This is a genomic window from Pseudomonas sp. NFX224 (assembly GCF_048565165.1).
Taxonomy (GTDB): domain Bacteria; phylum Pseudomonadota; class Gammaproteobacteria; order Pseudomonadales; family Pseudomonadaceae; genus Aquipseudomonas.
Genome location: NZ_CP183416.1, coordinates 3,490,237 through 3,605,579 on the forward strand (window position 1 = coordinate 3,490,237; position 115,343 = coordinate 3,605,579).

General features: G+C 59.7%; 96 protein-coding genes and 1 tRNA gene (2 of these 97 only partly in view). 42 read left to right on the top strand and 55 right to left on the bottom strand.

The genetic code is table 11. From position 1 onward, the window contains the following. The 4 genes from ACNYC6_RS15770 to betI all read right to left on the bottom strand — a co-directional run. Positions 1–877, bottom strand: the 5' portion of a protein-coding gene (locus tag ACNYC6_RS15770; protein ID WP_419708212.1) for a TldD/PmbA family protein. The gene continues 566 nt to the left of window position 1, outside the view; 877 of the gene's 1,443 nt are visible here — the first part of the coding sequence; its start codon is at positions 875–877; its stop codon lies beyond the left edge, outside the window. A gap of 285 nt (positions 878–1,162) precedes the next feature. After that, the gene (gene betA, locus ACNYC6_RS15775; RefSeq protein WP_419708213.1) at positions 1,163–2,863 is read right to left on the bottom strand and encodes a choline dehydrogenase; all 1,701 of its coding nucleotides are present in this window, start codon (positions 2,861–2,863) and stop codon (positions 1,163–1,165) included. A 152-nt stretch (positions 2,864–3,015) separates the two neighbouring features. Beyond that, a complete protein-coding gene (betB, locus tag ACNYC6_RS15780) occupies positions 3,016–4,488 on the bottom strand; it encodes a betaine-aldehyde dehydrogenase (RefSeq protein ID WP_419708214.1) in 1,473 nt (490 codons plus the stop codon). Between the two features lie 62 nt (positions 4,489–4,550). Continuing rightward, positions 4,551–5,144: a transcriptional regulator BetI gene (betI, locus tag ACNYC6_RS15785; protein ID WP_419708215.1), complete on the bottom strand. Its 594-nt coding sequence runs from the start codon at positions 5,142–5,144 to the stop codon at positions 4,551–4,553. Between the two features lie 380 nt (positions 5,145–5,524). On the opposite strand from betI, the gene ACNYC6_RS15790 reads away from it, so the two are divergent. Continuing rightward, the gene (locus ACNYC6_RS15790; protein WP_224791561.1) at positions 5,525–7,465 is read left to right on the top strand and encodes a BCCT family transporter; all 1,941 of its coding nucleotides are present in this window, start codon (positions 5,525–5,527) and stop codon (positions 7,463–7,465) included. 188 nt (positions 7,466–7,653) lie between these two features. Here the strand turns inward: ACNYC6_RS15790 and choV are convergent, their stop codons facing one another. The 3 genes from choV to ACNYC6_RS15805 form a co-directional block, all read right to left on the bottom strand. Continuing rightward, positions 7,654–8,832 (bottom strand): choline ABC transporter ATP-binding protein, encoded by a 1,179-nt coding sequence (gene choV / locus ACNYC6_RS15795; protein WP_419708216.1) that lies wholly within the window; start codon positions 8,830–8,832, stop codon positions 7,654–7,656. Continuing rightward, positions 8,829–9,674, bottom strand: coding sequence for a choline ABC transporter permease subunit (gene choW, locus ACNYC6_RS15800; protein ID WP_150701681.1), 846 nt, complete (start codon positions 9,672–9,674; stop codon positions 8,829–8,831). Before choW ends, choV begins: the two co-directional genes overlap by 4 nt. Before the next feature lie 66 nt (positions 9,675–9,740). After that, positions 9,741–10,688 (bottom strand): choline ABC transporter substrate-binding protein, encoded by a 948-nt coding sequence (locus ACNYC6_RS15805; RefSeq protein WP_419708217.1) that lies wholly within the window; start codon positions 10,686–10,688, stop codon positions 9,741–9,743. Positions 10,689–11,123: 435 nt separating this feature from the next. On the opposite strand from ACNYC6_RS15805, the gene ACNYC6_RS15810 reads away from it, so the two are divergent. Both ACNYC6_RS15810 and ACNYC6_RS15815 read left to right on the top strand, forming a co-directional pair. After that, on the top strand, positions 11,124–12,500 hold the full coding sequence (locus ACNYC6_RS15810; protein WP_419708218.1) for an L-serine ammonia-lyase: 1,377 nt from the start codon (positions 11,124–11,126) through the stop codon (positions 12,498–12,500). A gap of 523 nt (positions 12,501–13,023) precedes the next feature. Continuing rightward, positions 13,024–14,127 (top strand): GlxA family transcriptional regulator, encoded by a 1,104-nt coding sequence (locus ACNYC6_RS15815; protein ID WP_047534337.1) that lies wholly within the window; start codon positions 13,024–13,026, stop codon positions 14,125–14,127. Between the two features lie 51 nt (positions 14,128–14,178). On the opposite strand, the gene ACNYC6_RS15820 is transcribed toward ACNYC6_RS15815, so the two are convergent. From ACNYC6_RS15820 to ACNYC6_RS15845, 6 genes are all read right to left on the bottom strand, one after another. Beyond that, positions 14,179–14,445, bottom strand: a complete 267-nt coding sequence (locus ACNYC6_RS15820) for a hypothetical protein (RefSeq protein WP_419708219.1) — start codon at positions 14,443–14,445, stop codon at positions 14,179–14,181. A 379-nt stretch (positions 14,446–14,824) separates the two neighbouring features. After that, positions 14,825–15,988 carry a gamma-butyrobetaine dioxygenase gene (locus tag ACNYC6_RS15825; protein WP_419708220.1) on the bottom strand — a complete coding sequence of 388 codons (1,164 nt, stop codon included), beginning with the start codon at positions 15,986–15,988 and terminating at the stop codon, positions 14,825–14,827. Positions 15,989–16,001: 13 nt separating this feature from the next. Further along, positions 16,002–16,478: a thioesterase family protein gene (locus ACNYC6_RS15830; protein ID WP_419708221.1), complete on the bottom strand. Its 477-nt coding sequence runs from the start codon at positions 16,476–16,478 to the stop codon at positions 16,002–16,004. Positions 16,479–16,655: 177 nt separating this feature from the next. Then, complete coding sequence (locus ACNYC6_RS15835) at positions 16,656–17,621, bottom strand: L-carnitine dehydrogenase (RefSeq protein WP_419708222.1); 966 nt, start codon at positions 17,619–17,621, stop codon at positions 16,656–16,658. Between the two features lie 142 nt (positions 17,622–17,763). Continuing rightward, entirely contained in the window at positions 17,764–18,651 is an 888-nt protein-coding gene (locus tag ACNYC6_RS15840; protein WP_057712986.1) for a 3-keto-5-aminohexanoate cleavage protein, read from the bottom strand. Between the two features lie 85 nt (positions 18,652–18,736). Beyond that, positions 18,737–19,681 (bottom strand): choline ABC transporter substrate-binding protein, encoded by a 945-nt coding sequence (locus ACNYC6_RS15845; protein WP_419708223.1) that lies wholly within the window; start codon positions 19,679–19,681, stop codon positions 18,737–18,739. 211 nt (positions 19,682–19,892) lie between these two features. On the opposite strand from ACNYC6_RS15845, the gene ACNYC6_RS15850 reads away from it, so the two are divergent. Beyond that, positions 19,893–20,837: a GlxA family transcriptional regulator gene (locus ACNYC6_RS15850; RefSeq protein WP_419708224.1), complete on the top strand. Its 945-nt coding sequence runs from the start codon at positions 19,893–19,895 to the stop codon at positions 20,835–20,837. Between the two features lie 146 nt (positions 20,838–20,983). Here ACNYC6_RS15850 and ACNYC6_RS15855 read toward each other — a convergent pair whose 3' ends face one another. Together ACNYC6_RS15855 and ACNYC6_RS15860 are read right to left on the bottom strand one after the other, a co-directional pair. After that, the gene (locus tag ACNYC6_RS15855; protein WP_419708225.1) at positions 20,984–21,400 is read right to left on the bottom strand and encodes a DUF3010 family protein; all 417 of its coding nucleotides are present in this window, start codon (positions 21,398–21,400) and stop codon (positions 20,984–20,986) included. 61 nt (positions 21,401–21,461) lie between these two features. Further along, a complete protein-coding gene (locus tag ACNYC6_RS15860) occupies positions 21,462–21,863 on the bottom strand; it encodes a lysozyme inhibitor LprI family protein (protein ID WP_419708226.1) in 402 nt (133 codons plus the stop codon). Positions 21,864–22,086: 223 nt separating this feature from the next. On the opposite strand from ACNYC6_RS15860, the gene ACNYC6_RS15865 reads away from it, so the two are divergent. The 9 genes from ACNYC6_RS15865 to ACNYC6_RS15905 all read left to right on the top strand — a co-directional run bounded on the left by ACNYC6_RS15865 (position 22,087) and on the right by ACNYC6_RS15905 (position 34,181). Next, entirely contained in the window at positions 22,087–23,064 is a 978-nt protein-coding gene (locus tag ACNYC6_RS15865; protein WP_128874053.1) for a dipeptidase, read from the top strand. 78 nt (positions 23,065–23,142) lie between these two features. Then, positions 23,143–23,673 (top strand): DUF5943 domain-containing protein, encoded by a 531-nt coding sequence (locus ACNYC6_RS15870; RefSeq protein WP_419708227.1) that lies wholly within the window; start codon positions 23,143–23,145, stop codon positions 23,671–23,673. Between the two features lie 15 nt (positions 23,674–23,688). After that, positions 23,689–25,749: a dimethylglycine demethylation protein DgcA gene (dgcA, locus tag ACNYC6_RS15875; RefSeq protein ID WP_419708228.1), complete on the top strand. Its 2,061-nt coding sequence runs from the start codon at positions 23,689–23,691 to the stop codon at positions 25,747–25,749. Between the two features lie 161 nt (positions 25,750–25,910). Continuing rightward, positions 25,911–27,857 carry a dimethylglycine demethylation protein DgcB gene (dgcB, locus tag ACNYC6_RS15880; protein WP_419708229.1) on the top strand — a complete coding sequence of 649 codons (1,947 nt, stop codon included), beginning with the start codon at positions 25,911–25,913 and terminating at the stop codon, positions 27,855–27,857. Then, a complete protein-coding gene (locus tag ACNYC6_RS15885) occupies positions 27,857–29,077 on the top strand; it encodes an electron transfer flavoprotein subunit alpha/FixB family protein (protein WP_419708230.1) in 1,221 nt (406 codons plus the stop codon). The genes dgcB and ACNYC6_RS15885 overlap by 1 nt, the downstream gene beginning before the upstream one ends. 15 nt (positions 29,078–29,092) lie before the next feature. Continuing rightward, positions 29,093–29,863 (top strand): electron transfer flavoprotein subunit beta, encoded by a 771-nt coding sequence (locus ACNYC6_RS15890; protein WP_419708231.1) that lies wholly within the window; start codon positions 29,093–29,095, stop codon positions 29,861–29,863. 111 nt (positions 29,864–29,974) lie between these two features. Beyond that, positions 29,975–30,541 (top strand): N-acetyltransferase family protein, encoded by a 567-nt coding sequence (locus ACNYC6_RS15895; protein ID WP_419708232.1) that lies wholly within the window; start codon positions 29,975–29,977, stop codon positions 30,539–30,541. A 146-nt stretch (positions 30,542–30,687) separates the two neighbouring features. Next, the gene (locus ACNYC6_RS15900) at positions 30,688–31,902 is read left to right on the top strand and encodes a retropepsin-like aspartic protease (protein ID WP_419708233.1); all 1,215 of its coding nucleotides are present in this window, start codon (positions 30,688–30,690) and stop codon (positions 31,900–31,902) included. Between the two features lie 797 nt (positions 31,903–32,699). Continuing rightward, a complete protein-coding gene (locus ACNYC6_RS15905) occupies positions 32,700–34,181 on the top strand; it encodes a hypothetical protein (protein WP_419708234.1) in 1,482 nt (493 codons plus the stop codon). Positions 34,182–34,409: 228 nt separating this feature from the next. On the opposite strand, the gene gbcA is transcribed toward ACNYC6_RS15905, so the two are convergent. Continuing rightward, a complete protein-coding gene (gbcA, locus tag ACNYC6_RS15910) occupies positions 34,410–35,705 on the bottom strand; it encodes a glycine-betaine demethylase subunit GbcA (RefSeq protein ID WP_419708235.1) in 1,296 nt (431 codons plus the stop codon). 283 nt (positions 35,706–35,988) lie between these two features. On the opposite strand from gbcA, the gene gbcB reads away from it, so the two are divergent. Beyond that, a complete protein-coding gene (gene gbcB, locus ACNYC6_RS15915; protein ID WP_419708236.1) occupies positions 35,989–37,089 on the top strand; it encodes a glycine-betaine demethylase subunit GbcB in 1,101 nt (366 codons plus the stop codon). Positions 37,090–37,210: 121 nt separating this feature from the next. On the opposite strand, the gene ACNYC6_RS15920 is transcribed toward gbcB, so the two are convergent. After that, the gene (locus ACNYC6_RS15920; RefSeq protein ID WP_419708237.1) at positions 37,211–38,035 is read right to left on the bottom strand and encodes an SDR family oxidoreductase; all 825 of its coding nucleotides are present in this window, start codon (positions 38,033–38,035) and stop codon (positions 37,211–37,213) included. 138 nt (positions 38,036–38,173) lie between these two features. Then, positions 38,174–39,214 (bottom strand): low specificity L-threonine aldolase, encoded by a 1,041-nt coding sequence (locus ACNYC6_RS15925; protein ID WP_419708238.1) that lies wholly within the window; start codon positions 39,212–39,214, stop codon positions 38,174–38,176. Between the two features lie 131 nt (positions 39,215–39,345). On the opposite strand from ACNYC6_RS15925, the gene ACNYC6_RS15930 reads away from it, so the two are divergent. From ACNYC6_RS15930 to fdhA, 8 genes are all read left to right on the top strand, one after another. Next, positions 39,346–40,062, top strand: a complete 717-nt coding sequence (locus ACNYC6_RS15930) for a TraX family protein (RefSeq protein ID WP_419708239.1) — start codon at positions 39,346–39,348, stop codon at positions 40,060–40,062. 282 nt (positions 40,063–40,344) lie between these two features. Beyond that, entirely contained in the window at positions 40,345–41,598 is a 1,254-nt protein-coding gene (gene glyA, locus ACNYC6_RS15935) for a serine hydroxymethyltransferase (protein WP_419708240.1), read from the top strand. Between the two features lie 23 nt (positions 41,599–41,621). Beyond that, entirely contained in the window at positions 41,622–42,872 is a 1,251-nt protein-coding gene (locus tag ACNYC6_RS15940; protein ID WP_007980419.1) for a sarcosine oxidase subunit beta, read from the top strand. A gap of 14 nt (positions 42,873–42,886) precedes the next feature. Further along, the gene (locus ACNYC6_RS15945) at positions 42,887–43,216 is read left to right on the top strand and encodes a sarcosine oxidase subunit delta (protein WP_047534309.1); all 330 of its coding nucleotides are present in this window, start codon (positions 42,887–42,889) and stop codon (positions 43,214–43,216) included. After that, the gene (locus ACNYC6_RS15950; RefSeq protein ID WP_419708241.1) at positions 43,213–46,230 is read left to right on the top strand and encodes a sarcosine oxidase subunit alpha; all 3,018 of its coding nucleotides are present in this window, start codon (positions 43,213–43,215) and stop codon (positions 46,228–46,230) included. The genes ACNYC6_RS15945 and ACNYC6_RS15950 overlap by 4 nt, the downstream gene beginning before the upstream one ends. 143 nt (positions 46,231–46,373) lie before the next feature. Next, the gene (locus ACNYC6_RS15955; protein ID WP_419708242.1) at positions 46,374–47,006 is read left to right on the top strand and encodes a sarcosine oxidase subunit gamma; all 633 of its coding nucleotides are present in this window, start codon (positions 46,374–46,376) and stop codon (positions 47,004–47,006) included. Positions 47,007–47,209: 203 nt separating this feature from the next. Then, positions 47,210–48,067: a formyltetrahydrofolate deformylase gene (purU, locus tag ACNYC6_RS15960; protein ID WP_419708243.1), complete on the top strand. Its 858-nt coding sequence runs from the start codon at positions 47,210–47,212 to the stop codon at positions 48,065–48,067. A 199-nt stretch (positions 48,068–48,266) separates the two neighbouring features. Continuing rightward, on the top strand, positions 48,267–49,466 hold the full coding sequence (gene fdhA / locus ACNYC6_RS15965; RefSeq protein WP_419708244.1) for a formaldehyde dehydrogenase, glutathione-independent: 1,200 nt from the start codon (positions 48,267–48,269) through the stop codon (positions 49,464–49,466). Positions 49,467–49,539: 73 nt separating this feature from the next. On the opposite strand, the gene ACNYC6_RS15970 is transcribed toward fdhA, so the two are convergent. The 3 genes from ACNYC6_RS15970 to ACNYC6_RS15980 are packed head-to-tail and all read right to left on the bottom strand — an operon-like array spanning position 49,540 to position 51,491. Further along, complete coding sequence (locus tag ACNYC6_RS15970) at positions 49,540–50,214, bottom strand: anti-sigma factor (protein WP_419708245.1); 675 nt, start codon at positions 50,212–50,214, stop codon at positions 49,540–49,542. Then, entirely contained in the window at positions 50,211–50,840 is a 630-nt protein-coding gene (locus ACNYC6_RS15975; protein WP_419708246.1) for a sigma-70 family RNA polymerase sigma factor, read from the bottom strand. Before ACNYC6_RS15975 ends, ACNYC6_RS15970 begins: the two co-directional genes overlap by 4 nt. 57 nt (positions 50,841–50,897) lie before the next feature. After that, entirely contained in the window at positions 50,898–51,491 is a 594-nt protein-coding gene (locus ACNYC6_RS15980) for a fasciclin domain-containing protein (protein WP_419708247.1), read from the bottom strand. Positions 51,492–51,782: 291 nt separating this feature from the next. Between ACNYC6_RS15980 and ACNYC6_RS15985 the strand changes: the two genes are divergently transcribed. Continuing rightward, a complete protein-coding gene (locus ACNYC6_RS15985) occupies positions 51,783–52,340 on the top strand; it encodes a DUF2780 domain-containing protein (protein ID WP_419708248.1) in 558 nt (185 codons plus the stop codon). Here the strand turns inward: ACNYC6_RS15985 and ACNYC6_RS15990 are convergent, their stop codons facing one another. Then, on the bottom strand, positions 52,341–53,228 hold the full coding sequence (locus tag ACNYC6_RS15990) for an acyltransferase (RefSeq protein WP_419708249.1): 888 nt from the start codon (positions 53,226–53,228) through the stop codon (positions 52,341–52,343). 165 nt (positions 53,229–53,393) lie between these two features. Here ACNYC6_RS15990 and ACNYC6_RS15995 point away from each other — a divergent pair, with 165 nt between their 5' ends. Then, positions 53,394–53,897: an ATP-dependent zinc protease gene (locus ACNYC6_RS15995; RefSeq protein ID WP_419708250.1), complete on the top strand. Its 504-nt coding sequence runs from the start codon at positions 53,394–53,396 to the stop codon at positions 53,895–53,897. Positions 53,898–54,069: 172 nt separating this feature from the next. On the opposite strand, the gene ACNYC6_RS16000 is transcribed toward ACNYC6_RS15995, so the two are convergent. From ACNYC6_RS16000 to ACNYC6_RS16040, 9 genes are all read right to left on the bottom strand, one after another. Further along, entirely contained in the window at positions 54,070–54,699 is a 630-nt protein-coding gene (locus ACNYC6_RS16000) for a glutathione S-transferase (RefSeq protein WP_419708251.1), read from the bottom strand. Positions 54,700–54,813: 114 nt separating this feature from the next. After that, on the bottom strand, positions 54,814–56,106 hold the full coding sequence (locus tag ACNYC6_RS16005; RefSeq protein WP_419708252.1) for an MFS transporter: 1,293 nt from the start codon (positions 56,104–56,106) through the stop codon (positions 54,814–54,816). A 237-nt stretch (positions 56,107–56,343) separates the two neighbouring features. Next, positions 56,344–56,523: a hypothetical protein gene (locus ACNYC6_RS16010; protein WP_419708253.1), complete on the bottom strand. Its 180-nt coding sequence runs from the start codon at positions 56,521–56,523 to the stop codon at positions 56,344–56,346. Further along, the gene (locus ACNYC6_RS16015) at positions 56,520–57,650 is read right to left on the bottom strand and encodes a PepSY-associated TM helix domain-containing protein (protein WP_419708254.1); all 1,131 of its coding nucleotides are present in this window, start codon (positions 57,648–57,650) and stop codon (positions 56,520–56,522) included. The genes ACNYC6_RS16010 and ACNYC6_RS16015 overlap by 4 nt, the downstream gene beginning before the upstream one ends. A gap of 72 nt (positions 57,651–57,722) precedes the next feature. After that, on the bottom strand, positions 57,723–60,155 hold the full coding sequence (locus tag ACNYC6_RS16020; RefSeq protein WP_419708255.1) for a TonB-dependent siderophore receptor: 2,433 nt from the start codon (positions 60,153–60,155) through the stop codon (positions 57,723–57,725). Positions 60,156–60,271: 116 nt separating this feature from the next. After that, positions 60,272–61,246, bottom strand: coding sequence for a FecR domain-containing protein (locus tag ACNYC6_RS16025; protein ID WP_419708256.1), 975 nt, complete (start codon positions 61,244–61,246; stop codon positions 60,272–60,274). Then, entirely contained in the window at positions 61,243–61,761 is a 519-nt protein-coding gene (locus ACNYC6_RS16030) for an RNA polymerase sigma factor (protein WP_338583564.1), read from the bottom strand. The genes ACNYC6_RS16025 and ACNYC6_RS16030 overlap by 4 nt, the downstream gene beginning before the upstream one ends. A gap of 156 nt (positions 61,762–61,917) precedes the next feature. After that, a complete protein-coding gene (locus ACNYC6_RS16035) occupies positions 61,918–62,625 on the bottom strand; it encodes a PolC-type DNA polymerase III (RefSeq protein ID WP_419708257.1) in 708 nt (235 codons plus the stop codon). After that, positions 62,622–64,562, bottom strand: coding sequence for a DUF294 nucleotidyltransferase-like domain-containing protein (locus tag ACNYC6_RS16040; protein ID WP_419708258.1), 1,941 nt, complete (start codon positions 64,560–64,562; stop codon positions 62,622–62,624). The genes ACNYC6_RS16035 and ACNYC6_RS16040 overlap by 4 nt, the downstream gene beginning before the upstream one ends. A 254-nt stretch (positions 64,563–64,816) precedes the next feature. On the opposite strand from ACNYC6_RS16040, the gene ACNYC6_RS16045 reads away from it, so the two are divergent. After that, positions 64,817–65,263 carry a response regulator gene (locus ACNYC6_RS16045; protein WP_419708259.1) on the top strand — a complete coding sequence of 149 codons (447 nt, stop codon included), beginning with the start codon at positions 64,817–64,819 and terminating at the stop codon, positions 65,261–65,263. Between the two features lie 76 nt (positions 65,264–65,339). Here the strand turns inward: ACNYC6_RS16045 and ACNYC6_RS16050 are convergent, their stop codons facing one another. Beyond that, positions 65,340–67,517: a malate synthase G gene (locus ACNYC6_RS16050; RefSeq protein ID WP_419708260.1), complete on the bottom strand. Its 2,178-nt coding sequence runs from the start codon at positions 67,515–67,517 to the stop codon at positions 65,340–65,342. Between the two features lie 456 nt (positions 67,518–67,973). Here ACNYC6_RS16050 and ACNYC6_RS16055 point away from each other — a divergent pair, with 456 nt between their 5' ends. Then, positions 67,974–68,492 (top strand): glycine cleavage system protein R, encoded by a 519-nt coding sequence (locus tag ACNYC6_RS16055; RefSeq protein ID WP_419708261.1) that lies wholly within the window; start codon positions 67,974–67,976, stop codon positions 68,490–68,492. A 216-nt stretch (positions 68,493–68,708) separates the two neighbouring features. On the opposite strand, the gene rarD is transcribed toward ACNYC6_RS16055, so the two are convergent. Further along, on the bottom strand, positions 68,709–69,596 hold the full coding sequence (gene rarD, locus ACNYC6_RS16060; RefSeq protein ID WP_419708262.1) for an EamA family transporter RarD: 888 nt from the start codon (positions 69,594–69,596) through the stop codon (positions 68,709–68,711). A 183-nt stretch (positions 69,597–69,779) separates the two neighbouring features. Beyond that, the gene (locus ACNYC6_RS16065) at positions 69,780–70,754 is read right to left on the bottom strand and encodes a serine/threonine protein kinase (RefSeq protein ID WP_419708263.1); all 975 of its coding nucleotides are present in this window, start codon (positions 70,752–70,754) and stop codon (positions 69,780–69,782) included. A gap of 328 nt (positions 70,755–71,082) precedes the next feature. Between ACNYC6_RS16065 and ACNYC6_RS16070 the strand changes: the two genes are divergently transcribed. Beyond that, entirely contained in the window at positions 71,083–72,030 is a 948-nt protein-coding gene (locus ACNYC6_RS16070) for an IS110 family transposase (protein ID WP_419708264.1), read from the top strand. Between the two features lie 110 nt (positions 72,031–72,140). Here ACNYC6_RS16070 and ACNYC6_RS16075 read toward each other — a convergent pair whose 3' ends face one another. From ACNYC6_RS16075 to ACNYC6_RS16085, 3 genes are all read right to left on the bottom strand, one after another. Beyond that, on the bottom strand, positions 72,141–74,042 hold the full coding sequence (locus ACNYC6_RS16075) for a PhoX family protein (protein ID WP_419708265.1): 1,902 nt from the start codon (positions 74,040–74,042) through the stop codon (positions 72,141–72,143). 66 nt (positions 74,043–74,108) lie between these two features. Further along, entirely contained in the window at positions 74,109–74,873 is a 765-nt protein-coding gene (locus tag ACNYC6_RS16080; protein WP_419708266.1) for a TOBE domain-containing protein, read from the bottom strand. A 63-nt stretch (positions 74,874–74,936) separates the two neighbouring features. After that, the gene (locus ACNYC6_RS16085; protein ID WP_419708267.1) at positions 74,937–75,677 is read right to left on the bottom strand and encodes a ComF family protein; all 741 of its coding nucleotides are present in this window, start codon (positions 75,675–75,677) and stop codon (positions 74,937–74,939) included. 91 nt (positions 75,678–75,768) lie between these two features. Here ACNYC6_RS16085 and bioB point away from each other — a divergent pair, with 91 nt between their 5' ends. The 11 genes from bioB to ACNYC6_RS16140 all read left to right on the top strand — a co-directional run bounded on the left by bioB (position 75,769) and on the right by ACNYC6_RS16140 (position 90,502). Further along, positions 75,769–76,824, top strand: a complete 1,056-nt coding sequence (bioB, locus tag ACNYC6_RS16090) for a biotin synthase BioB (RefSeq protein ID WP_419708268.1) — start codon at positions 75,769–75,771, stop codon at positions 76,822–76,824. Between the two features lie 143 nt (positions 76,825–76,967). Next, positions 76,968–78,146, top strand: a complete 1,179-nt coding sequence (gene bioF / locus ACNYC6_RS16095; RefSeq protein ID WP_419708269.1) for an 8-amino-7-oxononanoate synthase — start codon at positions 76,968–76,970, stop codon at positions 78,144–78,146. Continuing rightward, the gene (locus tag ACNYC6_RS16100; RefSeq protein ID WP_419708270.1) at positions 78,139–78,870 is read left to right on the top strand and encodes an alpha/beta fold hydrolase; all 732 of its coding nucleotides are present in this window, start codon (positions 78,139–78,141) and stop codon (positions 78,868–78,870) included. Before bioF ends, ACNYC6_RS16100 begins: the two co-directional genes overlap by 8 nt. After that, entirely contained in the window at positions 78,863–79,675 is an 813-nt protein-coding gene (gene bioC, locus ACNYC6_RS16105; protein ID WP_419708271.1) for a malonyl-ACP O-methyltransferase BioC, read from the top strand. The genes ACNYC6_RS16100 and bioC overlap by 8 nt, the downstream gene beginning before the upstream one ends. Continuing rightward, on the top strand, positions 79,672–80,352 hold the full coding sequence (bioD, locus tag ACNYC6_RS16110; protein WP_419708272.1) for a dethiobiotin synthase: 681 nt from the start codon (positions 79,672–79,674) through the stop codon (positions 80,350–80,352). The genes bioC and bioD overlap by 4 nt, the downstream gene beginning before the upstream one ends. A gap of 107 nt (positions 80,353–80,459) precedes the next feature. Further along, complete coding sequence (locus ACNYC6_RS16115) at positions 80,460–80,756, top strand: pyrroloquinoline quinone biosynthesis protein PqqE (protein WP_419708273.1); 297 nt, start codon at positions 80,460–80,462, stop codon at positions 80,754–80,756. A gap of 277 nt (positions 80,757–81,033) precedes the next feature. Continuing rightward, positions 81,034–82,839 (top strand): phenylacyl-CoA dehydrogenase, encoded by a 1,806-nt coding sequence (locus tag ACNYC6_RS16120; protein WP_419708274.1) that lies wholly within the window; start codon positions 81,034–81,036, stop codon positions 82,837–82,839. A 266-nt stretch (positions 82,840–83,105) separates the two neighbouring features. Next, the gene (locus ACNYC6_RS16125) at positions 83,106–85,220 is read left to right on the top strand and encodes a cytochrome-c peroxidase (protein ID WP_419708275.1); all 2,115 of its coding nucleotides are present in this window, start codon (positions 83,106–83,108) and stop codon (positions 85,218–85,220) included. A 152-nt stretch (positions 85,221–85,372) separates the two neighbouring features. Further along, entirely contained in the window at positions 85,373–86,665 is a 1,293-nt protein-coding gene (locus tag ACNYC6_RS16130) for a GGDEF domain-containing protein (protein ID WP_419708276.1), read from the top strand. Between the two features lie 86 nt (positions 86,666–86,751). After that, positions 86,752–88,548, top strand: coding sequence for an acyl-CoA dehydrogenase C-terminal domain-containing protein (locus ACNYC6_RS16135; protein WP_419708277.1), 1,797 nt, complete (start codon positions 86,752–86,754; stop codon positions 88,546–88,548). Between the two features lie 175 nt (positions 88,549–88,723). Then, a complete protein-coding gene (locus ACNYC6_RS16140; RefSeq protein ID WP_419708278.1) occupies positions 88,724–90,502 on the top strand; it encodes an acyl-CoA dehydrogenase C-terminal domain-containing protein in 1,779 nt (592 codons plus the stop codon). 227 nt (positions 90,503–90,729) lie between these two features. On the opposite strand, the gene ACNYC6_RS16145 is transcribed toward ACNYC6_RS16140, so the two are convergent. Beyond that, positions 90,730–91,659, bottom strand: coding sequence for a LysR substrate-binding domain-containing protein (locus ACNYC6_RS16145; protein WP_419708279.1), 930 nt, complete (start codon positions 91,657–91,659; stop codon positions 90,730–90,732). A gap of 169 nt (positions 91,660–91,828) precedes the next feature. Here ACNYC6_RS16145 and ACNYC6_RS16150 point away from each other — a divergent pair, with 169 nt between their 5' ends. Both ACNYC6_RS16150 and ACNYC6_RS16155 read left to right on the top strand, forming a co-directional pair. Then, positions 91,829–93,058 (top strand): aspartate aminotransferase family protein, encoded by a 1,230-nt coding sequence (locus tag ACNYC6_RS16150; RefSeq protein WP_419708280.1) that lies wholly within the window; start codon positions 91,829–91,831, stop codon positions 93,056–93,058. A gap of 174 nt (positions 93,059–93,232) precedes the next feature. Then, positions 93,233–93,391 carry a YqaE/Pmp3 family membrane protein gene (locus tag ACNYC6_RS16155; RefSeq protein WP_003228885.1) on the top strand — a complete coding sequence of 53 codons (159 nt, stop codon included), beginning with the start codon at positions 93,233–93,235 and terminating at the stop codon, positions 93,389–93,391. A 3-nt stretch (positions 93,392–93,394) separates the two neighbouring features. On the opposite strand, the gene ACNYC6_RS16160 is transcribed toward ACNYC6_RS16155, so the two are convergent. From ACNYC6_RS16160 to ACNYC6_RS16205, 10 genes are all read right to left on the bottom strand, one after another. Next, positions 93,395–95,221: a prolyl oligopeptidase family serine peptidase gene (locus tag ACNYC6_RS16160; protein ID WP_419708281.1), complete on the bottom strand. Its 1,827-nt coding sequence runs from the start codon at positions 95,219–95,221 to the stop codon at positions 93,395–93,397. Further along, entirely contained in the window at positions 95,187–96,323 is a 1,137-nt protein-coding gene (gene pqqE, locus ACNYC6_RS16165; RefSeq protein WP_419712974.1) for a pyrroloquinoline quinone biosynthesis protein PqqE, read from the bottom strand. Before pqqE ends, ACNYC6_RS16160 begins: the two co-directional genes overlap by 35 nt. 7 nt (positions 96,324–96,330) lie before the next feature. After that, positions 96,331–96,606 (bottom strand): pyrroloquinoline quinone biosynthesis peptide chaperone PqqD, encoded by a 276-nt coding sequence (pqqD, locus tag ACNYC6_RS16170; protein ID WP_419708282.1) that lies wholly within the window; start codon positions 96,604–96,606, stop codon positions 96,331–96,333. Continuing rightward, positions 96,603–97,355: a pyrroloquinoline-quinone synthase PqqC gene (gene pqqC, locus ACNYC6_RS16175; protein ID WP_419708283.1), complete on the bottom strand. Its 753-nt coding sequence runs from the start codon at positions 97,353–97,355 to the stop codon at positions 96,603–96,605. Before pqqC ends, pqqD begins: the two co-directional genes overlap by 4 nt. A gap of 140 nt (positions 97,356–97,495) precedes the next feature. Next, positions 97,496–98,407, bottom strand: a complete 912-nt coding sequence (gene pqqB / locus ACNYC6_RS16180) for a pyrroloquinoline quinone biosynthesis protein PqqB (RefSeq protein ID WP_419708284.1) — start codon at positions 98,405–98,407, stop codon at positions 97,496–97,498. 79 nt (positions 98,408–98,486) lie between these two features. Next, positions 98,487–98,561, bottom strand: a complete 75-nt coding sequence (gene pqqA, locus ACNYC6_RS16185) for a pyrroloquinoline quinone precursor peptide PqqA (protein ID WP_003444522.1) — start codon at positions 98,559–98,561, stop codon at positions 98,487–98,489. 158 nt (positions 98,562–98,719) lie between these two features. After that, entirely contained in the window at positions 98,720–101,149 is a 2,430-nt protein-coding gene (gene pqqF / locus ACNYC6_RS16190; protein WP_419708285.1) for a pyrroloquinoline quinone biosynthesis protein PqqF, read from the bottom strand. Between the two features lie 38 nt (positions 101,150–101,187). Further along, a complete protein-coding gene (locus tag ACNYC6_RS16195) occupies positions 101,188–101,982 on the bottom strand; it encodes a carbon-nitrogen hydrolase family protein (RefSeq protein ID WP_419708286.1) in 795 nt (264 codons plus the stop codon). Between the two features lie 12 nt (positions 101,983–101,994). Further along, on the bottom strand, positions 101,995–103,677 hold the full coding sequence (locus ACNYC6_RS16200; RefSeq protein ID WP_419708287.1) for a flavin monoamine oxidase family protein: 1,683 nt from the start codon (positions 103,675–103,677) through the stop codon (positions 101,995–101,997). A gap of 223 nt (positions 103,678–103,900) precedes the next feature. Continuing rightward, positions 103,901–104,362 (bottom strand): Lrp/AsnC family transcriptional regulator, encoded by a 462-nt coding sequence (locus ACNYC6_RS16205; RefSeq protein WP_007980298.1) that lies wholly within the window; start codon positions 104,360–104,362, stop codon positions 103,901–103,903. 241 nt (positions 104,363–104,603) lie between these two features. Here ACNYC6_RS16205 and ACNYC6_RS16210 point away from each other — a divergent pair, with 241 nt between their 5' ends. Beyond that, positions 104,604–105,281: a peptidase M41 gene (locus ACNYC6_RS16210; protein WP_419708288.1), complete on the top strand. Its 678-nt coding sequence runs from the start codon at positions 104,604–104,606 to the stop codon at positions 105,279–105,281. A 15-nt stretch (positions 105,282–105,296) separates the two neighbouring features. On the opposite strand, the gene ACNYC6_RS16215 is transcribed toward ACNYC6_RS16210, so the two are convergent. Next, the gene (locus tag ACNYC6_RS16215; RefSeq protein WP_419708289.1) at positions 105,297–105,428 is read right to left on the bottom strand and encodes a hypothetical protein; all 132 of its coding nucleotides are present in this window, start codon (positions 105,426–105,428) and stop codon (positions 105,297–105,299) included. Beyond that, positions 105,418–106,020: a nucleotidyltransferase domain-containing protein gene (locus ACNYC6_RS16220; protein WP_419708290.1), complete on the bottom strand. Its 603-nt coding sequence runs from the start codon at positions 106,018–106,020 to the stop codon at positions 105,418–105,420. The genes ACNYC6_RS16215 and ACNYC6_RS16220 overlap by 11 nt, the downstream gene beginning before the upstream one ends. Before the next feature lie 114 nt (positions 106,021–106,134). On the opposite strand from ACNYC6_RS16220, the gene ACNYC6_RS16225 reads away from it, so the two are divergent. Further along, positions 106,135–107,553 carry an IS1182 family transposase gene (locus tag ACNYC6_RS16225; RefSeq protein ID WP_419708291.1) on the top strand — a complete coding sequence of 473 codons (1,419 nt, stop codon included), beginning with the start codon at positions 106,135–106,137 and terminating at the stop codon, positions 107,551–107,553. Positions 107,554–107,688: 135 nt separating this feature from the next. Here ACNYC6_RS16225 and ACNYC6_RS16230 read toward each other — a convergent pair whose 3' ends face one another. The 5 genes from ACNYC6_RS16230 to dnaG form a co-directional block, all read right to left on the bottom strand. After that, the gene (locus tag ACNYC6_RS16230) at positions 107,689–108,009 is read right to left on the bottom strand and encodes a DUF3077 domain-containing protein (protein WP_419708292.1); all 321 of its coding nucleotides are present in this window, start codon (positions 108,007–108,009) and stop codon (positions 107,689–107,691) included. Between the two features lie 406 nt (positions 108,010–108,415). Then, positions 108,416–108,492: transfer RNA gene (locus ACNYC6_RS16235), tRNA-Ile, on the bottom strand. Positions 108,493–108,507: 15 nt separating this feature from the next. Beyond that, positions 108,508–112,254, bottom strand: coding sequence for a bifunctional diguanylate cyclase/phosphodiesterase (locus ACNYC6_RS16240; RefSeq protein WP_419708293.1), 3,747 nt, complete (start codon positions 112,252–112,254; stop codon positions 108,508–108,510). Positions 112,255–112,379: 125 nt separating this feature from the next. Further along, positions 112,380–114,227, bottom strand: a complete 1,848-nt coding sequence (rpoD, locus tag ACNYC6_RS16245) for an RNA polymerase sigma factor RpoD (RefSeq protein ID WP_419708294.1) — start codon at positions 114,225–114,227, stop codon at positions 112,380–112,382. A gap of 67 nt (positions 114,228–114,294) precedes the next feature. After that, on the bottom strand, positions 114,295–115,343 hold the 3' portion of the coding sequence (gene dnaG / locus ACNYC6_RS16250; RefSeq protein ID WP_419708295.1) for a DNA primase. It continues 922 nt past the right edge of the window; only the last 1,049 of its 1,971 coding nucleotides appear in the window; its start codon lies off the right edge, out of view; it ends in the stop codon at positions 114,295–114,297.

The window sequence follows — 115,343 nt, forward strand, 5'->3', positions numbered from 1 at the left end:
AGGTCACGTTGAGCAGTTTCGAACCGTATTGCAGGTGGCCGAAGTCTTCGGCTTTGACGAAACTGGTGCCGGCGTAATTGCGTTCGTCGCCGAGGATGCGGTCCAGTTCCAGGGGGTGGCCGATGGATTCGTGGATCTGCAGCATCATCTGGTCGGGCATCAACAGCAGGTCGCGCGGACCTTGCGGTGTATTCGGCGCAAGCAGCAATTGCAGCGCCTGATCGGCGATTATTACCCCGGCGCCGATCAGTCCACAGCGGCTGATGACATCAAAACCACCCTGTTGACCGAAGTTTTCCCGGCCGAGGGTGCGGGTCTGACTGTCGTTGCCGTCGTAGGCGGTGACATCGAGGCCGGGGTAGACGAAACGCTGGGCCTGGCGCAGCTCGGCGCCGGCGCTGTTGAGGTAGATCTGCTCGACGTGGGTAATGCCGATGCTCACCTGCCAGTTCACCAGTCGCTCGTCCTTTGGAACGGCGGCGGATTCGGCACTGAGCAAGGCGTAGCAATCGCTCAGGGACGGGAACGGCTGGTTGTGGTTCGGCGAGAAATAATCGGCGCGGTCACTGGAGACGGCTTGTTCGCGCAGGTCCAGCAGGGCGTGGGGCTTGAGTCGACGGGCTTGTTGCTCTGCTCGGTCCAGCGCCGCTTGCAGGCCTTGTTGCGACAGGTCGTTGGTCGCGGCATAGGCTTCGACGCCGTTGACCCGCACGGTCAGCATTGCCCCTTCGTCACGGCTCAGGCTCGGCGGTTCGGCGACGTTCTTGCGCACCGACAGGTACTGGCCGGATTCGCGCACATAACGCAGGGAAAAGAATTCAGCGCCCGTGCACAACGCAGCAAAGCGCTGCTTGAGCTGGGGGTGGAAATCGAACATTCGGGAACCTCCTTGGTATGGAGTGACGGCCAAGCGGTGTTGCGAGGGGGAGGGGTGAAACGATTGCGTGGCGCTAGAGTAGGCCTGTGCGGGGGGGCGGATCAAGTAAAGAGGGTTGCAGGAGGAATTACTGTGAATCAGGGAGAGGTGTGCTGATTTGTAGGGCTTCATCGCTGGCAGGCCAGCTCCCACATTTGATCTTCAGTGTTCACAAAAGATGTGTTCACTTCCGATCCCCTGTGGGAGCTGGCCTGCCAGCGATTGGCCGTGACGCGGTGTTAAGCTTTACGCCGTCTGGCTCACTTCCCGCATAGGCTTGCCCTTCACCGGCGCATCGCCCGCTACGTAATAGTTGGCCTTGCTGCGCGGCAACGGCTTGCGGCCACGGATCTTGTCGGCGATTTTCTCGGCCATCATGATCGTCGGTGCATTCAGGTTGCCGGTGGTGATGATCGGCATGATCGAGGCATCCACTACGCGCAGGCCTTGCATGCCATGCACGCGACCTTCGCCATCGACCACGGCCATCTCATCGGCGCCCATCTTGCACGAGCAGGACGGGTGGAACGCGGTTTCGGCGTGTTCGCGGATGAACGTGTCCAGTTGCTCATCGGTTTGCACGTCGATGCCCGGGCTGATTTCGCGACCACGGAAGGCGTCCAGTGCAGGTTGCTGCATGATTTCACGGGTCAGGCGGATGCCGTCGCGAAATTCCTGCCAGTCCTGCTCGGTGGCCATGTAGTTGAACAGGATGCTCGGGTGCTGGCGCGGGTCTTTCGACTTGGCCTGGATGCGCCCGCGGCTTGGCGAGCGCATGGAGCCCATGTGCGCCTGGAAGCCGTGCTCTTTTACACCGTTGCTGCCGTTGTAGTTAATCGCTACCGGCAGGAAATGGTACTGGATGTTCGGCCATTCGAATTCCGGACGGGTACGGATGAAACCGCCGGCTTCGAACTGGTTGCTGGCGCCGATGCCGGTGCCGTTGAACAGCCACTCGGCACCGATGGCCGGCTGGTTGTGCAGGAGCAGCGACGGGTACAGCGAGATCGGTTGGGTGCACGCGTATTGCAGGTACAGCTCAAGGTGATCCTGCAGGTTTTCACCAACACCCGGCAGGTCGTGGACCACCGGAATGTCGAGCGTGTTCAGCAGTTCGGCCGGGCCGACGCCGGAGCGTTGCAGGATCTGCGGCGAAGCAATGGCGCCGGAGCACAGCAGCACTTCCTTGCGGGCTTTGACTTCAACGCGCTCTTCAGCATCGCCCACCAGGTAACGCACGCCGACCGCACGCTTGCCGTCGAACAGGATCTTGTCGGTCAGGGCGTGGGTGACGATGGTCAGGGTCGAACGCTTCTTGGCGACGTCCAGGTAGCCACGGGCGGTGGAAGCACGACGGCCTTTCGGCGTCACGGTGCGGTCCATCGGGCCGAAGCCTTCCTGCTGGTAGCCGTTCAAGTCTTCGGTGCGCGGGTAACCGGCCTGTACACCGGCTTCAACCATGGCGTGGAACAGCGGGTTGTTGCCGGCTTTCGGCGTGGTCACGCTGACCGGGCCTTCGCCACCGTGGTAATCGTTCGGGCCGATGTCGCGGGTTTCCGCTTTGCGGAAGTACGGCAGGCAGTCGAGGTACGACCAGTCTTCCAGGCCTGGCAGTTTCGCCCAGCCGTCGTAGTCCATGGCGTTGCCGCGGATGTAGCACATGCCGTTGATCAGCGAGGAACCGCCCAAGCCCTTGCCGCGACCGCACTCCATGCGACGACCGTCCATGTGTGGCTCGGCATCGGTTTCGTACGCCCAGTTGTAGCGACGACCTTGCAGCGGGAACGCCAGCGCCGCAGGCATTTGCGTGCGGAAGTCGAAACGGTAGTCCGGGCCGCCCGCTTCGAGCAGCAGGACGGTGACGCCTTCGTCTTCAGTCAGACGGGTCGCCAGGGTGTTACCGGCGGAGCCGGCACCGATGATGATGTAATCGAATACTTGGGACATTGAATGCACCCTCTTTGAAGTTGGTTCAGGTCAGGCCATGGCGAGTGCTGCGCACTCGATCGCCAGCAGGCTGGCTCCCACATTGAAATGCGTACTCCTGTGGGAGCCAGCCTGCTGGCGATGACGGCCTCGCAGGCGAAGCAAATGCCGCCTTAGAACACCGAGACGTAATCGCCCAGTTCAACCTGTACCGATTTGATGCGGGTGAAGTTGTTCAGCGAGCTGATGCCGTTCTCACGGCCGACACCCGACTGCTTGTAGCCGCCGACCGGCATCTTGGCGTCGGATTCGCCCCAGGCGTTGATCCAGCAGATACCGGCTTCGAGCTGATGAATCACGCGGTGGGCGCGGTTCAGATCCTTGGTGACGATACCGGCGGCCAGGCCGAAGTCGGTGTTGTTGGCGCGGCGGATCACTTCTTCCTCGGTTTCGTACGACAGGATCGCCATCACCGGGCCAAAGATCTCTTCACGGACGATGGTCATGTCGTCGGTGCAATCGGTGAACACGGTCGGCGCGACGAAGGCGCCTTTGCCGAATTCGCCGTCGGTCAGACGCTCACCGCCGCACAGAACGCGTGCGCCTTCTTCCTTGCCCTTGGCGATGTAGCCCAGCACGCTTTCCATGTGCGCGAAGCTCACCAGCGGACCGAAATTGGTGTTTTCATCTTCCGGGTTGCCGATGCGGATGCGAGCAACGCGTTCAGCGATCTTGGCTTCGAAAGCGGCTTTCAGGTGAGCCGGTACGAACACGCGAGTGCCGTTGGTGCAGACCTGTCCGGAGCTGTAGAAGTTGGCCATCATCGCGGTGTCGGCAGCGCGATCGAGGTCGGCATCGTCGCAGATGATCAGCGGGGATTTGCCGCCCAGTTCCATGGTCACGTCTTTGAGCGACGAAGCCGAAGCGCTGGCCATGACTTTCTTGCCAGTGTCGGTGCCGCCGGTGAACGAGATCTTCTCGATGCGCGGGTGCTCGGTCAGCCAGGTGCCGACTTCACGGCCGCTGCCGGTCAGGACGTTGAACACGCCGTTTGGCAGGCCGGCTTCGGTGTAGATCTCGGCCAGTTTCAGGGTGGTCAGCGAGGTGACTTCGCTTGGCTTGAAGATCATCGCGTTACCGGCCGCCAGGGCCGGTGCGGATTTCCACAGGGCGATCTGGATCGGGTAGTTCCACGCGCCGATACCGGCCACGACGCCCAGCGGCTCGCGACGGGTGTAGACGAACGAGGTGGTGCGCAGCGGAATCTGCTCGCCTTCGATGGCCGGCACCAGGCCTGCGTAGTATTCCAGCACGTCAGCGCCGGTGACGATGTCGACGTACTTGGTTTCGGAGAATGCTTTACCGGTGTCCAGGGTTTCCAGGGCGGCCAGTTCGTCGTTGCGCTCACGCAGGATTTCCACGGCGCGACGCAGGATGCGCGAACGCTCCATGGCGGTCATGGCAGCCCAGATTTTCTGGCCCTTTTCGGCGCTGACGACGGCGCGCTCGACGTCGTCGAAGGTGGCGCGCTGTACTTTTGCGAGGACTTCACCGTTAGCCGGGTTGATGGCTTCGAAAGTAGCGTCGCTGCTGGCGTCGCTGTAAGCACCATCGATGTAGAGTTTTTGCAATTCGAAACGGGCCATAAAGTCCTCGCAAGAGCATAAGTGGTTGGCTCGGTCCGGTGGTTGAGCGTTCTGTGTGTGCTCTAACTCACCCGCTTGGCCAGTTGGATATCCATGTATTCGTAAGCGATCTGTTGCGCCTGCCCGGTGTCGAAAGCGTCTCCCGACAGCGCGCCGCGCAACCACAAACCGTCAATCAACGCTGCCAGGCCCCGGGCGGCGCTGCGCGCATCATCGAGCGGCAGCACACGGCGGAACTGGCAGCACAGGTTGGAATACAGGCGGTGATCGTTGATCCGCTGCAACCTGTGCAAAGACGGCTGGTGCATGCTGGTGGCCCAGAAGGCCAGCCAGGTTTTCATTGCCGGGCCGTTGACTTGGCTGGCGTCGAAGTTGCCTTCGATGATCACCTGCAGATGCGCCCGCGGGCTGTCATCTGTCAGCGCCAGTCGGCGCGCGGTGACGTTCTCGCTCAGCACCGTCATCAAGTACCCCATGGTGGCGGCGATCAGGCCATTCTTGTCCTGAAAGTAGTGACTGATGATGCCGTTCGAGACACCGGCCAAACGGGCGATCAGCGCAATGCTGGCGTCCCCCATTCCGACCTGATCGACGGCCTGCAAAGTGGCTTCGATCAATTGCTGGCGACGGATGGGTTGCATACCGACCTTGGGCATCTTGCACATCTCCTTAGGCCTTCCGGCAGACGTAGAACGTCTATCAGCTTGTGGGCCAGTCTATTTTGTTTTGATTGAACGTTCAATCAACAAAGAATAAGATCTGCGACAAATCGTCGCTATCTACAGATTTTTCCTACAGGTTGCGGCGAAAAAATCGACTTCCGAAATCGCTCGAAACCTATGCGCCACGGCGCTTCAGGCTTTCGGGCTTTTTTCGGGGTGTCTTTATATCACCCGTCGGTCGGCTGCCCACTAACCGATTAGTCGGGTAACTCGTTTGTCTTGCGTTCTTCTCTCGCACTGCCTGGAGCATCTGTGCCATGAGTTCTGCCTCGCTAATAAAGACCCCACCCGAGAAGGTGACGGTCAACGGTTGGGTGTTTTACACCTCTACCGCGTTGATTCTGTTGTTGACCGCCATTCTGATCATCGCCCCGCAAGAGGCCGGCAGACTGCTGGGTACGGCTCAGGCCTGGTTGTCCCGCAGCTTCGGCTGGTACTACATGGTGGTGATTGCCGCCTATCTGATTTTCGTGGTCGGGTTGGCGTTTTCGTCCTACGGCAAACTGAAACTGGGCAGCAAGGACGATACGCCGGACTTCAGCTACGGCGCCTGGGCGGGGATGCTGTTCTCGTCGGGCATCGGCATTTCGTTGCTGTACTTCGGTGCCTCCGAGCCGCTGGATCACTACTTCAATCCGCCGGAAGGCGTGGCTGGCAGCAATCTTGCCGCCCGTCAGGCGGTGCAGCTGACGTTCCTGCACTGGGGCCTGCACGGCTGGGCGATCTACGCATTGGTCGGTCTGGCCGTTGCCTACTTTGCCTACCGTCATAACCAGCCGCTGGCGTTGCGTTCGGCGCTGTATCCGCTGGTGGGCGAGCGCTGGGTCAAAGGCGCGGCCGGTCATGCGGTGGACGGCTTCGGCATGTTTGTGACCTTGCTGGGTCTGGTGACCAACCTGGGGATTGGTTCGCTGCAAGTGTCGTCGGGCCTGGAAAACCTGTTCGGCATGGAGCACAGCAACACCAACCTGCTGATCGTGATCATCGTGATGAGCACCGTGGCGACCATCGCTGCCGTGTCGGGCGTGGAAAACGGTATTCGTCGTCTGTCCAACCTGAACATCGTGCTGTTCAGCGGCCTGCTGATTTTCGTGCTGTTGTTCGGCCCGACCCTGCACCTGCTCAACGGCTTCGTGCAGAACGTCGGTGATTACCTGAACGGTGTGGTGCTGAAGACCTTCGATCTCTATGTGTACGAAGGCGACAGTGAGAAGTCCGACCGCTGGTTGGGCCTGTGGACCCTGTTCTACTGGGCTTGGTGGATTTCTTGGGCGCCATTCGTAGGCATGTTCATCGCGCGTATTTCCCGTGGCCGAACGGTGCGTGAACTGGTGGCCGGCGTGCTGCTGATTCCGCTGGGTTTCACGCTGGCGTGGCTGTCGATCTTCGGTAACTCGGCCCTGGACCTGGTGATGAACCACGGGGCGGTGGAGCTTGGGAAAACGGCGCTGGAACAGCCGTCCATGGCGATCTACCAGTTGCTTGAGCATTATCCGGCGTCGAAGGTTGTGATCGGCGTGTCGATTTTCGTGGGTTTCGTGTTGTTCCTGACTCCGGCGGATTCCGGCGCGGTGATGATGGCCAACCTTTCCTGCAAGGGCGGCAACGTCGACGAAGATGCCCCGCACTGGCTGCGCATTTTCTGGTCGGCGGTGATCACGCTGGTGACCATCGGCCTGCTGTTCGCCGGTAACTTTGAAGCCATGCAAACCATGGTGGTGCTGGCCGGCCTGCCGTTCTCGGTGGTGTTGGTGTTCTTCATGTTCGGCTTGCACAAGGCCATGCGCCAGGACGTGCAGATCGAACAGGAGCAAGCGGAGTTGGCGGCGCGCGGTCGCCGTGGTTTCAGCGAGCGCTTGACGCAACTGGACCTGCAACCGAGCCAGTCGGTCGTTCAGCGCTTCATGGACAAGCATGTGAGCCCGGCATTGCAGGATGCGACGACGCAAATGCGTGCCCAAGGCCTGGAAGTACAGACGCTGCTGGGCAAGTCCAAGCGTTGCATGGGCGTGCGGGTCGAGATGGAAGAGGGCAACCCGTTTGTCTACGAAGTCAGCCTGGACGGTTATCTGGCCACGCCAACCGAGTCGGCGCAGTCCGATGAGGCGCGTCAACGTTACTACCGTGCCGAGGTGTACCTGCACAACGGCAGCCAGGATTACGACCTGATGGGCTTCACTCAGGATCAGATCACGCGGGATGTGCTCGATCAGTTTGAAAGCCATCGGCAGCTCCTTGGCCGGGTGTATAGCTGAATCTGAGGAGATGCATTTCGCTGTTGTGGCGAGGGAGCTTGCTCCCGCTGGGTTGCGAAGCGACCCCTGGAATTTGTGAGTGCTGCGCACTCAAGCGGGAGCAAGCTCCCTCGCCACAATGGCCAGTCCCCAGTCTGCACTAACAAAAACGCCGCGATCCTCTCGCGGCGTTTTTGTCTCTGTTGCCTTTACCCCAGATTCTTGCCGAGCAGCGCGTGATACAGCTCGCTGTCGCCGAGAATCCCCACCACATGGTTGTTGTCGTGCAGCACCAGTTTGTTGCCGGTCTGATAACGAATCTGCAACGCGTCGCGCATGCCGATGTTCGAATCCACCAGTGTCGGTTTGCGGCCCAGGCCTTCAACAGCCTGACCCGGCACCCAGTTCTGCAAGTCCAGCGCAGAGCCGTTCTGACGAGCGCCCTTGATGGTGTTGCCTTCCGCGAGGTCCAGCCACGAATCACCACCCGGATCAAGGCACACCGAACCGTTGATACGCTTGCAGTTGTCCAGGGTGCGCATCAGGCTGCGACCGCACAGCACGTTCAGCGGGTTGGTGTGGGCGACGAAGGTCCGCACATAGTCGTCTGCCGGGTTCAGAACGATTTCTTCCGGTTTGCTGTACTGGATGATCCGGCCGTCTTTCATGATCGCAATGCGGCTGCCGAGTTTCAGGGCTTCATCGAGGTCGTGGCTCACGAACACGATGGTTTTGCTCAGCTTGCGTTGCAGCTCCAGCAGTTCGTCCTGCAAACCCTGGCGGATCAGCGGGTCGAGTGCCGAGAACGGTTCGTCCATCAGCAGAATGTCGGCGTCCATCGCCAGCGCACGGGCCAGGCCTACGCGCTGTTGCATACCACCGGACAGCTCATCGGGTTTCTTGTTGCGCCATTGGGTCAGGCCCACCAGTTCAAGTTTTTCATCGACCAGTTTCTTGCGTTCCTTCTCCGGACGACCCTGCATTTCCAGACCAAAACTGATGTTCTCGCGCACGGTCAGCCAAGGCATCAGGGCGAACTTCTGGAACACCATCGCGATGCGCTTGGTGCGCATCATTTTCAGTTCGGCCGGGGTACAGGAAGCAATGTTGATCTGCTTGCCTTCGTGCTCGACGAACAGCTTGCCGCGGCTGACGGTGTTGAGGCCGTTGATGCAGCGCAGCAGGCTGGATTTGCCCGAGCCGGACAGGCCCATCAGTACGCAGATTTCACCTTTTTCGATGTCCAGGCTGGCCTTTTCCACGCCAACGATCTGCCCGGTCTTTTTCAGGATCTCGCTGCGGGTCAAACCTTGATCGAGAAGCTTCAGGGCTTCGCGCGGATCTCTGGTGAAGATTACGTCGACGTCTTCAAAGCGAATTATGCTCATGCGTCACCCCCTACTTTGGCGTCGGGTTGTTTGCAGATACGGTCGAGCATGATCGCCAGCAGTACGATCGCCAGGCCCGCTTCGAAGCCCAGGGCGATATCAGCAGTGTTCAGTGCGTTGACCACCGGTTTGCCGAGTCCATCGGCGCCCACCAGTGCCGCGATCACCACCATCGACAACGACAGCATGATGCACTGGGTGATGCCCGCCGCGATGCTTGGCATGGCGTGGGGCAGTTCGATACGTGAGAGCAGCTGACGGCGCGAGCAGCCAAAGGCCTTGCCGGCGTCCATCAATTCTTGCGGGACATCGCGGATGCCCAGGTAGGTCAGGCGGATGGGCGCGGCAATCGCGAACACCACCGTCGAGATCAGGCCCGGGACCACACCCAGACCGAAGAGGGTCAGGGTAGGAATGAGGTACACGAAGGTCGGTACGGTCTGCATCAGATCGAGCACCGGACGCATCATGGTGTAGAACATCGGTTTGTGCGCGGCGACGATACCCAACGGTACGCCGATGACCACGCAGACCAGGGTGGCGAACAACACCTGGGCGAGGGTTTCCATGGTTTCCTGCCAGTACCCCAGGTTGAGGATCAGCAGAAAGGATGCAATGACGAAGGCGGTCAGGCCCCATTTGCGCTGGATGAAGTGTGCCAGTAGTGCGATCAGGCCGATCAAGACCAGCGGGTTGAACCAGGTCAGCGCAAACGTCACGCCGTGGATCATCGTTTCCAGTGACACGGCAATTGCGTCGAAGGTGTTGGCGCCGTGTTGCGTCAACCATTCAACGAAGCCTGCGATGTACTGGCCTAAAGGTATTTTCTGATCAATCAGCATGGTAGTGAACGTCCGCATGCAAGGAAATAAACAGCCCGGGCAGGCGAACCCGCCCGGCATAAGCGATTACTGCGCGAGCTTGGCTTTCACGGCCTCCAGGCCAGGTTTACCGTCAATGGTGGTCACGCCAGCGAGCCAGGTATCGAGCACCTGTGGGTTCTTTTTCAGCCAGGCCTTGGCGGCCGCGTCAGGCTTCATCTTGTCGTCCAGGACGTTGCCCATCAGCGTGCTTTCCATGTCGAGGGTGAACACCAGGTTTTTAAGCAGCTGACCCACGTTGCTGCATTCCTGGGCGTAACCCTTGCGGGTGTTGGTGAAGATGGTCGCCTGACCGAAGTTGGGGCCGAAGAACTCGTCGCCGCCAGTCAGGTACTTCATCTTGAAGCGTGTGTTCATCGGATGCGGTTCCCAGCCCAGGAACACCACGGCGGTGTTGCGGCGCTGGGCGCGATCGACTTGCGAGAGCATGCCTGCCTCGCTGGACTCGACCACCTTGAAGCCGGCGTCTTTCAAGCCGAAGGCGTTCTTGTCGATCATGCTCTGGATCAGACGGTTGCCGTCGTTACCCGGCTCGATGCCGTAGATTTTGCCGTCCAGTTCCTTTTTGAACTTGGCGATGTCGGCGAAATCCTTCAGACCTTTGTTATACAACTCTTCCGGTACGGCGAGTGTGTATTTTGCGTTTTCGAGGTTGGCGCGCAGGGTGTCCACGGTACCGGCATCGCGGTAAGGCTTGATGTCGTTTTCCATGGTCGGCATCCAGTTGCCGAGGAAAATGTCCATGTTCTTGCCGTCGGCCAGGGACTTGTAGGTCACTGGTACGGAAATCATGGTGGTTTTGGTTTTGTAGCCCAGTGCGTCAAGAACGACGCTGGTGGTGGCCGTGGTGACGGTAATGTCAGTCCAGCCGACATCGGAGAAGTTTACGGTGCTGCATTGGGCCGGTTCGGCGGCTTGCGCCAGAACCGGCAGACTAAGCATGGCGGCCAACAACAACGACGGGGAACCTTTCATGGATGGACTCCTTGGTGTTTTTTTTGGCAGTGTTCCGACTGGACCACCGCACTTATAGGTTGCGGTTGGATGGCGTTTTGGAGACAGCTCTACCACGGCGCCTTGCAATCGAGTCGATACGATCATGTACCAGTGAAAATCTGACGCCTACAGGGTGCGTCGTATCCAGTACAGGGATGGTCGCATCCAGTGTCAGTGACGTCGTTTACAGATTTTTTCAGTCCCTTTTCCCCCCTCTGCGCCGCAAAAAAACGGCGAAACATGGCGCAAAACGCACGCGGCGTTCATGGGCATGAGTGCGTCGGTGTGAGACGTCGAACGACATGACAAAAGACTGATGATGCGGCCATCTCGGCGGATTGCAGCTTGAGCGTAGCAGCTCCGCCACCGGGCGCTTTTGCGTCCGGAGTTGGCTCATCCAGGAGTTCGGCAGTAATGGCTATCAGTGTTTTCGACCTGTTCAAAATCGGCATCGGCCCTTCCAGTTCGCACACCGTGGGGCCTATGCGGGCGGCGGCGCTGTTCGTGCAAGGTTTGCGCGAGCGTGGTTTGTTGGAACAAGTGCGGCGCGTCGAAGTTCAGCTCTATGGTTCGTTGTCGGCCACCGGCATCGGTCACGGCAGCGACAACGCCGTGATCATGGGCCTGATGGGCGAGTGGCCGGATGCGATCGATCCGTCGCAAATCGGCATCCGCATCGCCACCCTGCGGGAAACCCATACGCTGCTGCTCGATGGTCGCTTGTCGGTGCCCTTCATCTGGAACAGGGACATGCGTCTGATCGACGAAAATCTGCCGTTCCATCCGAATGCCATGACCCTGATTGTTGAAGGCGATGACGGCGAACTGCACCGCGACACCTACTATTCCGTCGGTGGCGGTTTTGTTGTCGATGAGACGCAAGCCGCCAGTGGTGTGGTCGACCTGGATCGCACCGTGCTGCCGTACGATTTCTCCAGCGCGGCAGAGCTGCTGGCCCTGTGCAAAAAACATAACTTACGCGTTGCTGAATTGATGTTGGCCAACGAGAAGGTCTGGCGCAGCGAAGAAGAAATCCGCAGCGGCCTGATGACACTCTGGCGCGCCATGCAGGATTGCGTCGAGCACGGCCTCAAGCACGAAGGCATCCTGCCCGGTGGCCTGAACGTGCGCCGACGTGCAGCTAAACTGCATCGCAGTTTGCAGGAGCTGAACAAACCCAACGTGATCGGCTCGACACTGAGCGCCATGGAATGGGTCAACCTGTTTGCCCTGGCGGTCAACGAAGAAAACGCAGCGGGCGGGCGCATGGTCACGGCACCGACCAATGGTGCGGCGGGGATCATTCCGGCGGTGTTGCACTACTTTATGAAATTCAGCGAAGACGTAACCGACGTCAATGTCGTCGACTACTTCCTCGGTGCGGCTTCGGTCGGGATTCTGTGCAAGAAGAACGCTTCGATCTCCGGTGCCGAAGTCGGTTGCCAGGGCGAAGTCGGTTCGGCCTGTGCCATGGCGGCGGCGGGGCTGGCGGAAATCCTCGGCGCCTCGCCTGAGCAATTATGCAATGCGGCGGAAATCGGCCTGGAACACAACCTCGGCCTGACGTGCGACCCGGTGGGCGGTCTGGTGCAGGTGCCGTGCATCGAGCGCAACGCAATTGCGGCAGTAAAAGCGATCAACGCGGCGCAGATGGCTTTGCGTGGTGATGGGCAGCACTTCATTTCGCTGGATCGGGTGATTCGCACGATGCGCGATACCGGTGCCGATATGCATGACAAGTATAAGGAGACATCGCGGGGTGGCTTGGCGGTTAGCGCGGTTGAGTGTTGAGACCGAGGTGCCCTTATCGCCAGCAGGCTGGCTCCCACAGTAGATTTGTATCGACCACAAAATCTGTGGGAGCCAGCCTGCTGGCGATAAGGGCCAGAGCAGTCAAAACTGCGCGCTAAGTGAACATCCGATTTAAACCGCGCCACCTTTTGGCGCGTCGCTAACAGATAACTCGTCTCACCGGTGGTCGGCTCTCATCCAGGGGCCGACCGTCCGTCACCCGTGCCTGCGGTGACACTCTTCCCCGGCTGCTCGGAGCCCTGTTCCCACAAGTGCTACCGATTTGCTCACACCTGTTGGGGCAGGGCACTTGCCGCCGCTGATAGCACTTATAACCCCTACTCAGTGCGCGTCTTATATAGACACGCCGCGACGTCGTTTTCAGGAGTTATTGAATGCCCATTCAACTTTAGGCATGGCAATTGCTCTGTCATTACAAAGCCCGTCTCCCACGCGAGAACGATGGCAATAACAAGAGCCTCCGCCTGAGGCCATCACCCGCTTTGTGTGAGGAGATACCGCGATGACGTCGTTCAACTCCGGGGCCCAACCCCAGAACCGTGCGCCTCAATCCATCGGCTTTCTGCTGCTGGACAATTTCACGCTGATTTCCCTGGCTTCGGCAGTGGAACCGCTACGCATGGCTAACCAGTTGTCCGGCCGCGAGCTGTATCGCTGGACCACCCTCACCGTCGATGGCGGTCAAGTCTGGGCCAGTGACGGTCTGCAGATCACCCCTGACGCCTCCATGCACAAAGCACCACCCCTGGACACCGTGATCGTCTGCGGCGGCATCGGCATTCAACGCACGGTTACCCGAGAACACGTGTCATGGCTGCAAAGCCAGGCGCGTCAGTCCCGTCGCCTCGGCGCGGTCTGCACCGGCAGCTGGGCCCTGGCCTGTGCCGGCTTGCTGGACGGTTTCGATTGCAGCGTGCACTGGGAATGTCTGGCGGCGATGCAGGAAGCGTTTCCGCGGGTGGCCATGAGCACGCGCCTGTTCACCCTCGACCGTAACCGTTTCACCAGCTCCGGTGGCACCGCGCCGCTGGACATGATGCTGCACCTGATCAGCCGCGATCACGGCCGTGAACTGTCCGCCGCAATCTCGGAGATGTTCGTCTACGAGCGCATCCGCAACGAGCAGGATCACCAGCGCGTGCCGCTCAAGCACATGCTCGGCACCAACCAGCCGAAATTGCAGGAAATCGTTGCGCTGATGGAAGCCAACCTGGAAGAGCCGATCGACCTCGACGAACTGGCGGTGTATGTCGCCGTGTCCCGTCGTCAGCTGGAGCGGCTGTTCCAGAAATACCTGCACTGCTCGCCGTCGCGTTACTACCTGAAGCTGCGGCTGATCCGTGCGCGGCAGTTGCTCAAGCAAACGCCGATGTCGATCATCGAAGTGGCGTCGGTGTGTGGCTTCGTGTCCACGCCGCACTTCTCCAAGTGCTACCGCGAATACTTCGGCATCCCACCGCGTGACGAGCGTGTAGGGTCCAATACCACCCAGCAAGTGGCGATGATGCCGCTGCCGCAGGCCTTGGTGCTGTCGCCGTTGTCCGGGCCGTTGTCGGCGCTGAGTCAGGCGCGCAATGAGTCGACGTTCGCTAGCGTAAGGCTTTAAACCGAGGCGTCATTAAAAGATCGCTGCCGAAGGCGGCGATCTTTTGATTTTTTATCGGCCGGTATGGCTTTGCTGGTAGTCCGACAGCGCCGGCAGCAACTGCCTGTCGATGGCCTGGCGCACGGCCGGCAGGATCGTCGCGCTGCTGGTGTACATCTCCTTGACCATCTTGCGCAGTTCATACGCCCGGGTATCGTCCAGGCCCCTTACGGCGCACTCGCACGCCTGCTCGGCGGTCGCGCCACTGGGCACTTGAAACCCCAATGCCTTGAGCTGGCCCAACAGGTCTTCCTGGTCTATCAAATCGACGTGCATCATGACGCAATCCTTCTTCAGGGAACGGTGTCGTGGTTCGATTCTGGTGGGGGGGGCGGGTGTCGGCAAGGGCGATTTGTCGCAATGGCAGCATTGGCTATGAACAGGTCGTTTTCGGGCAACTTACCAGCCAAAGGAGGGGGCACACTGGACTCAGCTCGCTTCACGAAGGTTTGGTCACCCTCGCACGGCAGCTCCTCAACAGTACCCTCTGCCTCGATCCTGTCACGGCTTGATCGGGGCCTTTTTTTGGCTGGGAAACCAGGAAGTATGAGGTGTCTTGACTGACGCCATCGCGAGCAGGCTCGCTCCCACATTTGATCTGCGTCGTGCACAAATTCCCTGTGGGAGCTGGCTTGCCAGCGATGAACGATGACGCGGTCTAGCGTTGCAACACGAGAATCCGCGACAGCAACTCATCCCGGTCGACATAGCAACCCTGGAAATGCCGCGCCCCGGTGGCAGGGTCGAACGCATTGCGGGCGTGCAGGGTGCGGCGGTTGTCGAAGCACCACAGCTCACCCGGATTGAGCCGCTTCATCAACCTGAAGCGGGGTTCGCGAGTCATCGCAATGAAGCGACGGTAAGCGCGATAAAGCTTGGGCATCTGCTCCACCGACGCATCGAACGGACCGCGCAGAAAGTTCGCCATGCGGATTTCCGACACTTGCCCCAAGGCATTCAGAGCGATGATCGGCGCCAGGCACCGGTAGTCGCTGTGGCGGTCCTTGTTGCGAAACTCTACGGGGATCTCGCAGAGGCTTTTGAAGGACTCCGGATCTTCCCCACGCAACGCCTCGGCAATTGCGAAACCGTCGACAAAAATACTCTCGCCACCCTCGGCGTCGCTCACCAGGCAATGCAGGAATTGCAGCCCCGGTTGCAACTCCCGAGTCGGCAGGTCGCTGTGCAATGGCAGGTTGAAAGCGGTGTAGGCGTTGCTGTCGGCATCGGCCTTGGATTGCACGTTGAACAGCACGCCGAAATTGCTCTCGCGGATGAAGGAAATCCGCTGGGCGATCAGCTTCAACGAGCCGGGTTCGGTGGGCACGCCACGGACCTGGGTCAAACCGGTATCGCGCACGGCCAGCAGCCATTGCAGCAAGGCGTCGTTGTCGTTCATCAGTGCGTGATATTCGAATACCGGCAACTGCAAATCGCTGTGCCAAAGCCTGGCCTTGGGTTTGCCTGCCTGACGTTCGGCGCGGGATTCGTCGTCATAGGCGTGGGCGCGCAGCCAACCGGGATCGAAGCGGCTGGCGTGGCCATCCTGCCAATCCACTGACAGGCAGCCTTCAGTGTCGATGTGTACGGCGTGAGGTAGCAGATCCTGAGCCACATCGACGATTTCCAGCACTTGCTCACGGGTCACGGTGTAAACGCACTGCGGGCACGGGCAATTGTCCCGCAGCCATTGATGGTGGAAAGGGCTGACGCGGTTGTCGGCCCACTTCACCAGAACACGGTCCGCCAGCGTCTGCACGCCAGTCAGCGCGCTGATTAACGGATAGGTACGAAAGTCGGCAAAAGCAGCGGCGGTGTTCATGGCGATCTCCTTATTATTTTTTTGTCGGTAATGCGATCACTCGGCCAATGTACTCGGGGGTTGGCAGGTCCGCCTGTTCGGCGACGATGGCTTGCAGCCGGGTCAGGGACAGTTCGCTGAACGGCATCGAACGCGGCCCGGCGAGGTCCACGTGCAGCAGCATCTGCTCGTTGCCGGCGAGCGCCTTGTCGTCACCGACCAGATGCAGGCTGTGATAGAGGTGCAGGCGTTTGCTGTCGTGGGCGATGATTTGGGTGTGCACCTCGACGTCGGCGTCGAGTTTCACTTCGTGCAGGTAGTTCAGGTGCAGTTCGAGGGTGAACAGCGAGTTGCCGCTGGCTTCGCGACTGTTGCTGTCCAGGCCCAGGCGATCCATCAGGGCATCGGTGGCGTAGCTGAAAATCAGCAGGTAGAAGGCGTCGCGCAGGTGGCCGTTGTAGTCGACCCAGTCGGGGATGATTTTGGTTTGGTAAGTGGTGAGGGTGGGCATGATGAAGGTCCGCAAATAGTGACTGGAGTACTCATTTGTGGTGAGAGAGCTTGCTCCCGCTGGATTGCAAAGCAGTCCCAAAACCTCGATATGCGTCTATCAGGCTGATCGCATTCGCCGGTTCGCGACCGCTTCGCGGCCGAACGGGAGCAAGCTCCCTCGCCACAAGGGGGGCGATTACTCGCTGAACGCCATCCCGTGCTTCTCTTTGGTGGTCTTCACGGCCTCAAGCACCGCCAGCAGGCAGTCATCACGATAGCGCTCCAGCGCCGAAATGCTGTGTTTGCCCAGTTGATCGCTGGTGCCATCCACCACATCGTCGATCAGTTTGTCGGTCAATTCCGGCGCCGGGAGGTAAGTCCAGGGCAACTGCAAGGCCGGGCCAAACTGCGCCATGAAGTGGCGCATACCAGCATCACCGCCGGCCAGAGTGTAGGTCAGGAATGTGCCCATGAACGACCAGCGCAGACCGGCGCCAAAACGGATCGCATCGTCGATTTCGCCCGTGGTGGCCACGCCGTCGTTGACCAGGTGCAGCGCCTCGCGCCACAGCGCTTCGAGCAAGCGGTCGGCGATGAAACCAGGCACTTCCTTGCGCACATGCAGCGGGCGCATACCGAGGGATTCGTAGACTTTCATCGCCGCTTGCACGGCTTCGGGTGCAGTGTTTTTACCGCCGACCACTTCCACCAAGGGCAGCAGGTAAACCGGGTTGAACGGGTGTCCGACCACGCAGCGTTCCGGGTGGGTCGAGCTCTCGTAGAACTCACTCGGCAACAGGCCGGACGTGCTGGAGCCGATCAGTGCATTGGGCTTGGCCGCCGCGCTGATTTTGCTGTGCAGTTCGAGTTTCAGCTCAAGGCGTTCCGGAGCGCTTTCCTGGATAAAGTCTGCATCGCGAACGCATTCTTCGATGGTGGCGACGAAGCGCAAACGGTCCTGTGAGGCGCCGGGTGCCAGGCCTTGTTTTTCCAGCGCGTCCCAGGCGTTGGCGACACGTTTGCGCAGCGCGGCTTCGGCACCGGGCGCCGGGTCCCAGGCCACCACGTCGAGGCCGTGGGCGAGGGCGCGGGACACCCAACCGCTGCCGATGACACCGCTGCCCAGCGCGGCGAAGGTTTTGATTTCGGTGATAAAGCTCATGGCGACTTCCTGAATTTGGCTCGGAAAAAACTGTGGGAGCGAGCCTGCTCGCGATGATGTCGGTACATCCGATGCATCATTTGCGACAGATAAACCGCTATCGCGAGCAGGCTCGCTCCCACAGGGGGAAAAGGTGGTGGAATCAACCGCGCTTGGTCAGGCCCATTTTTGCCCGACCTTCAGCCGGGGTCAGGACACGGGCTCCGAGGCGACTGAGGATTTCGCTGGCGCGTTCGACCAATTGGCCGTTGGTCGCCAGAACGCCCTTGTCCAGCCACAGGTTGTCTTCCAGCCCGACCCGCACGTTGCCCCCCAGCAGCACCGCTTGCGCGGCCATCGGCATCTGCATGCGGCCGATACCAAAGCCAGCCCAGACCGCATCGGCCGGCAGGTTGTCGACCATGGCTTTCATGGTGGTGGTATCCGCCGGGGCGCCCCACGGGATGCCCAGGCACAGTTGGAACAGCGGGTTGTCGAGCAGGCCTTCCTTGATCATCTGCTTGGCAAACCACAGGTGACCGGTGTCGAAGATTTCCAGCTCGGCTTTCACGCCAAGCTCTTGGATGCGTTTGGCGCCAGCCCGCAGCTGTGCCGGAGTGGACACGTAAATGGTGTCGCCGTCGCCGAAGTTCAGGGTGCCGCAATCGAGGGTGCAGATTTCCGGCAGCAGCTCTTCGACGTGGGCCAGACGGGTCAGCGGACCGACCAGGTCGGTGTTCGGACCGAACTCCATCGGGTTCTCACCGGCGCCGATTTCCAGATCGCCGCCCATGCCGGCGGTGAGGTTGACGATGATGTCGACGTCGGCCTCGCGGATGCGTTCCATCACTTCGCGGTACAGCGCCACGTCGCGGCTGAACTTGCCGGTTTGCGGGTCGCGAACGTGGCAGTGAACCACGGTGGCACCGGCCTTGGCGGCTTCCACGGCGGCAGCGGCGATTTGTTTCGGGGTGACCGGCACATGTGGGCTCTTGGCGGTCGTGTCGCCAGCACCGGTGAGTGCGCAGGTGATGATGACGTCGTGGTTCATGAGGTGGTTTCCTTCAGGCGTGGTGGTCCCGTTCGCAGCCCTGTCGGGCTGCGAATCGGTGGTTCGGTTCAGAAAAAAGAGCGGGTTACTTACTGGTCAGTTTCAGGTTTTCAGCAGCCGGTTTGCCGTCGAAAGTGGTCACACCTTCAAGCCAGCGCTGCTTGTCTTGCGGGTGATCCTTGAGCCATTGCTTGGCCGATTCGAAAGCGTCCTTGTGATCCAGCAGCGGCTGCATCATCCGGCTCTCGTCTTCGGCGGTGAACGTCAGGTTGCTCAGCAGGCGACCGATGTTCGGGCATTGATCGGCGTACTTCGGCGCGGTGACGGTCCAGACAGTCGCCATGCCTTCGTTCGGGCCGAGGGCGTCGTCGCTGCCGGTGAGGTAAGTCATCTGCACGTTGACGTTCATCGGGTGCGGTGCCCAGCCGAAGAACACCACGGCTTCCTTGCGACGCACTGCGCGATCGACGGCGGCGAGCATGCCGGCCTCGCTGGATTCGACCAGCTGGAACTTGCCGAGGCCGAACTGGTTCTTGGTGATCATCGCCTTGATCTGGGTGTTGGCGCCCGAGCCAGGCTCGATGCCGTAGATCTTGCCGCCCAGCTCTTTTTCGAACTTGGCGATGTCGGCGAAAGTCTTCAGGCCTTTGTCGGCGAGGTAGGTCGGCACGGCCAGCGTGGCGCGGGCATCTTTTAGGCTTGGTGCTTCAAGCACCTTGACCTGGTTGGCGTCGACGAACGGGGTAATGGTCTGCGTCATCAGCGGGTTCCAGTAACCCAGGAACAGGTCCAGGCGCTGATCGCGGATCCCGGCGAAGATGATTTGCTGGGATGCGCTGGTTTGTTTGGTGCTATATCCGAGGCCGTCGAGCAATACCTGGGTCATCGCGCTGGTAGCGATAACGTCGGTCCAGTTCACCACGCCCATGCGCACATTCTGGCAAGAGGCGGGTTCGGCGGCCATGACGTTGGCGCTCAGCAAAGCGGTACCACTGAGTGCAAGAACACAGCTGCTGATCAGTCGTTTCATTCTCAGGTTCCTCGGCAGTTTCATTATTGTGGGTCCGGTCATCTTTGTGCGCCGGTGATGCCAAGTTACGCAGCTAAGCGGCCATGAAAGCGCACTGCGGCGACCAGCTCTTGCACTGCAGCGACCTGACCTCTTGAATGCCTGTTGCAACTGGCGTATCAACGTCTTCACGCTGCCCGCCCTCTTGTTACCTGCTAAGCGAGTGCGCTCCATGTCCCAGGATTTCTATTTCTTGTTGATGCCGGGTTTCTCGGCCATTGGATTTATCTCGGCCATCGAGCCACTGCGGGTCGCCAATCGTTTTCGTGGCGAGTTGTATCGCTGGCATGTGCTGAGCGCCGATGGTGGGGCGGTACTGGCCAGCAACGGCATGTCGGTCAACGCCGATGCGGCGCTTGAGCCGCTGAAAAAAGGCGCGACGTTGTTGGTGGTCGCCGGTTTCGAGCCACTGAAGTTCGCCACCCCTGCACTGGAACACTGGTTGCGCCGACTGGACAACGAAGGCGTGACCCTCGGCGCCATCGACACCGGCAGTTTCGTCCTCGCCGAAGCGGGCCTGCTCGACGGTCATCGCCTGACCCTGCATTGGGAGGCTATCGATGCCTTCAAGGAGTCCTATCCGCAGCTCAGCGTCACCCAGGAACTGTTCGAGATCGACCGTCGGCGCATCACCTCCGCCGGTGGCACCGCGTCCATCGATTTGATGCTGGATCTGATCGCCCAGGCCCACGGGCCGGAGCTGGCGATCCAGGTCAGCGAGCAATTCGTGCTTGGCCGCATCCGCCCGCGCAAAGACCACCAGCGCATGGAAGTCGCCACGCGCTACGGCATCAGCAACAAGAAGCTGGTGCATGTGATCGGGGAAATGGAGCAGCACAGCGAGCCGCCGCTGAGCACGCTGGAACTGGCGGAATCGATCAAGGTGACGCGTCGGCAACTGGAGCGCCTGTTCCGGTTGCACCTGAACGACACACCGAGCAATTTCTATTTGCGATTAAGGCTGGAAAAGGCCCGGCAATTGCTGCGGCAGACCGACATGAGCGTGCTGGAAGTGAGCATTGCCTGCGGGTTTGAATCGCCGTCGTATTTCACTCGTAGCTATCGGGCGAAGTATGAGCGTTGTCCGAGAGAAGACCGGCGTACCGCAAAAGCATGAACACCCGAACACCCTGTGGGAGCCAGCCAGCCAGCCAGCCAGCCTGCTGGCGATAGCGGTGTGTCAGACACATAAATGTCGATTGATACACGGCCATCGCCAGCAGGCTGGCTCCCACAGTTGATTTGCTCTGTCAGGACGATCGGTTACTTCTTCAAAAGTGCCGAGCACGCCGCCTTGTACGCCTCATGCTGATACTTGTTCAGCGTCCCCGGCAGTTCGAAATTGTGCTTTTTAGCCTGGGCATTGATGGTCTGTGGCGACAGCAGGGCTACCTCGCAATTTTCCAGCAACTGGAGAACCCCTTCGATCTTGAAGGTAGTCGGCCCACCGGCGAACTCACCTTTCTTGCTGCGCTTCTTGATCGCGATGCGGTCGATGGAGTTTTCGCGGACAAACGAAGCGACCTGAGCGGCGAACACTTTGACGTTGGCCGCTTCGTCGTCATCGTCGAGGGCGATTTTCTTGGTGGCCAGGGCGACGTGACTCAAATTCGTACCGTCGAGAGACGCCACGGCGATGATCGCTTCGCTGCCTTTGATTTCGATGCCGCAGACTTTCATGTTGGATCCCTTAGCTGGCTGATGGCGTGCAGCTTACAGCTCAAGTTGGCTGACGATGGCATCAGTCCTGCCCAATCGACTCCAAAAACTCCGACCGCTCATCACTCATCCGCGCCACGCAATCGTTCTGCGCCATGGTGAACGCCTTGCTGCCGGTTGTCGCCGGGAAGGCTTCCACGGCGCAGTCGGCGTCGCGGGTTTTCAGCCATTGGGCTTGGGCGGCTTTGATTTTGGCGCTGATGTCGGCCAATTGCGTCGGGTTCTTGCCGTAGAGCGACTGCATGCGCTCGTTCAGGCTTTTGAGGTTTTCGCTCAGCAGGTCTTCGGCGGTGGTTTTGCTGAAGGCCGAGCATTCCAGGGTCTGGACGTCGTTTTCGACTTTGTCGCAGGGGTTGTCGTCGGACTCCTCCGCTGCGTGTACGCCGGTCGCAATCAGTGCCAAAGCCAGAAGGATGGATTTCATTCAGGTCGCCGCTCTATTCCAGTGATGGGGCGAATTCTGGCCCAACCGGACGGCCTTGAACAGGTCGCCAATAGTGCCTGGCGACGACCCTTTGTCGCGGATTGACGCTTTCGGCAATTCCCCTGTCGTTTTTGCACCCGGCTGCCCCTGCACCGAGGCATATGCTGGCCCCAAAGCGCCGGCAGACGATTCGGCGCATGAATCGCCAATAAGGGGACGCCTGATGAGCCCAGCCGAATTACACGCCGACAGCATCGTTATCGACGGTCTGATCATTGCCAAATGGAACCGCGAGCTGTTCGAAGACATGCGCAAGGGCGGTTTGACTGCAGCCAACTGCACCGTGTCGGTGTGGGAGGGCTTTCAGGCCACCGTCAATAACATCGCCGCCAGCCAGAAGCTGATCCGCGAGAACAGCGACCTGGTGATTCCGGTACGCACCACCGCCGACATCCGTAAAGCCAAGGAACAGGGCAAGACCGGCATTCTCTTCGGCTTTCAGAATGCCCACGCCTTTGAAGACCAGATCGGCTATGTCGAAGTCTTCAAGCAGCTTGGCGTCGGTATCGTGCAGATGTGCTACAACACCCAGAACCTGGTCGGCACCGGGTGCTACGAGCGTGACGGCGGCCTGTCGGGCTTCGGTCGCGAAATCGTTGCCGAGATGAACCGCGTTGGCGTGATGTGCGACCTGTCTCACGTCGGCTCCAAGACTTCCGAAGAAGTCATCCTCGAATCGAAAAAACCGGTCTGCTACTCCCACTGCCTGCCATCGGGCCTGAAAATTCACCCGCGCAACAAATCCGATGAAGAACTGAAATTCATCGCCGACCACGGTGGTTTCGTCGGCGTGACCATGTTCGCGCCGTTCCTGGCCAAGGGCATCGATTCGACCATCGACGACTACGCCGAAGCCATCGAATACACCATGAACATCGTCGGCGAAGACGCCATCGGCATCGGCACCGACTTCACCCAGGGTCACGGTCAGGACTTCTTCGAATACCTGACCCACGACAAGGGCTACGCCCGCCGCCTGACCAGCTTCGGCAAGATCATCAACCCGCTGGGCATCCGCACCGTCGGCGAGTTCCCGAACCTGACCGAAACCTTGCTCAAGCGCGGCCATTCCGAACGCGTGGTGCGCAAGATCATGGGCGAGAACTGGGTAAGCGTCCTCAAAGACGTCTGGGGCGAATAAGCCGCCGCACTTCTGAATCCTTTCCTGCGGCCGTCCGCGCCGCAGGCAACACAACGAATTTTCTGGAGTTAAGTTTCCATGGCCAAGATCGCCCCGCAATTGCCTATCGAAGTCGACAGCGAAACCGGTGTCTGGACCTCCGACGCCCTGCCGATGCTGTACGTACCGCGCCATTTCTTCGTCAACAATCACATGGGCATCGAGGAAGTGCTGGGTGCCGACGCCTACGCCGAGATCCTCTACAAGGCCGGCTACAAGTCCGCCTGGCACTGGTGTGAAAAAGAAGCTGAATGCCACGGCCTGGAAGGCGTCGCGGTGTTCGAGCACTACATGAAGCGCCTGTCGCAGCGCGGCTGGGGCCTGTTCAATATCCAGGACATCGACCTCGACAAAGGCACCGCCAGCGTCAAGCTCGAACACTCGGCGTTCGTCTACGTGTACGGCAAGGTCGGGCGCAAGGTCGACTACATGTTCACCGGCTGGTTTGCCGGTGCGATGGATCAGATCCTCGCCGCTCGCGGCAGCCAGATCCGCACCGTGGCCGAGCAAGTCTACGGTGGCTCCGAAGAGGGCCACGAAGACGGCTTGTTCATCGTCAAGCCGTTGTAAGTCGAGGAACCCGCCATGGCTTTCGAAGCAATGTTCCAGCCGATCCAGATCGGCAAACTGACCATCCGCAACCGCGTGCTCAGCACCGCGCACGCCGAGGTCTATGCGACCGACGGCGGCATGACCACCGACCGGTACGTCAAGTATTACGAAGAGAAGGCCAAGGGCGGGATCGGCCTGGCGATCTGCGGCGGTTCGTCCGTCGTGGCGATCGACAGCCCGCAGGAGTGGTGGAGCTCGGTGAACTTGTCCACCGACCGCATCATCCCGCATTTCCAGAATCTGGCCGACGCCATGCACAAGCACGGCGCCAAGATCATGATCCAGATTACCCACATGGGCCGTCGCTCGCGTTGGGACGGTTTCAACTGGCCGACCCTGATGTCGCCATCAGGCGTTCGCGAGCCGGTGCACCGTGCGACCTGTAAAACCATCGAGCCGGAAGAAATCTGGCGGGTGATCGGCAACTACGCGCAAGCCGCGCGCCGTGCCAAGGCCGGTGGCCTGGATGGCGTGGAACTGTCGGCGGTGCACCAGCACATGATCGACCAGTTCTGGAGCCCGCGGGTCAACAAGCGTACCGACGAATGGGGCGGCAGCTTTGAGGGCCGCATGAAGTTCGGCCTGGAAGTCTTGAAGGCCGTGCGCGCCGAAGTCGGTGACGACTTCTGCGTGGGCATGCGTATCTGTGGTGACGAGTTCCACCCGGATGGTCTGTCCCACGAGGACATGAAGCAGATCGCCAAGTATTACGACGACACCGGCATGCTTGATTTCATTGGTGTCGTGGGCTCGGGTTGCGACACTCACAACACCCTGGCCAACGTGATCCCCAACATGAGTTACCCGCCGGAGCCGTTCCTGCACCTGGCCGCCGGTATCAAGGAAGTGGTCAAGGTTCCGGTGCTGCACGCACAGAACATCAAGGACCCGAACCAGGCCACCCGTATTCTGGAAGGCGGTTACGTCGACATGGTCGGCATGACCCGCGCGCACATTGCCGACCCGCACCTGATCGCCAAGATCAAGATGGGCCAGATCGACCAGATCAAGCAGTGCGTCGGCGCCAACTACTGCATCGACCGTCAGTATCAAGGCCTGGATGTGTTGTGCATCCAGAACGCGGCGACCTCCCGTGAATACATGGGCCTGCCGCACATCATCGAGAAAACCACTGGTGTGAAACGCAAAGTGGTGGTGGTCGGCGCCGGTCCTGCGGGGATGGAAGCCGCTCGCGTTGCCGCCGAACGTGGTCACGACGTAACGCTGTTCGAGAAGAAAGAATTCATCGGCGGGCAAATCACTACAGCGTCGAAAGCGCCGCAACGGGATCAGATCGCCGGTATCACCCGCTGGTATCAGCTGGAACTGGCGCGGCTGAAAGTCGACCTGCGCCTGGGCACCGCGGCGGATGCGCCGACCATCATGGACCTGCGTCCGGACGTGGTGGTGCTGGCCGTCGGCGGTCATCCGTTCATCGAACAGAACGAACACTGGGGCGCGGCTGAAGGCCTGGTGGTCAGCAGCTGGGACGTGCTCGACGGCAAGGTGGCGCCGGGCAAGAACGTGCTGGTGTACGACACCATCTGCGAATTCACCGGCATGTCGACCGCCGACTTCATTGCGGACAAGGGCAGCCAGGTCGAGATCGTCACCGACGACATCAAGCCGGGCGTCGCCATCGGTGGTACGTCGTTCCCGACTTACTACCGCAGCATGTACCCGAAAGAAGTGATCATGACCGGCGACATGATGCTGGAGAAGGTCTACCGCGAAGGCGACAAGCTGGTGGCGGTGCTGGAAAACGAATACACCGGCGCCAAAGAGGAGCGGGTGGTGGACCAGGTGGTGATCGAGAACGGCGTGCGTCCGGACGAGGAGATCTACTACGCGATGAAGGAAGGCTCGCGCAACAAGGGCCAGATCGACGTCGAAGCCTTGTTCGCGATCAAGCCGCAGCCTTGCCTGGAGCAGAGCGGCGACGGCTACTTGTTGTTCCGCATCGGCGACTGCGTGGCCCAGCGGAACGTGCATGCGGCGATCTATGACGCGCTGCGGTTGTGCAAAGACTTCTAAAGGCTTGCACATGACCCTGTGGGAGGGGGCTTGCTCGCGAATGCATTCTGTCAGTCACACATGAATTGACTGACCCATCGCTTTCGCGAGCAAGCCCGCTCCCACAGGAACCGAGTAAGGCATCTCGACCTGCAAGACCCGAGGTCTTGGGAGCAACACCTATGTTGAACACCCTTCTTCCAATCCTGTTGTTCGCAGCCCTGGGCCTTGGCGTCCTTGGCGCGTTGCGGCGGGTAGCCATGTGGCGCCGGGGCCGGGCCTCGAAGGTCGACCTGATCGGCGGCTTGTTCGCCATGCCCAAGCGTTACATGGTCGACCTGCACCACGTGGTGGCGCGGGACAAATACATCGCCAACACCCACGTTGCCACGGCTGGCGGCGCGGTGGCGTCCATCGTGCTGGCGATTCTGGTGCACGGTTTCGGTTTGCATAACCGCATCCTCGGTTATGCACTGTTGCTGATGTCGGCGGTGATGTTTGTCGGCGCGATCTTCGTTTACCTGCGCCGACGTAACCCGCCTTCACGGCTGTCGAAAGGCCCGTGGATGCGCCTGCCGAAAAGCCTGTTGGCGTTCTCGGCGTCGTTCTTCCTGTTGACCCTGCCGGTGGCCGGGATCCTCCCGGAAAACTTCGGCGGCTGGCTGTTGGCGGCGATTCTCGGGGTTGGCGTGTTGTGGGGCGTGTCGGAATTGTTCTTCGGCATGACCTGGGGCGGGCCGATGAAGCACGCCTTCGCCGGTGCGTTGCACCTGGCTTGGCACCGCCGCGCCGAACGCTTCGGTGGCGGTCGTTCCACGGGCCTCAAGCCTCTGGACTTGAACGACCCGACCGCGCCGCTGGGTGTGGAAAAACCCAAGGATTTCACCTGGAACCAGTTGCTCGGCTTCGACGCCTGCGTGCAGTGCGGTAAATGCGAAGCCGCGTGCCCGGCGTTCGCCGCCGGCCAGCCGCTGAACCCGAAAAAACTGATTCAGGACATGGTCGTCGGCCTGGCCGGTGGCACTGACGCCAAGTTCGCCGGCAGCCCGTATCCTGGCAAACCGATTGGCGAACACGCCGGCAATCCGCATCAACCGATCGTCAACGGTCTGGTCGACGCCGAAACCCTGTGGTCGTGCACCACTTGCCGCGCCTGTGTCGAGGAATGCCCGATGATGATCGAGCACGTCGATGCCATCGTCGACATGCGTCGCCACCTGACCCTGGAAAAAGGCGCAACCCCGAACAAGGGCGCGGAAGTCCTGGAAAACCTGATCGCCACTGACAACCCGGGCGGCTTTGCTCCAGGCGGACGGATGAACTGGGCGGCGGACTTGAACCTCAATCTGATGAGCGAGAAGAAAACCACTGACGTGCTGTTCTGGGTTGGCGACGGTGCCTTCGACATGCGCAACCAGCGCACCTTGCGCGCATTCGTCAAAGTGCTGAAAGCAGCGAAAATCGACTTCGCCGTGCTCGGCCTCGAAGAGCGTGACAGCGGTGACGTGGCCCGACGCCTGGGTGACGAAGCGACCTTCCAGTTGCTGGCCAAGCGCAACATCCAGACCCTGGCCAAATACAGCTTCAACCGCATCGTCACTTGCGATCCGCACAGCTTCCACGTGCTGAAAAACGAATATGGTGCCTTCGACGGCAACTACCTCGTGCAGCACCACAGCACCTACATGGCGGAAATCATCGATGCTGGCGCGCTGAACCTCGGTCAGCATAAAGGCGACAGCGTGACCTATCACGACCCGTGCTACCTCGGCCGCTACAACGGCGAATACGAGGCACCGCGTCAGGTCCTGCGTGCGCTGGGGATTGAAGTCAAAGAGATGCAACGTTCCGGTTTCCGCTCGCGCTGCTGCGGCGGTGGTGGCGGCGCACCGATCACCGACATACCGGGCAAGCAGCGGATTCCCGACATGCGCATGGAAGACATCCGCGAGACGGGCGCCGAGCTGGTGGCCGTGGGTTGCCCGCAGTGCACGGCGATGCTCGAAGGCGTGGTCGAACCGCGGCCGCTGATCAAGGACATCGCCGAACTGGTGGCCGACGCATTGCTTGAAGACGAAGCATCCAAGCCGTCGACACCGGCCAAACGTGAACCTGCGGAGGTGCATTGATGAGCGACATTATCCGCCGCGACCCCCGTGCCGAATGGATCGCCCGTAATCGTCTGCACCCGTTGCACGCGGCCATGCAACCGGCGCAGCACAGCTGGATGGGGCCAAACGGCGTCATCCGCAAGAACCTGCACGGCATCGGTTTTATCGGCCCCAACGGCATCAAGCGCATTGACCGCAGCGGCGCTCAGCAGGGCGGGACAGCCAAGCGTTCCGCCGCCGTTGAGGTGCAATTGCCGTTGCATCAAGTGCCAGCACCGGCGTTCTACATTTGCGTGGTGCCGGACATGGTCGGTGGCCGCTTGGGCAGCCACGATCGCGACCTGCTGGGCCTGGCTCATCAACTGGCCGGCAAGGACGGTGCGGTGCTGGCCGTGGTCTTCGGTGAACACAAGGAAAGTGCATTCGCCACCGCCGGCGTCGATCGCTTACTGGTGCTCGAAGGCGAAGAATTCAGCGGTTATGCACCCGAGCAACGTGTCCAGGGCCTTCGGGCTGTGGATAACCAGTTCAACCCGCGTCACTGGCTGTTGCCGGACAGCCGCAGCGGTGGCGGCGAATTGGGTCGGCGCTTCGCTGCGGCACTGGGCGAACGCCCGGCCACGCGGGTCTGGCAGGTCAAGGATCAGGAATGCATCGGTCGCGCTGGCGCCGGTCTGCAGGATTTGGCTCGCCCGGTGGCGCGCTTGATTCTGGCCGCCGTCGAATGTGCCGAACCGGTCAGCGAAACCCGTCACGAAGCGTTGCCGGTGGAGTTATCCACAACCGTCGCGCGCAGTCTCTCGCGCATCGAGGATCTGGGCGCGGTGGCGGTGGACCCGGCGGCGATTCCGATGGCCGAAGCCGAGTTCATCTTCTCCGGCGGCAACGGGGTCAAGGACTGGGATTTGTTCCACCAGACGGCTGCGGCCCTCGGCGCCACCGAAGGTGCGTCGCGGGTGGCGGTGGACGATGGTTTCATGGCTCGCGACCGTCAGGTCGGTGCATCGGGGACTTGGGTCACCGCACGGGTCTACGTGGCGGTGGGGATTTCCGGGGCGATCCAGCACCTGCAAGGCATCGGTGCCTGCGACAAGGTGCTGGCGATCAACCTCGATCCTGGCTGCGACATGATCAAACGTGCCGACCTGTCGGTGATCGGCGAGAGCGCTGAGATTCTTCGAGCCTTGATCGCGGCGGTAGAGGCTTACCGCAACGACGCCAAGCGCGATGCGGCTTAAGGGAAGGAAAGGGTTATGAGCACGAAAATCATCAGCCTGGTGTCCATCGGCGCCCACCCGACTTCCGGTCGGCCACGTCGCGCGGAGCAGGATGCGCGGGCGGTGGAACTGGGTCTGCAACTGGCTGGGGATCACTTGCAGGTGCTGCATGCTGGCGACGTCGCCGAGCCGGCACTGCGTGCCTATTTGGGCATGGGGCTTGAACAACTTCACGTGCTGGAGCAACCGCAAGGCGCCGACGCGCTGCCGGCGTTGACCGCGTATTTGCGAGATGCCGGAGCACAAGTGGTGCTGACCGGCAGTCAGGCGGAAACCGGTGAAGGCTCGGGCATGTTGCCGTTTCTGCTGGCGGAAAACCTCGGTTGGCCGCTGGTGGTGGGGCTGGCGCAGGTCGAATCCATCGACGGTGGTTCGGCGCTGGTGCTGCAAGCCTTGCCCCGTGGCCAGCGGCGTCGTTTGAAAGTGCGGCTGCCGTTTCTGGCGACTGTGGATAACGCCGCGCCGAAGCCTCGGCAGAGTGCCTACGGTCCGGCCCGACGCGGGGTGTTGCAGGCTGATGATGTGGAAGTCATCGACGATGAGCTGTTGGCGGTGGCGACCTTGCAACCCGCCAAGCCACGACCGAAACGTTTGAAGGTGATCAAGGCCAAGAGCGGCGCCGATCGCATGAAAGCCGCAACGGCGAAAGCCAGTGGCGGAGGCGGACAGGTGCTCAAGGGCGTCACGGCGCAAGCCGGGGCGGAGGCGATTCTCAAGTTGTTGATTGAAGAAGGCGTTGTCCGTTAGGTCGGCGCCGTAACCCGCAACAAGCGGACATATAACCGTGCCCACGGTGCGTTGTCCTGCCCCAGGCGCTCAGGTTAAAACGGCGCCTCATGCACCCAGGAGTTCAATTAAATGGACGTTGTGTTTCGTTCAGCTGTGCGCACCGATGCGCGTGAAATTGCCCGTTTGTTCCAGATCTCGTCAGAGGGCGCTTCGGATTACATCTGGAGCCAGTTGGCCGAACCCGGTCAGGACCTGCTGGAGGTCGGCGCGATTCGATACGCCCGTGACGACGTCGATTTCTCTTACCAGAATTGCCTGATCGCCGAGTCCGAAGGCGAGGTCATCGGCATGCTGCACAGCTACATGATGCGCCACGATCCTGAGGCCGTGCCAACCACCGACCCGGTGCTGGCGCCGTACGCCGACATGGAAGTCCCCGACACGCTCTACATTTCCAGCCTTGCCCTGCACGAGGGCTGGCGCAACCGCGGCCTTGGCGTGCAATTTCTCGCCCATGCCCAGGAACGCGCCAACCATCTGGGACTCAAGGGCTTGAGCCTGATCGACTATGCGGCCAACACCGGCGCCCGACGTTTTTATGAACGGCACGGCTTCGCAATCATCAAGACCTGCCAGGTCGCACCTCATCCAATGATCCGCGTCACCGGTGACGCCTATCTTATGCACAGGCCCTGATCCCGCTTCAGGAACTGCAAACACAACGTTATCCACAATCTCTCGGCTCGCCTGCCGGTGAGCTACAGTTTTCTGTGCGCTGTTTAAGGGTGCAGCACGGTTCCGGGATCTCAGACATTCAGCGCTTGATCATAAAACTCCGGTTTATGAATGGGTTGAATATGAAGGCTGTCTGTCGGTCTTTGATGCTCTTTGCAAGCGCCATGTGCGTGTCTTCGGGATTGATGTCAGCCTCCCGGACGGAAGCGCCTGAGCAGGATTTTGATCGGTGGCTGGTGTCAGAGGCAGGGCAGAAAGCCTCGTTGGCACAGATACGCCAACGCTGTGAGCAAGTACAGGACGCGGGCAACAACCTCAATTGCTCCGTGTCGGTTGTTACCCGGATGTTCGAACTCAAAGCGGCCAATCAGCTTCCGGACTACTTCGTGGCAACCCAGCGCAAACACGCTCGGGCAATCCAAGCCAATACCGAGTTGAAACTGCTGTTTTCCATGTTCGGCAGCGAATCGCTGTCGACGCTGAGAACGACCGGCGATTTCTCGGTGAAAAAAAACCGGCAGCGTGAAGTGCTGACGATTCATCCGTATTCCAGCGAACATTTCGTCTCCGACGAGGTGCTGCCGTTCATCGACGTTAAATCGGCAAACGGCCACTCGGTACGATTCATTGTCGATACCGGTGCCCCGCAAACCCGCATCAATTACGCCACTGCCAAGCTGTTGGGGATCAGGTTACTGACCGACTCCCACTACGCCTACAGCACGTTTTATGGCGAGCGCGACCTGTCCGCCAAACTTGGCGTCCTTGACTCCTTGAGCATCGGCGCAAGTGAGTTCAGGAACGTCCTGGTGTTTGTCAGTGATCGCGACAACTTGCTGGGGCTCGATCTGATCAGCAAGCTCGGGCCGCTGAAAATCACCCGCAAGACCCTGGAACTCAACCCCGCGCGTGCCGTGCGATGCGATTCGCCGATTACCTATACCCGCCTGGACATCAATCAACGGCTGACGATCCCCGCGAGGCTGGACAACCGGGCCACGTTCGCGATTGTCGATACCGGCAATGTCGATTACCTGACCTCGGCTGCGCCGGGTGCTCAGGTCAATGTCGTCACGTCGATGACCCCTGGCAACTCACCGGCCAACGCTGGCAATCAGCATTACCAGACCTTCAAAGGCGTGTTGAAGTTGCCGGGCAACACCTTGGCGCTTACCTACAAGTATTACCCGGGGTTCACCATTCCTCCGTCCATGTTGCTTGGGCAATACGTGCCATCGATCTTGCTGGGGTGGCGTGCGTTCGACGACTTCGAGTTGAATCTGGATATCGAGGCGGGGCGGTCGTGTTTTAACAAGGTTTGACCCGGTTTACCCACAATCCCTGTTGGCGCTTCTGTGGATAACATGTTTGCCCCTTGCTGCAGCCCATGTGAATCGGGGGGGGCAGCCGCTAGATCAAAAAATAATCAGCTTAACTTCCGGTTTTACAAAGCTTTTTCCAGAGAATTAGTCCACACAGGGATCAAGAGTTGCCCCCAATCTCTGTTGGTGCTTCTGTGGATAAGATGTTTGCTGTCGTCTACAGGCCAGAAAGGGCAAGGGTTACACGTGGTTGGTCAATAAATAACCAAACCATCACTTTTACCTGTCATTGATCGCTTGAAGCCTGGAAATAGGCACCTTTCCGGTGGTTTTCCACAGTCATCTCGGTTTGTGTGCAAGTTGCCCACAAAGTCTGTTGGTGCTTCTGTGGATAAGGTGTTCGCTATCCGCTGTAGGGCACGTAAATCCTGAGTTGTGAGTGCTAGATCAAAATATGACCAGCGGTTGGACACATACAATTTTTTGGATAAGCCATGGTTTTTATTCAGTTTCTGCGAAAAAACGCCCGCGCTTTGCCGCAGTTGTCCCCATTGACTGTGCATGGGCTGTGGACAACCTCTCAGAAAGACGGGGTGGTGTGTTTTGAAAGCTTGAAATTTCGTTGGGGTATGGAAGGTGTTAAGGCGCTTTAAGTTTTCGGTTGGGGCTGTTTGTAGTGCTCTAGTTAATGTAATTCCGTGCAATAAGCTCCTCTATGGATCTGTCATTTCTACTAGGTTTTCAATGTGTTTTTGTGCGTTATGTTAGCGGTTCATAAACGGAAAGGAAGTTTGATTGTGAATGGCGATATAGAGGCGGAAGTGGTCGAGCTCGGCGTAATGCCGACTTATAGTTTGAATAGCTGGATGAAAGACCTTCATCCTTTGATTAAGTCATTAAAGCTTGGGAAGCTGAGTTTGGCGGGAGCACACAATGCGGGAATGGATAAAAAAGCAAGTTACTCGAATTCTTATATTACATGTCAGGATGATAGTTTTCATTATCAATTGAATTCTGGCGTGAGGGCACTTGATATAAGGCTGCGGTGGTTTCATGGCTACGGCGCCGACAACGTCAACAGAGGTTTGATTTGTGATCATGACCTGACGTCAGGTAGGACATTCGCAAACCTGCTTAATGATGTAGACCGTTTCCATGAGGCCAATCCAGGCGAAATTATTATTCTCGCTTTTCATCAAATTGAGCCGAATTCAAGCAACAATCCAGTTCCTTATGCTGCCATTCATGCGCACTTTATGCGGCACTACACCGGTAAAATGTTGCCTCGTTCTGCAGTCGCACTTACGCTCGAACAAATTAAAGTCCAATACCCTGGTCCACGTTTTATTGTTGCGGTGCCCAGTGAAGTATGTGGAGACAGTCGTGACAATACCTATTTTTGGAATAAAATCCAGCACAAGTGGGCGGGAAGTGGGTTGGTAAGTTCTGAAAGGCTGTTCAGTTTCATTGGTGGTGTAATGATGGCTCCGCCTGTTTCAGATGTGCCTTGGTCACTATCTGCAACTACCTACGGCATCCTTGGTCCGGGTGATATTGTCGATCAATTACGCAATCGCTTTCCAGCGGGTGGTGACTGGCAGCGTAAAAGTAGCATCATCAATTTTGATTGGTGCGCACGTTCGGGTGCGGCGATGATTCGGCAATGTATTGAAAGTAATGTGTTTAAAACAAATTTGTTGGCGATTACAAGTCCTTTAGCGGGAGCGACCTATTTTAACGGAGCCTCTTCCGTGAAGGGGGCGGGGATGCCAGGGGCAACAATTACGCTGTACGACACGGGTGCAGGCTGGTATGACGCAGGGCGGGTGAGCGCTGAAGGCGTTTGGGAAGCAAGACTTGATTTGCATCCGGTAAGTAACCATCCCTTGAAGGCCAGGCAGAAGTTCAATGGTGTGGAATCTGACTGGTCAGAGGCCGTAATTTTTAATGTCGTGTCGCATATCCCGGTGCCTAAGGTCCTTATGCCAGTCCACGGATTAGAGGTGAGGGATGTCAGACCGTTGATCTTTGGGGATAATGGAGTGCCGGGAGCAACGGTTCGCTTTTATGAGGCAGGATCGGGTGTTGTTCTCTATGGCACTGCCGTCGTTGGACTGGATGGAAAATGGGGCAGTGAGACAACTGTAGCATTGCCGGCAGGACAGTTTTCGTTAACGTGTGATCAGTTTGGTAGTGGATGGCAGTCCGATTATTCGGTGGTAACTAAATTTACGGTTAATCCTCCACGCCCTCAAATTAACGTTGCTGTTGAGCTTTGACTCGATGGCGGTAAATTATAAGACTGACGTCAGTCGGGGGGCATCCAGTTGTTGTTAAGCATGTTATTCGAATGGCAAGCATGAAGGGAGCACTTCACTGCATGGCACTCGGTTCAAGTATTTTGTGAAGGTATATGTTCTATTGGATGAGGCGTGGTTGATAAGTTATCCACAGACGCGTCTGCATCACCGTCGCTGAGACCTGAGAAGGTCTCAGCGAACTTTGACTTAACCGCTAACCGGAACACCCTTGAGATACGGCGCAGGCTCGGCCCCCAGATTGCTCAGCAAACGCTCGCTGTACCAATCCACAAAATTCACCACACCGAACTCATAGGTCTTGGAGTAAGGCCCTGGTTGGTAGGCGGTGGAGTTGATCCCGCGCTGGTTCTCTTCGGCCAGGCGACGGTCCTGGTCGTTGGTGGCGTCCCACACCTGGCGCATGCGGTCGACGTCGTAGTCCACGCCTTCGACAGCGTCCTTGTGCACGATCCACTTGGTGGTGACCATGGTTTCCTGGGCGCTGATCGGCCACACGGTGAACACGATGATGTGGTCGCCCATGCAGTGGTTCCAGGAGTGCGGCAGGTGCAGGATGCGCATCGAGCCCAGGTCCGGGTTCTTGATGCGGCCCATGAGTTTCTGGCAGCCCTGTTTGCCGTCCAGGGTCATCGACACGGTGCCCTTGAGCAGCGGCATGCGCACGATGCGGTTACGCAGGCCAAAGCTGGCGTGGGCGTAAGGAATCTTCTCGGCTTCCCACGCAGCGGCGGAAGCGGCGACGTGGTCCTTGAACGCCTGGTCGGCGCGCGGGTCGGTGACGTCGTCCCACTCCAGCAGGGTTTTCAGCAGTTCCGGGTGCGACGCGTTGCAGTGGTAGCACTCGCGGTTGTTTTCCAGCACCAGTTTCCAGTTGGCCTTTTCCATCAAGGTGGTGGTGATCGCCACCTTGGTGTTTTCCATGTCGTACGGTTCCATGTAATGGCTGAGCGTCGACAGGAAGTCATCGATGGCCGGCGGATTCTCCGCCAGGCTGATGAAAATGTAGCCGCCGGCGGTCTTCACGTTTACCGGTTTGAGGCCGTACTGCTTCATGTCGAAGTCGGCGCCCATTTCAGTGCCGGCGAACAGCAGGCGACCGTCGAGCTCGTAAGTCCACTGGTGGTAATGGCAGACCAGTTTGGCAACCTTGCCTTTTTCACTGGTGCACAGGCGCGAGCCACGGTGGCGGCAGACGTTGTGGAACGCATGCACCACACCTTCGGCGCCGCGAATCACGATGATCGGGTTCTTGCCCACTTGCAGGGTCAGGTAGTTGCCCTTGGTTGGGATTTCGCAGGTCATGCCGGCGATCAACCACTCTTTCTGAAAGATTTCCTGCATGTCGATATCAAACAGGCGCTCGTCCGAGTAAAACGGCTGCGGCAGCGAGAACGTACGCTCGCGCTCTTGCAGCATTTGCGCGGTGGCCTTGCGTGCGGGTTCCAGCGGATCGCCCAGGCTCAGGGTAGTAGTGACGTCCATCGTTTAATCCTCAAGGCCATTCTGTGTGGCCGGCGAAAGTGGCTAATCAGGTTTGCTACGCAAGGTGTAAAAAAACTGTCGTTGTGTGGAGCGAGTGTGGGGCCGGCGCTGGCCAGAACCTTATCCATGGGCGACATGATGCAATCTGTTCCCGACGCGCAACCCCCGGTCGTTGCGGGCTGGTCGCGATAAGCATGTGAATGTCGCAGATAGGTAAATGGGCGGTTCGCGCTATACGCAGAATCGCCAACATGAAGGCCGACAGTCGGCCGTGGAGATCAGCATGTCCAACAGCTTCCTGAACCCGGTAACCACCCAGACCTGGGCCAATGGTCGACACATCGTCCGTTGCGTCAAAGTCATCCAGGAAACCTGGGATGTGCGCACCTTCTGTTTCATGGCCGACCAGCCGATCCTGTTCTTCTTCAAGCCTGGGCAATTCGTCACCCTGGAGCTGGAAATCGAAGGCCTGCCGATCATGCGCTCGTACACCATCTCCAGCTCGCCGTCGGTACCGTACAGCTTTTCGGTGACCATCAAGCGCGTGCCGGGCGGCAAGGTCTCCAACTGGTTGCACGACACCCTGCACGAAGGCCAGGAGCTGGCGGTACACGGCCCGGTCGGGCTGTTCAATGCCATGGACTTCACCGCGCCAAAGGTGCTTTACCTCAGCGGCGGTGTCGGTATCACACCGGTCATGTCCATGGCGCGCTGGTTCTACGACACCAACGCCAATGTCGACATGGTGTTTATCCACAGCGCCCGTTCGCCGAAGGACATCATTTATCATCGCGAACTGGAACACATGGCATCGCGGATCGAAAACTTCAGCCTGCACCTGATTTGCGAGAAGCATGGCATGGGTGAGCCCTGGGCCGGTTATCGCGGTTATCTCAACCAGCGAATGCTCGAATTGATGGCACCTGACTTTCTTGAGCGCGAAGTGTTCTGCTGCGGCCCGACGCCGTACATGAATGCGGTCAAGCGCTTGCTGGAAGCCGCGGGCTTCGACATGTCGCGTTATCACGAAGAATCCTTCGGCGCGACCCCGCCAGAAGCGCGCGCCGATGCAGTGGAACACGCCGAGCAGGCGGCCGACGCACCGGAACCCGACGTGGCGGATCTGCATCAGGTGGAATTCACCGCGTCAGGGAAAAGCATTCGCGTTGCGCCGGGCGAAACCGTTCACGCAGCAGCAGCGAAGGCTGGCTTGCTGATCCCGAAAGCCTGCGGCATGGGCATTTGCGGCACCTGCAAGGTATTGAAACTGGGCGGCGAAGTGGAGATGGAGCACAACGGCGGGATCACCGAAGAAGACGAAGCCGAAGGGTACATTCTGTCGTGCTGCAGTGTGCCGAAGGGGGATGTGCGGATCGAGTTTTGATGATTGCGCAATAATCCCTGTAGGCGCTCGCGATGGACGTCAACGATAACGCTGGCAACCTGACACTCCGTGGTGTTCTCAGGTTCATCGCGAGCAGGCTCGCTCCTACAGGGGAGGGTGTTTAGTCGATAAACAAGTCGGTCATCAACTTGTCGTTGCTGTCCGGCACGAACCGATAGTGCTCGAACTCCGTTACTCCGCTTTCTCGCAAAATCTCCTCATCAATCAACAAGCGCCCGGTCAGGCTGCGCCCGCTGCTGCTCAGGATGATATGTGCCGCATCCGCCATGATCGCTGGCGTACGCGCATGCTTGAACGACTCCCGCGACCCCAACTGAAACTCGATCGCTGCCGTGGCAATCATGGTCTGCGGCCACAGTGAATTGACGCTGATGCCGTAATTCCTGAATTCCTCGCTCATGCCCAGGGTCAGCATGCTCATGCCGTATTTGGTCACGGTGTACGGGCTGTATTGGGCGAACCATTGGGTGGCGAGGTTGAGGGGCGGGGACAGGTTGAGGATGTGTCCGCCGGATTTTTTCAGGTAGGGCAACGCGGCCTGACTGCACAGCAAAACGGCGCGGGTATTGATCTGGTGCATCAGGTCGAAACGCTTGAGTTCGATGTGCTGAACGCCGGTCAACTTGATCGCCCCGGCGTTGTTGACCAGCGCATCGATCGCGCCGAAATGTTCATTGGCCTGGGCCAGCGCTTCGCGCACGGCAACTTCATCGCGCACATCCACTTGCAAGGCCAGCGCCTTGCCGCCAGCGGCTTCCACTTCCTGCGCCACACTGAAAATCGTCCCCGGTAGCTTGGCGTGGGGGGCGGCGCTTTTGGCGGCGATCACAATGTTGGCGCCGTCACGCGCCGCGCGCAGCGCAATCTCGCGGCCTATGCCACGGCTGGCGCCGGTGATGAACAGGGTTTTGCCTTGCAAGGACATGCGCACGCTCCTGATTATTGTTATGTGAGCGGATCGGCTCGACAAACAATGTAGACGAAGTCTTCAGGTGCGGACGTTGAGAGGAGATTGGACGGGCTTGTAGCAGCTGGCGCAGGCTGCGCCAGCTGACAGGTTGAATCAGGCAGCCATCACTTCGCGGATGTCGCGGGCCAACTCACGCACGCGCTCTTCCTCGGTGTCCCACGAGCACATGAAGCGTGCGCCGCCGTTGCCGATGAAGGTGTAGAAGCGCCAGCCCCTGGCGGTCAGGGCGGCGATGGCCGGTTCCGAGAGTTGCAGGAACACGCCGTTGGCCTGCACCGGGAACATCAGTTCCACGCCTGGAATGTCGCTGACCAGTTCGGCGAGCAGTTGCGCGCAGTGGTTGGCGTGGCGGGCGTATTTGAGCCAGGCGTCGTTTTCCAGGATGCCGACCCACGGGGCCGACAGGAAGCGCATTTTCGACGCCAGTTGCCCGGCCTGTTTGCAGCGGTAGTCGAAGTCTTCAGCGAGTTTGTGGTTGAAGAACAGAATCGCCTCGCCCACCGCCATGCCGTTTTTAGTGCCGCCGAAGCACAGTACGTCGACGCCGGCTTTCCAGGTCAGGTCTGCCGGGGTGCAGCCGAGGAACGCGCAGGCGTTGGAGAAGCGCGCGCCGTCCATGTGCAGGTTCAGGCCCAGCTCTTTGCAGGTAGCGCTGATGGCGCGGATTTCGTCCGGGGTGTAGACGCTGCCGACTTCGGTGGCCTGGGTCAGGGTCACGACGCGCGGTTTCGGGTAGTGGATGTCCTGGCGCTTGAGCGCGACCTCGCGGATAGATTCCGGCGTCAGCTTGCCGTTTTCGGTACGGGCGATCAGCAACTTGGAACCGTTGGAGAAGAATTCCGGCGCGCCGCATTCGTCTGTTTCGACGTGGGCGGTTTCCGAGCAGATCACGCTGTGGTAACTCTGGCACAGCGACGACAGGGCCAGCGAGTTGGCGGCGGTGCCGTTGAAGGCGAAGAACACTTCGCAGTCGGTTTCGAACAGTTTGCGGAAATCGTCGGACGCGCGAGCGGTCCACTCATCGTCGCCGTAAGCGCGCTGGTGGCCATGGTTGGCCTGCTCCATGGCAGCCCAGGCTTCAGGGCAAATGCCGGAGTAGTTGTCGCTGGCGAATTGTTGGCTCTTGTCGGTCATGGCCTGCTTCCGTGGTCGGGACGCCTATGGTGAAGCGTTCCGTGGTCAATGAGGGTGCGCACTTTACCGAAGATCATTCGGGGGGCACACGGGATGTCGCTGTCAGAAAATTACAAGGATGCCGGCCAATTATGCACGTGAGACAGCGTGACGGTGCACTGGATCTGCTCAAGTGGCTGGCGCTGCTGAGCATGCTCCTCGATCACCTGCGATATGTCGGTTACTCCGCCGATTGGCTGTATGTGCCGGGACGGTTGGCGTTTCCGTGGTTTTGCCTGGCGATGGCGGCGAACCTGACACGGGCGTCGGCCGTCGCGACAAGCGGTCAGTGGCGTTATCTGGGCTGGATGTTGCTGTTTAGTGCGGCCAGCGAAATTCCCTACCGAATGTTCATTTCTCATCCCGACACGCTCAATGTGTTTCCAACACTGGCCCTTGGTCTGTTGGTGGCGCGGGGATGGCAGCAACCGGTGATGCAATCACGACTGCTGGCGGTCGGCGCTTTGGTGCTGGCGGCGTTTTTCTCCCAGCGATTGATGTTCGGTTTCTTTGGCGTGTTGTTGCCGTGGGTGATGCTGCTGGTGATCCGTCGCCCCTGGTACTTCGCGCTGCTGCCGGGAGTGATCTGTCTGGCCGCCAATCAATGGCAGGTGCTTTATTACTCCGTTCGGCTGGGCAATCACGTGGCCATGGCGGCGGTCGCCACTTGTCTGATTGCGCCATGGCTGGGGCTGTTCTTGTTGCGACACTTGCGTGACGTAAAACCACTGCCGATGCGGCGTTGGGCGTATGCGCTGTATCCCGTGCATTTCCTGCTGTTGCTCGCAGTGCGACAGGCCATCGCTTGACCCTGTGGGAGTGAGCCTGCTCGCGATGGCTGCGCCACAGTCATAATGATGTGGCTGACCCACCGCTATCGCGAGCAGGCTCGCTCCTACAGGGTATCTGCGCTGGATCAGGGGTTGTGTTCGGCAAGCCATTTTCCGCCATGTCGTAAACGCACCTTTGCGTGGCGCCCGTAGGCATTTGAACTCTCCAAGCCAGTCATACCATCGCTATCAAAGGGCACTGCCGAAACACCGGTGCCTTACCGAGACGAATGGCGCACAGATGCCGCTGGGAGAGACGCGATGTTCAGCAAGCAAGACCAGATCCAGGGTTACGACGATGCACTGTTGGCGGCGATGAATGCCGAGGAGCAACGTCAGGAAGATCACATCGAGCTGATCGCGTCGGAGAACTACACCAGCAAACGCGTGATGGAAGCGCAAGGCAGCGGCCTGACCAACAAGTACGCCGAAGGTTATCCGGGCAAGCGCTACTACGGTGGCTGTGAACACGTCGACAAGGTTGAAGCGCTGGCCATCGAACGCGCCAAACAACTGTTCGGCGCCGATTACGCCAACGTCCAGCCACACTCCGGCTCCTCGGCCAACAGCGCTGTTTACCTGGCCCTGCTGCAAGCCGGCGACACCATTCTGGGCATGAGCCTGGCCCACGGCGGTCACCTGACCCACGGCGCCAAAGTGTCGTCCTCGGGCAAGCTGTACAACGCCGTGCAGTACGGCATCGACACCAAGACCGGCCTGATCGATTACGACGAAGTCGAGCGCCTGGCCGTCGAGTGCAAGCCGAAGATGATCGTTGCCGGTTTCTCGGCTTACTCGAAGACGCTGGACTTCCCGCGTTTCCGTCAGATTGCCGACAAGGTCGGTGCGCTGCTGTTCGTCGACATGGCCCACGTGGCCGGTCTGGTCGCTGCCGGCCTGTACCCGAACCCGCTGCCTTACGCCGACGTGGTCACCACCACCACCCACAAGACCCTGCGCGGTCCACGTGGCGGCCTGATCCTGGCCAAGTCCAACGAAGAAATCGAGAAGAAGCTCAACGCTGCGGTGTTCCCCGGTGCCCAGGGCGGTCCGCTGATGCACGTCATCGCGGGTAAAGCCGTGTGCTTCAAAGAGGCGCTGGAGCCAGGCTTCAAGGCTTACCAGCAACAAGTGATCGACAACGCCCAGGCCATGGCCGGCGTGTTTATCAAACGCGGCTACGATGTAGTGTCCGGCGGCACCGATAACCACCTGTTCCTGGTCAGCCTGATCCGTCAGGGCCTCACCGGCAAAGAGGCGGACGCAGCACTCGGTCGCGCCCACATCACCGTTAACAAGAACGCTGTCCCGAACGATCCACAGTCGCCGTTCGTGACCTCCGGCCTGCGCATCGGCACCCCGGCGGTGACCACTCGCGGCTTCAAGGTTGCCCAGTGCGTGACGCTGGCCGGCTGGATCTGCGACATCCTCGACAACCTCGGCGACGCCGATGTCGAGGCCAATGTTGCCCAGCAAGTGTCGGCACTGTGCGCGGACTTCCCGGTTTATCGCTGAGCGCGGTTTTGGAGTAAATGACTATGCAACGCTATTCGGGCTTCGGCCTCTTCAAACACTCCCTCAGCCACCACGAAAACTGGCAGCGCATGTGGCGCACGCCGACCCCGAAAAAGGTCTACGACGTGGTCATCGTCGGCGGTGGCGGGCATGGTCTGGCGACCGCCTACTACCTGGCCAAGGAACACGGCATCACCAACGTGGCCGTGGTCGAGAAGGGCTGGCTGGGCGGCGGTAACACCGCGCGCAACACCACCATCGTTCGCTCCAACTACCTGTGGGACGAGTCGGCGCACCTGTACGAACACGCGATGAAACTGTGGGAAGGCCTGTCCCAGGATCTGAACTACAACGTGATGTTCTCCCAGCGCGGCGTCTACAACCTGTGCCACACCCTGCAGGACATCCGTGATTCCGAGCGTCGGGTCAGCGCCAACCGCCTCAACGGCGTCGACGGTGAACTGCTCGATGCCAAGCAAGTGGCCGACGAGATTCCGTACCTCGACTGCTCGAAGAACACTCGCTACCCGGTGATGGGCGCTACCGTCCAGCGTCGCGGCGGCGTGGCCCGTCACGATGCCGTGGCCTGGGGCTTTGCCCGTGCCGCCGACGCCTTGGGCGTGGACCTGATCCAGCAGACCGAAGTGATCGGTTTCCGCAAGGAAAACGGCGTGTGCATCGGCGTTGAAACCAACAAGGGCTTCATCGGCGCCAAGCGCGTTGGCGTAGTCACGGCCGGTAACTCCGGGCACATGGCCAAGCTCGCCGGTTTCCGCCTGCCGATCGAATCCCACCCGCTGCAAGCGCTGGTGTCCGAGCCGATCAAGCCCATTATCGACAGCGTGATCATGTCCAACGCCGTGCACGGTTACATCAGCCAGTCCGACAAGGGCGACCTGGTGATCGGCGCCGGTATCGACGGCTACAACGGCTACGGCCAGCGTGGTTCGTACCCGGTGATCGAGCACACCATCCAGGCCATCGTCGAGATGTTCCCGGTGTTGTCCCGCGTCCGCATGAACCGTCAGTGGGGCGGCATCGTCGACACCACGCCGGATGCTTGCCCGATCATTTCGAAAACCCCGGTGCCGAACATGTTCTTCAACTGCGGTTGGGGCACCGGCGGCTTCAAGGCGACACCTGGCTCGGGCAACGTGTTTGCCGCAAGCCTGGCCAAGGGTGAAATGCACCCACTGGCCGCACCTTTCTCCATCGACCGTTTTCACAACGGTGCGTTGATCGATGAACACGGCGCTGCTGCGGTTGCCCACTAACAGGAGAAATCCCCATGTTGCATATCTTCTGTCCTCACTGCGGCGAATTGCGCTCCGAAGAGGAATTCCACGCTTCCGGCCAGGCGCACATCCCGCGCCCACTGGATCCGAACAGCTGCACCGACGAGGAGTGGGGCGACTACATGTTCTTCCGCGACAACCCTCGCGGTCTGCACCATGAACTGTGGATTCACGCCGCCGGTTGCCGTCAGTACTTCAACGCCACCCGCGACACCGTGACCTACGAGATTCTCGAAACCTACAAGATCGGCACCAAGCCACAATTCACCGACAAGACCGATAGCCCGAAAGCGGCCAGCACGGCTCTGGGAGAGAAGGTATGAGCCAGATCAATCGCCTGTCCAACGGCGGACGGATCGACCGCAACAAAGTCTTGAGCTTCACCTTCAACGGCCAGAGCTACAAAGGCTTTGAAGGCGACTCGCTGGCCGCTGCACTGCTGGCCAATGGTGTCGACATCATCGGTCGCAGCTTCAAGTATTCCCGTCCGCGCGGCATCTTCGCTGCGGGCGCTGAAGAGCCGAACGCGGTGCTGCAGATCGGTGCCACCGAAGCCACGCAGATTCCGAACGTGCGTGCTACGCAACAAGCGTTGTACCAGGGTTTGGTCGCCACCAGCACCAACGGCTGGCCAAGCGTGAACAACGACATGATGGGGATTCTCGGCAAGGTCGGCGGTAAGCTGATGCCACCGGGTTTCTACTACAAAACCTTCATGTACCCGCAATCGTTCTGGATGACTTACGAGAAGTACATTCGTAAGGCTGCCGGTCTGGGCCGCTCGCCGACCGAGAACGATCCGGACACTTATGACTACATGAACCAGCACTGCGACGTGCTGATCGTCGGCGCCGGCCCTGCTGGCCTCGCCGCTGCATTGGCCGCTGCGCGCAGCGGTGCCCGTGTGATCCTCGCTGACGAGCAGGAAGAGTTCGGCGGCAGCCTGCTCGACTCCCGCGAAAGCCTCGACGGCAAGCCTGCAACCGAGTGGGTTGCCAGCGTCATCGCTGAACTGAAGAACACCCCGGACGTGCTGCTGTTGCCGCGCGCCACGGTCAACGGTTACCACGACCACAACTTCCTGACCATCCATGAGCGCCTCACCGATCACCTCGGCGACCGCGCACCGATTGGCCAGGTGCGTCAGCGTATTCACCGGGTTCGCGCCAAGCGCGTGGTACTGGCGACCGGCGCTCACGAGCGTCCGCTGGTCTACGGCAACAACGACGTGCCGGGCAACATGCTGGCCGGCGCTGTCTCGACTTACGTGCGCCGTTACGGCGTGGCTCCAGGCAAGAAACTGGTGCTGTCGACCAACAACGATCACGCCTACCGCGTTGCGCTGGATTGGCTCGACGCCAGCCTGCAAGTGGTGGCGATCGCTGACGCCCGCAGCAACCCGCGCGGTGCGCTGGTGGAAGAAGCACGCGCCAAAGGCATCCGCATCCTCACCGGGAGTGCCGTGATCGAGGCCCGTGGCAGCAAGCACGTGACGGCTGCTCGTGTCGCCGCCATCGATGTGAAGGGACACAAAGTCACCAGCCCGGGCGAATGGCTCGACTGCGACATCGTTGCCAGTTCCGGCGGCTACAGCCCGGTGGTTCACCTGGCATCGCACCTGGGTGGCAAGCCGACCTGGCGTGAAGACATCCTCGGTTTCGTACCGGGCGAAGCACCGCAGAAACGCGTGTGCGTCGGTGGCATCAATGGCGTCTATGGCCTCGGCGATTCGCTGGCCGACGGTTTTGAAGGCGGCGTGCGCGCAGCCAGTGAAGCCGGTTTTGGTCCGGTCGAAGCGACCTTGCCGAAAGCCTTGGCGCGTCAGGAAGAGCCGACTCTGGCGCTGTTCCAGGTGCCCCATGAAAAGAACACCGCACGGGCGCCGAAGCAATTCGTCGACCTGCAAAACGACGTCACCGCCGCCGCCATCGAACTGGCGACCCGCGAAGGCTTCGAGTCGGTCGAGCACGTAAAACGCTACACCGCGCTGGGCTTCGGCACCGATCAGGGTAAGCTCGGCAACGTCAACGGCCTGGCCATCGCCGCCCGTTCGCTGAACGTGACCATCCCGCAGATGGGCACCACCATGTTCCGCCCGAACTACACGCCGGTGACGTTCGGCGCCGTGGCCGGTCGTCACTGTGGGCACATCTTCGAACCTGTGCGTTTCACCGCACTGCATCACTGGCACCTGAAAAACGGGGCCGAGTTCGAAGACGTCGGTCAGTGGAAGCGTCCGTGGTACTTCCCGAAATCCGGCGAAGACATGCACGCCGCTGTGAAGCGCGAATGCAAAGCCGTGCGTGACAGCGTCGGCCTGCTGGACGCTTCGACCCTGGGCAAGATCGACATTCAAGGCCCGGATGCGCGTGAGTTCCTCAACCGCATCTACACCAACGCCTGGACCAAGCTCGATGTGGGCAAGGCGCGTTACGGCCTGATGTGCAAAGAAGACGGCATGGTGTTCGACGACGGCGTGACGGCTTGCCTGGCCGACAACCATTTCGTCATGACCACCACCACCGGCGGCGCTGCACGCGTGCTGCAATGGCTGGAAATCTACCAGCAGACCGAATGGCCAGACCTGAAGGTGTACTTCACTTCCGTGACGGATCACTGGGCGACCATGACCCTGTCCGGGCCGAACAGCCGCAAGCTGCTCAGCGAAGTCACCGACATCGACCTGAGCAACGAAGCGTTCCCGTTCATGACCTGGAAAGAAGGTCTGGTCGGTGGCGTGCCGGCGCGGGTGTTCCGGATTTCGTTTACCGGTGAGCTGTCGTACGAAGTCAACGTGCAAGCCGACTACGCCATGGGCGTGCTCGAGAAAATCGTCGACGCCGGCAAGAAATACAACCTGACCCCGTACGGCACCGAAACCATGCACGTCCTGCGGGCCGAGAAAGGCTTCATCATCGTCGGTCAGGACACTGACGGCTCGATGACCCCGGACGACCTGAACATGGGCTGGTGTGTTGGCCGCACCAAACCGTTCTCGTGGATCGGCCAGCGTGGCATGAACCGTGAGGACTGCGTGCGTGATCAGCGCAAGCAGTTGGTAGGCCTGAAGCCGATCGACCCGAACAAATGGCTGCCGGAAGGTGCGCAACTGGTGTTCAACACCAAGCAGGCGATCCCGATGACTATGGTCGGCCACGTGACCTCCAGCTACGCCCACAACTCCCTCGGCTATTCGTTTGCCATGGGCGTGGTCAAGGGCGGCCTGAACCGCATGGGTGAACGTGTGTTTGCACCACTGGCGGACGGCAGCGTGATCGAGGCGGAGATTGTTTCTTCGGTGTTCTTCGATCCGAAGGGTGATCGCCAGAATATTTGATGGCCTCGAGATCTGTGGGTGGGCTACCAATCGCCAGCAGGCTGGCTCCCACAGGGAAACGCGGTCGAATGTGGGAGCTAGCCTGCTGGCGATAGCGGCAGTGCAGCCCCACAGGAACCAACAGAATTCAGGAAAGGTGCTTTATGACCGCAGCCAATGTTTACCAACAACGCCCAACCACCGGGGCCAAGGCCGAGTCGTCGCTGCATCATGCCGACCTCGCCAGCCTGGTGGGCAAGGGTCGCAAGAGCGCCGGTGTAACCGTGCGTGAGAAAAAACTCCTCGGCCACTTGACCATCCGTGGTGATGGCCACGATGCAGCGTTTGCTGCTGGCGTGCACAAGGCTCTGGGCATCGAATTGCCCGGCGCACTGACCGTCATCGTCAAAGGCGAAACCAGCCTGCAATGGATGGGGCCGGATGAATGGCTGCTGATCGTGCCGACCGGCGAAGAATTCGCCGCCGAGCAAAAACTGCGTGAAGCGCTGGGCGACCTGCATATCCAGATCGTCAACGTCAGCGGTGGCCAGCAGATCCTCGAACTGAGCGGCCCGAACGTGCGCCAGGTGCTGATGAAATCCACCAGCTACGACGTGCACCCGAACAACTTTCCGGTGGGCAAAGCCGTCGGCACGGTGTTCGCCAAGTCGCAACTGGTGATCCGCCACACCGGTGAAGACACCTGGGAACTGCTGATCCGTCGCAGCTTCTCTGATTACTGGTGGTTGTGGTTGCAGGATGCTTCTGCCGAGTATGGGCTGAGCGTTCAGGCGTAACTCAGTGTCGTGTCATGACTGTTTTTGTGGCGAGGGAGCTTGCTCCCATTCGATTGCGAAGCAGTCGTAAACCTGAGTCCGCATTCTTCCTGAAAGAATGCGGTTGCTGGTTTTGGGGTCGCTTTGCAACCCAGCGGGAGCAAGCTCCCTCGCCACAGGTCTTCGCAGTCGCGTAGGTATTTTCGAACAGGAGTCACCGCACTATGAGCCGCGCCCCAGACACATGGATCTTGACCGCCGACTGCCCCAGCGTGCTCGGCACGGTGGACGCGGTGACCCGCTTTCTGTTCGAGCAGGGCTGCTACGTCACCGAACACCACTCGTTTGATGACCGGCTCTCGGGTCGTTTCTTCATTCGCGTGGAATTCCGCCAACCGGATGGCTTCGACGAGCAGTCGTTCCGCGCCGGTTTGCAGGAGCGCGGTGCAACGTTCGGCATGATCTTCGAACTGACCGCGCCGCACTATCGGCCGAAAGTGGTGATCATGGTTTCCAAGGCCGATCACTGCCTCAACGATTTGCTCTACCGCCAACGCATCGGCCAATTGTCGATGGACGTGGCCGCGGTGGTCTCCAACCACCCGGACCTCAAGCCATTGGCGGACTGGCACCAGATTCCGTACTACCACTTCCCGCTGGACCCCAACGACAAGCCGTCGCAGGAGCGTCAGGTGTTGCAGGTGATCGAAGACGCTGGCGCCGAACTGGTGATCCTTGCGCGCTACATGCAAGTGCTGTCGCCGGAGCTGTGCCGCAAACTCGATGGCAAGGCGATCAACATTCACCACTCCCTGTTGCCCGGTTTCAAGGGCGCCAAGCCTTATCACCAGGCCTACAACAAGGGCGTGAAACTGGTCGGCGCCACGGCGCACTACATCAACAACGACCTCGATGAAGGGCCGATCATTGCCCAGGGCGTCGAGGTGGTGGATCACAGTCATTACCCGGAAGACCTGATTGCCAAGGGGCGAGATATCGAAGGACTGACCCTGGCGAGAGCCGTTGGTTATCACATTGAGCGCAGGGTGTTTCTCAACGCCAATCGCACCGTCGTTCTCTAGACCGCCATCGCTGGCAGGCCAGCTCCCACAGGTTTTGGGTTGTTCACAAATCCTGTGTCCACGCGAATCACTGTGGGAGCTAGCCTGCTAGCGATGAGGCCCTGACAAGCAATACAAGAAACAGCATCTATACCCGAGCATTCAACGCGCTGCCTGCCTGGGCAACGCGGTTCCATAAAAACAACAGCGAGGTGAAAGCATGTCTGGCAATCGTGGTGTGGTGTATCTCGGCGCTGGCAAGGTCGAAGTACAGAAAATCGACTATCCGAAAATGCAGGACCCGCGTGGTCGCAAGATCGAGCACGGGGTCATTCTCAAAGTGGTTTCCACCAACATCTGCGGCTCCGACCAGCACATGGTGCGCGGTCGCACGACGGCTCAAACCGGCCTGGTGCTGGGTCATGAGATCACCGGTGAAGTGATCGAGAAGGGCAGTGACGTCGAGAACCTGAAAATCGGCGACCTGGTGTCCGTGCCGTTCAACGTGGCTTGCGGGCGCTGCCGTTCCTGCAAGGAGCAACACACCGGTGTATGCCTGACCGTCAACCCGGCCCGCGCCGGTGGCGCCTACGGTTACGTCGACATGGGCGACTGGACCGGTGGCCAGGCTGAATACGTGCTGGTGCCATACGCCGACTTCAACCTGCTGAAACTGCCGGACCGCGACAAGGCCATGGAGAAAATCCGCGACCTGACCTGCCTCTCCGACATCCTGCCGACCGGTTACCACGGTGCCGTGACTGCCGGCGTCGGCCCTGGCAGCACCGTGTACATTGCCGGCGCCGGTCCTGTCGGCCTGGCCGCTGCCGCCTCGGCACGTTTGCTCGGTGCCGCCGTGGTGATCATCGGCGACGTCAACACCATTCGCCTGGCACACGCCAAGGCACAGGGTTTTGAGATCGTCGACCTGTCCAAAGACGCACCGCTGCACGAGCAAATCGCCGCACTGCTGGGCGAACCGGAAGTGGATTGTGCCGTGGACTGCGTCGGCTTCGAAGCCCGCGGTCACGGTCATGACGGCGTCAAACACGAAGCCCCGGCCACTGTACTCAACTCGCTGATGGGCGTGGTGCGCGTGGCTGGCAAGATCGGCATTCCAGGCCTCTACGTCACCGAAGACCCCGGTGCTGTCGACGCCGCCGCGAAAATGGGCAGCCTGAGCATCCGCTTCGGTCTCGGCTGGGCCAAATCCCACAGCTTTCACACCGGCCAGACCCCGGTGATGAAGTACAACCGCGCGCTCATGCAAGCGATCATGTGGGACCGCATCAACATTGCCGAAGTGGTGGGTGTGCAGGTGATCAGCCTGGATCAGGCGCCGGAAGGGTATGGCGAGTTCGATGCGGGTGTGCCGAAGAAGTTTGTGATTGATCCGCACAAACTGTTCAGCGCGGCGTAAGGCTTCAGGCTTAACAAAACGGCGACCTTCGAGTCGCCGTTTTGCTGTTCGGGCGAGAGAAGTGTCGTCGCCTTCAGAGCGCCGCCAACGCGCCCTGATACAACACCGGCCCCGTCGGTTGACCGGTTGGCGAACCACCCTTCGGTTCAAGGCTCACCGCCAGCGCAATCGGCTTGCCGATAAGTGCCTTCTGCGCCTCGCTCAACTCAAGCCTGCCTTTGCCGCCCGTCGGGATCACACCGAGGGAAACCGGTTTGCCATCCGCCGGTATCGCCCACAATTCCAGGCTCTGTCCCGGCGTAATGACCGCCAATGCCAGCGGTTCGACTTGCAGGTAATTCTCATGGGCCTGAACGCGCAATGCCGGTTGTGCTTCGGCGCTGGTCAGGGTTGCGCTGTAGTGGGCGTCATCGCGGGTGTAGATCACGCCGAGGGTCAAGGCGATCACCAACGAACAAACGGCCATGGTCACCCGCAGCCAGGTCCAGAACGGTCGCTTGTGCGGTACGTGCAATTCTTGCGGGTCGATGCGTGCAGTGATGCCTTGCCAGACGCGATCCGGCACGGGTTGCTCGACCACGGCGCCGGTCAGGCTGGCGAGGCTGTCCTGCCACTGCGCCAGTTCCATGCGCAGGGCGGCGTCTTGGAGCAGCAATTGTTCAAAGCGACGGCGAGCGGCAGAAGACATCAGGCCAATGGCGTAGTCGGCAGCGAGGGCGCGGCGCAGGGTGGGGGTCTGGTAGTTCATGATTCAAGGCACCTGCGCAGGCGCTCCATGCCACGGCGGATCCAGGATTTTACCGAGCCAAGCGGTGCAGCCAGATGCTCGGCCAGTTCGGAACACGACAGGCCCTGAAAATAGGCGACGGTGATCGACTGGCGTTGCATGCCTTCGAGGGTGTCCAGGCAGCGGTTCAGGGCGCTGGCCTCGCGGGCACTGTTGAGTTGTTCGTGGGCCGAGGGACTTTCGTCCACCAGCGCTTGTTGTTCGAGATCGCTCAGCGGGCGGTCGCGGTGTTTGCGCAATTGGTCGATGGCCTGATTGCGGGTGATGTTGATCATCCAGGTCAAGGGCGACGACAGGTGCGCCTCATAGCGCGAAGCGTTGTTCCAGATGCGCACGAAGCTTTCCTGCAGCACTTCTTCAGCCAGGTCAGAACGGCCCATGAACCGCAGGGCAACACCGTGCAAACGCGGCCCGACACTGCGGTAGAGCGTCTCGAAAGCGCGACGGTCGCCCAGTGAACACTGGGCCAGGAGTTGCCTGAGCTGATCGGTGTCGGCGATGGAAATAACGGTTCTCCTGACGTAGGGCTGCGCGCAAGGCCGGGTGCAGGCAGAGGTTAGTTCACGACCCGCCGTTGTTCCATTCACAGACCGATACCTCGAAAAAAATCCGCCGACCCCGATGCGCAGGATCGGCGGCCTCCCTCACCCTTTGGGCATCAGTACTTTGTCGATGACCTGAATCACGCCATTGGACTGGTACACGTCATAGGTGGTGATGTCGGCGACGTCGCCTTTTTCATCCTTGAGGGTGATGTTGTGCGGGCCGTTCATCATCGCCCACAGCTTGCCACCGGCGACGGTGGTGAGTTCGGTCTTGCCGCCACCGGCCTTGATCTTCTGGGTCAGGGTGGCCATGTCGAGTTTGCCGGCGACCACGTGGTAGGTGAGGATTTTGGTCAGGGTGGCTTTGTTTTCCGGTTTGAGCAGGGTGTCGACGGTGCCGGCGGGCAGGGCGGTGAACGCCGAGTTGACTGGTGCGAACACGGTGAACGGGCCTTTTCCCTTGAGGGTGTCGACCAGCCCGGCGGCTTTGACGGCGGCGACGAGGGTGGTGTGGTCGGCGGAGTTCACCGCGTTATCGACGATGTCTTTGCTCGGCAGCATGCTTTGGCCGCCGACCATGACGCCGTCGTGGCTCATGGTGGCCGCCTGCACGGTGCTCAAGGCGAGTCCGCCACCAAGGGCCAGGGTCAGCAGGCTGGCAATCAACGGGGTTTTGATCGAAGTGCGTTTCATGGTGATGATCCTTGTGGGGAGAATCGGCCAGGAGTGTCTGTCCGTGCTTGATATACGTGGGCGGGGGGAGACTGGATGCAGCGGCGGGTGATTATTTTTCTGTAGGGGTGAGCTTGCTCGCAATGGACGTTAACGATAACGCGTACATCCTGGGTCAACGCGTTGCCCGCAAGTCCATCGCGAGCGAGCTCGCTCCTACATGAGTGGGGCGGGAACAATCCTGAGGGGTTTCAGTCCAACGAGCAGTTTTTCGCCGCTCATCACGGGGCGGTTTTCTTAGAGGGTGTCTGAATGAAGATTTCACGCGGTTTTGCACTGGCATCGCTCATGACCCTGGCGGCCAGCCCGGTGTTTGCCCAGTTCAGTCTGGGCGATGCGGCCAATGCCATTTCGGGCATGAAGGGCGGTGATACCGCTGCGGCGGCAGCGCCGACGCCGGAAACGGCGGGGTTGCTCGGTGCCTTGAGCCAATTGAACGTGACCCCGCAACAAGCCGTCGGCGGCACGGGCGCGATGCTTGGGTTGGCGAAGAATCAGCTGAGCTCGACCGACTATTCGGAACTGGCCAAAAGTGTGCCGGGCATCGACAAGTTGTCGGGCGGTGGCGAGTTGGGGGCACTGGCCGGTTTGCTTGGCTCCAGCGGCAAGGCCGCCGGGCTGGATAACGCGTTGGGCAACGTCAAGGACACCAACGACCTGAACAACGCCTTCAGCGCCCTGGGCATGGACAGCGGCATGATTGGCCAGTTTGCCCCGGTGATCCTGCAATACCTCGGTCAGCAGGGCGTTGGTGGTTCGCTGCTGCAAAGCCTTGGCGGGATCTGGGGCACTGGCACCACCGGTAGTTGATCAGCGGCTTTCGGCGCGCAACGCGTCGATGCGTTGATCCTTCTCGGTCCAGAGCTGGTTGACCCAGTTCTGGACCGTTTCACGAAACTGCGGGTCGTTTTCGTAATCGCCCTGCAGCAGCGCGGGCGCGAGTTCGCGGGTCTTGATGTCGATGATGACCCTTGGCACGTTACCGCTGATCAAGTCCCAGAACCCCGGAATTTTCTGCTGCGGGTAAACCACCGTCACATCGAGAATTCCATCCAGCTGTACGCCCATCGCCGCCAGCACAAACGCCACGCCACCGGCCTTTGGCCTGAGCAGGTGAGTGAATGGAGACTGCTGCTGAGCGCTTTTGGCGGCGGTAAAACGCGTGCCTTCCAGATAATTGACGATCGTGACCGGCTGCCGCTTGAACAGCTCGCAAGCCTGTTTGGTGATCTCCAGATCCTTGCCCGCCAGTTCCGGGTGCCTGGCCAGAAACGCCTTGGTATAGCGTTTCATGAACGGGTAATCCAGCGCCCACCAAGCCAGGCCCAGGAACGGCACCCAGATCAGCTCTTTCTTGAGGAAGAATTTGAAGAACGGCGTGCGTCGATTCAGTGTCTGGATCAACGCCGGGATATCGACCCAGGATTGATGGTTGCTGATCACCAGATACGAGGTATCACGGCGCAGATCGTCGCCACCGCGAATGTCCCATCGCGTCGGGATGCAGCAGCGGAAGATCAGCTTGTCGATTTCCGACCAGGTCTCGGCGATCCACATCACCGCCGTAGAGGCGTAATCGCGAAAGCGTCCGGACAGAACCAGTTTGAACAGGGCCAACGCCATCAATGGGCCGATCAGGATCAGGGTGTTGAGCAACAGCAGCAGGGTAACGAAACAGCCGGTGAGCAGGCGGCGCATAGGCAACTCTTGAAAACGTGTGGGCGCGCCATGATAAGCAGCTTCGGGCGGGAGGCCAAATCGGTGCTGACGAATGTTTCACTTCCGTGCCGTTAACCTTGTGGGAACGATCATGTGCGCAACGGTCTAAAATCCCGCTGTTCACTTCTCATGGAAGCCTTTTACGTGAAATCCCTACTCGCACTGCTTTCCCTCATCGCCCTGCCGGTCATGGCCGCCGAGCCGACCCTGTACGGGCGTTACGAATACATTGCGCTGCCGGAAATCGGCGGCGAAGTGCTCAAGGCCAAGATGGACACTGGCGCCCTGACCGCATCGCTGTCGGCCAAAGACATCGAAACCTTCACCCGCGATGGCGAAGACTGGGTGCGTTTCCGCCTCGCCACCAAAGATGCGAGCAACAAAGTCTACGAGCACAAGGTCGCGCGGATCAGCAAGATCAAGACCCGCTCCGAAGAAGACGAAGATGAAGACACCGCCGCGCCTACCAAGCGCCCGGTGGTCGATCTGGAATTGTGCCTGGGCAGCGTCAAGCGCACGGTCGAGGTCAACCTGACCGACCGCAGCAGCTTTAACTACCCACTGTTGATCGGTGCCAAGGCGTTGCGTGAGTTTGGCGCGGCGGTGAATCCGGCACGACGGTTTACGGCGGACAAGCCGGATTGCTGACGGCCAGTGGTCTCATTGACGTGAGATAAGGCTTGAGTTCAGCCACCGGGCTCGGACGCCTTGCCTTTATTAAGGTTGCAGGGGGGCTGCAACATAGAATCTCCCACATGAGATCGCGGTCAACAGTGGGAGCGAGCCTGCTCGCGATGAGGCCGGACCCATCAGCGAAAATTCAAACCTTCGGCATCGTCGCAATCATCGAAGGTCGCTGGCTCACCTCGAAATACCACGCCGCCAATTGCGGATTCGCCGTGCGCCAGTCCAGGTCCGGATGACGCAAGTCCACGTAACCCAAGGCACATGCCACGCTGATCGCGGCCACGTCGAAGTGGCTGGTCAGCTCGGCGATGGCGTCTTTTTCCAGTAGCGCCAGGGCGCGGCGGATCTTGTCGCGTTGGCCGTCGAGGTACGCGTCCCAGTGTTTTTCCGGGGCACGCAGGACGACTTCGTAGCGCACCAGCACGGCGGCATCCATGATCCCGTCGGCCAGGGAGGCCAGGGTCAGACGGCGCCAGCGGGCCGAGCCTTCGCGGGGGATCAGCGGGTTGCCGACGTGTTGGTGGTCGAGGTAGTCGAGGATCACCCGGCTGTCGTGGATGACGTTGCCGTCAGCCAGGCGCAGGGCGGGGATTTTGCTCAGGGGGTTGTCATCGATCAGCGCCAGATCCGGATCGACCGGGGTGAGCACGCAGTTCTGCAGGGCGACGCGGTCCTGTTGACCGGTTTCGTGCAGCAGCACCATGACTTTACGGACGAAGGGGGAAAGGGAGTTGTGGTACAGGGTCATGCTCGGGGCGGACATGGCAACGTCTCGGTCGGTGGCAGTGACGGGCAGCATAGCGTGTTGAACCGATAGCTCAAGATGGCATTAACCCTTGCAGGAGCGATCAGGCTCGCTCCTGCAAGGGTGTGTGTCTTAGTTGGCTGGAACTGCAGTTTGAAGATCTGGCGCCGCCTGTTGAGGCTTCAGCTCACGGGCAACCGTCCAGACGATGAACGCAGCAACGATATCGAAGATCGCCAGGACTACGAACAGCGGGCTGTAGCCGATCTTGGTCACCATCACACCAAACACCAGGGTGAACGCAGCGGCGCCAAGGTAGCCGAACATCCCGCCCATGCCGGTGGCGGTGGCCACTTCGTTTTTGCCGAACGAGTCCGAGGTGATCGCATACAGTGCGCCGGACAATGTCTGGTGAGCGAAACCGCCGATGCACAGCAGCGCAATCGCGGTGTACGGGCTGGCGACCAGACCGATACACGCCGGGCCGATCATGCAGGAGGCGCCGAACAGCAAGACCATTTTGCGCGAGGTGAACAACGACACCTTGCAGTACTTGTGAAAGAACGGGCTCAGGTAACCGCCGAGTACGCAACCAAGGTCAGCGGCGAGGAACGGCAGCCAGGCGAACATCGCGATCTCTTTGATGTTCATGTGCCGCTCGGTCATCAGGTACAGCGGAATCCACGCGTTGAAGGTCTGCCAGGCCGGCTCGGAGAGAATCCGGGCGCTGGCGATGGCGTAGAAGTTGCGGCTGCCGATGATTTTCTTCCAGCTGCCTTTCTTGGTGGCCGGGTCTTTGAAGTGATTTTCCTGACCGCTGAGGATGTACTCGCGCTCTTCGTCACCGAGGAGTTTCTGATTGCGCGGGTGTTTGTAGAGCACCATCCACAAAAACGTCCAGGCCACACCCAGGCCGCCGACGATCAGGAAGGCCAGCTCCCATCCGCTGTGCAGAATCGCCCAGACCACCAGCGGCGGCGCCAGCACCGCGCCAATCGACGAGCCGATGTTGAACCAGCCGATGGCCACCGAGCGCTCTTTGGCCGGGAACCATTCAGTGGACGTCTTGACCGCCGCCGGCAAGCCCGCCGCTTCGGTCAGCCCGAGCAGGCCACGGAAGAAAGCCAATCCCTGCCAGCCACTGGCCAAGGCCGCGAGTGCGCAGGCAATCGACCAGGCGAAAGCAAAAATGGCGAAGCCCATTTTGGTGCCGATGGCATCGATGATGTAGCCCGCCACCGGTTGCATCAGCGCATAGCACACCTGCCAGGCGACGACGATGTGCGAGTACTGCTCGGTGGTGATGTTCATTTCGCTCATCAGGGTCGGGGCGGCCACTGAGAGGGTATTGCGTGCCAGGTAGTTGACCATCAGGCCGGCCGTCACCAGGCCGACCATCCACCAGCGGATGCCTTTGACTTTCATCACTTCACCGTCTTTTTCTTGGATTTATTTTGGTGCTGCAGTTGTTGTAGGTTGTCGTACAACGCGCGCCTTTATAGAAGTGCAAGCGGGAATGTGTCAACAAATATGTCAGAGAATTTGAGAGGTTAGGCGACAGACGGGAGGTTTGGTCGTCGTATGACGTAGGCGCTGCCGAAGGCTGCGATCTTTTGATCTTGAAAACCCAAAGTCAAAAGACCGCAGCCGCTCCTGCAGAAATCAACGGCGTTGTAGGAGGCCGCGCAAGCCAAGAAGGGCCGGGATGCCCAAGCCTATCCAGCTCAGAGAATCCCACACGCCATCGCCGAGCAACGCGGCAAACAGCCCCGCTGCGCTGAGCAAAGCAATCACAGTCGGTGCGGCAAACACCTTCCAGAAATTCGACTGCCGAGGCTTCATCCCACGCTCTCCGCTTTTTCCAGTACGGGTTTGGCGGCCTTGCGCCGCACAACCCACAAATACACGCCGCTGCCGAGGACGATGATGGTCAGCACATCCAGCGTCGCCCAGAGAATTTGCATCGGCATGCCGCCGTAGTCACCGAAATGCAGCGGCTGCGACATGCCCATGGCGTCCATGTACCACGGGCGCTCCGCCACGGCGGTGACTTGCAGGGTGCTGGCGTCGATCAATACCGGCGTCAGCAGGTGCGAGGTCAGGTGCGTACTGCCTTTCATGAACACCGCGTAGTGGTGCTCGCTGGAAAAGCGGGTGCCGGGGAAGGCGATGAAGTCGGGTTGCATGCCCGGTGCGACGTCCTTGGCAATGTCGAGCAAGCGAGTGGCCGGCGCCAGTTGTGTCAGCGGCGGCGCATCGCGGTACGGCGCGACCATCGCGCTCAGGCTGTCGTTGCGCCACGCGGCGATCAACAGGTCGGCGCAAGCGCTGATCACGCCGGTCACGCCCACCACCAGCGCCCAGGTCAACGTCACCACGCCGATCAGGTTATGCAGGTCGAGCCAGCGCAGGCGGGTGGATTTGTCCTGGCGCACGGTGGCGAATTTCAAGCGCCGCATGAACGGCAGATACAACACCGTGCCGGAGACGATCGCGACAACGAACAGCAACCCCATGAACGCCAGTAGCAGCTTGCCCGGCAGTCCGGCAAACATGTCAACGTGCAGGCGCAACATGACCATCATGAAGCCGCCGTTGGCCGATGGCATTTCCAGTGCTTCGCCGGTGCGGGCGTCGAGCATGAACGTGTGAGAAGAGTTGGGCTCGGTGCCCGCCGTGGCGGCCATGATTGCAATGGCGGCATTGGGCTCGTCTTCGTCGAAGCCGAAGTACTGCATGACTTCGCCGGGGCGATGTTTTTCAGCCGCCTGCACCAACTGCTGCAAGTTCAACTGCGGGGTGTCCGCCGGCATGAACTTCAACTCAGCAGCATCGCCCAGCAGATGGTCGATCTCGTGGTGGAAGATCAATGGCAGGCCGGTCAGCGCCAGCATCAGCAGGAAGACTGTGCAGATCAGGCTGGTCCAGGTGTGGACGAAGGACCAGCGGCGAATTGTTTTACTTTTCATTTCATGACCCTCAGAAATACCAAAGCCGTCCTTGATGGACGGCCTGGGTACTGGGCGTGTCAGATCAAGCCATTACCACTTGTAGGTGGCACTGGCGACCACACTGCGTTGGTCGCCGTAGTAGCAGTAGAAACTGTCGCACGTGGAGATGTAGTCCTTGTCGAACAGGTTGGTCGCGTTCAGTGCCAGCGAGGCGCCTTTGAGGCTGTTGTCCAGGCGACCGAGGTCGTAGTGAACCGCAGCGTCGAACACGGTGTAGGCATCGGCCTTGCCCAGCTCGGTGTTGGCCTGGTCGCCGTAGGTGTTGCCGGTGTAGCGAACACCGCCGCCCACGCCGAAACCGTCGAGAACGCCGTTGTGCCATGTGTAATCGGTCCACAGCGACGCTTGCTGGTTAGGCATCAGTTGCAGGCGATTGCCTTTGAACGTGCCGTCTTGTACTTCGGATTTGGCCAGGGTGTACGCGGCGATGACCTTGAGGTTCTCGGTCACGTCGGAAACCGCTTCCAGCTCCAGGCCTTTGACTTTCACTTCACCGGTCTGGCTGGTGATCGAGACGTTGTCCGAGTTGGTGGTGGTGACGGAGACGTTCTTCTGCGTCAGGTCGTAGATTGCGGCGCTCAGCAAGGTATCGCTGCCCGGCGGCTGGTACTTGATACCCAGTTCCCATTGTTCGCCTTCGGTCGGTTTGATCGAATCGGTCGGCGAAGCCGTGGCATTGCTGGTTGGCTGGAACGATTCGGCATACGACAGGTACGGCACGATGCCGTTGTCGAACACGTAGCTGATCGCTGCGTTGCCGCTGAAGTTGGTGTCGCGCTCGGTGTTGGTGGCATCGCCCTTGTTGAAGAACTTGGTGCCGGTGTGAACCCAGTCTTCACGACCGCCCAAGGTCAGGCGCCATTGGTCGAGGGCCATCTGGTCCTGGACGTACAGGCCGGTCTGGTAGGTCTTCTGGTCGTAGTCATAAAACGCGCTGGAGCGCGGCGGACGAACGATTTCCACGCCACGGACCGGGTTGTTCACGTTGGTCGGCGGGGCACTGCCGAAGATCGAGGTGTAGTTGGTGTTGTTGCGCTGGTGATCGAGACCGAGCAGCAAGGTGTGGCGAACATCACCGGTGGCGAAGTCCGCCTGGAAGTTGTTGTCCACGGCGAACTGGCTGATGTCTTCGTCGACGCTGGTGGTCGAACGGCCGACGTTGCCGTCGTTATCCACTTGAGTGAACGGGTACGCGCCGACGGTGATGCCCTGGAAGGACAGGTCCGACTTGGTGTAGCGCAGGTTCTGACGGAACTGCCAGACATCATTGAGGCGATGTTCGAAAGCGTAGCCCAGCGCGTAATAGGTACGGTCGTAGTATTCCCAGTCCGGGTCGCCCAGGTTTTTGTGGTGGGAAACATCGCCGAACGGCATGCCGATCTTGGTGCCCTGGACCGGCAGGAACTGGCTGGTGATGCCGGTATCGTCGCGGGTGAATTGCGTAAGCAGGGTGAACTTGGTGTCTTCGTCGATGTTCCAGGTCAGGCTCGGCGCGATGTTGTAGCGCTTGTTGTCGACGTGGTCGATCTGCGTGCCGCTGTCGCGCACCACACCGCTCAGGCCATAGAGGAACTGACCTTCATCGTCGATCTTGCCGGTGCTGGCGAAGTTGATCTGGCGATGGTTGTCGCTGCCGTATTGCAACTGGACTTCATTGCTCGATTCGGCGCTGGGACGGCGGCTGACCATGTCCAGCAGTCCGCCCGGCGGAGTCTGGCCGTAGATCGACGAAGCCGGGCCGCGCAACAGGGCGAGGCGGTCGAGGTTCCAGGTTTCCTGTTTCGGGTTGGCGTATACGCCTCTTGGCAGTGGCAGACCATCGAGGAACTGGGTCGGTTCGAAGCCGCGCACGCGCAACCAGTCGGCGCGGGTGTCGCTGCCGTAGCTGCTGGCGGTGATGCCGGGCATGTAGCGCACGGCGTCGTCGAGGCTGTGCACGCTGCGGTCGTCCATCTGATCACGGGTGGCGATCGAGATCGAGCGAGGTACTTCGACCAGTGCGGTGTCGGTCTTGGTGCCGGCGGCGGTGCGCTTGGCCAGGTAGCCTTGCACCGGGCCCCATGCGTTTTCAGGGTCTGCTTCCACACCGATCACGCTGGTTGCAGGCAGGGCCATCACGCCTTCAGGCACAGCCACCAGGGTGTAGGTGCCGCTGGCGCTCTGCTCCAGTTGCAGACCAGTGCCCTGCAAGGCCTGGCGCAGGGCGGTGGCTGCATCGAACTGGCCGTTGACTGGTGCAGACGTCTTGCCCGCAGCCAATGTTGGATTCAGCGACAGCGCCAGACCGGCCTGGCTGGCGATCTGGTTCAGCGTGCTGGCCAAAGGGGCGGCCGGCAGGTTGTAGGCGCGAACGCTGGACGCCTGTTCAGCGGCAATCAGTTGGCTGCTGGCCAAAGGGGTGCAAAGGGCAATGGCAACCGCCAGCAAACTGGGGCGCAACAAGGTGTCTAGCGAACGGGACATACAGCGGCTCCTGAAAGGGAATACTTCTCAATTGCCTAGGTGCCGAACGAAAATCAAAAAGTGATAGGGCTGGATGAAAATAATTTCGATTCATCAATTGAGATATAAAAAAGCCGTCAGCGCCTGGCCTCGGTTTTCGCCGCCACCGTCACCCACCATGGGGTGTGCAGTTCGATTTGCACCGGTAGGGTCGGCAGCAACGCGTTCAGGGCCAGGTCAGTGTCCTTGAGTGGAAAGCTGCCGGTGATCCGCAGGTCAGCCACTTCCGGCGCCACACCCAGATGCCCCCGGCGATAACGGCCGAGTTCGTGCACCAGATCTTCCAGTCGCGCGTTGTCCACCACCAGCATGCCGCGCGTCCAGGCATCGGCGCCGAGGTTGAGCGCCATAATCTCGCCCAGGCCGTCATTGCGGATCAGCATTTGCTGGCCTTCACGCAGAATCTGTTCGTCAGGGCTCGATTGCGGATGGGCGGCCACCGCCGACTGCAATACGCTCAGGCGTGTGCCTTCTTCTTCGCGCTTGACCAAAAACCGCGTGCCCAGTGCGCGCATGCTGCCTTCGCGGGTCTCGACGATAAACGGCCGGGCATCGCCATGACCGGTTTCGACGAGGATTTCCCCTTCCTGAAGAACAACCAGCCGCTGTTTTTCGTCAAAGCGCACGTCCACGGCACTGTGGGTATTGAGGTTGATCAGCGTGCCGTCGGACAGGCGAATGGTGCGTTGTTCGCCGGTAGCGGTGCGCTGGTCGGCCAGCCAATAGTCGACCGGCAGATAGCGCTCACCGGCAAACAACGCCAGGCCAATCACTGCGACCACGCTGGCCAGACCGCTGCCGAGCTTGCGCACCCGGCGGCGAATGCCTTCGCGCGATTGCAGCAGGGCCGTGCGGGCCGGGCCGCTGGCGACGCTGAAACGCTGGTCGAGCATGCCCAATTGGCGCCAGGCGCGGGCATGTTCTTCGTGGGCGGCGTGCCATTTGGTGAACTCTTCGCGCTCCACCGGGTTGCCGGAGTCCAGGGACAATTGCCAGGCGATCGCCGCATCCAGCACTTGCGCCGACACCGGTTTGGAACTCACCGGACTCATGTCGGCTCACCGTACAACGCGATGTAGCACTGGCGGACACCCTGGGCCAGGTATTGGCGCACGCGAGGCACCGACACACCGAGGCGTTCGGCGATTTCAGCGTGGCCCAGGCCATCGAGACGGTTGTAGAGAAACGCCGCTCGCGCCTTGCTCGACAGTTTGCCGAGCAGACGATCGATGTTTTTCAGGTCTTCGAGGATCATTTGCTGCTCTTCCACCGACGGTTGCTCGGCTTCGGGAATCAGCATCAGTTCGGTGAGATAGGCCTGTTCCAGCGCGGCACGACGGAAATAGTCAAACAGCAGGCCCTTGGCAATTGCCACCAGGAATGCCCGTGGCTCGCGCGGCTCTTTCAGTTCTTCGCGGCCCAGCAAACGCACGAAGGTGTCCTGGCTCAGGTCTTCGGCCCGTTGCGGGCAGGCGACGTTGCGACGAAGCCAGGCCAATAGCCAACCGCGATGGTCGCGATATAACGCACCGACGAGCTCACTTTGAGGGCTAGGGACTGACGACACGCAGCATCACCGTTTGGGAAGTGTTAACTAACGAGAATTGTTCGCGATTGTGGCAGAGGCGAGGAAGGGAAAGCAATTGGCATTGGTCGGGTGGTTTGGATTGCGCAGAACCCTGTAGGAGCGAGCAGGCTCGCTTCTATAAAAGGTTCTGCGGGGTTAGAAGGACGGCGATTGCTGCCGCCGCTTCCACTGATTCAGTCGCTGCTGCAAATTCAACGGGCTATGAATCTGCTGCTGCCGTGCGCGGCTGAACAGGATCAACGCCAGCTCGGCAGTGGCCAGGGCATCGGCGCTGGCGTTGTGGCGCTCGAAGACTTCCAGCTTGAACCAGTTGATCCACTCGTCCAGTCCGGCCTCACGGATGTTCGCCTGCGGGCAGAGCAGCGGGGCGATGTCCGCCACATCCAGAAAGGTGTGCTGCAATTTGTAGCCCAGATGATCTTTCAGCGCCCGTCCGAGCATGTGCTGGTCGAATGGCGCATGAAAGGCCAGCAACGGACTGTCGCCGACGAACGCCATGAAATCGAGCAGCGCTTCGGCAGGATCGCTGCCTGCGGCAATCGCACTGGGGCCGATGCCGTGAATCAACACGCTGGGCCCGAGTTTGACTTCGGTGCATTGCAGGGTGCGTTCGAACTGCTGGCTGAAATCGATGGCGCCATCCTCGATCACCACTGCGCCGATCGACAGCACCCGGTCCTTGTTCAAATTCAGCCCGGTGGTTTCCAGGTCAAGCACGATCCAGCGTTGCTCACGCAGGCTGCATTCACTCAGCCCGCTCGCAGCTGGCAAGCATTGCAGGCGCTGTTGCAATTCACCGGACAGGCTCGGACCGGCAGGGCGCAGCCAGGAGAATAGGCTCATAGTTGATACCGCAGGGCCAGGCTGCTTTGCAGGCGTTGAGCCTGGCGCAGGGACTCACGCAGGATCCGCCGGTCCAGATGATTGAGGCTGTCCGGATCGACGCGGTTGGAGTAGGGCAAATTCTCCCGGGTCTGTAGCTGATGTTGCTGCATGCGGGTTTGCTGGATGAAGTGATACGCCTCTTCGTACGCCGCGCCGTCCAGCGGCTCGATGATCTCCTTGTCCACCAGTTGGCGAAAGCGCTCCAGGGTGTTGTTCGTTTCGACGCCATGGGCGAGGGCGAGCAGTCGGGCGCCGTCGACGAAGGGCGTCAGGCCCTGAATCTTCAGATCCAGCGTGGCTTTCTCGCCATTTTTCTTTGCCAGTACGAACTCGCGGAAACGTCCAACGGGCGGGCGGTTGCGCAGAGCGTTTTCGGCCAGCATGCGCTGGAACAGACGGTTGTCGCCGACCTGATCGAGAATCCCGCGCCGCAACTGTTCGCAGCCTTGCTCGCTGCCCCAGACCACGCGCAAATCGAAATAGATGCTCGAGCCCAGCAAGTTCTCCGGCGTGGCCTCGCGGATGAACGCGGCAAAGCGACGGGCCCATTCGACGCGGGACAAACACAACTCGGGGTTGCCGGCCATGATGTTGCCCTTGCACAGGGTGAAACCGCACTGCGCCAGGCTGTGGTTGATCTGGTGGGCGATGGGCAGCAATTTGCCGCGAATTTGCGCAGCATGCGCCGCGTCCCGGGCTTCGAACAGAATGCCGTTGTCCTGGTCGGTGTGCAGTGTCTGTTCGCGGCGACCTTCGCTGCCGAAACACAGCCAACTGAACGGCACACCAGGGTCGCCTTTTTCCGCCAGGGTCAGTTCGATGACCCGGCACACGGTGTGGTCGTTGAGCAGGGTGATGATGTGGGTGATCTGGGTCGAGGACGCACCGTGGGCCAGCATGCGTTCGACCAATTGGCCGATCTCGCCACGGATCGCCACCAGGTTTTCCACCCGCGGCGCATTGCGGATGGTTCGCGCCAAGTGCACCAGATCCACCCGTTGCAGGGAAAACAGATCGCGCTCCGAGACCACGCCGCACAAGCGCTGGTCCTTGACCAGGCAGACATGGGCGATGTGTCGCTCGGTCATGGCGATCGCTGCATCGAACGCACTGTGATCGGGCGTCAGGTAAAACGGCGCGCGGGTCATGTGCCGCTCGATGGCTTCGTTGAAATCACCGGTGCCGCTGGCCACCACGTGGCGTAAATCACGCAGGGTGAAAATCCCCAGCGGCGCCTGGTGTTCGTCGACCACCACAATGCTGCCGACCTGCTGCTCATGCATCAGGGTCACGGCTTCACGCAGGGGCGTTGCCGGGCTGCACATCACTGGATGACGCATGGCCAATTCGCCCAGGCGGGTGTTGAGCGAATACTGGGTGCCAAGGGTTTCCACGGCTTTTTGCTGGACTTGCTGATTGACCTGATCCAGCAGGCTGCTCACGCCACGTAGGGCAAAGTCGCGAAAGGTGTTGGAAATGGCGAATAGTTTGATGAACGCCAGCTTATTGAGCTGTAGGCAAAAGGTATCTTCAGCTGCCAGATGTTCGGTGCGGGTCGCCCGTTCCCCCAGCAATGCGGCAAGAGGAAAACATTCGCCGGTGGTGATTTCGAAAGTGGTTTCGTTGCCGCCCTTGGCCGAATGCGGACGCTCGCCCACCACACGACCCTGTTTGACGATGTAAAAGTGCTCAACCGGGCCGTCGGCGGGTTTGATGATGCTTTCGCCGGGCGCATAAAAACGCAGCTGACATTGCTCAACCAGGTACGCCAGGTGCGCGTGTTCCATCTGATTGAAGGGGGGGAAACGCTGAAGGAATTGCAAAGTGCCCTGGATGTTCTGCAACACCGCGGTTTTCCCTGCCTGTGTGAAGGCGTCCGCTTTACTCATAACCATTACCGCAGTCTTTTTTGGATTTGTTGTTGTCGGATGACTCACCCATGGTCGACCCCTGCGGTCAGGGTGCCCATTGGACGTAAGTCTAGGTAGGCAATCAGTGTGATGGAGTGTCGGAAAAACCTTACGCAATTGAGAGAAAAAGCTCTCTATTCTGCTATTGGAAAAATATCCGACGAAGTGCACATTGAAGCTCTGTCCAGCGATGTCTCACCACTGTGCCAGGGAACTGAATTGAACATGTAGAGAACGCCATGTCCGACCACGATATTTTGAGTGATGCCGAGCGCGAGGCGCTCAGTGCCGTCATGCTGGCACCCGACTTGCCGCCGCAACGGGTGCTGATCGTCGACGACGATAGGGACGCCCGAGAGCTGCTGTCGGAAATTCTGGGATTGGATGGCATTCGTTGCATGACGGCGGCCAGTGGCGAAACCGCCCTCAAGATGCTTGAAGAAAAACCTTCGATTGGCCTGGTAATTACCGATTTGCGGATGGGCAACGTGGATGGCCTGGACTTGATCCGCCAGGTGCGCGAGTCCGTGCGGGCGGCAATGCCATTTATCATCGTTTCCGGCGATGCCGATGTGAAAGACGCCATTGCCGCGATGCATTTGAGCGTGGTGGATTTCCTGCTCAAGCCAATCGATACCGGCAAGTTGCTGGCGTTGGTCAAGCATGAGTTGGGAGTGGATCTGTAAGCCGCTACAAAAATCGCCACAAAAAAAGCCCTGATCGCAAGATCAGGGCTTTTTCACGTCGGGTACTAGCGCTTACTCACAGGCCATTGGCAGCCTTGAACTCGCGACGACGACGGTGCAGGACCGGCTCGGTGTAGCCGTTTGGCTGCTTGGTGCCTTCGACCACCAGTTCGACTGCCGCCTGGAAGGCGATGTTGCTGTCGAAGTTTGGCGCCAGTGGGCGATACAGCGCATCACCGGCATTCTGACGGTCAACCACCGGCGCCATGCGCTTGAGGCTTTCCATCACTTGCTCTTCGGTGACGATGCCGTGACGCAGCCAGTTGGCGATGTGCTGGCTGGAAATACGCAGCGTCGCACGGTCTTCCATCAGGCCGACATCGTTGATGTCCGGCACTTTCGAACAGCCGACGCCCTGGTCGATCCAGCGCACGACATAACCAAGGATGCCCTGGGAATTGTTGTCCAGTTCGTTCTTGATCTGTTCGGCAGTCCACTGCGGATTTACCGCCAGCGGGATGGTCAGGATGTCGTCCACCGACGCGTGAGCACGTTTGGCCAGTTCGGCCTGACGGGCGAACACGTCAACCTTGTGGTAGTGCAGCACGTGCAGTGCGGCGGCGGTTGGCGAAGGTACCCAAGCGGTGTTGGCACCGGCCAATGGGTGAGCGATTTTCTGTTCGAGCATCGCGGCCATCAGGTCGGGCATGGCCCACATGCCTTTACCGATCTGCGCACGACCTTGCAGGCCGGTGCTCAAGCCGATATCGACGTTGGAGTTCTCGTAGGCGCCGATCCATTTTTCCGCCTTCATGTCGGCCTTGCGCACCATCGGGCCGGCTTCCATGGAGGTGTGGATTTCGTCGCCCGTGCGGTCGAGGAAACCAGTGTTGATGAACACCACGCGCTCGCTGGCCGCCTTGATGCAGGCCTTGAGGTTGACCGTGGTACGGCGCTCCTCGTCCATGATCCCGACTTTCAGGGTGTTGCGCGGCAGGCTCAGCACGTCTTCGATACGGCCGAACAGCTCGTTGGTGAACGCTGCTTCTTCAGGGCCGTGCATCTTCGGCTTCACAATGTAGACGGAGCCGGTGCGGGTGTTCTTGCGCGAGGTGTTGCCGTTCAGGTTGTGCAGCGCCGCCAGGCAAGTCACCAAGCCATCGAGAATGCCTTCCGGCACTTCGTTACCGTCTTTGTCGAGGATCGCATCGATGGTCATCAGGTGACCGACGTTGCGCACGAACAACAGCGAACGACCGTGCAGGTTCACCGCGTTACCGTCGAAACCGGTGTAGGTGCGGTCGGCGTTCATGGTTCGGGTAAACGTCTTGCCACCTTTGGCGACTTCTTCCGACAGGTCGCCCTTCATCAGGCCGAGCCAGTTGCGGTAGATCACCACTTTGTCATCGGCATCGACGGCGGCAACAGAGTCTTCGCAGTCCATGATGGTGGTCAGTGCGGCTTCCATCAGGATGTCTTTGACGCCGGCTGCGTCGGTCTGGCCGACCGGGGTGCTGGCATCGACCTGGATTTCGAAATGCAGGCCGTTGTTCTTCAGCAGGATCGCGGTCGGTGCCGAAGCATCGCCCTGGAAGCCGATCAGTTGCGCGTCGTTGCGCAGGCCAGTGTTGCTGCCGCCTTTGAGGGCGACCACCAGTTTGCCGTCGACGATTTTGTAGCTGGTGGAGTCGACATGGGAGCCGGCCGCCAATGGTGCCGCTTCGTCGAGGAAGGCACGGGCGAAGGCGATGACCTTGTCGCCACGAACCTTGTTGTAGCCTTTGCCTTTTTCCGCGCCGTCAGCTTCGCTGATGGCGTCGGTGCCGTAGAGCGCGTCGTACAGCGAACCCCAGCGGGCGTTCGAAGCATTGAGAGCGAAGCGGGCGTTCATCACCGGCACCACGAGTTGTGGTCCGGCCATGCGGGCGATTTCTTCATCGACGTTTTGCGTCGTTGCCTGGAAATCGGCCGCTTCTGGCAGCAGATAACCGATGTCTTGCAGGAAGGCTTTATAGGCTACGGCGTCGTGCGCCTGGCCTACACGTTCCTGGTGCCAGGCATCAATACGAGCCTGGAAATCATCGCGTTTGGCGAGTAGGGCTTTGTTCTTCGGCGCCAGGTCATGAATGACCTTGTCGGCACCGGCCCAGAACGTATCGGCGGTGAGGCCGGAACCGGGAATGGCTTCGTTGTTCACGAAGTCGAACAGGACTTTGGCGACCTGCAGGCCACCGACTTGAACGTGTTCAGTCATTGCTTGCCTCACTCTGCTCAGCTATTTCGCTTTTCAGCTCTTCAATTTAACAATGAAGCCTCTGGCCATTTAAACCACAAACCCTGCGACCAGTACATGCCATTTCTGACGGCTGGGTGAGGACCAATCAACGGCTTGAGGGCCTTGCTGACGGGGCTTTCAGGGATGCGACTGCGCCTGTGGCAGACATCGATCCAACGTTATGTAGTGCGCGCTGCGGCATACTACATGATGAATTGCGCTTGTGAAAATCAGACTAATAACGTCGTTCTGCGACCCCATGACGCATTGCAGTCACGGTGGGGTGCGTGATGTTCTCAAAAAACCACTAGATTGTTCCAGTTAAATATAAAAAGTTGTACACATAAAATCCGCAGCGCTGCTGTGAGCACCGAATCCAGCCCCTTGCCTATACTTGGTTTTCTATAACAAAAGTCATGACCAGAGGGCTGCGCCATGGACCACCTCGTACTCACCGTATTCGCACCGGACAAGCCAGGGCAGGTCGAGCGCATTGCCCAATGCATTGCCGAACAGGGCGGCAACTGGTTGGAAAGTCGCATGTCGCGCATGGCCGGACAATTTGCCGGGATTCTTCGGGTGGGCGTACCGGCTGAGGCCTACGACGCATTGGTCGATGCCCTACAGGCGTTGTCTGCCCACGGCATTCGCGTGTTGATCGCCGAAAGCGGCATCGAACAATCCTGCACCAGGAAACCGATCGCCATGGAGTTGGTGGGCAATGATCGTCCCGGTATCGTGCGCGATATCACCCGCCTGCTGAGTGAGCAGGGTGTCAACCTAGAGCGGCTGGTGACGGAAGTGCGCCCGGCGCCGATGAGCAGCGAACCGCTGTTTCACGCCGAAGCGATTCTCGCGGTGCCGCTGACTCTGTCGCTGGAGGTTTTGCAATCACGCCTGGAAACCCTGGCCGACGATCTGATGGTGGAGTTGGTACTGCGCAGCGAACCCTGATCGGGTTATCCAAGTTAAACGTGCACCTGCCTGTGGATAACCTGTAGAGACAGCCCGCCAGGCCACGTCGGCCGGGGCTTTTCAGGATTTGATCAAAAAACCGGCAGTTTTCAGTGACTTGCGCACAAACGCCGGGGATCACGCTGTGGATAACCTTGGGAAGGAACGATGCAGGCCACGGGAAACGTGGCCTATAGAGGTTTGTACTTTTTTTGATCAGTTGCGGCGACGCAGACTTAGCCACGCATCGACGCTGTAAACCGCCAGACCGGCCCAGATAAACATGAAGGCCACCAGCGTGCTGGACGACAAGTGTTCGTTAAACAACAGCACGGCTTGCAGCAGCACCAACGTTGGCGCCAGGTACTGGAGAAATCCGAGCGTGGTGTAGGGCAAATGCCGGGCAGCGGCGTTGAAACAAACCAGCGGCACCAGCGTGACTGGCCCGGCTGCCACCAGCCACCAGGCTTCGGACGTGGTCCAGAACTCGGCCTGGGCACTGTGTGCCGTCGGATTGAACAGCAACCAGGCCATGGCGATCGGCACCAGCATCCAGGTTTCCACCACCAGCCCCGGCAGCGCCTTGACCGGTGCCTGTTTGCGAATCAGCCCGTAGAAGCCGAAGGTCAGCGCCAGCACCAATGACACCCAGGGCAGGCTGCCGACTTGCCACACTTGTTGCGCTACGCCGACGGCCGCCAGGCCCACCGCAATCCATTGCATGCGCCGCAGCCGTTCACCGAGTATCAGCATCCCCAGCAGCACGTTGATCAGCGGGTTAATGTAGTAGCCGAGACTCGCTTCGAGCATCCGCCCGTTGTTCACCGACCAGACGTACGTCAACCAGTTGGCCGCGATCAACGTGCCGCTCAAGGCCAGGATTGCCAGCCGTTTTGGATTCTCCCGCAACTCGCGCCACCAGCCCGGGTGTTTCCAGACCATCAGCAACAAGGCACCGAACAGCGCCGACCACAGCACGCGGTGGATGATGATCTCCACGGCGGGCACGCTGGCGATGGCTTTGAAGTAGAGCGGGAAAAGTCCCCAGATGATGTAGGCACTCAGGCCCAATATGTACCCGCGGCGCGGGTTGGCGGCTTGCATGCAGAATCCTTGCTTAGGCAGCTAACAAAGAACTGATTGTAAGGAGATTTTCCCTGATGTGCTGGACCGTGTAGGAGCGAGCTTGCTCGCGATGGTCGTCAACGATAACGCGGGGAACCTGATGCCCCGGGTTGTTCTTGGGTTTTTCGCGAGCAAGCTCGCTCCTACAGGGGAGGGTGGCGTTTAGAAGAGCTTGAGGGGTTCTTCATTCAGCGCCGACAACTGTTCACGCAACGCCAACACTTGATCACCCCAATAACGCTCAGTACCGAACCACGGAAAGCTGCGCGGGAAAGCCGGGTCGTCCCAACGGCGGGCCAGCCAGGCGCTGTAGTGCATCAGGCGCAGGGCGCGCAGCGGTTCGATCAATGCCAGTTCCCGCGGATCGAAGTCGTGGAATTCGTTGTAGCCATCCATCAGTTCCGACAACTGCCCAAGACAGGCTTGGCGATCACCCGCCAGCATCATCCAGATGTCCTGCACCGCTGGTCCCATGCGGCAGTCGTCGAGGTCGACGATGTGGAACATCTCATCGCGGCACATCATGTTGCCGGGGTGGCAATCGCCGTGCATGCGGATGTTCTGGTGCGGCGTATTGCTGTAGGCATCTTCCACACGCTTGAGCAGATCGCGGGCGACGGACTCGTAGGCGGGCAGCAAGCTGCGGGGAATGAAATTGCCTTCGAGCAACGTCGTCAGCGAGTCATGGCCGAAGTTTTTCACCGCCAAAGCTTCGCGGTGCTCGAACGGCTTGGTCGAGCCCACCGCATGCAGGCGACCGAGCAGTTGCCCCAGGCGATACAGCTGATCGAGATTGCCCGGCTCCGGCGCACGGCCACCACGGCGGGGGAACAGGGTGAAACGGAAACCTTTGTGTTCGTGCAGGGTTTCACCGTTATGGATCAACGGCGCAACCACCGGCACCTCGACCTCGGTGAGTTCGAAGGTGAATTGGTGTTCTTCCTGAATCGCTTCATTGGTCCAGCGCTGCGGACGATAGAACTTGGCGATCAGTGGCTCGGAGTCTTCGATGCCGACCTGATAGACACGGTTCTCGTAGCTGTTGAGCGCCAGAATGCGTGCGTCGCTCAGGAAACCGATGCTTTCGACGGCATCGAGCACGAGGTCTGGGGTGAGGGTTTCAAACGGGTGGGCCATGCTGACTCCTGCGCGCAGCAGGCTGCTGCGTCCGGCCAGGCATGTTAGCGCAGACGGGGCTGCTTGAGTGGGCCGGGTTGAGAGGTGCGCTGTTTGGGTTGACGCCATCGCGAGCAGGCTCGCTTGTATGCTAGGACTTGAAGGGAGGAGGAGGGACAAGGCTCGATTCTGACTGTTAGCGCAGTACAGATCCGTGGGAGATTTCGCCCCTCCTCCTTTCACCCAAGCGCCGATAAAGAATGCATCTGGCTAGACCGACGATAGGAACAAGCCTGCGCCTCTGGGTGAGCCCTTCAAGTGCTCAAAACCATATCTCGGGGGATGTTTAATGGCAATGCCGGTTTCTGCTATCAAGCCAATCGTGGGCGTGGATGTCGCCAAGAGTGAGTTGATGATCTATCAGGCCGAACTGGATCTGCTTGAGACGCTTCCCAATAACAAGCCAGCCATCAAGAAATGGCTGAAAGCCTTGCTGGCACCGGTCGATATCGCTATTGAGTCGACCAATATCTATCACCTGGAGTTCGCCGACCTGGCCCATGAGGCCGGTTGCACCATTTACATGGTCGGTGGCTATGAACTGAGCCATTACCGCAAAGGTGTGAAAGTTCGCGCCAAAACTGACGCGCTGGATGCAAAGTTACTCGCTCGCTATCTGAAGAACGAGTATGAAGAGCTTCATCCATGGATTCCGCCATCGCCGTTGTACCGCTGCCTCTTGAGCCTTTTCCGCCGGCGCGCGGCGCTGGTTCAGGCGCGGGTTGGCTTGGTGCAGAGCTGGACAAATGAACCGCTGCTCAAAGCCGCTTTTGCCGAGCAAGTGGCCTCCATGCAGAGGCTTGAAGGGCTGGTCGAGAAAATGATCAACGACCGCCTGAAAGAAGCCGGCTTGCTTGCCCAGTTGAAGCGTTGCATGAAAGTCGAAGGTATCGGCTTTCTGACTGGTGCCCGCTTGATCGCGGCTTTTCAGCGAGGCGATTTCAGAAATGCAGATGCCTTCATCGCGTTTTTGGGGATGGATTTGCGGGTATCGCAGTCAGGACAAAAAGACGGTCGCCGCAGCCTGACCAAGCGCGGCGATCCGGAGGCGCGTCGGCTTTTGCACAACGCTGCCATGTCGGCCAGCCGCACAGCCGCCTGGAAAGGTTTTTACCAAGAACAAAGAGCTAAAGGGTTCAGTACTACGCAGGCACTGGTGATCTTGGCCCGTAAACTTGCCCGGATCGTATTTGCACTGCTGAAAGGGCAAGGTGAATACCAACCGAAAGCAGGTTGAAGGCTTCCCCTCAACCATAGAATCTCCCACATTGGTTCGTCTGTGTGCATGCAATCTTCGGCACAACAGAGATCACCTGTGGCAGCTAGCCTGCTAGCGATGAGGCCCGATCAGGCGCCGACGATCCCGCCATCCTCCCGGGTAATCGCAATCACCGACGAGCGCGGCTTGCCATTGGGCAAATGCTCGGGGAAAGTCGAGCCACCGGATTCACCCGGATGCTGAATCCCGATAAACAACGTCTTCTGATCCGGCGAGAAGCTGATCCCGGTCACTTCGCAACCAATTGGCCCGACCATGAAGCGGCGAATTTCACCGGACACCGGATCTGCGCAGAGCATCTGGTTGTTGCCCATGCCAGCGAAATCACCGGCATTGCTGGCATCGCCGTCGGTTTGAATCCACAACCGCCCGGCATCATCGAACGCCAGGCCGTCCGGGCTGTTGAACATGTTTTGCGGGGTGATGTTCGATGAGCCGCCCTTCGGCGTGCCGGCATGCACTTGCGGGTTGCCGGCCACTACAAACAGATCCCAGGCAAAAGTTTTCGACCCGTGATCGTCACGGTCGGTGCGCCAGCGCAGGATCTGCCCGTAGACGTTTTTCTCCCGCGGATTCGGCCCGCCCACCGGTTGCCCGTCATCACCGCGTTTGGCGTTGTTGGTCAGCGTGCAGTAAACCTGACCATCCTTGGGGCTGACCACGATCCATTCCGGGCGATCCATGCGCGTGGCTTTCACCACGCTGGCCGCCAGCCTCGCGTTGATCAGCACCTCGGCTTGATCGGCAAAACCGCTGCTGGCGTCAATGCCGTTTTTGCCGTGGGTCAACTCGATCCATTCGCCCTGGCCTTTCGGGTGGTCGGCGTTACCGTCGCCAGCGTCGAAAATCGCCACGTATAAAGTGCCGTGATCGAGCAGGTCGCGGTTGGCCTTGGGGTTTTTGTGGTTGATCTTGTCGCGGCTGACGAATTTGTAGATGAATTCGCCGCGCTCATCGTCGCCCATGTACACCACGGCGTGTCCGTCGCGGGTTTCTGCCAGGGCGGCGTTTTCATGTTTGAAGCGGCCCAGTGCGGTGCGCTTGACCGGGGTCGATTGCGGATCGAACGGGTTGATTTCGACCACCCAGCCATGACGGTTGAGTTCGTTGGGATTCTTCGCCAGGTCGAAGCGCGGATCGTGTGGGTGCCAGTTGATCTCTTTGCTGGTCACCACTGCACCGTAGCGTTTCTGTGCGGCGTTGAATGTCTGCTCGGCATTGCTGCTGCCGAAGCAATCGGTGAAGTTCTCTTCGCAGGTCAGATAGGTGCCCCACGGTGTCTTGCCGTTGGCACAGTTCTGGAACGTGCCGAGGACTGTCTTGCCGTGCGGGTCAGCACTGGTTTTCAGCAGGTCGTGACCGGCGGCCGGGCCGCTCAGGTTGATCGGCGAATTGCCGTGGATGCGTCGGTTGTAGCGCGAGTCCTGAACGAATTGCCAGTGGCCGTTCTTGCGCTGCACTTCAATCACCGACACACCTTCGCAAGCCTGCGCTTTGCGCACGTCTTCGGCCGATTGCGGTATTCCGGCGTGGGGGTAGAGGTAGCGGTAATTGGTGTATTCGTTGTTGATCGCCATCAGCGCGCGATGGTTGTCGCCGGGAAAGGCAAACAGGCTCATGCCGTCGTTGTTGTCGCCGAACTGGAGTTCCTGCTGCTCGGCCGTGCCATTGCCGCTTGGGTCGAAGGCCGGGCCGTTTTTATGCAGGGGCTGACCCCAGCTGATCAGCACCGAAGACTTGTAGCCTGGCGGCAGGCTGATGCTGTCGGCAGTGGCGGTGGGAATGCTCTCAAAGCCCAACAGCTTGCTGTTGCCGGCGCTGACACTGGCGGCCAGCGCGCTGCGGCTCAAGAGGTTGCCGCCCAAAAACATCGCGGCGCCGCACAACGCGCCTGCACTGATGAATCCACGGCGACTGAGGCCGACCATCTGTTCGAGGTCGGTGGACTGGTTTTCTTCTAATAGGCTCATTTCAGGCTCCCTGCGATTTGTGCAGACACCTTAATGACGGGAAATGAAGGATTTGTTGCAGTGCGTTTATAGCGGCGTGCCGAGCAGAACCCTGGACGGTGAAAACTCCACGCGCACCGGTTTGCCAGTATCCAGCCCGAGGTCTTTCAGGTGCCAGGGTTCGGCCAGGGCGCACAGGGTCAAGCCATTCGGCAGGGTAATGCGCACTTCGCTGGGGCCGTCTTCGGCGTCGAGGATCTGCTCGATGGTGCCCATCAAGCCATTGTTGCCGGGCGTTGCGGGGGCGTCGCGGGTCATCACGTCAAGCCAACCCGCCTTGATCAGGGCCACCACTTCGGTGCCGATCTGCAAGTCCAGTCGCTCGGTGCTGTCGTGGGTAATTTGCGCGTCGACGATCAGGTTTTCGGCCATCTCCAGGCGAATCAGGTCGTTGCGCCCCTGAGGCTTGATCGCTGCAACTTTGCCGTGCAATTGGTTGCGCGCGCTGGTGCGCAGCATCAAGCGCCCGAGCAAGTCCAGGTCGCTGGCATCTTCGGCCGCTTCCAGCACCTGAGCCTGCAACGCTTGCAGCTTTTGATACAGGCGCAACACTCGTTCACCTTCGCTGGACAGTTTGGCGCCGCCACCGCCCTTGCCGCCGACACTGCGCTCCACCAACGGTTTTTGCGCAAGGTTGTTCAGCTCATCGATGGCGTCCCACGCCGCCTTGTAGCTCAGGCCCGCGCTTTTTGCGGCGCGGGTGATCGAGCCCTGCTCGGCGATGTGTTGCAGCAGGGCAATGCGTTGCGGGCGGCGGACAATGTGCTGGGACAACAACGTAGGCAGGGACATGGCATGGCGCTTTGGGCTGTGACGGTGGTAAGGACGTTGGCTGCTCGAAGCGCGCGAGTCAAGTCAGGTGGACTCGCCGGGTTTGGGTGTGCGCGCCAGGCAATAGATGTCGACCCGTGCGGCGCCGGCGTCCGTCAGCAGGCGGGCGAGTGCTTGTGCGGTGGCGCCGGTGGTTAACACGTCATCCACCAGCGCGAGATGACGGCCCTTGAACGATGCTTCGGGCGTGAGGGCGAAGGCGTTGCGCAGATTTTTTTTGCGAGCTTCGGCGTTGAGGGTTTGTTGAGCACCGGTGTCTTGTGTCCTCAGTAGCGATCGTTCATCGCAGGGGATGTGCAGGGCTGTGCTGAGCCAGCGCGCCAGCATCGCGGCCTGATTGAATCCGCGTTGACGCAGTCGTCGAGTGGCCAGTGGCACCGGCAGCAACAAGTCAGGTTGTGGTAGATCATCTTCGAAGCGATGTTGCAGGGCTTGGGTAAGAAGTTCGCCGAGCAGGTGGCCAAACGGCCATTTCGCGTTGTGTTTGAAGCGGGTGATCAGGCTGTCGATCGGGAAGCTGTAGGTCCAGGGTGCGATGACTCGCTCGAAGGCTGGCGGCTGGCTCAGGCATTGGCCGCACGTCAGGCCCGCAACGGGCAGCGGCAAGGCGCAGCACTGGCAGTGATCGCCGAGCCAGGGCAGGTCGGTTTCGCAGGCCATGCAAATGGGGGTGGTGCCATCGGCGCCTTCATCGCAGAGCAAACAGAATTGTTTGTTTTTTAACCAGATGTAAACCTGTTTTTTGTATCGTGGTTGACAGCGCATCGCTCTTCCTTAAATATGCCGAACATCCGTGTTGCGCCTGTGGGTATTCCGTTCCCCAGTCGCTTGCCCAGCATAAATCAAGGAACCGCCCATGAGCGCCAGCACCACTGCAACCCTGCGTCATGACTGGACTTTGGCCGAAGTCAAAGCACTCTTCGTTCAACCCTTCAATGACCTGCTGTTCCAGGCGCAGACGGTGCACCGCGCGCATTTCGACGCCAACCGCGTTCAGGTGTCGACCCTGCTGTCGATCAAAACCGGCGCCTGCCCGGAAGATTGCAAATATTGTCCGCAGTCCGGTCACTACAACACCGGCCTGGAAAAAGAAAAACTGATGGAAGTGCAGAAGGTCCTCGAAGAGGCCGCTCGCGCCAAGGCCATCGGTTCGACCCGTTTCTGCATGGGCGCGGCGTGGAAGCATCCGTCGGCCAAAGACATGCCGTATGTGCTGAAGATGGTTGAAGGCGTGAAAGCGCTGGGCCTGGAAACCTGCATGACGTTGGGTCGCCTGGATCAGGATCAGACCGAAGCACTGGCCAAGGCCGGTCTCGACTACTACAACCACAACCTCGACACCTCGCCCGAGTTCTACGGCAGCATCATCACCACCCGCACCTATAGCGAGCGCCTGCAAACCCTGGCCTACGTGCGTGATTCGGGAATGAAGATCTGCTCCGGCGGCATCCTCGGCATGGGCGAGTCGCTGGACGACCGCGCGAACCTGCTGATCCAGTTGGCCAACCTGCCGGAGCATCCGGAGTCGGTGCCGATCAACATGCTGGTGAAAGTCGCCGGTACGCCGCTGGAAAACGCCGAGGACGTCGACCCGTTCGACTTCATCCGCATGCTCGCCGTTGCGCGGATCCTGATGCCGCAATCCCACGTGCGCCTGTCCGCTGGCCGCGAGGCGATGAACGAGCAGATGCAGGCCCTGGCGTTCTTCGCCGGTGCCAACTCGATTTTCTACGGCGAAAAACTGCTGACCACCGCCAACCCGCAGGCCGACAAGGATATGCAACTGTTCTCGCGCTTGGGCATCCTGCCGGAAGCCCGCGAAGAACACGCCGACGAAGTGCATCAGGCCGCCATCGAGCAGGCGCTGGTGGAGCAGAAGAGCAGCGAGCAGTTCTATAACGCGGCGGTCTGATCGTCAGGAGTGCAAAACCCTGTAGGAGCGAGCTTGCTCGCGATGGCATCAGTCCAGTCGACATCAATGTTGAATGTGACACCGCAATCGCGAGCAGGCTCGCTCCCACAGGGGATCTGTGTCATTTGAAAGTCGAGGCCTGCATGTCTTTCGATCTCGCCGCACGCCTGGCTGCCCGTCGTGCCGAAAACCTTTACCGCCAGCGTCCGTTGCTCGAAAGCCCACAGGGGCCTGAAGTAGTGGTCGACGGCCAGTCGTTGCTGGCGTTCTGCAACAACGACTACCTGGGCCTGGCCAATCATCCGCAAGTGATCGAGGCCTGGCGTGCGGGTGCTTCGAAGTGGGGTGTCGGTGGCGGAGCTTCGCATCTGGTCATCGGCCATAGCGGTCCGCATCACGCACTCGAAGAAGCCTTGGCCGACCTTACCGGCCGTCCGCGCGCCTTGCTGTTCACCACCGGCTACATGGCCAACCTCGGCGCAGTCACGGCGCTGGTGGGGCAGGGCGATACGGTGCTGGAAGACCGGCTCAATCACGCATCGCTGCTGGACGCGGGGCTGTTGTCCGGCGCGCGGTTCAATCGCTATTTGCACAACGACGCAGCGAGCCTGGCCACACGGCTTGAAAAAGCCACCGGCAATACGCTGGTGGTCACCGATGGCGTGTTCAGCATGGACGGCGACATCGCCGATCTGCCGGCGCTGGCGCGGGAAGCCAAGGCCAAAGGCGCGTGGCTGATGGTCGATGATGCGCATGGTTTTGGCCCGTTGGGCGCCAACGGCGGCGGCATCGTTGAGCATTTCGGCCTGAACATGGACGACGTGCCGGTGCTGGTCGGCACCCTCGGCAAGGCATTCGGTACGGCGGGGGCGTTTGTGGCCGGCAGCGAAGAGCTGATCGAGAGCCTGATCCAGTTCGCCCGGCCTTACATCTACACCACCAGCCAGCCACCGGCCCTTGCCTATGCGACGTTGAAAAGCCTGGAGCTTTTGCGCAGCGAACACTGGCGACGTGAACATTTGCAAACGTTGATCCGACAGTTCCGCCACGGCGCCGAGCAGATCGGCCTGGAGTTGATGGACAGCTTCACACCGATTCAGCCGATCATGATCGGTGACGCCGGGCGCGCGGTGCGTTTGTCGCAGATGTTGCGTGAACGCGGTTTGATGGTGACGGCGATCCGCCCGCCAACCGTGCCCGCCGGCAGCGCCCGACTGCGGGTCACCCTGACCGCCGCCCACAGCGAGGCGCAGGTGCAGCTATTGTTAGAAGGACTGGCCGATTGTTTCGAACGACTGGGACCGGAGCCGAGCCATGCGTGATCGACTGATTCTGCTGCCCGGTTGGGGTCTCGGAGTTTCGCCGCTGGAACCATTGGCAGCAGCCTTGCGCGGCTTGGACGAACACCTGCGTGTGGAAATCGAGCCCTTGCCGGAGCTGGAATCGAGCGACCTCGAAGACTGGCTCGATGAGCTCGATTCGACGGTGCCGCAAGACGCATGGCTCGGCGGTTGGTCGTTGGGCGGCATGCTCGCATCCGAGTTGGCGGCGCGTCGTGGTGATCGTTGTTGCGGTTTGATGACGCTGGCGAGCAATCCTTCTTTTGTCAGCCATGAGCAATGGCCAAGCGCGATGCCCGGGGAAACCTTCGATGCGTTTCTGGCAGGGTGCGCTGTCGATCCGCGTACGACGTTGAAGCGCTTCTCACTGCTTTGTGCACAGGGTGCCGATGACCCGCGCGGACTGTCACGGTTATTGCTCGGTGGCGCGCCACATACCTCGGCATCGGTTTTGATGAGCGGCCTGGAGTTACTCGCACAACTGGATACCCGCCATGCCTTGCAGGCCTTTCGCGGTCCGCAACTGCACTTGTTCGGCGGCCTCGACGGACTGGTTCCCGCCGAGGCGGCAGGCGAGTTGTTCGCGTTGACCCCGGATATCGAAATCGGCCTGATCGAACAGGCCAGCCACGCGTTTCTTCTGGAAGATCCCCACGGTGTGGCGGGGGCGATCCAGGCTTTTTTACATGAGTCCGGTGATGACTGATTTATCTCTCCCCAACCTGCCCGGCGGTTTGCCTGACAAACGCCAGGTAGCGGCCTCTTTTTCCCGCGCGGCAGCGAGCTACGACAGCGTGGCTGAGTTGCAGCGCGATGTGGGCCGCCAGTTGCTCAGTCGTTTGCCGGATGATTTTGTGCCGGGACGCTGGCTCGACCTGGGATGTGGCACCGGGCATTTCAGTCGCGAGTTGGCTGAGCGGTTTCCGACCGGTCACGGGGTGGCGCTGGACATCGCCGAAGGCATGCTCAATCACGCCCGGCCATTGGGCGGCGCCATGCATTTTGTCGCGGGTGATGCCGAGCGTTTGCCGTTGCGCGACTCAACCTGTGATCTGATCTTCTCCAGCCTGGCGGTGCAGTGGTGTGCGGACTTCGCGTCGGTGCTCAGCGAAGCTCATCGCGTGCTCAAACCTGGCGGAATTTTCGCGTTTGCTAGTCTGTGCGTGGGCACGTTGGTTGAACTGCGTGACAGCTGGCGCCAAGTGGACGGCATGGTGCACGTCAACCGCTTCCGCGAGTTTGCGGTTTATGAACAGCTCTGTGCGGCCAGCGGCTTGCAGGCGATCAGTCTGCAAACCCGTCCTCATGTGCTGTATTACCCGGATGTGCGCAGCCTGACCCATGAACTGAAGGCGCTGGGTGCACATAATCTTAATCCGGGGCGGCCGGGCGGTCTGACTGGCCGGGCGCGGATTTTGGGTTTGATTGGGGCTTACGAGCAGTTTCGACAGGCCCAAGGCCTGCCGGCGACTTATCAAGTGGTATATGCCGTTATGGAGAAACCCTTATGAGCGCAGCCTATTTCATCACCGGCACCGACACTGATGTCGGCAAAACCACAGTGGCCGCCGGTTTGCTGCACGCAGCGCGGTCGGCGGGCCTGAGCACGGCGGCGGGTAAACCGGTCGCCTCCGGTTGCGACGTGACACCCAAGGGCTTGCGCAACGCCGATGCACTGGCGCTGCTGGCGGAATGTTCGTTGCCGCTGAGTTATCAACAGGTCAATCCGGTGGCGTTCGAACCACCCATCGCCCCGCACCTGGCGGCACGCGAGGCGGGTATGGCGCTGACGGTGCAGTCGCTGTTGGTACCCATGCGAGAGATTCTCGACATGCAGGCCGATTTCACCTTGATCGAAGGCGCCGGTGGCTGGCGCGTGCCACTGGCGGATCAGGACAATCTGTCGGACCTGGCGATGGCGCTGGATCTGCCGGTGATTCTGGTGGTTGGCGTGCGCCTGGGCTGCATCAACCACGCGTTGCTCACGGCCGAGGCGATTGCCCAGGACGGTTTGCAGTTGGCGGGGTGGGTGGCCAACATCATCGATCCGAAGACCTCGCGTCTTGAAGAAAACCTGGCGACGCTGGCCGAACGCATCCCGGCGCCGTGCCTGGGGCGGGTGCCGAAACTCAAGGTTGTGACGGCCGAAGCGGTGGCGGAGCATCTTCAACTGGATCTGCTGGACTAGAGTTTGCCTATGACAAGGCACTGTGCCATTAGTGTTTTTGACGGGCGTTTTGCCGGCGGGTCTGCTTCAATGGCCGCTGTTGATCCTTCAGAAGGACGAGTTCTCCCATGGAAATCTCAGGAAACACCGCTTTCTATGCCGGTCTGAGCACCATTCAGACAGGGCAGAACCGTGTCGATCAAGCCGCCGGGCAGATCGCCAACAATACGATCGAGCGTTCGGTCACCAGCCAGTCTTCCGAGATCCAGGCCGATCGCCTGCGTTCTGTCGACCGAAGCCAGCAATCGGATGTGGCCAGCAACATGTTGGAAATGGCCCAGGGCAAATTTCAGGTGGAACTGGGCGCCAAAGTCGCCAAGGCATCCGATGAAGTGCTCGGAACGCTGATCGATACGTTCGCCTGATTCTTCGCTGAACCCGCACCGCTGACGCCGCGATCATTCGCGGCGTTTTTCTGCGTAAGTCCTTCTCTGCAAACTATTCTTTCCTACACTGCGTGTTGCTTGTGCGACGACGCGGCGCAACTGTGCGCATCCGTGTCGCGCTGCTCGATGACGGGCGGCAAAAGATCGACGCTTGACAAGATTTGGTCGTAAACGTATGTTTCAAACAACTGTTTGACCGTCACAACAAATCAACACGGTCGTTCATTCCCGGTTACATCAGCAGAGGTTTATCGCTATGCCTGACTACAAGGCCCCCTTGCGTGATATTCGCTTCGTACGTGACGAACTGCTCGGTTACGAAGCGCATTATCAGAGCCTTCCGGCTTGTGCGGACGCAACTCCGGACATGGTTTCCGCCATTCTCGAGGAAGGCGCCAAGTTTTGTGAGCAGGTACTGGCTCCGCTGAACCGTGTGGGCGACCTCGAAGGCTGCACCTGGAGCGAGTCCGGCGTTAAGACCCCGACCGGCTTCAAGGAAGCCTACAAGCAATTCGTCGAAGGCGGCTGGCCAAGCCTGGCCCACGACGTCGAGCACGGTGGCCAAGGCCTGCCGGAATCCCTGGGTCTGGCCATCAGCGAAATGGTTGGCGAATCCAACTGGTCGTGGGGCATGTACCCTGGCCTGTCCCATGGCGCGATGAACACCATCTCCGAGCACGGCACGCCTGAGCAGCAAGAGGCTTACCTGACCAAGCTGGTTTCCGGCGAATGGACCGGCACCATGTGCCTGACCGAACCGCACTGCGGTACCGACCTGGGCATGCTGCGCACCAAGGCCGAGCCTCAAGCCGACGGTTCCTACAAGGTTTCCGGCACCAAGATCTTCATCTCGGCCGGTGAACACGACATGGCCGACAACATCGTCCACATCGTGCTGGCCCGCCTGCCGGATGCACCGGCCGGTACCAAAGGCATTTCCCTGTTCATCGTGCCGAAGTTCCTGCCGAACGCAGACGGTTCGGTCGGTGAGCGCAACGCAGTGGCCTGTGGTTCCCTGGAACACAAGATGGGCATCCACGGCAACGCCACCTGCGTGATGAACTTCGACGCGGCCACCGGTTACCTGATTGGCCCGGCGAACAAAGGCCTGAACTGCATGTTCACCTTCATGAACACCGCACGTCTGGGTACCGCGCTGCAAGGTCTGGCCCACGCTGAAATCGGCTTCCAGGGCGGTCTGAAGTACGCTCGCGATCGCCTGCAAATGCGCTCGCTGACTGGCCCGAAAGCGCCGGACAAAGCGGCTGACCCGATCATCGTGCACCCAGACGTACGCCGCATGCTGTTGACCATGAAGGCGTTCGCCGAAGGCAACCGTGCGATGGTTTACTTCACCGCCAAGCAAGTCGACATCGTCAAGTACGGTGTGGACGAAGAAGAGAAGAAGAAAGCCGACGCACTGCTGGCTTTCATGACTCCAATTGCCAAAGCTTTCATGACCGAAGTTGGTTTTGAATCGGCCAACCACGGCGTACAAATCTACGGCGGCCACGGCTTCATCGCCGAGTGGGGCATGGAGCAGAACGTTCGCGACAGCCGCATTTCGATGCTGTACGAAGGCACCACCGGTATCCAGGCACTCGACCTGCTGGGCCGTAAAGTGCTGATGACTCAAGGCGAAGCCCTCAAAGGCTTCACCAAGATCGTCCACAAGTTCTGCCAGAACAACGAAGGCAACGAAGCCGTCAAAGAGTTCATCGCACCGCTGGCTGCAATCAACAAGGAATGGGGCGAGTTGACCATGAAGGTCGGTATGGCCGCCATGAAGGATCGCGAAGAAGTCGGCGCGGCCTCCGTGGACTACCTGATGTACTCCGGTTATGCCTGCCTGGCCTACTTCTGGGCTGACATGGCACGCCTGGCGGCCGAGCAACTGGCTGCCGGCACTTCCGAAGAGGCGTTCTACACCGCCAAGCTGCAGACGGCGCGCTTCTACTTCCAGCGCATCCTGCCGCGTACCCGCACTCACGTTGCAACCATGCTGTCGGGCGCCAACAACCTGATGGACATGAAAGAAGAAGACTTCGCACTGGGCTACTAAGCCTTAGCGCCGTTCTTCACAAAAACCGCCGCTCTTTCGGGAGCGGCGGTTTTTTTTGCGTTGGACCCCAACTGTGGGGGAATTTCCCCAGCAGAAACGGTGAAAGTGCGCAGCTGAACCCCATATTTATTGATGCAAAATGTTTCGAGATGAATGGCAAATTAATTGCACTGCGCTGATTAACCGGCGCTAACGAGAAATCCTGTCTTGTTCATCGAAGCCTCTCGCCCGGCGAACTCATAACAACAACAGTCAGGGTGAAGCACATGGACATCTGTCGACTTGTTCGTTTGACCGTCTGGTTATCCATCGTTTTCTCAACCACCGGTGCAGTGGCGGCCGCGCCCGAAGAGGTGGAGCCCCCTGTACCGGAAGTACCTAGCCTGCAATCGCTGCGCGGCATGATGCCGCCGGACCCTTCCGGTACCGAAGGCGGGCGCAAGGTCGACCTGATGACCGATTACGTGCTCAACCGCTCGGCGGCGGTCCTGCTGGGCAAGGCCCTGTTCTGGGACATGGAGGTCGGCAGCGACAGCACCACCGCTTGCGCGTCCTGCCACTACCACGCCGGTGTCGATCACCGGACCACCAACCAGATCAACCCGGGCCAGGCCCACACCAACGCCAACGTCGCATCGATTTTCAACAAGCCGTTCATGGCCTCCGACATTCCCGGCGACGTGCCGTCCTATACGACCAAATCCGGGAGTAAGGGGGGGCCGAACTACCTGCTGAAGAAAACCGACTTCCCGACCCATGTGCTGGCCAATCCGCTGGATCGAAATTCGGCGATTGTCTATTCCAGCGACGACGTGATCGGTTCCCAAGGCGTGTTCGACGCCAACTTCGTCAAACCCAACCAGCCGCGCTTCGACAAATGCACGCAGCAACCGGACGGGATCTTTCAGGTCGGCGGGGTCAATGTGCGACGCAGCACCGGGCGCAACGCGCCGTCGGTGATCAACGCCGCGTTCAACGTGCGCAACTTCTGGGATGGCCGGGCCAACAATGTGTTCAACGGCTTCTCGCCTTTCGGAAACCGTGATCCGGATGCCGGGATCTATGTAACGAAGGACAGCAGCGGCGTGGCCCTCAAGGTTCGGCTCGCGCTCAACGATGCCTCCGCGGCTTCGCAAGCCGTCGGGCCTCCCGGCAGCGCAGTGGAAATGTCCTGCGGTGGGCGTACGTTTGCCGACATCGGCCGGCGCATGCTCGATACGTTGATGCTCAAGCAACAGCGGATTGCCTCCACCGACTCGGTGCTGGGACCTGTGTCCGGTGCCCGCAGGCCCACCTACCGCGAGCTGATCAAGAACGCTTTCCAGCCACGGCTGTGGAACGCCACGCAGCAGGTGTCGGTGGGCGGCGCGCCTTATACCCAGATGGAAGCCAACTTCCCGTTGTTCTTCGGCCTGGCGATCCAGATGTATGAAGCCACGCTGGTCTCCGATCAAGCGCCGCTGGACGCCTATTTGCAAGGCGATCACACGGCTATGAACGAGCAGCAAGTGCAGGGCATGAACCTGTTTCTGGGCAAGGGCAAATGCGTCAATTGCCACGGTGGCGCGGAGCTGACCAACGCTGCCAGTCGCTTGCAGTTCCATCCCCGCGAGCGCATCGAACGCATGGTCATGGCGGACAACCTGACCACGCTCTACGACAACGGTTTCTACAACACTGGCGTGCGTCCAACCTCGGAAGACCTGGCGCTCGGTGGCGCGGATGCCTGGGGCAATCCTTTATCCTTCACTCGTGAGTACAACACCGTACTGCAAGGCGGGAAGATTCCTGATCCGCTGGATGTCGACGTGTGCACCTTCGAAGCACCATTGAGTGCAGCGATTCCCTGCGATGCAACGCAGCTGCCGAATGTCGGTTTCCGTGATGCGGTCGATGGCGCCTTCAAGACACCGACACTGCGCAACATCGCGCTGACCGGGCCGTATTTCCATAATGGCAGCCGTTCAACGCTCAAGCAGGTGATGGAGTTCTACAACCGCGGCGGCGACCGGCGCGGCGAGGATGCGAGCAACACCAGCGGTTTCGAGCATCCGTCGGTCAATCAGCACAACGGTTCGAACCTTGATCCGGACATGACCAACCTGAACCTGACCCCGGATGAGATTGATGCACTGGTCAAATTCATGGAAGTCGGATTGACCGACCCGAGAGTCGCGTGGGAACGGGCGCCGTTTGATCATCCGTCGCTGGTGCTTGCGCAAGGCCACGTGGGCGATGAAAACGCCGTCACGCAAAAACCGGTCAGCCCGAAAATCACCACTCGCCAGGCACTGGACGCGAACATTCAGCTCAAGCCGATTGGTGCAGAGGGCCGCAGACCTGAGGAAGGGGCGTTGCAGCCGTTCAACAACGACATTTGATTGGGTTCCCCTTGCGTCACTGGCGGTTTCGATGGCTGCCAGTGACGTTTTTTTAAAAATACCTTAGTAAAGCACTCAGTAAGTCCGGGTTTCTGCCGTTACAGAGGTAGGCACAATGCCATCTATTGATATGACGGGTCGGAGCTTTACCCTTGCCGCGTTCTTCCGCTGTACGTTTCAGTCATTTCCTACCGTCATTACTTCTTTTACTGGCGGGCCTTGCGGCCGCGTACGTCAAAGACCTGAACGTTTTCTTCACCTCGCTGTTCAACGTGCTGCCTACCTTGGTGCTGTTGCTCGGCGGTGCTTACTGCGCGGTTTACCGACGTCAGCGTGAATTGTTTCTGATGGTCACCGTGTACATCGCCTACTTCCTGCTCGACACCCAGACCGACTACTACCGCGACAACGGCAAGGTGCGTGAAGACGCCGCGGTGGTCTTCCATTTGTGTTGCCTGCTGCTGCCCTTGTTGTTTGGCGTGTTCGCTGCGTGGCAGGAGCGGACGCACCTGTTCCAGGACATGGTGGCGCGTTTCGCCGTGTTGCTGGCGGTGGGCAGCGTGGCGTTGGGGCTGGAGCAAAGTTACCCGCAGGCGCTGCTGGTGTGGCTGTCGGAGATCCGTTGGCCGGCCTTGCACGGTGCCTGGATGAGCCTGATCCAGCTCGCGTACCCGGTGTTCATCGCCGCGTTCCTGCTGCTGGCCTGGCAGTATTGGCGCAACCCGCGACCGCTGCATGCCGCGCAACTGGTGGGCTTGCTCGGGCTGTTCTGGATGTTGCCGAAAACGTTCATCCTGCCATTCACCCTGAACATCATGTGCAGCCAAGTGATGCTGATGATTGCGGCGGCTGTTGCGCACGAAGCCTATCAAATGGCCTTCCGCGACGAACTGACCGGGCTGCCGGGACGCCGCGCACTGAACGAACGCATGCAACGGCTGGGGCGCAATTACGTGTTGGCCATGAGCGACGTTGACCACTTCAAGAAGTTCAACGACACCCACGGCCATGATGTCGGCGATCAGGTACTGCGACTGGTTGCCAGCAAGCTGGGAAAAATCGGTGGCGGCGGTAAGGCGTATCGCTACGGCGGTGAGGAATTTGCCCTGGTGTTCGCAGGCAAGACACTCGAAGAATGCATGCCGCATCTGGAAGTGATCCGCGAGTCCATCGCCACCTACAACATTCATCTGCGCAATCAAGACAGCCGGCCGCAGGATGACAGTCAGGGGCGCCAGCGTCGCGCGGGTGCCGCTGCATCGAGCGTGTCGGTCACCGTCAGCATCGGCGTCGCCGAACGCCTTGAGCAACGCACCCCGGAGGAAGTACTCAAGTCCGCGGACCAGGCGCTTTACAGCGCCAAGGGCGCAGGCCGTAACTGCGTGATGGCGTTCGGTCAGAACCGCCGTGGCGCTGTGCGCATGGGCGCCGCTACGGTTGAGTGATGATGGCGCATTCAGCGTCTGGACTGTGATTGTGAGGCGTGGTCGGCGGCAGTAGGTTGAAGCAATCTGCTGACGGAGAAATGACCATGCCCGAGTACAAAGCTCCCCTGCGCGACATGCGCTTTCTGATCGACCATGTCTTCGATTTTCACGGCAACTACGCCGCGCTGGGCGCTAACGACGCCAGTCCCGACATGGTCAGCGCGATCCTCGAAGAGGGCGCGAAGTTCTGTGAAAACGTACTCTCGCCCCTCAACCGCAGCGGCGACGAAGAGGGCTGCCATTTCGACAATGGCGTGGTCACCACGCCTACCGGCTTCAAGCAGGCTTTCGCACAATATGTGGACGGCGGCTGGCATGGTCTGGCGGCGGATCCAGCTTACGGCGGCCAGGGCTTGCCCCACTCATTGGGGCTGGTCATCAGCGAAATGGTCGGTTCCAGCAACACCTCATGGGGGATGTACCCGGGCCTGACCCACGGCGCCATGTCGGCGATTCACGCCCACGGCACCGCAGAACAGAAACAGACTTACCTGAGCAAACTCACCGCCGGTCAATGGACCGGCACCATGTGCCTGACCGAAGCCCATTGCGGCACCGATCTGGGCATCATCAAGACCCGTGCCGTACCTGCAGCCGATGGCAGTTACGCGATCACCGGCAGCAAAATTTTCATCTCTGCCGGTGAACACGACATGAGCGACAACATCATTCATCTGGTACTGGCGAAACTGCCGGACGCGCCGGTCGGGACCAAGGGTATTTCGCTGTTTATCGTGCCCAAGTTCCTGCCCGATGCATCGGGTGAAGCCGGTGAACGCAACGGCGTGTCCTGCGGCTCGATCGAACACAAAATGGGCATCAAGGCATCCGCCACCTGCGTACTGAACTTCGATGGCGCCAAGGGCTTCCTGATCGGTGAGCCGAACAAGGGCCTGAACTGCATGTTCACCATGATGAACCACGCGCGGCTGGGCACCGGCATGCAGGGTTTGTGTCTGGGCGAGGCGAGTTTCCAGGGCGCGATCAAGTACGCCAACGACCGCTTGCAGATGCGTTCTCTGACCGGCCCGAAAGCACCGGAAAAAGCCGCCGACCCGATCATCGTGCACCCCGACGTACGTCGCATGTTGTTGACCATGAAGGCTTTCAACGAAGGCAACCGCGCCCTGACTTACTTCACTGCGCAGTTGCTGGATGTCGCGCACCTGAGTGCGGATGAAACGGCGCGCCAGGATGCCGAAGACCTGTTGGCGTTCCTCACGCCGATCTGCAAAGCCTTCATGACCGACACGGGCCTGGAAGTGACCAACCACGGCATGCAGGTATTCGGCGGCCACGGTTTCATCCGGGAATGGGGCATGGAACAACTGGTTCGTGATTGCCGCATCGCGCCGATCTACGAAGGCACCAACGGCATTCAGGCGCTCGACCTGCTCGGACGTAAAGTCCTTGGCAGCCAGGGCAAACTGCTGCGCGGCTTCACCAAAATCGTTCACAAGTTCTGTGCGGCGAACGCTGCACATCCGCAACTGGCCGTTTACGTGGCGCAGCTCAACGAATTGAACCGGCAGTGGGGGGAATTGACTACCCAGGTCGGCATGGCCGCGATGAAAAATCCGGATGAAGTCGGTGCTGCATCGGTGGATTACTTGATGTACAGCGGCTACATCATTCTTGGCTATTTGTGGTTGCGCATGGCGTTGGTGGCGCAGGCACAGCTTGAAGCTGGTAGCGGCGATGCCGATTTCTGCCGGGGCAAACTGGCAACCAACGCGTTCTATTTCAAACGACTGTTGCCGCGTACTGCCGCGCATCGTGCCGCTATCGAGGCGGGTAGCGATTGCCTGATGCAACTGCCGGCGGGGTTGTTCGCGCTTTAGTCATTTACATCCGTTACAAGAGAGCTCGCCTTGTGCGGGCTTTTTTGTCAGTGACTAAAAATAACAAATAAGTCATGAGCTGACCCTATGTGTCACAAAAGTTGTTGGGGTACACTCCGACGCAACGAAAACCACATTCTTACGAACCACCTGTATAGATCTTGCGAGGTTTGCCATGGCTGACTACAAAGCGCCCCTGCGCGATATGCGCTTCGTCCTCAATGAAGTTTTCGAGGTCGCCAAGCTCTGGGCCGAGTTGCCGGCACTGGCTGATTCTGTCGATGCTGAAACCGTCGAAGCCATTCTCGAGGAAGCCGGCAAGGTCACCTGCAAAAGCATCGCGCCCCTGAGCCGTGCGGCTGACGAGGAAGGTTGCCACTGGGCGGACGGTGCCGTCACCACGCCGGCAGGTTTCCCACAGGCTTATCAGACTTATGCCGAAGGCGGTTGGGTTGGCGTGGGTGGTGATCCCGCTTACGGCGGCATGGGCATGCCCAAGGCTGTTTCGGCTCAGGTCGAAGAAATGGTCAACTCTGCCAGCCTGTCGTTCGGTCTGTACCCGATGCTGACGGCCGGTGCTTGCCTGTCGATCAACGCCCACGCCAGCGAAGAGCTGAAAGCCGCGTACCTGCCGAACATGTACGCCGGTGTCTGGGCCGGCTCCATGTGCCTGACCGAGCCGCACGCCGGCACCGACCTGGGGATCATTCGCACCAAGGCCGAGCCTCAGGCCGACGGTTCCTACAAGGTCAGCGGCACCAAGATCTTCATCACCGGCGGCGAACACGACCTGACCGAAAACATCATTCACCTGGTGCTGGCCAAGCTGCCGGACGCGCCGGCAGGTCCAAAAGGCATTTCGCTGTTCCTGGTGCCTAAGTTCATGGTCAATGCCGATGGCAGCCTGGGCGCGCGCAACCCGGCGAACTGCGGTTCGATCGAACACAAGATGGGCATCCAGGCGTCCGCGACCTGCGTGATGAACTTCGACGAGGCCGTGGGTTACCTGGTCGGCGAGCCGAACAAAGGCCTGGCGGCGATGTTCACCATGATGAACTACGAGCGTTTGGGCGTGGGTATCCAGGGCCTGGCCACCGGCGAGCGCTCTTACCAGAACGCAGTCGAGTACGCCCGCGACCGCCTGCAAAGCCGTTCGCCGACCGGCGCGCAGAACAAGGACAAAGTCGCTGACCCGATCATCGTCCACCCGGACGTGCGTCGCATGCTGCTGACCATGAAAGCCTCGAACGAAGGTGGCCGTGCGTTCTCGACCTACGTGGCGATGCAACTGGACACCGCCAAGTTCAGCGAAGACGCCGCGACCCGCAAGCGCGCAGAAGACCTGGTGGCGCTGTTGACCCCGGTAGCCAAGGCGTTCCTGACGGACCTCGGCCTGGAAACCACGGTACACGGCCAGCAGGTTTTCGGCGGCCACGGTTACATCCGTGAATGGGGCCAGGAGCAACTGGTACGCGACGTGCGCATCACCCAGATCTACGAAGGCACCAACGGCATTCAGGCGCTGGACCTGGTCGGGCGCAAAATCGTTGGCAGCGGCGGGGCGTTCTACAACCTGTTCGCTGACGAGATTCGCCACTTCACGGCCTCTGCCAGCGACGATCTCGCTGAGTTCACCAAGCCGTTGAACGACGCGGTAACGACCCTTGACGAACTGACCGCGTGGCTACTCGACCGGGCCAAATCCAACCCGAATGAAATCGGCGCGGCATCGGTCGAGTATCTGCAAGCTTTCGGTTACGTCGCTTACGCCTACATGTGGGCACTGATGGCCAAGGCCGCTTACGGCAAGGAAGCGCAGGACGATTTCTACGCGAGCAAACTGGGCACGGCGCGGTTCTATTTCGCACGCCTGTTGCCGCGGATTCACTCGCTGAGCGCGTCGGTGAAAGCCGGTAGCGAGTCGCTGTTCCTGCTGGATGCCGCGCAATTCTGATGATGTAACGTAATGTAAGCATTCTCTTACATGACGTGCTGCTTATCTCCCATAGAAGCAGATTGGATCCACGGCTAATCTACTTCTCATGGACGTAGCGCAGGAAGCGCAAAGCAACAACACGGACACGTAGGATTCTGCCAGGACGGCGGAGTGAAATGGATGTCAGGGAAACAGTCTGCAAAGCCCCGCTTCGGCGGGGTTTTCTTATGCCTGCAAAAAAGTATTCAGCTCAGTTCGTCCCGTGCCGGCGAGCTATTCAAGCGATCATCCGGCCGATTGATCACTTCTTCCAGCAACGTCCGCAACAACGCCATTGAGGCCTGTTGGCGTTGCACATCGCGACACACCAATCCGACTTTCAATGGCACTCGCGGTTCGCTGAGTGGTTTCCATAGCAGATCCTCGTTGCCGTGGGTCTTTTGCGAACGCCCGGGCAGCACGGTTGCCAGTCGTGTGTGAGGCAGGCTGTCGAGAATCCCGGCCATATTGTTCAACTCGGCTTGGACCTGCGGTCGTCGTCCGAGATTGGCTAACTGACCCTGCCAGATCTGTCGGATCTGAAACTCCTCACCCAAGAGCAACATCGGCAATTCAGCGGCCTGACGCATGGAGACTTTCTTGAATTCCCGCAAGGGATGCTCTGCCGGGATGACAAGGGTCAGTTCATCTTCGTACAGCATCACCCCATGCAGGCCCGGTTGCCGGGGCGGCAAGTAGCTGATGCCGATATCCAGCGAGCCGTTGAGCAGTCGACGTTCAATCTCCAGCCCCGTCAGTTCATAAATCTGCACCACTAGATGCGGCTGGGCCTTGCGCACGCGCTCCAGCATCTGCGGCACCAGGCTGGTATGCACCGTCTGCAAGACACCAATAGCCAGTGTGCGAAGCGCTTGGCCCTTGAAGTTGCCCAGCGCTTCGCGCGCACGTTGCATCCCATCGAGGAGGGGCAAGGCGTGGTTGTACAGCGTGTGGGCCGCCAGCGTCGGCAACAGGCGTTTGCTGCTGCGCTCGAACAGGCTCACATCGAGTGTTTGTTCGAGGTGGCGGATCTGCTGCGACAGCGCCGGTTGCGAGATAGAGAGTCGTTCGGCCGCCCGCCCGACATGGCCTTCTTCGTAGACCGCGACGAAATAACGCAGTTGCTTGAAATCCATAAGTAATGCTTATCAAAAATGCTCGGAAATCGAAATGGCTCAACGCCGTGTCCGAGCCTAGTCTAACCGCATTCACAAGGCTTACAGGGCCACAGAACGCGATGAATACCGTTTGCTTCAATGGTGTTTACATAGGTAACGCAAAAAAATCTGAACGAAGGTTGAACCCGTGAATCTGTTCAACCTGCGTCGTCAGTCACCGAGTCTTGATGATCTGGTGGCGGACTTCCCCTCCAGGGACAACAACCTTTCCTGCGAATGTTTGATGCCCAGTGTCGAGCGACCACCACAGGTGTTTGTCCGTGGTCAGGGTTCCTGGTTGTGGGACAACGATGACCGCGCATATCTGGATTTTTCCCAGGGTGGCGGCTCGAATAGCCTCGGCCACAGCCCCAAAGCACTCGTCAATGCCATCGCAGCGCAGGCGCAGTCACTGATCAACCCCGGCTTCGGTCTGCATAGCCGCGGCCTGCTCAACCTCGCTGAGCGTTTGTGTCACAGCACCGGCAGCGACCAGGCGTATCTGCTCAACACCGGCAGCGAAGCCTGCGAAGCGGCAGTCACACTGGCGCGCAAATGGGGCCAACAGCACCGCGGCGGCGCTGCGGGGATACTCGTTGCCAGTAACGGTTGTCATGGCCGTAGTCTGGCGATGAGTGCGGGCTTCAGCCACGTGCCATTCAATGATCTTCCGGCACTGCATGCAGCGGTGGACGAGCGGACGGTGGCAATCATGCTCGAGCCAATCCAGAGCGAGGCCGGTGTGATTCCGGCCACGGCGCATTACCTCAAAGGTGTCGAGCGCCTGTGCCGAGAACTCGGCATCCTGCTGATCTTCGATGAAGTACAGACCGGCATCGGTCGTTGCGGCACTTTGCTTGCGGAACAATCCTACGGTGTTCGCGCCGATATCCTAGTCCTCGGCAAAGGGCTGGGCGGTGGTGTGCCATTGGCGGCACTGCTGGCACGGGGCAAGGCTTGCTGTTTCGACTATGGCGAGATGAGCGGCACCCATCATGGCAATGCACTGATGACCGCGGCAGGTCTGGCCGTACTCGACAGCGTGCAGGACAAAGGATTTTTCGAGCACGTCGGTGAAACCGCCCAACACCTGCGTGAAGGCCTTTTGCGTCTATCCCATCGTTACGGCCATGGTGAATTACACGGGCAAGGCCTGCTTTGGGGGCTGACGTTGTCAGACGATTGCGCCGACGCCGTGGTCAAGGCAGCGTTGTACGAAGGCTTGCTGCTCAGTGCTCCGCAACCGGACTGTCTGCGCTTCACCCCGGCACTCACCGTCAGCAAGGCCAACATCGACGAAATGCTCCTGCGCCTGGCCCGCGCTTTCTCCCGTGTACGCACCGCGCAATTGCAGTGCCGCAAAGGAATCGCCGTCTGATCAGACGCGCCCTACACACATCCCCGAACCGTCTCGCGGTAAAACGCACGCCCCACGCCTGATTCTTTTGGCGTGGGGCGTTTTTTTGTCTTTGAGATTCACTGAACCCTGACCAACGGCAAAGGTCGATTAAGCTGTAGGCTTGCGTGAGCCCACTTCAATCAGGAGCTGCCCATGGACTTCATTCGCATCATCATCGCCATCTTGTTGCCGCCGCTGGGCGTGTTTCTGCAAGTAGGATTCGGCGGGGCGTTCTGGCTGAATATTCTGCTGACGTTGTGCGGTTACATACCCGGCATCGTGCATGCGGTGTACATCATCGCCAAACGTTGAGTTTTACGGCGCCAGGTCCATCACCCGCCGATAAAACAACCACTCCCGCTCCAGCGCATGGGCCTGATTGCCGGCCTTGCGGAAACCGTGTCGTTCGTCCGCGTAGTAATGCGCTTCCACCAGGATGCCGTTGTTCTGCAATGCCTCGACCATGTCGCGGGTTTGCTGCGGCACGACCACGGCGTCGAGTTCCCCTTGAAAGAAGATCATCGGCACGCGGATGTCGCCCGCATGCAGCAATGGTGTTCGCGCGGCATAGCGTTCGGCGTCCTTTACCGGGTCGCCGATCAGCCAATCCAGATAGTCGCCCTCGAACTTGTGGGTTGCCCGGCCCAATGCAACCGGATCGCTGACGCCATACAGGCTCGCCCCGGCCCGGAACACATTGTGGAAAGCCAGCGCACACAGCGTGGTGTAACCACCGGCACTGCCGCCGCGAATGAACGCTTTGTCGCCGTCGATCAACCCGCGCTCGGCGAGATGGCTGACCACCGCGCACGCATCTTCGACATCGACATCACCCCAACTCAAATGCAACGCTTGCCGGTAGGCGCGGCCATAGCCGCTGCTGCCGCGATAGTTGAGATCAGCGACGGCGAAACCGCGTTGCGCCCAATACTGGATGCGCGGGTCGAGCATCGGATAGCACGCCGACGTCGGGCCGCCGTGGATGAACACTACCAACGGCGGGTTCGCATCGCCGGTCATCGCCGGGTAGAAGAAACCGTGGGCCTCACCCGAGCCGCTTGGATAACGCAGGGTTTGCGGCCGGCTGATATTTTCAGCGGGCAGCGGAGCCACTCCCCCCGCCAGCACGTTGACTTGCCGGGTCTGGCGATCGATAGCGATCACCGCAGCCGAACTGATCGGCGACGCGGCGATGCAGTAAATGAACAGCCGATCTACGGCCAGATGCCGGAAGCGGCTGTAGTCGCCGGTAAAGTCATCCCGGCAATCACCACACAAGCCCAATTGACCAAAACCGCCTTCGGTCCAGCTCGCCAGATAAGTGCCTTCTTGCAACGGTAACCAGGTGCAGCCGCCGAGCTGCCAAGGCGCCGGACCATGATCGGCGGCAGCGCTCGGCAAAGGGATGAGGCCGTTTTCCGACTCCTCCCACGGCTGCCAGTAGCCGCCACGGTCCGTCAGGCAAAACAAACGGCCGCTGCGATCAAATCGTGGTTGTTGCAACGACTCTTGAGCCTGATCGCCGGCCACGCAACGGGCGGGACCCAAGGCACCGTCACTCTGGCGCTCGGAGACCATCAAACGGGTCGCGGTCCACGGTTGATCGGGGCGACTCCACTCGATCCAGGCCAGTCGGCTAGCGTCGGGACTGAGTGTCGGTGCGGCGTAAAAATCGGCACCTTCGGCCAGTAAATGCCGCGTGCCATCCGCCAGATCAATCGCCACCAACCGGTGTTCGTTGCGATTTTCCTCAACCGCCAGCACCTGGTCATGGACGAACTGCAGATCACCGTAGCGACACACACCGGTTGTCAGCACTTGCGGCGTTTCGCCCTGTAGCGATTGGCGATACAGCTGCTGGTCCGCCTCGTTGACGAAAACCACCCCGTCATCCGTCAGGCAAAACGCACCACCGCCATATTCGTACACGCGACTGCGCACACTGAACCCCGGCGGTGTCAGACATTTCGCTGCGCCGTCGTGCCAATGCCAGATCCGGCACGCGGCATCTTCCGGTCGGTATTCGTTCCAGAACAAACCGTGTTGGCCGGCCTGCAGTTCGGCAAAATCGATGCCGGCTGCGACGGCCTTGGCGGCGCTGAAAGGCTCAGCTTTTGGCGATGAGGCGTGAGTTTCGTTCATTGCGAAAGGCCAGTTGTTCGATGGTCTGGGTCGCGTGCTCAGCCTCTTCGCGAGCCTTGAGGATCACGCCGTGATGTTCAGATTTACTGCACACAGGGTCGGCGTTGCTCGCGTCACCGGTGAGCATGAACGCTTGGCAGCGACAGCCGCCGAAATCTTTTTCTTTCTCGTCGCAAGACCGGCACGGCTCGGGCATCCAGTCGTAACCGCGGAAACGGTTGAATCCAAATGAGTCGTACCAGATATGCTGCATGCTGTGGTCGCGCACGTTGGGAAACTTCACCGGCATTTGTCGGGCGCCGTGGCACGGCAGGGCGGTTCCGTCCGGCGTGACTGTCAGAAAAATACTGCCCCAGCCATTCATGCAGGCTTTCGGCCGTTCTTCGTAGTAGTCCGGCGTGACGAAAATCAGTTTGCACGGATGTCCTTCGGCTTCCAGCCTGGCGCGATATTCGTTGGTGATGCGTTCGGCGCGCACCAGTTGTTCCTTGGTCGGCAGCAGCCCGACGCGATTGAGCTGCGCCCAGCCGTAAAACTGGCAAGTGGCGAGTTCGACGAAGTCTGCCTCAAGGGCGATGCACAGCTCGATAATGCGGTCGATCTTGTCGATGTTGTGCCGATGGGTGACGAAATTCAGCACCATTGGATAGCCGTGAGCCTTCACTGCGCGGGCCATTTCCAGCTTCTGTGCGAAAGCCTTTTTCGAACCGGCGAGCAGGTTGTTCACCTGTTCGTCACTGGCCTGGAAACTGATCTGGATATGATCGAGGCCAGCCTTCTTGAAATCGGCGATTTTCTGCTCGGTGAGGCCGATGCCGGAGGTGATCAGGTTGGTGTAGAAACCCAGCTTGCGGGCCTCGGCAATCAGTTCGGCGAGGTCCTGACGCACCAGCGGTTCGCCGCCGGAAAAGCCCAGTTGCGCCGCACCCATCTCCCGCGCTTCGCGAAACACCTTGATCCATTGTTCGGTGCTCAGCTCTTTGCCTTGCTCGGCAAAGTCCAGTGGATTGGAGCAGTACGGGCATTGCAGCGGGCAGCGATAGGTCAACTCCGCCAGCAGCCACAGCGGCAAGCCGATTTCAGGTTTGGGCGGTACTTGCACCGACGAATCAGGCAAGTTCGATCCAGTGCTGCGCACGGGCAACCTCCATAAACTGCTCGATGTCGTCACCGAGCTCGGGCACGCCGGGGAACTGTCGATCGAGCTCGGAGATGATCGCCGCGACGTCACGCTCACCATCAATCAAGCCGCCGATCAGTGCGGCGCTTTCATTGAGTTTAATCATGCCTTCCGGGTACAGCAGCACATGGCCTTTTTGCGCCGGTTCGTACTGGTAGCGATAGCCGGGACGCCAGGTCGGGGTCTTGCTGCGATCGAAACTCATAAGGTGATTCCTTTGTGCCAGACCCGCTCACGGGTGACGCTGTGATACGGCGGGCGTTTCAGTTCGTAGGCCATGCTCATGGCATCGAGCATGCTCCAAAGAATGTCCAGTTTGAACTGGAGAATTTCCAGCATGCGTTCCTGGCCCTCGCGGGTTTTGTAGTGCTCAAGTGTGATCGCCAGACCGTGCTCGACATCGCGCCGCGCCTGACCCAGACGCGTGCGGAAATACTCGTAGCCGGCCGGGTCGATCCATGGGTAATGCTGGGGCCAGCTGTCGAGGCGCGATTGGTGGATCTGGGGCGCGAACAGTTCGGTCAGCGAGCTGCTGGCGGCTTCCTGCCAACTGGCACGACGGGCGAAGTTGACGTAGGCGTCCACGGCGAAACGCACGCCGGGCAGCACCAATTCCTGGGAGCGCAGTTGATCCGGGTCGAGACCGACGGCTTGACCGAGACGCAGCCAGGCTTCGATGCCACCGTCTTCGCCGGGTGCGCCATCGTGGTCGAGCAAGCGCTGAATCCACTCGCGGCGGATCTCGCGGTCCGGGCAATTAGCGAGGATCGCCGCGTCTTTCAGGGGAATGTTCACCTGATAGTAGAAACGGTTGGCGACCCAGCCCTGGATTTGCTCGCGGCTTGCACGGCCCTCATACATCGCCACGTGATAGGGATGATGGATGTGGTAGTAGGCGCCTTTGGCCCGCAGCGCGGCTTCGAATTCGGCGGGGGACATTGGGGTGTCAGTCATTTCTTTTCTCCCGGTAGGACCGGTGGATTCTTCATTGCCTGAGCTGGCCTCATCGCTAGCGGGCCAGCGCCTACAGTTGAAACGCATACCCCTGTGGGAGCTAGCCTGCTAGCGATAGACCGCACAGCGGTCTCATTTGTCTACAGCACAATACTCATGCCGTCATATGCCACTTCAACCTGACGCCGATCCAGCTCCGCGCGCTGTGGTGAGTCTTCATCAAGGATCGGGTTGGTGTTGTTGATGTGGATAAGTACTTTGCGTGGATCAGGCAACTGCTCAAAGACTTCAAGCATGCCACCAGGCCCGCTTTGCGCCAGGTGGCCCATCTCGCGTCCTGTGCGGGTGCCGACACCGCGACGCTGCATCTCATCGTCGTCCCACAGCGTGCCATCCACCAACAGGCAATCGCTGCCTGCCATGATCTCCAGCAACGGCGCATCGACCTTGCCCAGGCCCGGCGCATAGAACAGCTTGCCGCCGGTGTTCAGGTCTTCAACGATCAGGCCGATGTTGTCGCCCGGATGGGGGTCGAAGCGGTGCGGCGAGTAGGGCGGGGCGGCGCTGCGCAGTGGCAGCGGGGTGAAGCGCAGGTTCGGGCAGGCTGGAACGCTGAAACTTTGATCGAGCTCGATGCGGTTCCAGGTCAAGCCGCCATTCCAGTGCTTGAGCATGTTGAACAGCGGGAACCCGGTGCTCAGGTCTTCGTGGACCATGTCGGTGCACCACACCTGATGCGGGCAACCTTCGCGCAGCATGAGCAGACCGGTGGTGTGGTCGATCTGGCTGTCCATGAGGATGATCGCACTGATCCCGGTATCACGCAGGGCCCGGCCCGGTTGCATCGGGGCAAAGCTCTGGAGTTGGGCGCGGATGTCCGGGGAAGTGTTGCACAGCACCCAGTTCACGCCGTCATCGGAAATCGCGATGGATGACTGGGTCCGCGCTTTGGCACGCAGGCTGCCATCGCGAAAACCTGCGCAGTTCACGCAGTTGCAATTCCACTGCGGGAAACCGCCGCCGGCGGCGGAACCTAGAATCTGGACGAACATGGATGCTCCATCATTTCAACGCTGAAAATAAAACGCCTCGGATATCCGAGGCGTTGTGCTGCATCTCTGCCAAGGCAGATCAGCGGCTGGCGAAGTACATGGTGACTTCGAAGCCGATACGCAGGTCGGTGTAGGCAGGTTTGGTCCAGGCCATAAATTGAACTCCTTCAGGTGGGGTAGGACAGCGCTATCTATAGGTATAGTCCACCTCAAGTCAGAGATGTACCAGATAGTTAGGCTGCTATGTTACTCAAAATTTCAAAGGGAGTGCCCGTGAAACTTTGAGAAAGCTCATTGCAGCCCCGGTAATGATCATTTTGTCGCTTGCCAAGGTGCGCCGGGTGCGGGGCTGTTGGCCAGGCAGCGCCAGCCGCCCTCAGCCTGATTCAATCGCTGTGCGGCGGCGAGCAATTGCGCGCGGTCGATCCGCTCGATTGCATCGGGTAATTGCGTCAGGTAATCCGACGAACGGCCGCTCAGCTTGCCCTGCCAAAGCAATTCGGCTGCCTGAACGGTGGGCAAAGCGTCGACGGTAAACTGCTCGGCCAAGGCTTGGCGTTGGGTGATGAACATGGTGTCGTCAATGGCCTCGATCAACGCCGGTAAACCGTTGAGGAACTGCTCAATGTGATGCAGCAGATCCGCCGCGGCCACGTTTGGTGATTGCACGCCAAACAGCAGCCCGGTTTGCCCGTGAATCTGGCGCAAGGTGCTGAACACCGCATAACCGAGTTGCAACTCCACCCGCAGGCGCTGATAGAACGGCGTCTGACAGACGTGTGCCAGCAAACGCCATGCAGCTTCGTCGGCCAATTCTTCAGTGGCTGTCGGACAGAACAGCAGCAGCGCATGTTCGCTGGAACCGGTATCGACGGCGGTCCACAGACGTTGCGACGGGATTGTCGGCGGCGGGGTCAGCTGATTGTCCGGCGTGCCGGGTATGCGGCTAAGGGCCAGGCCCATGGCCGCTTGAGTCTGAGTGGAAAGCCCGATAGCCAGACCCTCCCAGCGTGCGCTCGACCAGAGTGGCTGCGCATCGTCCGGGTTCGCGGTGTGCCCGAGGCAGTGATCGGGCAATGCCTTGAGCAGTTGTCGAATCGGTATCAACGCAGCGCCCGTCGGTTCCGACGGTGAGACATCGGCATCCAGTGTTGTCAGCGCTTTCAACGCATGCTCCAGAACGATGGGCATCGGCTCCTGTAGCCCGGTCATTTTCAGCAACCATTCGTTGCCCGACGCGCTGAAGGAAAAGTCCACACCGGCTTGACGCGCATCTTCGCGCAGCGGTTGCAGGTTACTTTCCAGCCGTGATTGAAGTTTGCTGCCGGGCGTCGAGTCCAGGCGCCAGCGCAGATAAATGGCTCCTTCGACGCTGTTATCCGGCAAAGCCTGAGTGAATTGCATGGGCGAACGTTCGCGACGGCTGCGTGAGCGATCCTGGGCAAAGGTGCGCAAGCCACGGTGGGCGCTCGTCTGGCCGCGAATCAAATTGGCGTTGGTTGCGGGTGCTTCTGAATGCAGGAACGGATTAGGTGCGGGCAAATGCCATGCCCCGTTGACGTTATCCACAGCGCCGATTTTTTCGAGGATGAGCTTGAGGGCTAAAACGCCCTGCGCGGACAAACCGACGTCGCGTTGTTCGCTGTCCAGTCGAGCCAATTGCAGCGCACTGCTGACGTGTTGCTGGCGCTGGAGCAGGGCGGCGTATTCTTCGCGCAACCCGCTCCAGTCTTGCCGGGCGAAGAAACTCAGCCAATCCGTGAGCCGCTCGCGAATCCCGGTGGCTGGAGCATGGGTGGGCAATGTGAATTCGATGTGCAGCAGGGCTTGTCCGGCGAACTGGTAGAGCGGCTCCGCCTTAAGCTTTTCGGCCAGCCCGCGCTCGCGCAAATCCGCCAGCAAGCCACCCGGTTTCTCGGCATTGAGCCAATGGCACAGGAACGCCAGTGCCTCGGCGGAGGACTCGGGCAACGCTTCGAGGACAAACAACATATCCAGCCGCCGCTCGCCAGTCTGTTGATAACGTCTGTCTGAAGTCGTCATCAGCGGCAGAGGAGATGGTTGTGGATTTTTTTTACCGTCGGCAATGACGCTGCCAAAGGTCTCGGCCATCACCCTTAATTCATCAAGGTTCTGCGGGCCGACCAGGCTCAAAGTCATCTGCTCGGTCTGATAGAACCGCTGATGAAAATGCTGCAACGCCTGCTGAAACTCGGGCTGCTCAAGCGGCAAGCTATCGCGATTGCCGGCATGGAAACCTCGTAGCGGATGAGCCTCAGAAAGCCCATCGAATAACGCCTGCTTCTGTTGGGCTGTCGGATCTTGCGACCACGCGACAAATTCCGCGTGCAACACTTCCCGTTCCCGCTGCTGATCGTCCGGATTCATACGCGGATGGGCGAGCATGTCTGACAGACGCTCCAGTCCAGCGGTAAATGCCTGGGTTGGCAATTCGAAAAAGTAATCCGTAGTGCGTTCGCTGGTTCGTGCGTTCACCTGTCCGCCATGGCTCTGGACGTAGGCCATCAACCCTTGGCTCGCAGGAAAACGCTCTGTACCGAGAAACAGCAAATGCTCAAGAAAGTGCGCCAGGCCGGGCCATGCCAGCGGCACATCATGACTGCCTGCGGCGACCCGCAATGCCGCCGCGCAACGCTTCAAATTCGGGGCATGACGCAGCGTCACCCGCAGACCATTGACCAGGGTTTCAGTGTGGGGGCGAGGGTGATTCAACGCAGGCATGGGCACTTCCAGAACAGTGAAGTGCCCATGCTAGTGGATCAGCGCTTGTTCAGCACGCCGTAAAGCTCTGGGCGGCGATCAAGCAGGTAGCGGTTGGCGGCGCGGGAATCGACCATCAACTGACGATCCAGCTCGCCGACAATCAGCGCTTCATCAAGGCCGGCCTGAGCGATACGGCTGCCATCCGGCGCGGCGATGCTGCTTTGACCGCAGTAGTGAATGTCGCCTTCGTTTCCACAGTAGTTGGCGTAGGCCACATAGCACTGGTTTTCGAAGGCGCGGGAACGGACCGTTATATCGGCGACAAAATCAAAAGGAATCATGTTCGCCGTCGGCGCCAGAATCAGCTCGGCGCCGTCGAGCGCCAGACGCCGGGCGTTTTCCGGAAACTCCAGGTCATAGCAGATCAGAAAGCCGAGCTTCCAGCCGTTGAGTTCAACCACAGGGAAGTCGTTGCTCCCGGCGCTGAACATCGAGCGGTCGAGGTCGCCGAACAGGTGCGTCTTGCGGTAGTTGCAGACGCGCTCGCCGTTGGCGTCGATCAACTGCACGGCGTTGTAAATCTGCCCGTCCTCGGTGCGTTCGGGGTAACCATACAAAATGGCAATCCCTACAGTCCGGGCAATGCGCGCGACCTGTTGCGCCGACTCACCGTTGTGCACCTCCGCCAGCACCCTGACGGCATCGACGCCAATGTTGTAGCCGGTCAGGAACATCTCCGGCAACACCAGCAAATCGGCGCCTTTGGCCTCCTGCGCCAGTTGTTGCAGGCGTTGCAGGTTGCCGGCGACATCCAGCGGCAACGGTGGACATTGGTAAAGGGCTACGCGCATTTCGGATTCCTCTTACTCGGGCAGGGCGATCGGTCCGATCTCGTTGAACACATCTCCTGGACCCGGATTCTCGGCGTGAGTTGCACCGCCGAAGTGTTTCATGATGCCCCACACCGCGTTGAGCGAGGTCTGCACCGCGCCTTCGACCCAGGCCGGCGTCCACGAAACGTCGTCACCGGCGATGAAAATCCCGCGCTGTTCCACCGGCATGTCGTCCTGCATGAAGTGCGCGTACATGCGCTGGTTGTAGCGGTAGTGACCCGGCAGTGCACCTTTGAAGGCTCCGAGGAAATGCGGGTCGGCTTCCCAGGACACGGTGATCGGGTCACCGATGATGCGCGCGGCGATGTCGACTTTCGGGTAGATCTTCTTCAGCGCATCCAGCGCCAGCTTCACGCGTTTTTCCACCGGGTGCGGGAGCATCTTCAGCGCGTCGCTCATCCACGAGTACGACAGGCAAATGACCCCTGGCTTGTCGTCGCCGTTGTCGAACAGGTAGGTGCCACGGGTCAGGCGATCGGTGAGGGTCATGCTCATCAGGTCGCGGCCGGTTTCCGGGTCTTTGTCTTTCCAGAACGGGCGATCGACCATCACAAAGGTTTTCGATGATTGCATGTAGCGGGTGCGGTCCAGCGCCATCCACATCTTTTGCGAGAACAGGGTTTCATCGCATTCGATCTGCGTGGTCAGCAGCCAGCTCTGGCAAGTGGTCAGTACCGCGGCGTATTCGCGGGTGTCGCCCCAGTTGTCGGTGACGGCGAAGCGGCCGTCCGCCGCATGGGCGATTTTCTTCACGCCGGTGCGTGGTGCGCCGTTGTGCAACGAGCTGAGGCTGGTACCGGCCGGCCAGTGCGCGCAACGTTCCGGCATATGACGCCAGATGCCCTGCGGAACCTGTTCCACGCCGCCGACCACCAAGTGCTGGTGATCGTCGCAGTTGGTCATGACGACGCGGAAGATTTCCAGCATCGAGTTCGGGAAGTCCGAGTCCCAGCCGCCGGTGCCGAAACCGACCTGGCCAAACACTTCGCGGTGATGGAACGACAGCTTGGCGAACGCCTTGGAGGTGGCGACGAAGTCGTAGAAGGTGCGGTCATCCCACAGTGGAACCAAGGTGTTCCACAGCTCTTTGAGACGTGGCACGTCGCGGTCGCGGATCGCTTGCTGGATGTCGGAGAACTGCGACCCCGCTTCGAGGGCGTCGGCCCAGGCGTCAGCCACTTCCTGGAACAGTGCAGGAAGGTCCGACAGCTTCTGTGCGTAATGGGTCTGGCCTTCGAGGTCGATCACCGTGCTGCCCGATGCGGGCGTCAGCGGGTTAGGGAAGGGCTTGGTCTCAAGGCCGAGCTTGTCGACGTAGTGGTAGAACGCCGTGGACGACACCGGGAAGCGCATGCCACCGAGTTCGGCAACGATGCCTTCGGCGCCATTGAACGCTTGGGAGCGCAGACGGCCGCCCATTTTCGAGGCTTCGTAGACGACCGGTTTCAGGCCCAGCTTCATCAGCTCGTAAGCGGCCACCAGACCGGCGATCCCGCCACCGACAATCGCTACTTCAGCCCCGTGATTGTGCTCGGGAATGCTGCCCAGGCCGGCCGGGTGTTCGATCCAGTCGTCGAAGGCGAAAGGAAAGTCCGGGCCGAAAATGGTGACTGGTTTTTTACCGTCTGCAGGATGGCGATTGTTCTTGTTCATGGCTGACCTTGCTGGCGACCCGACGCGAAATGCGCATCTGAGTATAGGAAAAGATGCCAGCCATTCTAGAGAGCACAGAACACGTTAATAAGACGCAAAGTGTCGTCGTTTTGCTGTTCTATTGATCAATATGACGACCTTGTAATACACACTGTCCCCCTGTGGGAGCGAGCCTGCTCGCGATGGCGTCAGTTCAGACACTCATGAAACCTGAATTGGAATGTCAAACCGGCTGCCCCCGATCAATCTTGCTGCTCAAGATGATCGACGTCGTCGTCTTCTCCACCCCATCCACACTGCCGATCTGATCCAGCAACTGATCCAGCTGCTCCGGCGAATCGGTGCGCAACCACGCCACATAATCAAATTCGCCACTCACGGCGCACAACTGCTGCACCTGCGCCATCGCGCTCAGTCGGCGTAAAACCTCCTTGCCGGAACGCGGCTGCACGGTAATCCCGACATACGCCTGCAATCCGCCATCCACCACACGCTGCCCGAGCCTCACGCCGTAGCCGGTGATCACCTTGGCCTTTTCCAGCCGCGCCAGGCGCGAGGTGACGGTGGTGCGGGCGATGCCCAGTTGCCGGGCGAGCATGGCCACACTCTCACGGGCGTTGATCTGCAAGGCTGCGATCAACTGACGGTCGATTTCGTCGAGAACGGGCGGGCGGGTATCAGGCAAAGCGGCATCTCCATTGGCGCGGATCAATGGTCCAGCATGTTACAGGCACATTCGACCGGACGCTTGCGGCTGATATTCGAACGAATCTTCGCTTCCTCTCAGCCATCGGTGGCAGTCGACGGATCGTGGGGATTATGGGGTTGCCTATGCTTTGCCTGAGTTAGGGCTGATGTTCAGGCAAGAAAAAGCGTGTGTGGAAATCGGCTAGGATTGAGGCAGTCGAGGGTGCGAGGCGAACGACATGACAACAAAGCTACCGACCGCAGTACGCGACCGTGCATTGCAAATCGCCCATCACGAAATGGGCCACTACGTCGTGGCCCGTGCCTTGGGTTTTGAAACGGGCGGTGTGAGCCTGACAGTGACCATAGACTTGAGGCATCAAGGTGGCGCGTCCATCAGTTTGGTGCGTCCAATCGCCTCGCTGGAAATCATGAAGGAACATCTGGAAGCCCGGATGATGGTGCTCATGGCCGGCGCAATGGCGCAGACACTGCCTTCAAAACCTTCAGCCGCGAAGCGCGTCGATAAGCTCAAAGCCACAGCCATCCTCAAAGGGGATAAGGGGGCTGAGCAGGATTACGCAAAAATCCGCGAGCTACAGCATCTACTGCGCAATATCGCCTTTCCCGATACCGACCCAACGTCGGGTGAGCGTATAGCGGCGCAGCTTAAAGCAATGAGTGATCGGCTGTGGATTCGGGCTCAAGCACTTGTAGAGGATCAGGCCGAGACGATTGCTGAATTGGCCGCAGCGCTGGTCGACGGCATGGCGATAGTGGAACAGTGGGGGCGGGCGGCGGACACGTATGAGGTCGTGTTCACCGGGCCGATGCTGGAACGGCTGCGGACGGTGCAGGCCATCCCTTCGTTACCTGTTTGGACTGACAGCTGCAGTGCTGTTCAGCACTGGAAGTAACGAAGGGTCGAAGTGTTATTTGCTCCCGAGCATGGCGTCTTGCACCAATAGCAGCAGTGCATCAGTCGCCGCCAACAGTTCGGCAAGAAGGGTTTCATCCGCATCCATATAACCGTCGTACTCAGCCACGTTTTCGTTACTGCCCATCGGCTACCTCTGCTGGATTGCGGCCAATCAAATCAATTTTGTCCTGTTGTTCAACCCGCACTACAAAGCTGTTGCCGGCCGCCTTCTTGGCTTGCCAGTCGCCTAAGGTGTAGTGCGTTGGGTTAATGGTGCGGCCAAGCTGTTCCTCTACGGGTAGTACCCGTTCCATCAAGTCGCTGTAGCTGAGATTTTCGCCAATCAGCATCAGGTCAATGTCACTGCCTGCATGCTCGCTACCCTTGGTAATGGAGCCATAGATGAAAACCCATACCAGCTGATCATTCAGCGGAGTCAAGGCTGCACGTAACTGCTCTGCAATGCCAAAAGTCTTACGCACTATCCCAAGCAGTTCTGCATAGATGGGGCATTCAGGGTTGGCTTGGTAGTGCGTCTGATTACCCCGTCGACTCATGGTGAGAATGCCTGCGCTATGCAATCGCTCCAGCTCTCGCATCAGGCTGCCCTTGCCGACCTGCGCCCAGCGGGATATTTCATTGGCATAGAAGCTCTGATCCGGTTTGCCATACAACATGCCCAGCACTTTTTGCTGAGTGGCGGTAAACAGGGCATCGCTGAGCGGGATGGCAGGCATGGTCGACTCTATAAGTCCCAAAAAGGGAGCGATACAGACTGTGTGAAAACCTAGCAATCTGCGCAGCGCTCAAAGAAAATGCTCCGTATCGAAAGATACGGAGCATTTTTCGTTATGGCCTACATCCAAGGCGAATCCCGCAGCCAGACCAGCCTGTTCCCGGTTTCGCTGGAAGAACTGATCCCCGAGGATCACCTCGTTCGAGTCATCGACCTCTACGTCGCCAAGCTGGATCTGTTGCAGTTGGGCTTCGATAAGGCGCTGCCCAAAGGCACCGGCCGCCCCTCTTATGACCCTGCCGATCAGCTAAAACTCTATCTCTACGGCTATTTTCAGCGGATTCGCTCATCGCGGCGTCTCGAAGCCGAGTGCCAGCGCAACATCGAAGTGATGTGGCTGATCAACCGGCTAAAACCCGACTTCAAGACCATCGCCGACTTTCGTAAAAACAACAAACTCGCTTTTGTGGCGACGTGCCGTGCCTTCGTCCGGTTTTGCCGCACTGCCGGCCTGATCGCCGGTGAATTGGTGGCCATCGATGGCAGCAAATTTCAGGCAGTGGCGTCCTCGCGGCGTCATATGAATTTGAAACAGCTCAAACGTCAGGAAGAGAAGCTGGATAAGCGCATTGCTCAGTATCTGGCCGAGCTGGATGAAGCCGACCAGGCCGAAACCACAGAGACGATTGATCGCAGCGCAATCAAAACAGCCCTGGCGCAGCTTGAAGTTCGCCAGCAGAACAATCAGAGCTGCCAGGCGCTGATGAGCTCGATGGGACTTGAGCAGTTCAACACCCACGAAAGTGATGCCCGCATGATGCGCACCGCCAAGGGCCCGCGGGTGGCCTACAACGTACAAACCGCCGTGGACGCCGCACATTGCCTGATTCTGCATCACGAAGTGACCCAGGACGGCGACGACCGAAAACAGCTTGAGCCAATGGCCAAGGCCGCCAAAGAACACCTGGAACAAGAGGCCCTCAGCGTGACGGCCGATGCCGGCTATTCAAACGGCCAGCAGTTTCAGGCCTGCGAGGAGGCTGCCATTACGGTCTATGTACCACCCAATCGTTCGGTCAATCCTGGCGGCGAGGCGCTCTTTGAGCGCAAAGATTTTACCTATGAAGACGAACACGACCGTTATCAGTGCCCGGCGGGCAACTGGCTGACGCTCAAGCAGCGCAACAAGGGGGATCGGATCTATCAGGCCGATGTCAGCGACTGCGCTGCCTGCCCGCTCAAATCCCAATGCACTGGCGCCCAACGCCGCTATGTCTCACGCCATGCCCACGAGGAAGCTTTTGAGCGAATGGAGCAGCGAATTCTGGCCCATCCGCAGATGATGGCCAGCCGAAGATCCATCGTCGAGCATCCTTTCGGCAACCTCAAGCAATGGCTGTTTGGGAATGGTCGGTTCCTGCTGCGCCAGTTGGAGGGAGCAAAAGCAGAAATGGCCTTGGCGGTGAACGCTTATAACCTCAAGCGAGCGATTAGCGTGCTCGGAGCCCGCCAGTTAATCGCGCTAATGGGCTGAAAGGCCTTTTTTCGTCTGTTGCTCACACAAAAAAAAACGCCCCGAACAAGTCGGGGCGTTTGTTGGGCTGGCCTTCAGTGCGTTTTCACACAGTCTGGATAGGTCCCTTTTTGGGAATTTTCAACTCTGCCGTGATTATGAGTTTTTCGATGGGGCTGTTTCCTTTGTTGTTTGAACAGGTCGCCGATCCAGCACCTTCGCCACATCATCAATCACCGCCTTGCTCATCGCCGTCAGGTAATGCGCGGCGCAGGCGTGGCGGTCGCTGTCTTTGGCGTAGGCGGCGTCCAGGGTTAGTTTTTTGGCGAAATGCAACAGATCGGAGGCCTGAGCTAATGCATCGGCCAGCGGAACGCCGCGACTGACGTGGAACAGTGCTTGGTTTTTGCAGTAGATGAAGGGGGTGAAGCCGATGGTTTTGAGTTCTGAGGGTGATGGCGTATCAGTTTTAGTCATGGTCTTACTCCAAGATTAGAGTAGTCGCCACGTTCGTTTCCAAGCGAATAGGTGGCGGCTGTGCGCAGGTTGGAAAACCGGAGACCATAGAACCGGCACGCCCGAAGGCGTCCCACGCACAGCTGCCATAACACAGAAGTCGCAATCGTAAAAACGACTGGAATTGCGGTAGGGGCACTGTTGCGCTGTGATCTGACGGGTTTCCAAGCCCGATCACTGAATAGTCAGCGACGACCGGAGACTATCCCCTCAAAGAAAAACGCAGCAAGGCGGCAAAGTGCCCAAATAGAAGATTCGGAGTTTGCCTACAAGGCCCTACGGCGTCATCCGATAAAGCGAGACCATAAGTAAACAAAACCAAACGTCAGACACGAAAAAGCCGCGTAAAAACGCGGCTTTCTTTGTTTGGTGGGCCCACACGGACTTGAACCGTGGACCAAAGGATTATGAGTCCTCTGCTCTAACCAACTGAGCTATAGGCCCTCAGTAGGTCGCGGATTATAGCGACGGTTTCGCGGCTGTGCTATCCGAAAAATCCATTACCGTTGTACGAAGAAACGTCGCGGCGAATTCGTCCGGGGGCAGGGGCAGGCTGACGATGTAGCCCTGGATCTGCTCACAGCCCTCATAGGCCAGGAATTGTTGCTGCGCCTGGGTCTCGACACCTTCGGCAATCACGGTGAATTGCATGCTGCGGCCGAGGGCGATAATGGCGCGCACGATGGCGGCGTCGTGCGGGTCATCCGGCAGGCCACGGACGAAGGACTGGTCGATCTTGAGAATGTCCAGCGGCAGGCGCTTGAGGTAGCTCAGTGACGAGTAGCCGGTGCCGAAGTCGTCGATCGCCAGTTGCACGCCCACGTGCTTGAGCTGATGCAGCACGCTCAAGGCTTCCTCGGCCTGGCTCATGATGAAGTTTTCGGTGATTTCCAGTTGCAGGAGATCGGGTTTGAGGCGGTAGTCCTTGAGCAGCTGTTCGATGCGCCCGAGCAGGTTCGGTTGGCGCAACTGCGCGCCGGCGAGGTTGACCGACAGCGGGCCAAGGCCCTCATAGGTTTTGCTCCATTCGTGCATTTGCCGGCAGGCGGTTTCCAGGACCCAGTCGCCGATCTGCAGGATCATGCCGTTTTCTTCGGCCAGGGAAATGAAGTGTTCCGGGGGCACGTCGCCAAAGGTCGGGTGACGCCAGCGAATCAGTGCTTCGGCGCCGACCAGGCGATAGTCGTCGAGGCTGATTTTCGGTTGGTAGTAGAGGTGCAGTTCATTGCGCTCGATGGCGCGGCGCAGTTCATGCTCCAGCGCCACGCGTTCGCTGGCCTGGGCGGTGAGGTCACAGGTGTAGTTTTCGACCCGGTTACGGCCCTTGGCTTTGGAGCGGTACATTGCCGCATCGGCGTTCTTGATCAGCGTGGCGACGTCGCAACCGTCCTGTGGGTAAAGGCTGGTGCCGATGCTGGAGCTGATGAAGAACTCGTGCTCACCGGCCTGGAACGGCGCGGTAAAGCAATTGAGCAACTTGGTGGCGATGTTGTCGGCATCGCTGGGCTGCTGAAGGCCGGGTAGCAGGATGATGAACTCGTCGCCGCCCAGGCGCGCGACGGTGTCGATATCGCGCAGTTGTTCCTTGAGGCGCACGGCAATGCCTTTGAGCAACAGGTCGCCGACCGGATGGCCAAGGCTGTCGTTGATGTGTTTGAAACGGTCGAGGTCGAGGAACAGCACGGCGCCCTGGCCACCGTTTTCTTTCTGGGTGTTGAGTGCGGTCAACAAACGGCTTTCGAACAGTGTGCGGTTGGGCAGGCCGGTCAGTGGGTCGTGGTGCGCCTGGTAATCGAGTTTGGCCTGGGCGTGCTTGAGGCTGGAAATGTCGGCGAACACGGCCACAAAGTGAGTGATGAATTTGTCCCGGTTACGCACGGCGCTGATGGTCAGCCAACTCGGGTAGAGCTCGCCGTTTTTGCGCCGGTTGGAAATCTCGCCTTGCCAGTGACCTTCGGCGGTCAATTGGTGCCACATGGCGGCGTAGAACGCGCTGTCATGCAGGCCCGAGGCGAGCAGGCGCGGGGTGTGGCCCAGCGCTTCGCTTTCGCTGTAGCCAGTGATTTCCGTGAACGCACGGTTGACCGCGCTGATGTGTTGCTGCGTGTCCGTGATCAACACGCCTTCGGCGGTGCTCTCGAATACGGTGGCGGCCTGTTGCAGTTTTTCTTGCATCAAATGGCGCTCGGTGATGTCCCGGGCGATGGTCAACATGCAGTCTTCATCGCCGATTGGCAGCGGACGACTGGACACTTCGCAGAGGCGGATCTGACCGTCGCTGCGGCGGATATGGCAACTGAAGTCGCGGACGAAGCCGTCGCGGTGCAGCAAATCGAGCATCTGTTTGCGTTCGTTGAGATTGACCCAGATCCCCAGATCCAGGGCCGAGCGATCCACCGACATCGCGCTGTTGAAGCCGGTGATGCGACTGAAACCCTCGTTGACCTCAAGCAGCAAGCCGTCGCTCTGCCGGGACAGCAGCAAGCCATCCGGGGAGGCGTGGAAGGCCTTGGCGAATTTTTCTTCGGAGGTTTGCAGTTGCTGTTGGGTTTCCTTGAGCTGGGTGATGTCGCGCACGACCACCACCAGTGCCGGAGTGGTATCGAGGTCGAATGGCTCGGCGGAGATAAGGCCGGTAAACACCTGGCCATTGCTGCGGCGAAAGGGCATCTCCAGGTTGCGGATGCTGCCGGCCTGCAAACGCTGCAACAAACCCGGCCCCACACCGGGAATGCCCCAGATGTTGAGGTTGGTGGCGGTCTGGCCGATGACATCTTCGGCACGCAGGCCGATCTGTTCTTCGAACGCTTCGTTCACTTCCAGCAGGCAACCGTCGGAGAGGCGCGCGATGACCAGAATGTCCGGGCATTGCTGGAACACCGAGGCAAACTTCTGCTCTGACAGGCGAAGCGCTTCTTCGGTGCGCTTGGTCTCGCTGATGTCGATCATCAGCCCGCGCATCACCGGTTCATGGCCGTGTTCGATCAGGCTGACGATGTCGCGCACCCACAAGCAACGCCCATCAGCGGTGATCACCCGATAATCGAGGCTGTGATCGCGCCCGGCCAACACTTCGTGATCGCAAAAGTTTTGCGCGCGAATGAGGTCGGCGGGGTGAATGATGTTGCGCCAGAAGCCCGGAATCAGCCAATGGGACAGGGGATAACCGAGCAGGTTTTCAGCGTGTGGCGACACATAGCTGTAGGTGAAGTCGCTCATCCGCGCTTCCCAGGCGATGGCCGATAGACTCTCCACCAGCCCGCGGTAGTGATACTCGCTGCTGCGCAGTTCCTGTTCCAGATCGACCCGTCGGGCAATTTCCGAACTCAAGCGGCGGTTGATACGGATCACCGTCGCCAGCACCGCAATCAGCAGCAGCAGCCCCGGAAGGCCATAGACCAGCAGGTCGGACCAGAATGTTCGATGGTCGAGGACGTTGCCGACCCAATGCTCCTGAATGGCGCTGATTTCGGCTGGAGACATGTCCGCCAGGACTTTATCCAGGATACCAACCAGCACTTTGTTGTCCCGTGGCACGCCCATGGCCAGTTGATAGCGGTAAGGGGTTTCGCCGCTGACGTACAGGCCGTCGAGCTTGAGCTGGCGCAGGCTCCAGACGCTGGAGGCGAGATCGCCGACCACGGCGTCCACTTCATCGGTCGCCAGTGCCTGCAAGGCCGAGCTGACGTTGGGCATTGCCACCAGATTCAAGTCGGGGTGGTGGGTGCGCAACAGTTCGTGGGGTGCATAGTTTTCCACCACGGCGATTTTTAGCCCATACAGGTCCTGGATTTTGCGCGGCTGGGGACCGCCGACGTGCGCCAGGATGACAATCGGGAAGTCCAGATAGGGTCGGGTGAACGACAGGAACGCCTGGCGTTCCGGGGTCGACATGATGCCCGGCAGCAGGTCGAGCTTGCCTTGTTTGGCCTGTTCGAGCACAACCGTCCAGCTGACTGGCTCGATGGGCGTCAGTTGGACGGCCAATCGTTGGCGAATCAGGTCGATATAGTCTGCCGCAAGGCCCTGGTAGCGCCCATGATCGTCGCGAAACTCAAAGGGCGGCCAGGACGCATCGACACCCAGGCGCAAGTCCGGGTGGGCCGCGAGCCAGCTACGTTCTTCGTCGGTTAGAGTCAGCGCGCCAGCCGTTGCGGTCCAGGTCATCAGCGACAGCAAAAAAAGCACGGTCGGCAGTCTGGGCATAACGGTCTCGTTATGGCTCTGGGGGAATGTTTCGAGTGTAGACGGGCTACGGCACGGAGGGGGAGGTGCGGAGATATTAATCTGCCATAAAACAAAACCCCCGGCCTGGGCCGGGGGTTCTGGTATCACTCGTCGAGGAAGGAGCGCAGATGCTCGCTTCTCGTCGGGTGGCGCAGCTTGCGCAGCGCCTTGGCTTCGATCTGACGTATCCGTTCACGGGTCACGTCGAACTGCTTACCAACCTCTTCGAGGGTGTGGTCGGTATTCATGTCGATACCGAAGCGCATGCGCAGTACCTTGGCTTCACGGGCAGTGAGGCCGGACAGCACTTCGCGAGTCGCTTCTTTAAGGCTCTCAACAGTGGCGACATCGATTGGCGACTGCATGGTCGAGTCTTCGATGAAGTCACCCAGATGGGAGTCTTCGTCATCACCGATCGGGGTTTCCATGGAGATCGGCTCTTTAGCGATCTTCAATACCTTGCGGATCTTGTCCTCAGGCATTTCCATGCGTTCGCCCAGCTCTTCCGGAGTCGGTTCGCGACCCATTTCCTGCAACATCTGACGGGAAATACGGTTGAGCTTGTTGATCGTCTCGATCATGTGCACCGGAATACGGATGGTGCGGGCCTGGTCGGCGATCGAGCGAGTGATCGCCTGACGGATCCACCAGGTGGCATAAGTCGAGAATTTGTAGCCGCGGCGGTATTCAAACTTGTCTACCGCTTTCATCAAGCCGATGTTGCCTTCCTGGATCAGGTCGAGGAATTGCAGGCCACGGTTGGTGTACTTCTTGGCGATGGAGATCACCAGACGCAAGTTCGCTTCAACCATCTCTTTCTTCGCGCGGCGGGCCTTGGCCTCACCGATCGACATGCGACGGTTGATGTCCTTGATCTCGGCGATGGTCAGACCGGTTTCGGTCTCCAGCGCGGTCAGCTTCTGCTGGCAACGAATGATGTCCGGCTGAATGCGACCAATGGCTTCAGCGTATTTGCTTTTGCCTTTGGCCAGTGCGTCGGACCAGCTTTCGTCGACTTCATTGCCCGGGAACTGGCGCAGGAAATCGGCACGCGGCATGCGCGCATCACGGACGCAGAGCTGCATGATTGCACGCTCTTGTTGACGCAGACGGTCCAGGGCACTGCGAACACGCTCGACCAGGCCTTCGAATTGCTTCGGCACCAGTTTGATCGGCATGAACAGCTCGGCCAAGGCCAACAGTTCGGCAATCGCTGCCTTGTTGTGGCGACCGTGCTTTTTCAGGGCCTTGCGGGTGATTTCCATCTGATCGGCCACGGCGCCAAAACGCTGCGCAGCGATGATCGGGTCTGGACCGCTTTCGGCTTCTTCTTCGTCATCCGAGGCTTCGGCGTCATCGTCGTCGGTGTCGTCATCCGCTTTTGCGGCCTTCGCGTCGATCGGCGGTGGCACTTCTGCCGCAGGCGGCGCAATGCCGTCGTCCGGGTCGATATAACCGCTCAGGACGTCGGACAGGCGACCACCTTCGGTGGTGACGCGAGTGTACTCGGAGAGAATGTGGTCAACCGTGCCAGGGAAGTGCGCGATTGCGCTCATCACTTCACGGATGCCCTCTTCAATACGTTTGGCGATTTCGATTTCGCCTTCACGTGTGAGGAGCTCTACCGTACCCATTTCGCGCATGTACATGCGCACCGGGTCGGTGGTGCGGCCAATGTCGGTCTCGACCGCTGCCAACGCGGCGGCTGCTTCTTCCGCAGCGGCCTCGTCGGTATCGGCGTCGGCCAGCATAAGGGCGTCCGCATCCGGAGCACTCTCGTGTACGGGAATCCCCATGTCATTAATCATGCGGATGATGTCTTCCACCTGCTCTGGATCTGAAATATCCTCAGGCAGGTGGTCGTTGACCTCGGCGTAAGTCAGATACTTCTGCTCACGACCCAGTTTGATCAACTCAATAATACGAGACTGCTGTTGCGCTTTTCCGGACATAACACCCTATCCACTGAAGGTCTTGGCGGGCAAAAAACAAGCCGAGGATTATACCTGAGCTATGACCTCACGCGCCAGTTGAGGTCGGGTTTGATGCGGAAACATTCTGTTTTAGAAGGTCGCGCATCTGTTTCGCTATCTGTATTTGCTCATCAGCCGACAATCCCGGCTGCCTTGCTTTTTTGATGAGTTCGTCGAGGGTCTGCGTATGTTGACCCGCAGATAACCTAGTAATGGTGTCTAAAAACTGCTGTTCAAGGTTGTCGCCGTCAATTAACCATTCCTTTTCTGCGAGTGCTTTCAACAGGCGTCCTTGCTCTGTGCCGTGCCAACGGGCCATCAACTGAATAGAGTTTAGCTTAGGATTTTTCTGCACCGCTTCGATCAAGGCGATTAGTACCTGAGCGTACGTATTGCTCTCGTTGGCAAAATGTTCGGCACTCTCAACCTTTCCAGCCAATTGCGGGTGGTGGATAAGCGTACGCAGTGCGATAAGTGTCGGGGCTTCTACCGCGACTGGCGTGCGTGGGGCATAGGCCTCATCGCGGTCACTGCGCTTGCCGTTTTTGTTCCATGGTTTCTTGTCCCGTTTCTTGCCGCCGGCACCGGGTTTCTTCGGCGTCCATTCCTGTTGGGGCGCGTAGGCCTCTTGAGGTTGGTGGAAGTCGGAGTAGTCCGGCATGGCGTCGTAATCCATTCCGGGGTCATAAACCGGTGGTGCGTCTTGCGGTGCACTGTGCGCCAGTTGGCTGACCGCTTCACCACTCAAGCCCGTGATTTCCGTCAGGCGCTGGCGCATCAGGATGCGCAGGTTGGCGCCCGGGATTTTGTCGATCAACGGTGCGGCGAGGGTGGCCATGTGGGCCTTGCCCTCGAGCGAGCGCGGATCGGCTTCTTCGGTCAGTTGCTGGAAGAAATAATCCGCCAGTGGCTGGGCGTGCTGGTTGATCCGCGCGCGGAAGGCGTCAGTGCCTTCGGAGCGGACCAGCGTGTCCGGGTCCTCGCCTTCGGGCAGGAACAGGAAGCGTGCGCGGCGGCCGTCCTGCAGGCTCGACAATGTTGCTTCCAGGGCTCGCCAGGCAGCATTGCGACCGGCCTGGTCGCCGTCGAAGCAAA

Bases quoted from the DNA above. Each gene is read 5' to 3' on its own strand.
- betA (WP_419708213.1), bottom strand. From the start codon at position 2,863: ATGTCCCAAGTATTCGATTACATCATCATCGGTGCCGGCTCCGCCGGT.
- betB (WP_419708214.1), bottom strand. From the start codon at position 4,488: ATGGCCCGTTTCGAATTGCAAAAACTCTACATCGATGGTGCTTACAGC.
- betI (WP_419708215.1), bottom strand. From the start codon at position 5,144: ATGCCCAAGGTCGGTATGCAACCCATCCGTCGCCAGCAATTGATCGAA.
- choV (WP_419708216.1), bottom strand. From the start codon at position 8,832: ATGAGCATAATTCGCTTTGAAGACGTCGACGTAATCTTCACCAGAGAT.
- choW (WP_150701681.1), bottom strand. From the start codon at position 9,674: ATGCTGATTGATCAGAAAATACCTTTAGGCCAGTACATCGCAGGCTTC.
- ACNYC6_RS15805 (WP_419708217.1), bottom strand. From the start codon at position 10,688: ATGAAAGGTTCCCCGTCGTTGTTGTTGGCCGCCATGCTTAGTCTGCCG.
- ACNYC6_RS15810 (WP_419708218.1), top strand. From the start codon at position 11,124: ATGGCTATCAGTGTTTTCGACCTGTTCAAAATCGGCATCGGCCCTTCC.
- ACNYC6_RS15815 (WP_047534337.1), top strand. From the start codon at position 13,024: ATGACGTCGTTCAACTCCGGGGCCCAACCCCAGAACCGTGCGCCTCAA.
- ACNYC6_RS15820 (WP_419708219.1), bottom strand. From the start codon at position 14,445: ATGATGCACGTCGATTTGATAGACCAGGAAGACCTGTTGGGCCAGCTC.
- ACNYC6_RS15825 (WP_419708220.1), bottom strand. From the start codon at position 15,988: ATGAACACCGCCGCTGCTTTTGCCGACTTTCGTACCTATCCGTTAATC.
- ACNYC6_RS15830 (WP_419708221.1), bottom strand. From the start codon at position 16,478: ATGCCCACCCTCACCACTTACCAAACCAAAATCATCCCCGACTGGGTC.
- ACNYC6_RS15835 (WP_419708222.1), bottom strand. From the start codon at position 17,621: ATGAGCTTTATCACCGAAATCAAAACCTTCGCCGCGCTGGGCAGCGGT.
- ACNYC6_RS15840 (WP_057712986.1), bottom strand. From the start codon at position 18,651: ATGAACCACGACGTCATCATCACCTGCGCACTCACCGGTGCTGGCGAC.
- ACNYC6_RS15845 (WP_419708223.1), bottom strand. From the start codon at position 19,681: ATGAAACGACTGATCAGCAGCTGTGTTCTTGCACTCAGTGGTACCGCT.
- ACNYC6_RS15850 (WP_419708224.1), top strand. From the start codon at position 19,893: ATGTCCCAGGATTTCTATTTCTTGTTGATGCCGGGTTTCTCGGCCATT.
- ACNYC6_RS15855 (WP_419708225.1), bottom strand. From the start codon at position 21,400: ATGAAAGTCTGCGGCATCGAAATCAAAGGCAGCGAAGCGATCATCGCC.
- ACNYC6_RS15860 (WP_419708226.1), bottom strand. From the start codon at position 21,863: ATGAAATCCATCCTTCTGGCTTTGGCACTGATTGCGACCGGCGTACAC.
- ACNYC6_RS15865 (WP_128874053.1), top strand. From the start codon at position 22,087: ATGAGCCCAGCCGAATTACACGCCGACAGCATCGTTATCGACGGTCTG.
- ACNYC6_RS15870 (WP_419708227.1), top strand. From the start codon at position 23,143: ATGGCCAAGATCGCCCCGCAATTGCCTATCGAAGTCGACAGCGAAACC.
- dgcA (WP_419708228.1), top strand. From the start codon at position 23,689: ATGGCTTTCGAAGCAATGTTCCAGCCGATCCAGATCGGCAAACTGACC.
- dgcB (WP_419708229.1), top strand. From the start codon at position 25,911: ATGTTGAACACCCTTCTTCCAATCCTGTTGTTCGCAGCCCTGGGCCTT.
- ACNYC6_RS15885 (WP_419708230.1), top strand. From the start codon at position 27,857: ATGAGCGACATTATCCGCCGCGACCCCCGTGCCGAATGGATCGCCCGT.
- ACNYC6_RS15890 (WP_419708231.1), top strand. From the start codon at position 29,093: ATGAGCACGAAAATCATCAGCCTGGTGTCCATCGGCGCCCACCCGACT.
- ACNYC6_RS15895 (WP_419708232.1), top strand. From the start codon at position 29,975: ATGGACGTTGTGTTTCGTTCAGCTGTGCGCACCGATGCGCGTGAAATT.
- ACNYC6_RS15900 (WP_419708233.1), top strand. From the start codon at position 30,688: ATGAATGGGTTGAATATGAAGGCTGTCTGTCGGTCTTTGATGCTCTTT.
- gbcA (WP_419708235.1), bottom strand. From the start codon at position 35,705: ATGGACGTCACTACTACCCTGAGCCTGGGCGATCCGCTGGAACCCGCA.
- gbcB (WP_419708236.1), top strand. From the start codon at position 35,989: ATGTCCAACAGCTTCCTGAACCCGGTAACCACCCAGACCTGGGCCAAT.
- ACNYC6_RS15920 (WP_419708237.1), bottom strand. From the start codon at position 38,035: ATGTCCTTGCAAGGCAAAACCCTGTTCATCACCGGCGCCAGCCGTGGC.
- ACNYC6_RS15925 (WP_419708238.1), bottom strand. From the start codon at position 39,214: ATGACCGACAAGAGCCAACAATTCGCCAGCGACAACTACTCCGGCATT.
- ACNYC6_RS15930 (WP_419708239.1), top strand. From the start codon at position 39,346: ATGCACGTGAGACAGCGTGACGGTGCACTGGATCTGCTCAAGTGGCTG.
- glyA (WP_419708240.1), top strand. From the start codon at position 40,345: ATGTTCAGCAAGCAAGACCAGATCCAGGGTTACGACGATGCACTGTTG.
- ACNYC6_RS15940 (WP_007980419.1), top strand. From the start codon at position 41,622: ATGCAACGCTATTCGGGCTTCGGCCTCTTCAAACACTCCCTCAGCCAC.
- ACNYC6_RS15945 (WP_047534309.1), top strand. From the start codon at position 42,887: ATGTTGCATATCTTCTGTCCTCACTGCGGCGAATTGCGCTCCGAAGAG.
- ACNYC6_RS15950 (WP_419708241.1), top strand. From the start codon at position 43,213: ATGAGCCAGATCAATCGCCTGTCCAACGGCGGACGGATCGACCGCAAC.
- ACNYC6_RS15955 (WP_419708242.1), top strand. From the start codon at position 46,374: ATGACCGCAGCCAATGTTTACCAACAACGCCCAACCACCGGGGCCAAG.
- purU (WP_419708243.1), top strand. From the start codon at position 47,210: ATGAGCCGCGCCCCAGACACATGGATCTTGACCGCCGACTGCCCCAGC.
- fdhA (WP_419708244.1), top strand. From the start codon at position 48,267: ATGTCTGGCAATCGTGGTGTGGTGTATCTCGGCGCTGGCAAGGTCGAA.
- ACNYC6_RS15970 (WP_419708245.1), bottom strand. From the start codon at position 50,214: ATGAACTACCAGACCCCCACCCTGCGCCGCGCCCTCGCTGCCGACTAC.
- ACNYC6_RS15980 (WP_419708247.1), bottom strand. From the start codon at position 51,491: ATGAAACGCACTTCGATCAAAACCCCGTTGATTGCCAGCCTGCTGACC.
- ACNYC6_RS15985 (WP_419708248.1), top strand. From the start codon at position 51,783: ATGAAGATTTCACGCGGTTTTGCACTGGCATCGCTCATGACCCTGGCG.
- ACNYC6_RS15990 (WP_419708249.1), bottom strand. From the start codon at position 53,228: ATGCGCCGCCTGCTCACCGGCTGTTTCGTTACCCTGCTGCTGTTGCTC.
- ACNYC6_RS16000 (WP_419708251.1), bottom strand. From the start codon at position 54,699: ATGTCCGCCCCGAGCATGACCCTGTACCACAACTCCCTTTCCCCCTTC.
- ACNYC6_RS16005 (WP_419708252.1), bottom strand. From the start codon at position 56,106: ATGAAAGTCAAAGGCATCCGCTGGTGGATGGTCGGCCTGGTGACGGCC.
- ACNYC6_RS16010 (WP_419708253.1), bottom strand. From the start codon at position 56,523: ATGAAGCCTCGGCAGTCGAATTTCTGGAAGGTGTTTGCCGCACCGACT.
- ACNYC6_RS16015 (WP_419708254.1), bottom strand. From the start codon at position 57,650: ATGAAAAGTAAAACAATTCGCCGCTGGTCCTTCGTCCACACCTGGACC.
- ACNYC6_RS16020 (WP_419708255.1), bottom strand. From the start codon at position 60,155: ATGTCCCGTTCGCTAGACACCTTGTTGCGCCCCAGTTTGCTGGCGGTT.
- ACNYC6_RS16025 (WP_419708256.1), bottom strand. From the start codon at position 61,246: ATGAGTCCGGTGAGTTCCAAACCGGTGTCGGCGCAAGTGCTGGATGCG.
- ACNYC6_RS16035 (WP_419708257.1), bottom strand. From the start codon at position 62,625: ATGAGCCTATTCTCCTGGCTGCGCCCTGCCGGTCCGAGCCTGTCCGGT.
- ACNYC6_RS16040 (WP_419708258.1), bottom strand. From the start codon at position 64,562: ATGGTTATGAGTAAAGCGGACGCCTTCACACAGGCAGGGAAAACCGCG.
- ACNYC6_RS16045 (WP_419708259.1), top strand. From the start codon at position 64,817: ATGTCCGACCACGATATTTTGAGTGATGCCGAGCGCGAGGCGCTCAGT.
- ACNYC6_RS16050 (WP_419708260.1), bottom strand. From the start codon at position 67,517: ATGACTGAACACGTTCAAGTCGGTGGCCTGCAGGTCGCCAAAGTCCTG.
- ACNYC6_RS16055 (WP_419708261.1), top strand. From the start codon at position 67,974: ATGGACCACCTCGTACTCACCGTATTCGCACCGGACAAGCCAGGGCAG.
- rarD (WP_419708262.1), bottom strand. From the start codon at position 69,596: ATGCAAGCCGCCAACCCGCGCCGCGGGTACATATTGGGCCTGAGTGCC.
- ACNYC6_RS16065 (WP_419708263.1), bottom strand. From the start codon at position 70,754: ATGGCCCACCCGTTTGAAACCCTCACCCCAGACCTCGTGCTCGATGCC.
- ACNYC6_RS16070 (WP_419708264.1), top strand. From the start codon at position 71,083: ATGGCAATGCCGGTTTCTGCTATCAAGCCAATCGTGGGCGTGGATGTC.
- ACNYC6_RS16075 (WP_419708265.1), bottom strand. From the start codon at position 74,042: ATGAGCCTATTAGAAGAAAACCAGTCCACCGACCTCGAACAGATGGTC.
- ACNYC6_RS16080 (WP_419708266.1), bottom strand. From the start codon at position 74,873: ATGTCCCTGCCTACGTTGTTGTCCCAGCACATTGTCCGCCGCCCGCAA.
- ACNYC6_RS16085 (WP_419708267.1), bottom strand. From the start codon at position 75,677: ATGCGCTGTCAACCACGATACAAAAAACAGGTTTACATCTGGTTAAAA.
- bioB (WP_419708268.1), top strand. From the start codon at position 75,769: ATGAGCGCCAGCACCACTGCAACCCTGCGTCATGACTGGACTTTGGCC.
- bioF (WP_419708269.1), top strand. From the start codon at position 76,968: ATGTCTTTCGATCTCGCCGCACGCCTGGCTGCCCGTCGTGCCGAAAAC.
- ACNYC6_RS16100 (WP_419708270.1), top strand. From the start codon at position 78,139: ATGCGTGATCGACTGATTCTGCTGCCCGGTTGGGGTCTCGGAGTTTCG.
- bioC (WP_419708271.1), top strand. From the start codon at position 78,863: ATGACTGATTTATCTCTCCCCAACCTGCCCGGCGGTTTGCCTGACAAA.
- bioD (WP_419708272.1), top strand. From the start codon at position 79,672: ATGAGCGCAGCCTATTTCATCACCGGCACCGACACTGATGTCGGCAAA.
- ACNYC6_RS16115 (WP_419708273.1), top strand. From the start codon at position 80,460: ATGGAAATCTCAGGAAACACCGCTTTCTATGCCGGTCTGAGCACCATT.
- ACNYC6_RS16120 (WP_419708274.1), top strand. From the start codon at position 81,034: ATGCCTGACTACAAGGCCCCCTTGCGTGATATTCGCTTCGTACGTGAC.
- ACNYC6_RS16125 (WP_419708275.1), top strand. From the start codon at position 83,106: ATGGACATCTGTCGACTTGTTCGTTTGACCGTCTGGTTATCCATCGTT.
- ACNYC6_RS16135 (WP_419708277.1), top strand. From the start codon at position 86,752: ATGCCCGAGTACAAAGCTCCCCTGCGCGACATGCGCTTTCTGATCGAC.
- ACNYC6_RS16140 (WP_419708278.1), top strand. From the start codon at position 88,724: ATGGCTGACTACAAAGCGCCCCTGCGCGATATGCGCTTCGTCCTCAAT.
- ACNYC6_RS16145 (WP_419708279.1), bottom strand. From the start codon at position 91,659: ATGGATTTCAAGCAACTGCGTTATTTCGTCGCGGTCTACGAAGAAGGC.
- ACNYC6_RS16155 (WP_003228885.1), top strand. From the start codon at position 93,233: ATGGACTTCATTCGCATCATCATCGCCATCTTGTTGCCGCCGCTGGGC.
- ACNYC6_RS16160 (WP_419708281.1), bottom strand. From the start codon at position 95,221: ATGAACGAAACTCACGCCTCATCGCCAAAAGCTGAGCCTTTCAGCGCC.
- pqqD (WP_419708282.1), bottom strand. From the start codon at position 96,606: ATGAGTTTCGATCGCAGCAAGACCCCGACCTGGCGTCCCGGCTATCGC.
- pqqC (WP_419708283.1), bottom strand. From the start codon at position 97,355: ATGACTGACACCCCAATGTCCCCCGCCGAATTCGAAGCCGCGCTGCGG.
- pqqB (WP_419708284.1), bottom strand. From the start codon at position 98,407: ATGTTCGTCCAGATTCTAGGTTCCGCCGCCGGCGGCGGTTTCCCGCAG.
- pqqF (WP_419708285.1), bottom strand. From the start codon at position 101,149: ATGCCTGCGTTGAATCACCCTCGCCCCCACACTGAAACCCTGGTCAAT.
- ACNYC6_RS16195 (WP_419708286.1), bottom strand. From the start codon at position 101,982: ATGCGCGTAGCCCTTTACCAATGTCCACCGTTGCCGCTGGATGTCGCC.
- ACNYC6_RS16200 (WP_419708287.1), bottom strand. From the start codon at position 103,677: ATGAACAAGAACAATCGCCATCCTGCAGACGGTAAAAAACCAGTCACC.
- ACNYC6_RS16210 (WP_419708288.1), top strand. From the start codon at position 104,604: ATGACAACAAAGCTACCGACCGCAGTACGCGACCGTGCATTGCAAATC.
- ACNYC6_RS16215 (WP_419708289.1), bottom strand. From the start codon at position 105,428: ATGGGCAGTAACGAAAACGTGGCTGAGTACGACGGTTATATGGATGCG.
- ACNYC6_RS16220 (WP_419708290.1), bottom strand. From the start codon at position 106,020: ATGCCTGCCATCCCGCTCAGCGATGCCCTGTTTACCGCCACTCAGCAA.
- ACNYC6_RS16225 (WP_419708291.1), top strand. From the start codon at position 106,135: ATGGCCTACATCCAAGGCGAATCCCGCAGCCAGACCAGCCTGTTCCCG.
- ACNYC6_RS16230 (WP_419708292.1), bottom strand. From the start codon at position 108,009: ATGACTAAAACTGATACGCCATCACCCTCAGAACTCAAAACCATCGGC.
- ACNYC6_RS16240 (WP_419708293.1), bottom strand. From the start codon at position 112,254: ATGCCCAGACTGCCGACCGTGCTTTTTTTGCTGTCGCTGATGACCTGG.
- rpoD (WP_419708294.1), bottom strand. From the start codon at position 114,227: ATGTCCGGAAAAGCGCAACAGCAGTCTCGTATTATTGAGTTGATCAAA.